The organism is Paenibacillus agricola (assembly GCF_011440305.1).
In the GTDB taxonomy this organism is placed as follows: domain Bacteria; phylum Bacillota; class Bacilli; order Paenibacillales; family NBRC-103111; genus Paenibacillus_S; species Paenibacillus_S agricola.
The window spans coordinates 57672-173014 of record NZ_JAAOIW010000013.1; the positions used below are offsets into that span (position 1 = coordinate 57672).

Below are 115343 nucleotides of genomic sequence, written 5' to 3' on the forward strand. Positions count from 1 at the left end.
GACGGTGTTATTGGTACTCGTGTTGCCGTATTCGTAAGAGGAGTTGCCAGAGTTGTTAATGCGGATGCCGAAGCCGCCGAGAATGTTGTTATCCAAAGCGCCGGTTTCATCCGTCCACGAGATGTCAACCGAATTAGGCAGATTTTGTTCGGTTTGCAGCGGCGTCTTCTCGGACAGCGTCGAGGCCTGTACGCGAAGGGTGCTGCCCGTTACGGAAACGGTAATGGTGCTCTTTGGCATAAACGCGACTGTCTTAAGAGGCTCGCTCAACGGCGTCTGATCGGTGCCGTCATATTTATACAGCGTCCATATCGTAGCGTTAGAGCCGCCGGCAGCGGTACGTTCTACGCGCAGGCCGTATCCCTTGCGGGTCGCCGGATCGTATTTAACATAGATATCCATGAATTGGCCGTTGCCGCCGAAGCCCTGGCCCTCTACCTTACTTGTGGAGTAGTTCAGTATCAGCGACATGTCGCCGTAGCTGCCGGGTTGACCGAACACGAATCTAGTGTTCGTACCGTTGGAATTGCTCTGAAGGCCCCAAATCTTATCCGTGCCGTTGCTTCCGATACCCCATCCCCACGGCACTCCTGTACCGCTCACGCGGTCAAAGAACCATCTGCCCTTCGTGGGGGTATTGTCTTCATGGGTAAAATACAAATTCTTAAAGTCGGTATACAACGACGTTTCCGTTACGTCGGCCGCCGTGACCGCACGCTGGGTGTATACCGTGACGGGGGCGCCAGCGGAGCTGAACTCATACTTCGGTGTGATAACGGCGCGTAGGTAGTAACCTACGTCGTACTTATTAAGAGCGTAGTTTTTATACGGATCGTCTACGAAGAATTCGTTAGCGTCGTTGCGCATCGTGCCGATATGAATGCCGTTCGTAGTATCGGAACCCGTCTCGCGGTACCATTCGATGACGGAGGTATCCTTGTATCCGAGCTGGTCCAGCGTGTATCTGAGCGTCGCAAGGCTCTCGCTGATATCGATCGCGGGCTCCTTAACTACGGGCGCGGGGACGGCCGTCGGGCGTATGTCCAGCGTCGCGCCGGCTGAGATACCGCTCGGAAGCGTGCCCGTCACAATCGTCTTAACGATAGCGCCGGTATTGTTGGGCTTGGCGGTCAGCGTAATTACGCCGGTCGCCGCGTCGACTGTGCCGTTCAAAAGACTCGTATCGTACGACCAAACGGTGTTTTTTACGTCGACGGAATCCGCCGGACTCGGGGCGGGAGTCAAAACGGCCCTGTTGGTGTTGTCTGCTTTGTCGGAATACATGATTTTACCCGTTGCGCCGACTAAGAATCGGTATGGCAGGTTGGCGTAAGATGCCCACTCAGCGTTGTATTGGCCTTTAGGGTCCCAACCGTCTTTACCCTTTAAGAGGTTATACACGTTGTATTCCTCGCCGACCTTAAAGGCCCCAAGGGTGTTTCCAGTAAGCGTGACGGAGGTTTGCGGCTGGGACGGGCTGATTAAGAGCGGCGTTTTTCCATCGCCGATTGTGTTGTTCGATACAAAGTGGCGGGCGTCCTCGCGCACCACGTTTTCCCACTCGACAGATTCGATCCGGCCGGTGAACTCGGTATCGATGATGGCGAAGATACCGTTCGCGTTAGGGCCGATTGCGTTGGACTGCTTAGCAAGGTAAAGATCCGTACTAGTCATTTGCGGCATGCCGATGATTTTGCTGCCCAGCAGGACGTTGATGCCGCCGTTACCGGCGCCGCTGACGGACGGGTGGTTGCCGAAGAAGTGAAAGGTACTGTTCTCGTACACATTGACACCGCCGGCGAAAATGGAGTCGTCGGTTAATTGGAAAAAGCTGTCTAAGAAATACGCGCGGGTGGGCGCAAGGCCAAGCATCATGTTCAAATAGCCGACGAACCGCGTGTTTTTAAAGTACAGCTTGTCGGGCGCGCCCGTGCCGTTGGCTCTCGTTAAAACCTCGGCGTGGTTTTTGGAGTCTATGCGCTTATTCATATTTTGTGACGGATCGCGCGGATAAACCAAATCCTCCTGCGCGTAGTTTGCGATTGTGACGTTCTCGCCGTGGAAGCCCGAGGAGATGCCAAGCGAATACCAGCTGCCGGTCGCGCCTAAGCCGGTCGCGCCCCCTTCGCCGCGGTTTCCGCTGATGATCGCGTCTGTAGCATCCTCGGTAAGGCCGATGAAAGAGATGTTTTCGCCCAAAATGCTGAGGCCGATATTCGGACCTGCAATCACGCCGCCTTCCTTATACGTCAAATCCGTCCAGTACACGCCGGGGGCAACGTACACCGTCGTACCCGCGGGCAGCGTCAGCTCACGTTGGTTTGCGGACAGCGTTCCCAAGGTCTGCAGCGTCGCCGCGACGTAAGGGCCTTCAAGCTCTTCAGCCGAGGCGTAGGCGTTCAGCAGGCGATGCGTCTCGTCTACCTGGACCCACTTTGCGTGCAGCACCACGGAACCGGCTACCTTTTCGTTCAAAAAGTCCCACATATGGACTCTGGTGGTTTTATCCGTGTACCAGCCCACAAATACCCAACCGTCCTTTTTAGGACGCGCAGGAACCGTGATTGCGTCTCCGACATGCACGCGTTGCGGATCGACTGCGCTACCGCCGTTGGTGTCAAACATTACCAACAGATCATCGCCGTTTATCGCGTAGATATCAGACCAATCACTTTCTCCGAAGGAATTGACCGCCTTTATCCTAAAGGCATATGTTGCTTCCCTGCTGTCGGCCTGTGCCAAAATGGCTTTCCAGTTGGCGAATTGGTCTATCTTTTGGCTGATAAAGGTGTTTGGCCTGGAACTCGCTTGAACGGTTCCAATTGTTTCCCAATTGTTACTTCCCTTATCCCACTGAATTTCATAGTGGTCTGTCGAAACATCTTTGGAAACCCAATCGATTGTAAAGGTATCTTTGTAGACAACAATCTTGCCGGGAGCAGGTATAAATGACGTAGGCTCACCGAAAGCAGAACGCACTTCGTCGTTGATTTTAACGCTTGAAATTGCAGGAGCCGCGGGAGCCGAATCGGGAGCCAATGCAGGCATTGCGCCGGTATAGGTCTCAATCTCGTTTCTCAAAGCTTCGACTTGTTCCGGGGTTTCTGTTGGCCATACGCCACTACGGTTTGGCCTGAATGACCAATCCAATTGCGCGGGGGGGGTTGTGGACATATTCGGATTCGTAGTGGTTGAACCCGCAGCAACCACAACGCCAATGTCCAGCTTCGGGTCAAAGTACTTCCGAGAAGCCTCGTCAAGAACATTTGGCTGAAGGCTTAGAGCAGCATCCCTGAGGTGTTGAAGATCTGTCTCTGTAAGACCGGTCATATAATCTGAGGAGCGTCTAAAACCATCTACACTATTAGGGAAGTCGCCTTCAGTTACATCCTCTCTTGTGATGATAAAGCCGGGAGCGTCTCCAAAGAAATGGTTAGATCCACTTCCAGTAGTAGAATCAATGGGATCATTACCCCTTGCATGACCCTGGCGGCTTCTAAGGAATGGGAAGTTGACGTTGTCAAAGATATTGCCTTCCGCCCATATGGTGGCATTGTGGGCCGCGCCAATACCATAACCCGTATTTCTATCTAAGAGAGTATCATGATACGGATGCCCCTGAATATCTTCAAACAGGTTATTAAACGCGTGAACCCTGGCGTTGCGCACACGGGGGGTCCTTTCCTCCGAGCCCAAGAACCAGTTGTGGTGTAAGGTGCCATAGTGAGCGCTTATTGAAGTGGTGCCGCCGCCAATCAGCAAGACCTTGCTGCTTCCGGCATATTTATTGTAAGAAACCGTGTAGTTTCTTGCGTGGTTCGATACGTCTGTCGCGCCGTCACCCTTTGCCTGGTCAGGGTCTTGGTTTAGAGCGAGATGCTTATTCTGCCCGTATCCAAATGTACAGTTATGTACCCATACATTGGAAGCCCTTATGGTCGTATTGACGCCATTAATCTTTATGGCGTCGTCATACCACTGGTCGAACCTGAGATTACGGAATTCCACGTTGTGGGCTCCGCTGGTGCTTATGCCCCAGCCAAAGATCGTCGTGTCGGGGCCAATACCTTCGATGGTTACATTGCCGTTGCCCTGGCCGACCTGAATCATACGGTTGCTGTTTAACCACGTAGGTCCTACCGTGCCGGAGTTGGCAACGGTTGAGTTGACCGTTTCAAAAGAGCCGACAGTACCTAAGAAGCGAATGACAAGAGGTGTTCTCGCATTTGCAGTAGATCCTCTGCCTGCTGAAAATACATTCGACGGAAGGGTTTCCCTCATATTTTCATGGGTTACATAGATTATTATAGCATTGGGATCCACTCTGCCATCCGGCAAATATCCGCCTATGGCCCCATTGGGAGCAAAAGTGTGGCTTCCTTCGAAAGTATTTGCGTTGGAAGGCACAAACGCTGCGCCATTACGCGGGAAAGACCAAGTTTTAAGATCGGTGAATGTGTGAAGAACCGTCGTGCCGTCAGCCCCCCTGACTTGGATTTCGTATTCTCCTTTGGGAAGGCCGGGAATATCCACACGCCAGGTGTTGCGGGCAGGATCCACCTTGCGGACAAGCTGGGCGTCCACTTCTTTCCAGTCCACAAGCCAGCCTGCGATTGGGCTGTTATCTCTCCAGTCGTTAGCGCCCAAAGTCCGGACGTAAGCCCGGTATCCGCCGACGGATTTACCTGTCCAAGTGGCATAAGCAGTTTCAAACCAAGTGCCTGCGCGCGTAGTACTTGTGGGCATAGTACCTGTGGGTGCAGCTACATCGTCACCTGTGGCGGCAAACCCGATTGTCGGGAACATACTGAGCACAAGAAGCACGCTGATCAGAATGTTGACTACTCTCTTTACTACAATCATAGATACACCCCTTATACTTTTATATTTGAAGGCTGCCCTTCACACAACCTCAATAATAAATACTTCCCCCTTCCGTATGGCACCGTGGCTGCGGGCGGATTGGCGGCACCAGAATAAAAAATTAGCGAGGTAGTGTTTCATCTGGCAGTGCACCAGCTGCGGCTGCCTGTTGGTAGGTAAACACGTTCGGGAAAAAAGCAGCAAGCATTGTGAACACCTGAAAGGTACTTGCACGTTTCTTCAATGAAAGCTTGTTCGTGTAAAGCATCCATGCAATCGATTTTTCAATTTTGTCAATAACCAATAACGAGCAAGTGCATCCCCCTTCTTAGCAATAATGAAAACACTTACATAGATAAATATATGGGGCTAGGTCGTTACAAACAATATGCATATTTTAACCAGATACATGTTTTAATGTTTAATCTTCATATTTCCAATTACATAACCCAGCTAAAATAGATTCAAAATCTTTCGCCAACTCTATAGTTTTCCAGCCATTACTTTCAATATGTATTATAGGCGGTTCTTCTTTCTGTAAGCGTCAAACCCAGCACACCTTCAAATCCAGTTTCGGTCATGAGAAGATACAGTTATGTTATCGTCAGGCATTAAAAAGTTGTGTTGGCTAAAAAGTTTCGACCGTGGTTACCTCGATTATGCTAGGTTCGACGACTACTGTGACCGCGGCATTTTCTTTGTCACTTGAATGAACGAAGATAAACGCAGTGATTCGCCCAATTGAATCCTTCGCGCTACCCGCAGATAACGGTGTACTCACGGACAAAATAGTCGTCCTCGGAACGCCAAAGAAGCGGATAGAGAACGTATTGCGCCTGATCTACAGCGTAGACTACGAAGGGAATCCCGTGGCTACTCTAACGAATCGATTCGACCTGGATGCGGATGAAATCGGGCAAATTTACCGCGAACGATGGGCGATAGAGACTTTTTTTAAGTGGATGAAGAAGCATGTTAGGATCAGGAACTTTTACGGAACGAGCGAACGGGCGGTAATGAACCAAGTATGGATGGCATCAATTCGTTGGCGTTTATGGCGGATCATTCCGATCTTCATTTGTGCATCTATTCCCCAGCAGCGGGCTGCGTCATACAGGAACTGTGAACTGCCGCCCTGCTGCGTTGTCCTTCCTCTTTGCTCTGAGCGTTAATAAGCTGCGATCCTGGTAATCCTGTTACTAGTATAAGCGTACTGTGGCTGCTCTCGGAACCGCGGTCTATAATAAGAAAATGCTTTAGCGAGCCATATTCGAACTTGCGGAAAAGAGGGACACTAGGATGGGAAATGAGATAACACAACGAAAATTGGGAAGGCTCGGGCTTGAAGTGTCAGCCCTTGGTCTTGGCACGATGATGATGCCGGACAACGAAGAGTCGATACACACCATTCATGGCGCGCTTGATCTTGGCGTCACACTGTTCGATACGGCGGATATTTATGGCGGTGGATTTATGGAAGGAAAGTTCGGCGGTAACGAGCGGATGGTCGGTCGCGCCTTGAAAGGACGCCGGGACAAAGCTGTGATTGCGACCAAATTCGGTATCGTTTCGCCGGACTTGAAATCGCACGGACACCCGGCTTATGTCAAAAAATCAGTCGATGCCAGCCTTTTTCAGCTTGGTATCGATTATATCGACCTGTATTATCAGCATCGCATCGATCCGAATACGCCGATCGAGGAGACGGTAGGTGCCATGGCGGAGCTTGTCCAGGAAGGCAAGGTTCGCTATATCGGCCTGTCGGAAGCTACAGCCGATCAGATTCGTAGTGCGCATGCAGTTCATCCGCTCACTGCGGTGGAAACCGAATATTCACTGTGGAGCCGCGAAGTGGAAAACGAGGTGCTGCCGGTGCTGCATGAACTCGGCATCGGCTTTGTGCCGTACAGTCCGCTCGGACGCGGTTTCCTGACCGGGCAAATCCGAACCTTCGACGATCTGCCCGAAAACGACTATCGCCGCTATTTTCCCCGCTTCCAGGGCGAAAACTTCACCAAAAATCTTGAGGTCGTAGCCCTGATCGAGCAGTTTGCCGCCCGCAAACGTTGCACACCGTCCCAACTGGCTCTCGCCTGGCTGCTCGCACAGGGCGAGCAGATTGTTCCGATTCCCGGTACGAAGCGGCTGGACCGAGTGCGGGAAAATATCCGCTCGCTGTATGTGACGCTCTCCGCAGAGGAGCTGGCGGAGATCGAACGTATTTCGCCGAAAGGGATCGCAGCGGGAGGACGTTACCCGACCTTTTTACAAGCTTGACCCCATCAGATGAATGATCAAGCGAACTCTTCTATTTAAGATGCCGCTCCGCTCCGGCAAGTGTCAAATAGCCCCCACCTTGTTTATCAAGTTGGGGGCTATCATAATGTAAATAGCACAATCGGTGAATACGAACAATTTTGCAAGTGGACAAATACTTTAGGGTGAAGGAATGGAGTTTCCCGATGATGAACATCACAAAAAACAAATTCTAAACTTTCTTGATTGAACGGGCACGATTGCAAATTGCAAAGAAAGGGGAATACGCTTTGAATTTTAAATTAGCCGACTTACATAATCATTTAAACCAGTTAAAAGAATTTAGAAAGCACTTCATATTTTGAATTTCTGAAAGTATCATCAATGAGTGTAGGGCTCTATAAACTGAATAAAGGCGAAAGGGATAAACAAAAGCCACATACAGAAGATGAGATTTATTTGATAATTGAAGGTAAATCATCGTTTCAGAATGGAGATACATTTACTGAAATTAATAAGGGGGACATCCTATTCGTAGAAGCTAACAAAGAACATAGATTCTATGATGTGACAGAAGACCTAACTACCTTGGTCTTTTTTTCACCAGCAGAACACTCAAATAAATAAGTAGTGCTTAAACTAACTGGCAGTAATTACGAAAAAATTTTTTCGAAACCCACATGGTATAAGATAGTAGATAGGTTGCTGGCATACATAAGTGTATTGTATGCACACGCTTAACAGGGGGAGCAGTAGAATGGAAGACAACAACCATTTTTATCGAGATATGGGTGTTACGGAATCTGCGTATCTAACGATCGGGTACGGGCTATTCAAAAAAACTAGGTCCATACATTGGGAAATACGATTTACCAGGGGAGATTGGAAAAGTTCGAGTCCCTAGAAAAAACCATTATACGTGAGTTTCGAGAAGAAACGGGATACACGATTAAAGCACTTGAGAATATGGGTGTTCGAGGGACAAGATTCATACGGTGCTATTGGGTTGCCAATAAATGACGGGGCTCCAGACCATTCATCACCACGGGTATTACAGGCTATTGTTTGGATACATTCCAAAGCCATACCAGTTAGGGCTCCTTCTTACGATTACAGAAACTTGAACTAACGAATAACGATAGTTAAACAATCAATAAAGCAATAATAGGGGTGAAACAATGGAAATACGCAAGTTAGATACGAATGAATCGGTTCCAATGGAGCTGTTATTGTTAGCTGACCCTTCTGAACAGATTGTTAAAGAATATCTCAAACGAGGACAGTGTTATGTAGCAGAACTGAGTGGAAATATTGTAGCCGTTTATGTATTGCTGCCTACAAGACCTGAGACAGTTGAGCTTGTAAATATTGCGGTCAATGAGAACCACCAAGGCAAAGGAATAGGAAAACAGCTGGTTAACCACGCAATTGAAAATGCTAAGTTACAGGGTTATAGGGCGATTGAGATTGGCACGGGGAACTCAGGGGTGGGACAACTCGCCTTATATCAAAAATGTGGGTTTAGAATTGTGGGGATAGATAGGGATTTCTTTGTAAGACATTATGCTGAGGACATTTTTGAGAACGGTATACAATGCAGAGATATGGTGCGACTGTCTCAAGATCTGTGAAGATATAATTGCAATATACATAATCATTAACATATCGGAGGAAGACCAATGGAAGTCAGACAAATGGCAACAGCCTTTTTAATTAATCAAGACCATGTATTAATGATGAAGAAATCCCGTAGTAAACTTTTTAATTTCGAGTTTTGGGGAGGTATCGGCGGTCATCTTGAACAGGATGAACTAAATTTCCCGATGAAAGCAAGCTATAGAGAGATTGAAGAAGAAACTGGTTTTGTAGGCAACAGACATTCTAGTCGCTTTTGAGGTGTTAAAGAACAGTTGCCAATGCCAAGTATTTATATAGACCAAGCAATTTTGCAGCAGATAAAGAGATGAAACGATTATTTCTTGGTCTTCCATGCGATTTGTGGATAGTGCAATAAACAAAGATAAAAAATCAAAGTACGTTTTCTAAACATAGGCATATGATGCTTTTATAAACCTAATGGAGGGAAGATCTAAATGTACTATGTTCCCCAAACATACTCAAATCCTTATTACGCTAATGATAACACACCCCTATATCACCCAGGCTATACTTTAAGAAATCAACAAGAATATTTCGAGCAGGGATTTGAAGCTATACTTGCTGGAATAAAAAGAGAAGCTTCAGCCATTGATCTCTACAGTCGATTAGCCCATGCAGCGCCCAACCATAATCATAAAAATAATATTCTTTATGCCTTAGAAGACAAAAAAGTTCATTTAAATCAATTTACTAATATTTATATCACGCTTACTGGCAGACAGCCTATATACCAAACGGATAAAGTTCATTTTCGTAGTTATAGAGAAGGTCTAACCAAGGCCCATGAAGCAGGAATACAGGGTTATGAAGAATATAGGAAGAACGGTTTGCTTATCCAGTATCCACCAGTTCAAAATGTATTTTTACATGCTTCTTCCAGAGAAAAAGAAAATGCAGCCAGATTTGCTTCTTTAAATGAGGAAGTAGTTTTAAAGGATTATGGATCAAAACCATTTGTAGTTAATATCGATAAGGTTACTAAGCAAAACAATACTTACCGCACCGCTTTATGGACAGGTAAGCATTTCCAAGTGACCGTAATGAGTATCAGCGTTGGAGATGACATCGGCTTAGAAGTTCATCCGACAACTGATCAATTCATACGTATTGAAGAAGGACAAGGGCTTGTTCAAATGGGTGATAGCAAAGATAAGTTAGACTTCGAGGAAAAAGCCTACAATGATTATGCAATTATGATACCTGCTGGAAAATGGCACAATGTAACCAATACAGGTAATAAACCACTTAAAATTTACGTTATCTATGCACCACCTCAGCATCCATATGGTACAGTTCATGGAACCAAAAAAAATGCAATGGCTTCTGAAGAAAACCACTAATTAAATCGAATGATTTTATGGTCAAATCCGGGTTAATATTGATCCAATGGACTAACTTGTTAGCACAAGCCCACTAAGCTTACATCAAGCAATTAGGAAATTCTGTACGCTAAGGAAAAAGCCGATCCAATGCATATTAAGCGGTTTTTTCCTATCCTTTTTCGAAGCAATATTTATTAGCTTGTTGGGAATCTAACAAATACTAAGCCTATACTCTCAGGTAAATGCAAATACGAATGGCAACATAACCATTATAAATGCTGTACATAGTTCTTTCGACACCAAACCAGTCAGATGGCAAAATGAACTTTACCGTAGACAACTGAAGGTTTATATAAGCCGTATGCTGGGTTTCTCTTACTCACCCGTCAATTATTTCTTCTCATGTATGAGAATAGTCGCAATCACAAATAGTATAAGAGCGAGGAAAACGACTTTACTTCAAAGAAGGTGGGATAAGATGATTTATTTACTATTGGGCTTGGCTACACTCATTATTGGTGTCATTGTCACTGCCGCTATAGTAAGAAAACAAAATACTCAGGATCATGAGTATGATAAAGGAATTCATAGCCAGGTACGAAAGCATAACATAGTTGCTAATCCGATTTTAATTGCATATATCCTGATTCCGATTGCAGGCGTTTTGCTAATTATTTATTATTTTTGGGGGTAAATATGGATATAAGAACATGCTACATTTCCGTCCAAGCGAAAACAATAATGGAAAATCAGGGTGATGCTGCTTATGAATTTGAAATTAAGGCTTCACAAGAGGATATAGAGAAGCTCCGGGAACTTTTTGAGGTCATGGAGGAATATGATGAAGGTACTTATATTCGAGCACACTTGGCAGGAATAGCCTACCATCTTGATAGCGACAATGATGGGTATGACGATACTTTAAAGGAAATTTACTCCATGATTGCCAAATTAGGAACAGAAGAGACTAAGGATATAGTTATGAAAATGGATTTAGAAAACCTAGGCAATTGGACAAGCCCTTAAATTTAACTAAAGGAGTATAGCGCTTAGGCCAAGCCCGCAATAGCAGTCTTGGACGGCTGAAAGTAATTTCAAACGCTAAGCGTAGACAGCCAAGTTTGGAAAGGCAAGTAGTGATGAGATCTCCCGGGGGCGCAAAGCTAGTCATGACTCACAGCAACTTGGGGACCTGTCCTTTCTTCCGAAAGGGAAGAAACCGAGTAATGTCGGCAGAGGAAGGATCAAGAATGGTTGGAAAGCTATAGGTATCTATTAAGTCACGAAGGCATGGGACGGAATCGATTTTTTAGCTCTAGGCCTATTATGAATTTCACCGAAATTACTCGATTGAAACTGAAGTGGAAAACATCCCGGATTCCATTATGGTTTCGACTTAAGGATATATAAAGTGTTAAAAGTGACTTTCTACCAATAGAAAGTCATTTTTTATGTTTGTATCCACAAATTTGCTATGTGAATTTCAGGGATGAAGTAAAGCATTTTTTGACAAGCGTTTTGGATCGTTAATAACATGGGCATACTGGCGGATATAGGGTGGTGGCAGCTATGGTGATTTTGCCTGTCTATCAGAGGCTTGCGGAGTTGTGGACAACAATGCAGTGTCGACAGCTCACGGATTATGAAAAGATGGAGATGGACCAGTGTTTAAAGCTAAATGCAAAGCTTTGTTGGGATATGGCTTACCTAGAGAATATTTCGTTGATGGCCTCATTAACAGCAGATATTGATTGGCAACATGAAATATGTCAAGAGATCGAATCACTGCAGCTAGGGCAAAATAAAAAGCCGGGTAGTTAGTTCCACGGCTTATTTAGGTGTATCCACAGGACAAACTCTAATGCAAAGTTTGTTCGATAAGATCTGTACTCTCTGAATAAAACCCTATGGGTTGTCGAGAAGGTTCCGCTACCGTCTTGGGATTCGCAATCAATATGAGACTGAAACTATTTGTGTTTTGTATTAGTTCTAAGTGTTTACCTTCCAAGTTTCCGCCCAATCTTACGAATGAGGGAGCTAACCATGTAACTCGTTCAAGCTTTACCATCATACCGTTAACTACAATTAGAGTTTCGTGGTCAATCGCTAAATTACTGTCAAAATCATTAATCACAGCGGCTAAATTTTGGAAACTTACGTAAGAAGTATCCTGCGGAAGGTGCTGCAATACCGAGGGGCTCTGCGCAAATTCCACGAATGAATCAAGGTTCTTTAGGGGGTTATTTAACACCCTTCTCATAAGCTTCTCTTGTGTGCTTCCTTTATCCAAGGGATCGCCAACTTTATCCATTCTTACACCTCATAAAAGTATTTGTCTTTAAAGATATTATGCACGAAATCCTGTTAGGATATGATTGGAACCGATAATTGTGTTTGCATACACGGGTTATATCATATTTAGCAAAATTTCCTCATTTGTTGATGGCGGTTGAGATGGGTTCTGATGTGATTGTGACGTTTGGGCAATAAACCCATATCATGGAGTTATAACGTAAATATGACGGAAGAGGTATTGATCAATGCCTGCAATTGTTGGTAATATTAAAATTAATAGCGTAAGTCAAGGCTCAAATGTCCAAATTGGAGATACGGCTTTCATCACATTAACAAGTTCTTCCAAAAACTATGGGGGAGCCGAAGCGTTTTCCCCTGGAGATTCATTTGGAAGCGTCTCGAACAACCAAGCTAGCAATACAAACACAAATGATCCTGATGTGGTGGATGGATCTAATTCAACTGTAGTATGAAATTAATCATGATGGTAAATTCAAGTCGTGGAGCTTGGATAATGTCCCGCTACAAAAAAACGCCCTCCACAACTCCTACTGGGAGGCGCAAGGGGCTGAAAAGCTTTTCTCGTTATCTGGAGCTTTGTTAACCTTTAGGATCCGCATGTAGGATGGTGTGAAAAGACGGGGGGGGCTAGCCGTCCCCTGTTACTCGATTCTTAAACACTTGGGCATGAAATATTATTGCCCTCAAGTGGTTCTTCGGTGCAACTGTTTCTGCAGATCTGTTATTTCTTTATGAGATTTTTCATGATTTGTTCCAAGTTATGCAGCTCCCCGCTTTTTACGAGCCGGATGATTCCATTTGCCGTTGATTCTGCTACCGGCACATTCACCATATCAGAAACCTGTTTAATTAATTGGCGGAGTTTAGCATCGCTATGCGCCGTTTTTTGATTCACGCCGCTGGCCAATTTTTGAATATCCTTTTGTGTAACGGTTTTTCCTGTTTTCTTCTTTATGACATTGAGGACATCTTTGGATAAATGGTTATTGGGCATCATTGCTGGCCTCCTCAGAAAGTTTTCTGTTATTTTATGTGACTGGTCATAGAAAGGTATGGTTGAATGTAGTGTTGAAAAAGAAAAATTAAAACAAGTAGTTAGTTCCTGCTCGAACAATACAACTTCTTAACGTTTAATGAACCAAACGAAGAGTGGGGTAACCGTACATTGAAGAAAGATGACCGGGACATCCTCATAACATCTAACTCCCATGAGGATTTCTCCCACACAAAAAAAAGAAAAACCTCATCAATAGGTTTTTCTTTGTAAAGGATCAACATGAGTTGCTGCAGCTGGAGGTACAATCTATATATGCGACATTATTTAAATTTGATTGGATAGAGGTATAGAATAACAACGGCATAAGCATAAATACTTATGACTTGGGCGCAATAACAGACCTTTAGCTATTTTTTCTAGGTTAGATATAAAATTAGACGCTTAGATATAACAAATGCCCAAGATATTTAACAATCTAAACCATACAATACCGTATCTTGGTTACAAGGAGGGGAAAAATATGAGTGAAATTGCAGGTTATGGCGGAGGTAGTGGTGCCGCTTTTACTTTAGTTCTCTTTATTCTTCTGGTAATCATTCTTTCCGCTGGGTTCTTGGTATAAGCGAATAAAAGATTCAAAAGGATCTTGCTTACAGCAAGATCCTTTCTTCTAGTCTAGAAAGTGATGGAGAATACTCTGATTGATGTTAACTACATAGGTATGGAATTCGAGATCAATAGTTTTCCAGTGGCTACCGATATTTTCGTATTACAAGTTACACCTTGTCCTCGTTTCCGAAAAAATTCAAGCGCTTTGGGATGGTGAAATTATTGATGCTTATTCATGAGTTAGAGCCCTCAGTCGTGGTATTCACCTTTCTCCACACGGCGGGGGCTTTGTCCATATTGAAATCGGACAAGCTGACGAAAGTCCCCGCTTTTACAGTCAGTACCGATCATACTGATCACACCGGATAGCTCTGGCTACGGATTGGATTCGCAAACGCCTACCCTGCTTTTAATGAGTGGATACGGAAGGGCAGCGCGGTTCTAGATGTGGGAGTGAATATTTGGAGGGGAATAAACGGAAAATAGACGGCGCATATTAATGCAACCGTCTATTTCAGTAGGGAAAGTATGGGATCAGTTGGTGGATTCTCCCACATCACAGCATATGAAAATCCACTAAAAATGGAACGACTAGCTCCCGCTTGCAGCACCTATTTTTTCTGTTTTTTCTTGTTATCGTTACTTGACAAAGTCGGCAATAAAGCAACACCATTACCGGAGCATGATCCAATTCCCAGGACGTTTTATTTTCATGAGAGTAAAATGGACTTTTATGCCCAAGCCAATCAACACTTAGAACAATACAATACAATATCTTGGTTACAAGGAGGGAAAAAGTATGAGTGCAGTTGGTTATGGTGGTAATAGTGCTGCTATTGTTTTGGTTCTCTTTATTCTTCTGGTAATCATTCTTTCCGCTGGATTCATTATTTAATGTGTTCTAGGCAGAGTATGAATCGTGAATGCTTTAGAAATTGTTTACTGGCATAGCTGTCCTTCAAAGGATCTTGTTTTCAGCAAGATCCTTTGTTCTATTCATTATTATTGAATGGCTTCGCCGCGCTCATTTGGGGGGGGACAACCTAGGGCTTTTCCAAGTTATTGCTGGGTTCCCTGTGATGGACATCTCTCAGGCTACGCCCTCGGGGCGAGTGGTTTTATGTGGGCTTGGTCCCGTCATTAGACCATGAAAAATGGTTTGCCCTCTCCAAGTGATAGTCCGTAATCGCTTATGGTAATGGTGCATGGGATATTGGAGGTGAACAAACGCCGAAATAGATGGCGCTATGAACGCAACCATCTATTTCGGCGTTTGAACTATGGGGACATCAAATGCTGTTATTACCCAAGCCCTTAGAGCGCATCACTGTCGTCTACGGTTTAGAACCAATTAAAACTGCAGACCCCAAGTAGTCTTTATAAGCAGTTAAAATTTCATTGGAGTCCATGGAGATTTGAAAAGCTTGGAGGTTTGTGAAAACATTGCTGTCCACATACTGGAATTCATCAGAGTGCTTTACTTGATCTGTATGATCCTCAACGATTAAGGAATAATCCCAGTGGGATACCCTGTTAAAATTAGCCTTATTAAATATTGCAGTCCACTCATCAAGCGAAGCTAGTTGTTTAAACCCAAAGAAATCTAATAACGTTGATTTCATTGGGGAAGGAATAGGCTTTGCCTCGATTAATTCTCGATCATATAAAGTTCCTCCAGGTTTTAATACACGATAATATTCGGAAAGAGCTGTACTAGCTTCAGCAAAATTTGTAACGGATTCAGCTAAGATGACATCAAATTGATTACTTTCGAATGGGATGGAACCAATATCACCCTCAACAAAATCCACCTGTAACCCTTGCGCCTCTGCTCTTTTTTTTGCCTTTATAAGCATCTCCGGTTGAATATCCATTGCAGTAATGCTATATCCATTTAGGGACAGAAAACAAGACGTTCGTCCAGTGCCACAGCCTACCTCTAAGATTTTGCTCTCTTTGGGTATATGAAAATGCTGGAGTTGCGTGAGCGTAGCAGCAAATCCACCGGGGTGGGCACTGCCAGCCCCAAATTGAGACAACATTTTTAAATAACTCAATGAAATTCCTCCCTGTTAGCATTTAATTTTATTTTATCTTATGAATTAAATGTGAAAAGGGCTATGGGGTAATGCCTCCTACTGCTGCTTAATTCTAAATGGCCTGTCTTTATATGCTCTAAAGCAGGATACGCTTTATTGATTTCATGCTTTATAAAATTGGACGCTCAGATATAGCTAACGCCCAAACTATTTAACAAATGAATCCATACAATACCCTATCTTCGTTACAAGGAGGGGAAATACATGGGTGCAGTTGTAGGAAGCTGTGGTGGTTATGGAGGTAGTGGTGCTGCTTTTGTTTTGGTTCTCTTCATCCTTCTGGTAATCATTCTGTCCGCTGGATTCTACGTCTAAGTAAATAAAGAATAAGTAACTTAAAAGCCTATTCTCCTTTTGATAAGGAGAATAGGTTTTTATTAATTCTTGGGCATGTAATCAAGGATGTTTCTTCGGTGCAACTTTCTACAGACCCGTTATTTCTTTATGAGTTGTTTCACGATTTGTTCCAAGTGATTCACTCCCCGCTTTTTACGAGCCGGATGATTCCATTTGCCGTTGATTCTGCTACCGGCACATTCGCCCTAATTGAAGAAAGATACCACGGACATCCTCACAACATATAACTTCCATGAGGATTTCCTTCACACAAAAAAAAGAAAAACCTCATCAATAGGTTTTTCTTTGTAAAGGGATCAACATGAGTTGCTGCAGCTGGTGGTACAATCTATATATGCGACATTATTTAAATTTGATTGGATAGAGGTATAGTATAACAACGAAATAAGCACAAATACTTATGACTTGGGTGCAAAAACAGACCTTTAGCTATTTATTCTATCTTAGATATCTTAGATAGAAAATTAGACGCTTAGATATAACAAATGCCCAAGATATTTAACAAATTAAACCATACAATACTCTATATTGGTTACAAGGAGGGGAAACATATGGGTGAAGTTGCAGGAAGCTGTGGCGGTTATGGTGGTAGTGGTGCCGCTTTTACTTTGGTTCTTTTTATTCTTCTGGTAATCATTTTGTCCGCTGGATTCTTGGTGTAGGCGAATAAAAGCTTTCAAATCAAAGAGGCTGTCCCATCAATCAAATGACTAAGGGACAGCCTCTTTATTTTCAGTAAAAAGCTACACCTATGTAAAGAATAACTGCACTTCACCGTTCAGCTATACAATCACAACATTATGGCTTTTGCCCAGAGCTGAAGAGTTGATATTGGAGGCGTAACAATTGCCGATCCTATTACATACTTTAAAAGTGTATTTTGTCGTGGTGTTTTTATAGGTATCCACATACCAGTGTACAGGGGGGAAGGCATGTTGGAGGATCGGATAGACGAACCGCCGGTCCCATACCCAGACCGGCAGTATGAAACCGTAAATATACCGTACCAAAACGTCTTTGTTCAGGATGTGAGCCCAGAGCAAGCGCATCATAATCTACCGGATGCTGTTCTCAAGAAATATGCTTCACAAATTGAATTTTTGGACAGTTCCAGCGGTTCGGGCACAAGCCGTTTCCAGTTTTACCGTCAGGCTAAAGTGTTAGCGGTCGGCTCCGGTCATTTTTTGGTTTCATTGGTTGCAGCGATGTTCGAATCCGGATTGTCCAAGTTCCATGTGCTGATCACGGACTCCGTTCAGACAGATCGGCAACGGTTAGCGAATTTGGCGGAAAATGCCCGTCAAACCGACCCCGAGGCCACAATAGAAGAGATCTTCTTGCAGAAGGCGGGTGTGGACTCTTGGCGGGAGGCCGTGCGGCCATTTCATTCGATTTTATATGTTTCACAGGAGGGAGATATCGGGGAACTGCGTACTCTTCATGCGGTTTGCAGAGAAGAAGGGAAAACATTGCTACCCGCCATATGTGTACAGCATACGGGTATGGCAGGTCCACTGGTGCGTCCGGAAAATAAGGGATGTTGGGAGTCGGCGTGGCGTCGCTTACACCGATCCGTGCTTGATAAGAACACGCGGCCGCCCACCTTTTCTTCCACCGCTGGAGCCCTGTTGTCAAATGTGATTGTATTGGAATTGTTAAAAACGATTACGAGAGTGGCCGAATCAGAATTAACAAACAAGTTTTTTCTTCTTGATCTGGAAACATTGGAAGGAGAGGGGCATTCTTTTATGCCCCATCCACTGGTGACCGGACGTGTGGCAGCCGAATGGGTTCAGGATTTCGATCTGCGGCTCGGACGAAGTTCAGATAGAAGTGAACCGGATGGATTGCTTCCTTACTTCAACCGCTTGACATCAGTAAAATCTGGTGTTTTCCATACTTGGCAAGAAGGGGATTTGAAGCAACTTCCGCTATCCCAGTGCCGTGTTCAGGTAGCAGACCCGATGTCGGAGGGACCGGCTGGGTTGTTGCCGGATATGGTCTGTACCCATCTTACGCATATGGAAGCCCGCCGGGAAGCAGGTCTGGCTGGAATTGAAGCGCATGTGTCGCGAATGTCCAGTCTATTCGTAACGACACTTCCCCCCCACAGGGAAATAAAGGGTGGGAAGGTAAAACTGCAGGAATTCATCGGTGTCGGAGCAGGGGAAACGTTTGCGGAAGGCGTTTACCGCGGGTTGCAGAAGTGTTTGACCGAAGAACTTGGCAAGCGACAAACGTATCAGAATCCCTCTGTCAAACAGGTGCAGTTTCATACGGTAGACGATAAACGCTGCCGGTATTACCTGCAAGCATTGAGCACGTTACAGGGAACGCCGATGATCGGTTTAGGGGAGGAAGTGTCCGGTTTCCCCGTGGTGTGGGTGGGTACGGGTGGATGTTGGTATGGTTGTGTAGGCTTGAATATGACAATGGCGCTACGTAGGGCACTGCAGCAAGCACTGCAGCAGGCACAAAACCAAGCGACTAGCCTCTCAGCACAGGGGTTTAAGGCTTCGTCTGTAATCCAGGAAGAAATGACGCCGCTGAGCCTCTCGATTCCTTCTTTTGAAGAGACGACAACACAATCGGAGCTCCTGCAGTCTGCCTTGCCAATCTTGAAACGCAACCGCAGGCGTTTTTTCGTATTCGATCTGGAGCTAGAACCGTTTTTAAAAGATGAGCCGGTCAAGGTGTTCGGCACGTTATTGCGAGAGGAGGGGGCCTAGTGAGTGCTATCGTTGTAGTTGTCGGAGAAGGTCTGTTGGCGGACTTTGTGTGTGGAGAACTGTCAGATCACTATAAGGTTGTTCGTCAGATCGATTTCGGAGCAGGTGTACCGAGTGCGGCGAAATTGGTTTTGGTGGTGCACGATGAATGGCATTCCTCCGTTTACCCCCATGCTGAAGCGGTGCTGCAACAGGCCGGCATTCCTTGGCTGCGAGGCTTTGTTTCTTTTGATGAAGGTATGATTGGTCCGTTGGTTCGCCCGGGTACACCGGGATGCTCTCAGTGTGCGGATAACCGGCGTTTCATAGCGGGACATGACCCCAAGGAGATGTTGGAATTGCTAGATGCGCTGCTGATGCCTGGGAAAATGTCCCGTAACGTGAGTACATCGCGAACAGGGCTTTGGCAAGTAGCTCACCTGCTTGTGGCAGAAACACAAAGAGTGATGCAGGGTAGCCGTGCTCACTCGGAAGAACATATGTATATGATTAACCTGAATACACTGAAGAGCTCGCTCCATTTCTTTCTGCCTGACCCTTTGTGTCCTGTCTGTGGTCTATTGCCTGAGGATTCATCCACAGCAGCTCGAATTTCATTGGAGCCAAGACCCAAGATAAGCGCCGAGAGTTACCGCAGTCGTTCGGAAGACGACCTGAAAGAAATACTCGTCAAAGACTATCTGGATTCCCGAACCGGCCTTTTTAATGCCAAAATACTTGACCTTGTATCGCCGTTTTCTGCTGTGAGTGTAAATCTCCCATCGTTCACGACGGGAGATGAGGTAACGGGAGGCCGTAGCCATTCTTATGCAGAAAGTGAATTTACCGCCATTTTGGAAGGATTGGAGCGGAGCTGTGGTCTGGCCGCCCATGGCAAACGAACCATGATCAACGATAGTTTCAACCATCTTGCAGATCAAGCGCTCTACCCTGTCAATGTAGGGTTATATTCGAATGACCAGTATGCGCAGCCTGATTTCCCTTTCGAGCCGTTTGATCCAGATCAGCGAATCGATTGGGTATGGGGCTATTCGTTTTTGCAGGAGCGCCCCATTCTTGTTCCGGAGACCCTCGCTTATTACAGCTCGAGCAACGGAGGTGGTTTTGTCCAAGAAGGCTCTAACGGATGCGCATTAGGCGGGAGTTTGGAGGAAGCCATTTTCTACGGAATTTTGGAAGTGGTGGAGCGAGATTCATTCTTGATGACTTGGTATGCAAAGCTGCCCATCCCGTGCTTGAACCCCTACTCAGCTAACGATAAGGAACTGCAGTTGATGGTCGAAAGACTACGGGAGGTTGCCGAATATGATGTCCATTTGTTTAACATGACGATGGAGAATGGGATTCCGAGTATTTGGGCGTTGGCGAAAAGCCAGAACCCAAGAAAAACGAATCTCATCTGTGCGGCCGGAGCTCATTTAGATCCGGTACGGGCGGCGAAGAGTGCGATTCATGAGTTAGCCGGCATGATGGTTATCTTTAATGAGAAATTTGATGTGGGTCGAGAGGAGCTTCTGCAAATGTTCCACGATCCTTTTTTAGTACAACAAATGGAAGACCATGCCATGCTGTACAGTTTGCCGGAAGCGGAGGAACGGTTACAATTCTTATTAGATAAAGAGCGCCCATTGCGAACATTTGATGAAGAATTCAAGCCGATAGTAAGTCAGCCTGATCTGACCGATAATCTGAGGGACATGATCCAGGTGTTTCGCCGATTGAATCTTGATGTGATTGTAGTAGATCAGACGTCACAAGAAGCATTACGAAACGGGCTGTATTGCATAAAAGTACTAATTCCGGGGATGTTACCGATGACGTTCGGACATCATCTTACTCGGTTGACGGGTCTGGAGCGAGTGTTTAGGATACCGGTAGAACTTGGGTATACGAAGCACCCTCTGACGATAGAACAGCTCAATGTACACCCGCATCCATTTTTATAAGACGTGTCCACTCTAATCGGCAACAACTTCTTCAGACAGTAGACATACATTATTAATCTGCTAAGATACCCACAAGACCCTTCTAAAGGGTCTATTTTACTGTTAGGAGGAGCCATTTCTGTAATTAACTTTACGGGTGCAATTTTGAAAACGAACATGGGCTGGGATCATCTTTGCTGCTGTCCTTCATAAGACCTACGTAAAAAACCTTCCCTTGTGCAGAAAATTTCAGCCAGTTATTTCAGTTTATGATACAATATATGCATGAATATGTGCTGAAGCGAAGCTTCAGTTTTGTCTTGTTGTAATCGGTTTCAGGTTTTCCTGTCGGTGATCAGAAAGCTCTTTAAAGATCAGTGCGGCTACGGATTATATTTAACTCAACCGAAATCTTAAATAAGGAGTTAGCCATCTATGAACGCATCTTACAGCTTTGACGAAGTCGGTAGGCTTCCCTTACCCGGAGATAATGTCGCTGTTGCCACTCGCCAATTGGACGCTGGCACCATCATTTACTATCAAGGCCAAACCCTAACCTTGGATTACACTGTTATGGAAGGCCATCGATTTGCGGTGTCGGCGATTGCTCCTGGTGAAGCCTTACTCTCCTGGGAATTACCCTTTGGTGTGGCGCTGCAATTCATTCAACCCGGCAATTATGTAATTAACAAGTCTGTGTTGGAGGCGCTTAGTGTGCGTTCCTTGAAATTTGCGTTGCCGGCGACGCCCAATTTTGCTGATCAAGTTCATCCTTATGTTCTCGACGAGGCGAATTTCCAGCCGGCTCCAGCATTGCCCGCTTACCCGGATACGCGTACATTCCTGGGTTATCGGCGCAATCAAGCCCGCGGCGTCGGTACCCGTAACATGATTGTCTTGTTGGGTACAACCTCACGCACGGGAAGCTATGTCAAGCAACTTGCTGCTCGTCTGCAAGATGAACTGCAGAACTATACGCTGGTTGATGGAATTGTCCCAGTGGCACATACTGAGGGGGGCACCGAACAACCTAATAACCTAGCGCTATTGCTGCGCACGTTGGCCGGATTTATCGTCAATCCCAACGTAGGTGCGGTCTTAATAGTAGATTATGGTATTGAATCCGTGACCAACCAGATGGTAAAAGCGTATTTACGCGAACACAACTATCCATTGGATGATGTGTTGCATCGGTTCCTATCCGTCAAAGGCGGCTTTCAAGAAAATTTAGCCGTAGGGGAAGCTATTGTGCGTGATTGGCTGCCAACGGTCAATGCCATGGAACGGACCCCAGAATCCATTAGCAATCTAAAGATTGGACTACAATGTGGAGGATCAGATGCTTTTTCCGGCATTTCTGCTAATCCGCTGCTGGGTTCGCTCGCACAGGAATTAATACGCTATGGCGGCGCTGCCAGTCTGGCTGAAACCGATGAATTAATTGGTGCTGAGCCCTATGTCTTGCAGAAGGTACGCGACGTGGAAACCGCCCGCAAATTCTTAATGTTTGTAGAAGAATTCAAGGAGCGTACGGCTTGGCACGGCGCTAACGCTGAAGGAAACCCATCCGGTGGCAATAAATATCGCGGCCTTTATAACATTTATCTTAAGTCCATTGGAGCTGCCCGCAAGAAAGATCCGACCACTCGCCTTGACTATGCCATTGACTATGGTGCGCTCATGAAAGAATCCGGATATTATTTTATGGATAGCCCCGGCAATGACCTCGAAAGCATTGCTGGGCAGGTGGCTTCAGGTTGCAACCTGATTTTCTTTACAACAGGTAATGGCTCCATCACCAACTTTCCTTTTGTGCCGACGGTCAAGGTAGTGACAACGACACGTCGTTTCCAATTGCTAGCTAATGATATGGATATTAACGCGGGTCAGTACCTAGATGGCATATCCATGGATGAGTTGGGCAAGCAAGCCTTCGAACTTTCCTTACAAATAGCCTCTGGTCAGCGCAGTGTCGGTGAGAAGGCTGGCCATTCACAGGTGCAGATCTGGCGCAACTGGCAGCAAACCGATGCGAGCCAACTGGATATATTGCTTAATGCACCTCTGCCGACGGGGGAACCTATTGTGATTCAAACGGATGTAGCTGCAGCCACCAACCCCATTCGCTTCACCTTCACTCATCACCAAGGCCATCGAGCCTGTGATCACATCGGTTTAATCCTGCCTACCAGTCTTTGTGCCGGCCAGGTGGCGAATATGATTGCACTGCGGCTGAACAAACAAGGGCTTGGTCAACCCGAACATCTCTCGCGCTTTGTGGCCTTGGCTCACACAGAAGGATGCGGTAATTCGAACGGCCAACCAGAGCAGTTGTTTGCTCGCACAATGATAGGCTATGTCACCCATCCGCTAGTCAAGCATTGTCTGTTACTGGAACATGGCTGTGAGAAAACCCACAATGACTTTATGCGTCACGAGATGGAGGAGATGGGGGTTGATCCCAGCCGCCTTGGTTTTGCTAGTATTCAACTTGACGGCGGAATTGATAAGGTCATACAGAAGGTGGAAACGTGGTTTGCTGATCAATTATCAGGAACTCATCCAACCACGAAGGAGACTGTCGGACTAGAAGCATTGCGCATTGGGATCTTAAGCGATGGTTCCGTTGAAGAAGCAGCCGGTGAGCAACTGGCAATGTTAACAAAAATGATTGTCGGCGCAGGTGGCATGGTGGTTGTCCCTGAGAATAGCGGGTTGCTTTCAACGCCTGCTTATAGAGACAATGTATGGACTACATCCAATGTATCGCCGTCATTGGCTTATGGCGAACATGCTCACCACACCGGTTTTCACATCATGGATACACCCACCGAGCATTGGGTGGAGACCGTCACAGGCTTAGCAGCCACGGGTGTTGAGTTAATTATAGCGCTGGTCCATCATCGCCCGATGCAGACGCATCCGTTCGTGCCTATGCTGCAAGTAGCATCGGAGCTAACTATGCAGCAAACCTATGGCAATGATTTGGATCTGTTGCTCACTGGGAATCCCGCCGCTTGGACCGACCAGATTCTTGAGAGCTGTAAGCAAGTCATTGAGCATAGCTATACGCCACGTCTCTATCAACAGGGTAACGTTGATTTTCAATTAACACGCGGTTTTCTGGGCGTTTCGTTATGATCGGTATGTAAAATGAGGTTCACTCTGGCTTCAGATGAAGTCAGCTTTGCTGAAATCTCATTGTGGAATAGTAGGGAAAAAATACTCCATAGGTGAAGGCATATTAAAATGGCGAAAAGTCAGGGCTAAAGCTCACAACAGGGCGGTTATTACCTTGATGAAATCAGGTAATCGGCAGGACCATACTCAAAACGCTCCTGTGCCAGCAATAGCTCTTTCAAACCAGGGGAACTTTCCTTGCCTAATCCCAAGCAATTAAATACAGAAAAGCCCTCTATCCATTGCGGATGGAGGGCTTTTCTTCAAAACTTCGTGGCATTCAACTACCGTTTTTCAATAGTCAGGTAGAAACCCATTACGATTCTTTCAAGAATGCCAAAGCTTGTTCATAACTTTCCCACTGGGTTTCAGTAGTATGTACGGAGTGTCTAGCAGTCCGGTTCAGTTGTAGTTTTGCAATCGTTCCTGTTACTACGACAGCAGCTCGTTTCATTCCAAATTCCTTGATCGATTTTTGGTGCTCAACAAGTTTTGCTTGAGACTCAGGCGAAAAAACTTTTACTGTTCTCATATCAACTATTACATCAAAGGATCCTCCAAGTTCCTGAGCGTGAGTCCGCACTTCCTTGGTTATACTATCAATTTCTGAGGGTGTAACCTTGGCATCCCAAACGATCTCAATTATTTTTCCAATATAATCCAAAATTTTAGTTGATGACATGACAAATACCCCTCCCGTTTGTTAACTACTCTAACTTAATGCGTAACATAATAGCTAATTTTCCTCTTGTCCAATTATATATCATCCTTATAGATAAGACTATAGTCCTATTAACTTTATCGCATTTGATAAGATCGAACTGTATGAGCATACGCTAGAACCATAAGTCATAGCAAAGCCCTCGTTTTTCGGGATCGAGGGCTTTTTTATTTTTTTGAGAACCTAATGAGATCAACTTTGCCTTCCTTTAATATTCGGGGCATGAGATAATTGAAGAACTTCAAAGGACAAAACTCTACAACAAATTAAACGAAAATTTAGAAAGAGGTTAAAAATGAACACAAAATATAGCAACTTATTTGAGAATTTTACATTTAAAAATGGTATCACCATTAAAAATAGAGTCGTTATGGCACCAATGACAACTTATTCTAGTAACGATGATTACACAATTTCAAATGAGGAATTACAGTATTATAAAAAAAGAGCCAATGGAGTAGGTCTTGTCATTACAGGTTGTACTCATGTGAAACCAAATGGAGTAGGCTTTATTAATGAATTCGCTGGTTATGATGATAAATTTATTCCAAGTCTAGCTAAATTAGCTGATGCTGCGAAAAGCGGTGGAGCTCCTGCGTTACTTCAGATTTTCCATGCAGGTAACAAAGCACTACCTGATTTTATTCCAAATGGTGAAATTGTTAGTTCTAGTAATGTAAGTTCTGAAAGAAGCTCCCATGTAACACCTAGAGAGCTTACTCATAATGAAATTTTGGAAGTGATTCATGCCTTTGGCGAAACAACAAGAAGAGCTATCCAAGCTGGTTTTGATGGTGTGGAAATTCATGGTGCACATGAATTTTTAAATCAAAACTTTTTTTCTCCATTCTTCAATAGACGTGAGGACGAATGGGGAGGTTCTCTAGAAAATCGCTTACGTTTCCCACTTGCAGTCGTTCAAGTAGTTAGGAGTGTCATTAAAGAATATGCGACCAAACCATTTCTTTTAGGATATAGATTATCTCCTGAAGAACATAGAGAAGGTGGTTTGAGAATGAAGGATACCTATGAATTAATTAATCGTCTTATTGAAGCAAATGTTGATTATGTACATGCTTCGTTGGCTAATGCCCTTTCCTCAAAGCCAGTCGATAATCAAGATGAAAAAACATATCTTGAATTAATTGTTGAACATGTAAACGGCAGAGTTCCTGTAATGGCTGCGGGTTCTATGGTAACTCCAGATGACGTTGCAACAGCATTAGATAAGGGTCTATCCCTAGCAGTGGTTGGTCATTCGCTAATCATGAATCCAGACTGGGTAGAAAAGGTTCAGAATGGAAAAGAAGCTGAAATTGAGATAGCAATTAAGACTTCAAAAGTAAGCGAGCTTGAGCTTCCAGAAAATCTTTGGAATGTAATTCAAGCTAAAGGTTCATGGTTTAAGATTGAGGAATAATCTCACCAACAATTGATTAACTAAGGACACATTTTCTAAGGGTAGCCTCCAAATGTCATCTGGCTTTTATCAATAAATGGAATAATACACTATAAAAATGTCAAAATAGACCATGTTTAAAACTTATTGCTACCGTATTATATAAGTATAAGACTGAATAAACTAATCTTGAAGGGCCGTCTGTTTGGAGAACAACCTTACAAAAGGAGTTTTGACAGGAGGTTTTAAATTGGAGAAACAGTTACATAGCAGCCAGTTTATTAAAGAGCAATCATTTCCGTTTTGGATCCAACGTTATTTCCATGACTATGAGCATGTTCCGTTGCTGCACGGCCATGATTTTGTCGAGCTGGTGTATGTTGTCCGCGGCGAGGCCCAGCATGTATTTGAGGGTAGCCACTATGAAATCCGAGCTGGAGACGTGTTTATTATTAATCCGGGCGAAGTTCATACGTACAGCATTAAACCGGGAAAGGAACTAGAAATCATCAATTGCTTGTTTTTGTCGGATCTGATTCAAGGCAATTGGCTGCTCGATTTGGGCATTACACAGTCCATGGATTATTTTTATGTGCACCCGTTCCTGGATAAAAGAGAGCGGTTTCACAGGCGTTTAAATTTAAACGGACAGGATTCATCGCGAACTTTGTTTTTGCTTGAAACGATGATCAACGAATTTGAGAGCAGGCAATCCGGCTGCGAAACATTGATTCGGCTGCAAATGGTTGAGCTGCTTATATGGCTGTCCCGTTCATACCGGCAGGCGGAAGGTCAGTGCGGTAGAGAGCCTGCGCGCATTCAGACCCGGCAATTACTCGTTCGCCGTATTTGCGGTTATTTAGAGCGATGTTATGATAAAAAAGTGTCTATTCCCGTTCTTTGCGGACTGTTTAATATCAGCTCCAGGCAATTAAACAGGATTTTTAAAGAATCGCTGGGCATGACGGTTGTGGATATGGTCCATAAAATACGAATCGAGAGGGCGAAGCATTTACTTGTCGAGACCGATGAGAAGGTCATCACTATCGCAGGCAAGGTTGGATACGAGGATCCGGCTTTCTTCAGCAGACTGTTTCATCGTCAAGTCGGATGCTCCCCCGGTAAATACCGGGAATCCTCTTGATGCAAGGAGAGGACATTTCCAATGCGGCGATGGAATGATCGGATGCTGAAAACCAAAATGTTTATTTCCTTTTCCATTGTGTCCTTGTTTATTGTCGGGATTACTTGCATGATATTTTACTTTACCAATAGAGACGATATTAAAAACCAAACTTTCTCCTTGTCCAAAATCATATCCCGGCAATTTTCCGAAATGATTGATTTGTATATGCATAATATTGAAGAATTATCATTAGCGATATCGATAGACCCCGCTATTCAAGGCAATTTGTTTGATTTCTATAAAGCTTCCAATCCTATTGAAAAAGAAACCGTAGGCTTTAGGCTAAATCCTGTTTTATTTAATTTCTCCTACCCCAAATCATACGTACAAAGTATTTCCATCTACACGTTGGACGGACATTTGTATCAATACTCCAAAATTGATAAACCGAAACCTCCCATTACATTTACAAATGAAGAGCTGCGCAGCTTTACAGAAGTATTCAGCAGCAAACCGTTTATTTTAATACCTTCCTATAAAGAAGAGGCTCCGGAAGAGCAATCCGCAAATGTGGTTTCATTTGTACGAAAAATTACGAAAATCCCTACTCAAACGATCATCGGATTTGTGAGCACTAACATTAATGTAAACGCCTTTAATATGATCCTGACCAATACAAAAGCAAGTGAAATTGAAAATTCGATGCATGTTCTGATTATAAGCGACGAGGGGCAAGTTATTTTTGAAAATGGAAGCCATTTGATGGGGAGCTCGCGGTCCGTCTTTGATGCATCATTATTCAAGAGATCCATTTCTGAAGGGGAATTGAAATGGAAGGATACACAATACCTGTATACATTTGAAAAATCGGGCTATACAGGCTGGAATACGGTTATTCTCATCCCTAAAAACGTCATTTTATTAAAGCAAAAACGGATCCAGGACATAGTCGTTATCGTCGGGATGATCACGATGCTGTTAATTGCAGTGGTTTCCTACATCCTGTCCCATCAAATTATGCTTCCGCTGAATAACATGATGCGTAAGATGTCGCGTGTGGAGCTGGGCGATTTCAATCAAAGGATGGAGTACACAGGGAAGAACGAAATCGGGAGATTAAGCCGAATGTACAATCTCATGCTCGACAGCATTTCCCGCTTAATTCATGAAGTATACGAATCGAAGCTGGCGGAGAAGAACGCCCAGCTTTCAGCGCTCCACGCTCAAATTAATCCCCATTTCCTATTTAACACATTAAATACGATGAAATCGATCAGCCGGTTAAGGGGGATTGAGGAGGTAGCGGAAATATCGGAATCGTTGGCCGGTTTATTTCAATACAGTATGAGAAACCTCCACCAACCCGTAACTCTTCACGATGAGATTGAGCATATCGGCAACTATTTCAAAATACAGCAGCACCGGTTTGGTAACCGGCTGGAGCTGCATTTCGATATTCCCGCGGAGCTGCTGCATGCTTCTATTTTAAAGCTAACCATACAACCGCTTGTTGAGAATGCCGTGAATCATGGTCTTCGCAGGATGAAAGCAGGAGGCTCTATTGCCGTCAGGGCCTTCAGGCATGGTGGAGAACTGACCATTACCGTTACGGACAACGGGGAAGGAATCAATAAGCTCAAATGGACGCACTTACACGATACGCTTGAACACTCAAATGCGTTAAATCACATTCAAGATGTTAAGCACGGCATCGGTCTGTTGAATATCCACCAACGTATTCAATTGTTTTACGGAAAGCAATACGGGTTGAGGCTGTACAGTAAACCAGTCGAAGGAACGACAGTCACATTGGTAATCCCGTTTATCGCAGTTAAACAGGGAGAGGATGAAATCGCGCAATGAACATTTTTTTGGTAGAAGACGAACATTGGGCGTTGGCTGAAATGGTAGAGCTGTTTAAAGCCTACGAGGCGGCTCACAGCGTCTACACCTTTGATAATGGTGACGATGCTTTGTCGGCTGCCAGCAAGGTTCGTCCTCACTTAGTATTGACCGATATCAATATGCCGGGAATTGACGGTTTAGAGTTAATCAAAAAATTAAACCAGTTGGACCCGTCCATTAAGAGCATGATAATAAGCGTCCATGATCGGTTTGAATACGCCCGCCAAGGGATGCATTTTGGTGTTTACGATTATTTGCTTAAACCTGTGAAGAAGGATGCGTTGTTCAAAGCTGTGGATAAAGCGATGCAGCATATTGAGAACGACAGCAAGCAGAGAGAAGAATGGATGAACGGTTCCATTACGCAGATGCTTCTAACCGCGGATATTCCTGAATATGACGTTTTGCGTGCGGTAAACGGACGTTCCTATTGTATGGTGCTGCTCGTACTGGAGCAAGGGAAGGACTTAAACAACTGGAAGGAATTCCGCATCCACTGCAGCCACTTTAAAAAATGCTTTGCCAACAAACTCCTTCCTGAAACTGAGATTCATTGTCTGGACCTTGATTGCCTGCACAGAGTAGTACTGATTCCGTTAAAAGATGTTATGCAGAGTGGCCACGTAACAGAAAATTTGTCTCTCTTGTACCAGCAATTAAAGCAGCTAGAGGCTCCGGTTCATTTAGGATTTGCGGTGAAATCTGGAAAAAATTCATTATATGAAACGTTTGCGAAGCTGAAGCAGACTGTGGAGGAACAAATGACCTTCGGTATGCCATCATTTCTGACCTCCGGGACGAAAAATCAGGATGTGGAGATTGGTAGCGTCTGGGAAAAGGTCAGGGTGATGGAGATCCATTATAAGAAGGGTGAGATCGGAAAGGGTCAAGAAAACTTGCATCAAATACTGGAGGAATTGCGGCAAAAGCAAATAACGAAGCGCCAGCTCAGGCTGTTTATTCGTGATGTGTTGTTTTCATTGAGATATCATTTGCTTCCCGCTAATGCGGGGATGGCGGGCATGAATGATGCCCCAGAGGACGTTGAGGTGCTGAACCGGTTTTCCGGGTATGTTCAATTGTTTGAATGGTTGAACGACCAAATAGTAAGCCTCTATGGCAGACAGGAGCCTATGGATGCGAATCCAAAAAGACTGGTTCCGGTGCTGCTCCAATTGATACACGACCATTACCAAGGGAGCATCTCATTGCAGCAGTTTGCGGCCCATCATCATGTCAGCTTGGGTTATTTGTCACGGATGTTTAAAAGTCAAACCGGCTTAACGTTTTCTGAATATATGGCGGCTTACCGGATCCGAAAGGCTAAGGAGCTTTTGTCCAGCGGCGTGGAACGTTTGCAGGATGTAAGCCATCTTGTCGGTTATGAGGATACGAAGCATTTCAGCCATTTGTTCAAAAAAATAGTTGGGGAAACCCCGATTATGTATGCAAAACGGAATGCAACAAAGCAAGCCAGCATGAAAAACAACGGTGGATCCGAGGGTGAATAAAAGTTGTGCGCTTGCAATAGGAAAAATCGCCCCCTAAAACAAGTGCAAATCGCAGGTGTCCATTAATGGGAGTTACACGTACAATTTATTTAAGCGAAACTGAGACTACGCTTACGATGCAGCTTTCGCTAAAGCGAAAACTCTAAGGAGGATATTGATATGAATCGAGCCAGGGTCTTTACCTTATTTTCTTACGCTGCCTTAATATCAACCTTAATTGCAGGCTGCTCCGGATCCCAGCCTGCTGCGGGCCCCGCTCCGGCCCCGGTCGACAACAAACCGGCTGCGCAAGCACCTGCTCCAAGCAAACCGGCTGAACCGGTGACGCTTACGCTGTTGATTGGCTCAACGGGTACTCCGTATCCTGCTACGCAAGCTGTAGCGGCAGAAGCCGAGAAAAAGCTGAATATCAAAATCAAATTCGATATTAAACCCGACGGTACGGAAGGCGATAACCTAGTCAAGACGCGCTTGGCTACCGGTGAAATGGCGGATATTCTCTATTACAATTCAGGCTCGTTGTTGAGGGCATTGAACCCGGAGGAAAACTTCGTTGATCTGACAAAAGAACCGTTCATGGCTAATCTGCTGGATTCCTACAAGGAGACGGTTACCTCCAACGGTAAAGTATACGGCGTACCCGGCGGCTCGTCTAATGTTGGTGGCATTCTTTATAACAAAAAAGCGTATGCTGAGCTCGGGCTTACTGTACCGAAAACTTGGGCTGAATTCATAGCAAACAGCGATAAAATTAAAGCAGCGGGTAAAACGGCGGTAATCGGCTCCTACAAAACCACATGGACCTCGCAGCTCTTCGTGCTTGCCAATCACTATAACGTTCAGTCCCAAGTCCCCAATTTCGTACAGGATTACACGGCCAATAAAGCGAAATACGCTACCACGCCTGCTGCGCTGCGTGGCTTTGAAATGACAAGCGAGGTGTTTAAAAAAGGGTATTTGAATAAGGACTTTCTCGCTACAACCTATGACGCGGGTCTAAAGATGCTTGCAGAAGGGACTGGGGTGCAATACCCGATGCTGAGCAGTGCTATCGATGCTTTAGCGCAAAATTATCCGGATAAGGTGAATGATATCGGCGTATTCCCGACTCCAAGCGATAACGCAAGCTTAAACGGCTTTACCGTTTGGATGCCTAATTCCTACTACATCAATAAAAAGAGCAAAAACGTAGAAGCAGCCCAAAAATTCATTGACTTCCTAATATCCCCGGAAGGTCAAAAGGCTTACATGTCTAAGAGTAAAGCGAACGGACCTTATGTAGTCAAAGGGATTAAAGTTCCTGACGATACTTATGACGGAATCAAAGAGATGCAGCCGTATTTTGATAACGGCAAAACCTTGCCGGCGCTTGAATTTACTTCTCCGGTTAAAGGGCCGAATCTGGAAAGCATCTTAATTGAGGTCGGAACCGGCCAAAAATCTCCTGCAGATGGCGCTGCTGATTATGACAAGGACGTAAGGAAGCAGGCCCAGCAGCTGAATCTACCGGGCTGGTAAGGTATAGATGATCGACCGGTCCTGCAATGATCTTGCAGGGCCGGTTTAATAGAAGCGTGTTCAAAAAGAGCATCGGCGGAGACAGTCCTCCTCTCCGCAGTGACCAGCTTTTTTGAACATTTAAGGAGAGATCATGATGACATTAGCGCAAAAGAAGATGTATACGTATTTATTTTTGCTGCCTGCCGGCATTATTTACTTCGTGTTCTATTTGCTTCCAACCTTCATGTCTTTCTTTTTCAGCATGACAAGATGGACGCTTACCAAATGGCAATATATCGGATTTGACAACTACATTATGTTTTTCGAGGAGTCGTCCTTACAAATTGGCTTCAAAAACACTTTAATCTTCGCTGTCGTGACCTGCGGATTGAAGGTGATTCTTGCTCTTCTGCTTGCAACTCTACTTACGTCACAAATTTGGTTCAAAGACTATTTTCGCTCCATGGTATTTTTTCCGACATTACTCAGCACGATAGCTGTCGGGATCGCCTTCAGTACGATGATGCACCCCACCCAAGGAGTAATCAATACAGGCCTTGCCGCAATCGGTATTAACGGCCCGGACTGGCTGGGGAACATAAAGCTGGCGCTGTTCTCGGTCGCGTTTGTCGACGTTTGGAAAGGCGTCGGGATTGCCACTGTCATCTATATCGCCGGCATTATGGCCATACCGCAGCATTATTACGAGGCGCTAAAAATCGACGGAGGAAACGCGTTTAAAGGCTTTTGGTACATAACGCTGCCTCTCAGCCGGCCTGCCATGAACTCCGTTATCATCTTGGCGTTCATCGGCGGCTTACGCACGTTCGACTTGATCTGGGCTATGACAAGAGGTGGCCCGGGCTTCTCGACGGACCTTATCGCTTCGATTATTTATAAGCAGTATCAAGCAGGATTTTACGGTCTTGCGACAGCGGGCAACGTTATATTATTCTTCGCCATATCGTTATTGGCGTTTCCTTTATACATGTTCCTGAACAGAAGAGAGGTTGATTTATGAACAGCATGGTACAGAAAACGGTGGTCAGCATTGTCATGCTATTGCTTTCAGCTTTGATCTTCTGGGTGCCCTTTTACTTTGTACTTGTCAATTCCTTCAAGTCGAGCTCGCAAGCGGCTGACATGAATATGCATTGGCCGGATACCTTTCATATCGTTGAGAATTATAAGGCTGTGCTGCTTGCCGCAGACAGTATGTTGATTCGCGCTTTCTACAACAGCACACTTCTAACCGTCTTGTCGGTCACCGGTTTGATTATTGTCAGCTCTTTGGCCGGATTTGTCATGCAGCGCAGGGAGAGAGGGAGAGAAGCCTCGATCATTAATTTTCTCGTGCTTGCCGGACTGATGATTCCGCCAGCAATTGTGCCTACCATATGGGTGCTCAATTCCATCGGCTTGTTCAAAACATTAGCAGGACTTACGTTGGTCGAAATCGCTCTTCATTTTCCGTTTTGTGCCATCTTGTACAAGGCCTTTACGGCAACGATCCCGCGCGACATCGATGAGAGTGCGTTCATTGACGGGTGCGGCGGGTTTAAGCTGTTTACTCATATTGTTTTTCCATTATTAAAGCCCGTTTCGTCCACGATCATCATCATTCAGTCCGTCAGCATTTTCAATGATTTTGTAAATCCGCTTTACTTTTTTCCTGGTTCGGACAATGCAACGGTTCAGTTAACGCTTTACAATTTTATGAGTATGTATCTTTCGTCATGGAATTTACTGTTTGCAGATGTTGTATTGATTTCTATTCCGCCACTCATCTTGTTTATTTTTTTCAACAAAAAGATCGTTGCAGGCATGACTGCAGGCTCGGTAAAAGGGTAATTCCTTACGGGCCGCATTGACCACTAGAATGGCAGAATAGACAATGAACTCCCCTCCGATTCGCTCTAGAATAATTATAGTAAGAAGTAGAATAACGGCTTCTGAAAAGGGGAGAGCAAATGGAGAATAGTGGTAAGGTGCTATGGTTTACCGGTCTATCGGGCTCCGGTAAGACGACGACCGCGGAGCATGTCTACAAGCGGCTTGCGGAGTCGGGGCAGCCTGTGGAATTGCTGGACGGTGACGCCGTACGCTCGGCGATCTGCAAAGGTCTTGGATTTAACCGGGAGGACCGGATTGAAAATATACACCGCATTGCTTATGTCGCTGATCTACTGTCCCGGCACGGTATCGTTGTGCTTGTTTCCGCAATAACACCTTACCGTGAAATGCGGGAGTATCTTAAGAGCCGTGTTACGGGGTATGTCGAAATTTATGTGAATTGTTCGCTTGACGTATGTGAGGCAAGAGATGTGAAGGGCTTATACGCTAAAGCGCGGCGTCAGGAAATTACGATGTTCACAGGGATTTCTGATCCATACGATGAGCCGGAGCAAGCGGACATTGTGCTTGATACGTTTCAGGAATCAGTCGAAACTAATGTGAATCGGATTTTGGAATGGCTTGAGCGGAATGATCGGTACGTCAAGCCGCCGAAAAGCTATGTTGCGGCCGGCAAGGAGACGGACTTGACGGCAGACTCGGTACGCATACGTCATGAACAGAAGGGAGACCGAGGATGAAAGTCATCATGATCTCGCTCGATACGCTGCGTGCCGACCGGCTTGGCTGCTATGGATACGGAAAGCCAACGAGTCCGTACATCGACCGGATAGCCTCCGAAGGTGTACTTATGGAGCGTGCTTATGCAGCCGATATTCCGACAGAGGTTGCACATTCGGCCGTCTTTACCGGAAAAATCGGCCTCTCAACTGGAATCATATCGCATGGCTCGGAGTTGACTTACCTTCCTAAGGCAGAGGAGTGGCTGCCGTCCAAGCTCAAAGCAGCCGGTTTTCTCACCGGCGCTGTTGATAACTTGTATAATCTGAAGGAATGGTTCGCTCGCGGTTACCGTCATTATATGAATAGCTCTGGAAAAAAGCGTTGGATTGACGGAAGAACGGTGAATGATTTGGCGCTGCCGTGGATTCGCGAGCATAAAGACGAAGATTTTTTCTTGTTCCTGCACTATTGGGACGCTCACACACCGTATTTGCCGCCAGATGCTTATATGGAGCCTTTTTATAATAAGGCTAAAGATCCGTATCAACTTAGCAACCCAAGTATGAACCGGGCGTATTCACATCCGGCTTATCCTTTTTTTAAACACCACCATTACCATTTGCTCGGTCCTGTAACAGATGCTGAATATGTAAACGCGCTTTATGATGCGGAAATACGGTATTTGGACGATTTTATTCGCGAGCTGGATGATCACTTGATTAACCTTGGGATACAAGAGGAAACACTGCTGATCCTGTTTGGAGACCATGGGGAAAGTCTTACGGAGCACGATATTTATTGGGATCATTGCGGACTGTACGAGCAAACGGTGCATATTCCGCTCATTATACGGTGGCCCGGGCATATTCCCGCGGCAAAACGGGTTAAAGGCTTCGTACAGCATGCGGATCTGTTCCCTTCGGTTCTCGAAGCGATTGCGAGGGATGCCCCGGCCGGTATTGATGTATCCGCGCTTCAAGCGGCGGGCGGCTTAGACGGACGCAGCTTATGGCCCTCCATTAACGGAGAGTCTGAAGGCACTGTGGATGAGGTGTATTTGAGCGAATGCGCCTGGCAGGCGGCAAGAGCTATCCGGACGGAGCGTTATAAGCTCATTCGGAATTATGATACGGGCCCTTTTACGCGTCCAGACCTTGAATTGTATGATTTGCAGCAGGATCCCGGTGAAAATATCAATTTGGCTGATGAGCTCCCAATGTTAGCAGCGGAAATGGAAGAGCGGCTTACTGGTTTTGTGAGTAGTAAGCTGAGGGGCAGGCCCGATCCTATGATGATTCAAATCCACGAAGCGCAGCTCCCGTTTCGCAAACGGATTGAGTCCATATTGGGTTCTGTCGGATTATCATGGGAATCATGGATTTCAAATCCGCAGCGTGAGCGTTATGATTCCTTGGAACGGGCAGTGCATTCTCCACATAGCAAATAAGGAGGCGAGATGACTGAATCGACCCTGAAGATGTCGCATTCGGCAATGTAACAACGGTAACAGCGGTATATGATGGTGTTGAAATGACAGCGCATTCACAGCAATATGCAACCAGGGGCGGACATAAGCACTACACATTTGAAAATGAAAGGTGGTGCAGTCCCGGCTTGCCCTCAGAAAGCAAGCGACGGGATGGGGATGATGGCCTTGAAAATAGGAATTGTCGGAATGAACGGAATCGGTATGCGCCATGCAGAATGTTATTCTCAGGACCCACTGGCACAAGTGCTCGCAATATGTGATGTCGTAAAGGAAAGGGCCGACAAAGCAGCGGAAAAATACGGCGTTAGAGCCTATTACAGCTTGCAGGAGATGCTTCAGCACGAGCCTGATCTGGATATCGTCGATGTCACTACAGGTGGTATCGATAACGGGAGCTGGCATTTTGAGCCGGCTATGCAGGCAATTGCGGCAGGCAAGCATGTACTCATAGAGAAGCCGCTTGCCAATGATATCCGCGAAGGCAGGGAGTTGGTCCGGTTCGCGGCCGAAAAGAATGTGTATCTGGGCTGCAATCTCAACCATTATTTTACCGCACCTGCAGAAAAAGCCCGGCAGTATATGGATTCAGGAGATATCGGCGAGACGGTGTATTGCTTACATAAAATGGGCTTCAACGGGGGAGAGGAGCTGTATTCGCCGCCAAAATCGCCGAAAGACAAAAATCAGCCTTATTTCCATATGAAGGCGTTCTTGACCCATCCGTTTAGCGTGATGAGATATTTTTGCGGCGATATTACCCATATCCAAACGTTTTCCAGCCAGGCCGGCTTCCGTAAAAGCGCAAGCGATATTATGGTATCGATCAACAGTATTCACGTAAAGTTTGCGAGCGGTGCAGCAGGCTATTTGCTGAGCCAACGCGGTGATGCGACCTATGGGCTGGGCGGCTGGTGGAGCATGGAAGTTGGCGGAACGAAGGGAACCTTTTGCATAGAAAACTGTGTAGAAAAGGTTTCCTACTGGAGAGCGCAAAAGGGGGTCCCCGTTATCGGCGCGCATCCTCAGCCTGAAGTAACAGAATCGGGCGTTACCGAATTTAATACGACGTTCAATAACAGGCTGCATGCCTTTTTGGAGGATATTAGCAACGGAGTGCCAAGAGAGCATATCCGGGCGTCCGGAAGGGATGCGCTGGCCGTTCTGGAGTATACGTTCGCTGTAATCGAATCGTATGAACAAGGCGGGGCCGTAGTCAGACCTCATCCGCTGCCTGCGTTCCACGGCGATCCATTGTCCATGATGTAAAAGTGTAAAAGTATGGTGAATAAGTTCCGCTGCGCAGTCAAATGTCCTTCCAACCGCACTTGTACCCCTATTTTTTTGATTGTATAAAAGAATTTTATAAATAATGCGGCAGTAGCTGCCGGATAAAGGGAGAGTGTGTTTTCAATGATAAAGCTTGGTGTCAATTCGGTGCTTTTCAAGGAATTTGACTTCGCTACCGCTGCCCGTCAAATTGCTCTCAGCGGTTATGATGGTGTGGAAATTTCCGCTATTCAAGGCATGTGCGAGCATTTGGAGCTTACCCGTTGGAAGGAACAGGCGGCTGAGCTAAGGTCGGTCGTCCAAGACAACGGCTTGAGTTTTCTTTCAATGGAATTTGGCGGAGTCAAAGAGGAGCAGCGTTTGCTGACGGCATTCGAGGCGGCGGCAGAAATTGGCATTCCGATTGTGAACATCGGTCCAGGAGGCAAAACCGGTGTTGAAGAGGATGTTCAACGTTCGATCGACATGCTGCTCAGAATGTCAGAAAAGGCTGAAGAGCTGGGTATTACACTGTGTGTGAAAGCCCATATTGGGCAAGCGATTCATGACACGCCGACAACCCTGCGGGCGATGTCGGAGGTTTCCTCGGCGGCGTTTGGTATCGATATGGACCCAAGCCATATCTTCCGCGCCAATGAGAATCCGGAGGAGGCGCTGCCGGCCGTCATCAGCCGCGTAAAGCATGTCCATATCCGTGACTGCAAAGGGCGTGAGCAAGGACCGGGACCGATTGAGCTGCAGGCTTGCGGACGCGGCGATATCAACTTGTATGCTTACTGTAAAGCGATGGCGGACAACAATTATGACGGGCCTGTTGTGCTGGAAGTGATCGGAGCGAAGCCGGATCACTCGCTTGCCCAAATCTCAATAGTAGCCGCAGAAACGTACGGTTACTTGAACGCTTGCCTGAAGCAGCTTGGCGCCCGTTAAACGCAGCAACTCATCGAACAACTTACAGACTAAAGGAGAGTGTACTTAAATGCCTGCTTCCCAAAAGACGCCCAACCTAATCGTATTCGGAATTGACAGCCTGCGCCGGGACCGGATGAGCTGTTACGGCTACGGCAAGCTGACGACTCCGCATATGGATAAGCTGGCTAGTGAAGGTGTGTTGTTCGAACAGCACTTCAGCCCGAGCATTCCGACCACGCCGGCCTATGCGAGCATGCTGACAGGCAAAGACTGCTTCGGTACGGACGTAGTCGCGCTGCGGCATAAAGGCGCGGTAGGTGCAAAGACGCTTGCAGAGGTGCTGGGCGGTATCGGCTATAACACGACATGTGTCGGATTTACCGGAAATCCGTCTTCGCGCGGTTTTGACAGCTACTTGGATTATGAAGCATGGGTACCGGACGAATCCGGTAAATGTCCGAAAGCGGAAAATCTGAATGAAGTCGCGATACCGGAGCTGCACAGGCTGGCAAATGACGACAAGCCGTTTTTCTTGTTTTTGCGGCATATGGATCCACATTCACCCTATTTACCCCCAAAGCCGTATGAGCGTATATTCTACGGGGGCGAAGAATGCGATCCGTCCAACCGCTCCATGGAGCCGGTCTATAACTTTAAACCGTTTGCCGATTTCCTCAAATCGTGGATTCCCGAGGGCGTTACGGACCAAGAATATGTGAGCGCCCAATACGACGGTGCAGTCGCCTACATGGACGCATGCATTCAAAACTTGCTGCAGACTGTCGATTCCTTGGGACTGGCTGAGGATACGTTAATCGTAGTGACATCAGACCATGGCGAAACGCTATACGAGCACAATTGCTTCTTTGATCATCATGGTCTATACGATTGCACACTGGTCGTACCGCTAATTATCAAGTTCCCGGGTAAAGTGCCAGCCAGACACCGGGTATCCGACATCTCTGTAATTAGCGATATTATGCCGACTGTTCTCGAATTGATGGGAGTAGAGGAGCAGCTGGAGCCGGACGGTCAGAGCCTCGTACCGTTCATAACCGGCAAATCTGATCATAGGGTTAGTGAATTTTACATTACGGAATGCACTTGGATGCGGAAACACGGATGGCGTACGCCTCATTGGAAGCTCATCCGTGCGTTGGAGCCGGATTTCCATTTCAAGCCGGAGATTGAGCTTTACAATTTGATTGAGGATCCGCAAGAAAACAACAATGTTGCCGAAAAAGAGCCGGGAATCGTTGAGCTGCTTACAGCAAGAATGGAAGCGTACATTCTTAACCGTGAGGAGCAAACAGGCAGGACTAATCCGATGTATACGAATCTTGGATGGCATGGGAAAGGTGACGCTCCCTTTACTTCATCGCAGCAGGCTTATGAAACTTTGCATATTGGCGATGCGCGTGTTGCCAGGTCCCTTCAGGCCAAACAACTGAATAAGTAGATTTCTTGCCGCGCCGCACAACAGCGGTGCGGCATTCTTTTCTTACACAAGATAGGAGGAAAACCCATGATTCGCATAGCAGTCGTCGGAGTCAATAACATAGGGAAAACCCACTGCCGATATTACAGTGAGCATCCAGATACCGAGCTAATCGCCGTCTGTGATTGGATGGAGGATCGCGCCAAGGAAGCTTCACTCCTCTATGGTGCAAAGGCCTACTCCGATCTTAGAACGTTGTTAGACCAAGAGGAGATTGATATGGTATGTGTCGCCACAGGTGGGGAAGAGAAGGGCAGCCATCACTTCGAGCCTGTCATGATAGCCATCGAAGCCGGAAAGGATGTGTTGGTCGAGAAACCGATCTCTAACCGGATCGAAGAAGCAAGAGAGATGGTGAAAGCGGCAGCTGATAAAGGAATCCGCTTTGGCTGCAATTTGAACCACCGTTTTACTCCTGCAGCAAAGAAGGGGAAGGACTTGATTGAACAACATCTTCTTGGCACTCCACTGTTTATGAATATGAGACTGACGATTGATAACAAAGCAGACTTAACCGAATGGTTTCACATGCGCGCACTTCATCCTCACTCTATCGATGTGATGCGCTATTTTTTCGGTGATGTTAAGCGGGTTCAAGCGTTTATGAACAAAGCGCCGGGCCGCAAGACATGGTCGACAGCCAGCATCAATCTGGAGTTTGCCAACGGGGCAGTTGGCCACTTAACCGGCAGCTATGATATGTCCATGCTGCATCCGATAGAGTGGTGCGAGGCAGCTGGTACAGAAGGTCGGTTCGTGATCGAAAATGTGTACGAAAGCATCACCTATTATCCACACAAAAGCAGTGAAACGACGGTGATGCGAAACTCGATCATGCGGGGAATGCAAGGCTTTAACGACACGTTCCGCAACCGGATTGAACGCTTCATCGAGCAAATTAAACAAAATGCTTCACCTTCAGAAATCGAAGGCTCCGGATTGGAGGCATTAGCCGCGCAGGAGGTCATAGAAGCCGCTATATGGTCCCAACAGTCCGGCGGTCAAGTAGTTGACGTTCCGGTAAGGGGGTAAGCACCGGTGAAACCGCCAAACATTTTGTTTATTATGCTTGACCAACTCCGTTATGATTGCATTGGCTTCAGCGGAGTGTATCCTGTACTGACCCCGAATATCGACCGATTGGCCTCGGAGGGGGTGTGGTTTTCGAACGCTTTTACACCAATTCCGATATGTGGCCCCTCCAGGCAAGCCTTAATTAACGGGCGGAGGCCCGAAACGTTCGGAGCACTGTGGAACTTTAAAAACGGGCTGGGTATTCCGGCTTTGGAGCCTACTGAATATGCTTGGCCGAGAGAGCTAAACAAGCTTTCCTATAAAAAAGCGTTCCTCGGTAAATGGGATGTTCATCCTGAGTGGACCCCCAAAGAATACGGTTATGATTCCTATACCGGATTTGACCCTTACAAGAAAATGATAGCGCAAGCTTATCCGGATGTCCGGTACGAAGCCGGTTTTTTTGGAGAGCGAAATCCAATTCCTGTGGAGCATTCACAAACCCATTGGTTAGCCAACCAAGCCTGTGCTTCGATCCGGGAGCTGGAGGATGGGGACGATCCGTGGTACATTCAGCTTAATTTCACTGAGCCTCATCTTCCGTGCAGACCGTCCGAAAAGTTTGCTGATATGTACCGCCCCGAGGACATACCGGTTTGGGGAGGTTTTAACGAAACATTTACCAATAAACCTTATATTCAAAAGCAGCAGCTGCATAATTGGCAAATTCAAGATTACACTTGGGAGGAATGGGCCCCAATCGTCGCCCGTTATTACGGAATGATTAGTCAAGCTGACGATGCGATTGGACAGGTGCTGCACATGCTTGAACAAACCGGAGCCGTGGACAACACGATGGTTATCCTCACTTCCGACCATGGTGATATGTGCGGTTCCCACCGGATGATGGATAAGCACTATATTTTATATGATGATGTTGTAAAGGTTCCTTTAATTGTGAAATACCCCGGAATGGCGAGGCAGGGACAACAGTGCGCTAAGTTCGTTTATAATATGCTGGATTTGCCGCCGACTCTTTTGGAGCTCCTGCAGCTGCCGGTTCCTTCTTTTTTTCATGGAAAATCACTAATTCCCCTACTTGACCATGAACCTGAATCCGTTTCGGATTGGCGAACAGAGGCAATTTCCACCTATAACGGACAGCAGTTCGGTTTGTATACGCAAAGAATGATCCGTACCAGTAAATGGAAATATATTTGGAATACGACGGATATAGATGAGTTATATCATTTGGAGCAAGATCCGTACGAGTTGACTAATCTTATTTATGACCCAAGCTGCACGGAGCTAATTAAGGAATACAGACGTTTGTTGTACCATCGATTATTGGAGGAAGGTGACGGATTGGTTCAAAATGAATGGATGAGGAACCAGCTGCTGCAGAGTAATAAACTGTAGTTTAAAGGAAACCATGGGTCCGCGTAGATAGATGTCAACGTTAGAATGAGTGGGTGAGCTTCGAAGAAGTGGTATCGAATGGAGAGCCATGGAGAGCGAGCAAGAGTTTACGGGGATCTTCACTTTTAAAGATGTGATGGGAGTAGAAGGTCATTGATATTCTTAAACGATTTGGACTGAGATCTCCGGAAGTTCATTGAAGTTCCTGGGAAAAGTAGAAAATCCGGAAAGAAAAAAGGTTTATCAGGAAAGGATTGACACAGCATTGATTATTCGTGAAGCACGTAATGATTGGGGTAATAAAACTGACGCAAAGAACCTCGAGGATCTCCTTGAGGTTCTTTTGCGGATACGAGTTATAGAAGATTAAAGCCGCCAGCCGTTCTCAGTAACCATTCTAGAAAAATAACTGCCATCAAGATCCAAACCGAATCCAGCTTTGGATGGTACATGCAGCATTCCATCTGATATCGAATATCCAGATGCATCGATGCCTTCGACAACAATGGTATCCCATTCTACGAATTGAAATCCATCAAGAGCCAGAGCCAGATGGCCGGATGCATATCCGCCATAACCGCTTCCATAGTTATGGGGTGCAGACTTGATCTTGGACTTGTCGAGGCGGATGCCTAGCTCTAGCCAATTCGTAAATCCGTAGAAGCGGATGTCATATTGAATAATATCGATCAAACCTTTTTCCGCCCAATCGACAATAGGGGGAGCAGCCAAGCCTTCTCCATCGGAGATCAGCACATGCATTTCCCGCTGCTTCATCCATTCTCTCAGATCAGCGTAAAGCTGATCATCCTCGTGGAAGGCTTCTTCGAGCCAGTACAATTTGGTGTCCTCGACTCCGAGCAGAAATTCCTTGGTCAGATTAAGATTATAGCCGTTATTGGCATCAACCATAATGCGAGAGTCGGGGCCAGTGTATTCCCGGATTCCGCGGACTATCGCAATATCTCTGCGCATTCCTTCCACATTCGGCATATACCTGCCGCCACGGCCAATCTTGATTTTAAAATTGCGATGCCCTTTGTCCCAGCCTTCAGCAGCTTCAGATTGCAGCAGCTTCACCGCTTCAGCATCATTGTCCAATAACAAATCATCAAAATATAAGGAAGTGTCATAACAAGGCACAGCAACCGGGCCAGAAATCGCTTGGCGAGAGATCAATTCATAGACTGGTTTCTGCAGGATTTGTCCTGCCCAATCCAGCAGAGCAAATTCAATAGAGCGGAACTGTGGCTGGATAAAGCCGTTTTCTGGATGGAAGATCTCGCTGACCGTTTTACCTATCAGCGGTTCTGCTTCTTCCTTTGTAAGTAGCGACCATCCAAAGCCGCTCACACCGTCAATTGTGACCCGTGCCATTCTTTCGGATACGGTCTTGCCGTGGACGCCGATTCTTGCATTGGAGCCGGCGCTTCTCGGGCGTTCTCCTTGGAGAATAGCCCATTCAATTTTTTCAATGCGAGCGTTGGGTGGAAGCTTTAATAAACTCATAGGAATCACTCCATCACAGTAGGTTTTGTCTTCATGTCCTGCTTTATTTTTTGTAAGCTTCATCAAGCTTGACTGCCAATTCATTGGCTGTATACTTGCCTAACCAATATTCAGCCAGTAGAGGCCATACCTTATCCCGTTGGGTATTATCCATAACTTTTCCCATCCAGAATACGCCAGGAGCTTTCTCCGCCATTAAACTGGATTCCTTGACTAAAGGCGTTACTTTAGTAGGGTCTATATCGACACCTCTCATTGGAATCGGATTACCGGCAATTTCCGTATACATTTTACCAGCTTCTTTACCCGAGAAAAGCTTTAGAAATTTGATTACATAAGGCTTTTTAATGGGATCCTCATAAGCTTTGGAGGAAGCGTATACAAGAGTCGTTAAGTCCTTTACAATTGTTTTTTCCTTATCTACGCCTCCCGGAATTAATGGAAAGTCGACGGAGACGAATTTCTTTTGCACTTCAGGTGTAATCTTCATAATAGCTGATGAATGGTCCAGGGTCATGACAACTTTTCCAGTATTTATATACTTGGCATAAATAACGCTGTCCTCAACTACAGAGGCATCATCTGCCATGTAGCCTGTTGTCAGCTCCCGCACGCGTTCAAGTGCAGTTATGACCTCGGGAGTGTTAAAGGGCTCCAATCCAGCCATCAGCTTATTCACCTTGTCATAACCGAGCATCCGATACATAACATAGTTCATCGGTCGCTCAATCGTCCCGGATTTGGCAGGGATAATACTGACCCCCCATGGAATATAGCCATTTTTCTTCGTTTCTTTAATCACGTTAAGAAGCTCATCCCATGTCTGGGGAACCTTAAGGTTCAATTTATCAAGTATTTCTTTGTTGATCAACAGGGGATTGTAGAAGGTAATCATAGGCATAGCACGTACCACGCCATTGACGGTCGCTGTTTTCCATGCGGAATCGTCAAACAAATCTTTAATGTCCGGATCTTTGCGGAGATCATCCAGATTGGCTATCGCACCAGCCTCAATAAATTTATCCATACCCAGATTAGGATCGGGTCTCCAATAGGTGAAGACATCGGGCGTATTATTGCTGGCTACATCGATCTTGATTTTATTCGCCAGTTCAAACCCTCCGGGGGCACCCTCGACAACAATTTCCACCTCGGGATTTTCTGCTTTGAACTTATCCAGAAGCTTCGTTACCACCTCAGACATACTGTCTTTGCCCACATTACCTGTGGCAAACCTCAAAACTACCTTTTTGTCTTTACTTGCCGTAGGCTGAGCTTTCTCGCTGCCTGCACTACATCCTATTGATGAAGTTACAAGAGCCGCCCCTAGAGCCGCTGCCATCCATCTTTTCATATAGATCCCCTTTCAACTCGGTTTCCATTACACCCTAATAGTAGTACGACAGCATAAAGGCGTATATACATGCTTTTCGTCTGTTCAGGACATTTTTAAAGGTTACTTGCTTAGGGGATAGAGCTATAAAATTTTTTGCGATAGGTAGAAGGAGAGAGGTTCTCCGCTTTATGGAACACTCTGCTGAAATGGCGATAGCTTAGAAAACCGGATCTTTCCGAGACTTCTTCAATCTTGCAGGTAGAAAATCGTAACAGCCGTTTGGCCTCATCCAACCGAACCCGTGTGACATATTCAGTAAAATGTACGCCTGTTTTTTTGTGGAACAGCTCACTGAGATAGGTCGGATGCAAATGGACGTGCACAGCAACCTCCTCCAGGGAAAGCTTGTCGAAGTAATGCTTCTGGATATATTCAATGGCCTTTAGGATATGTCTGTCACCTAAGCTTGAGGTTACCGAGTTGATCGCCTGGTGATAAGCCGTCTTCACCTGCTGCATCCCACTGAGCAGGGAGCTAATGCCGATCGTCACGTCAAGCTTGGAATAATCCTTTATTACCTTCTTGATCTGGCTTGTTAATTGCCCGACAAATTCGAGCGAATAATAATGGGTCGAGTTAAAGAAGAGGATCAAGATGAGACTATCGTCCTTGTCCGACACAATAATAGCTTTACCATAAGGAAGAATCAGCTCGTTAATCACTTGATGGAAGAACAGTCGAAATAACTGCTCGTCCTTGCGGGTTTTCACTTTGCCAATCAAAGACTCAGGGTCAATTTCCATCCGAAACAGAATATAATGATCCCTTTCAAAAAAGTAATCGCTTTCTTCTAAAGCCAGGATTTGTCCGGGCTTTAGCAATTCTCCTTCAATCAGCAGCGATACGGTTTTCTCCAGTACACTCAATTCGGATTCTTGCTTATATTTGATCAGCTGCAGATGCTTATTGTTATCCTCCCCAAGCTGGATCAGCTTGCTCTCCAGCTTCTCAAGCAGCATAACCAATTCATTGCGTCTGATCGGTTTTAACAGGTAGTCGTACACGCCCATCCGCATAGCTCTTTGCACAAACTGGAATTCCCCATGACCGCTGAGGATGATGAACGACGTAGTCAAACCATTACTAAGTGCAAGGCTGATCATATCGAGTCCGCTAATTCCAGTCATTCGTACATCAACAATGGCAGCATCAGGTCTCAGCGATTCCAGCAACTCGATTCCTTCTTCGCCGTTGGATGCACTTCCTATTACTACCCAAGACGGACATAAGCGTCCTATTATACTGGCAAGACCTTGCCTAATCAGTAATTCGTCGTCTATCAGAACGATTCGGAGCATACAGTATCCTCCTTGTATAAGTTGATATTATTATAGCACTGGCGTTGAAAACTGAAAGTGTCTTTGACAAAAATCTTTAGATATGTCCTATGAAGACGTAACAGAAGCGTATCTCTATGAGCCAGCAAGCTTTAGTTTAGATATATATCTATAAAAGAGTTTAAGGGGGAATAAGCATGGGTGAATTGAAGCTGAACAGATCTGTTCTGGTTCTTATGCTGCCTGCGTTATTTATTTATGGTTTGTTCTTTATCGTGCCATTTATTCAAACAGGCTATTACAGCTTTTTACAATGGGACGGTATTACCAAACAAACATTCATAGGCTTGGATAACTATATTGCGCTTTTTAAAGATTCCTTATTTGTTGATGGTATCTGGAAAATTGTGGTCTGGGCCATATTGGCCATCGTGATCAAAGTGGGCATTGCCTTAATCTTGGCCAATGTGCTGCGGCAGCCCTTTAAAGGCTCAAGGTTTTTAAAATCCAGTTATTTTATGCCGGTTATTATTTCGTCCTCTGCGATGTGTCTGATTTTCACCTTGATGTACGACAAGGATATTGGCTTGATCAATGAATTTATTCGGGCAATAGGGCTGAATTCGTTGGCAAGAGGCTGGCTCTCCGAGGAAAAGATTGCTTTTTATTCCGTTATAGCTGTACCTATTTGGCAAAATGTCGGCTTGTTTTTCATTATTTTATTTGCCGGTATTCAAGATATTTCGGAGGATATTTATGATTCAGCCACAATTGATGGCGCCAATGGCTGGCATAAGCTGGTACGAATTACGATTCCTCTCCTCTGGAGCGTTATCCAGGTGTGTATTATTCTAGCGATTACAGGAGCAATGAAAAATTTTGACTACATTTTTATTTTGACCGGTGGTGGTCCAGGCAGAGCGACAGAGGTGCCGGCGACCATTATGTACAAGACGATCTTTACGATGATGAATTATGGATACGGTACCGCGATGGCCATGTTCATTTTCTTCTTTGGTCTGGTAGTTTCATTGGTATTCAAACGTATGACACGGTCGGACGCTTAGGAGATAGGGAGCAGGAGCAGAGAACCGAAAATAGGTAAAAAGAGAGAGGGACGATTCATGGGAGCTTCACTGAATCCACGATTAAAAAATTATTCCGTACTTGTGATCAAGTACTTCATATTAACGACTTATGCACTAACAACCTTCGTCCCGTTATGGTGGACATTCTCTAACTCGTTTCGAAATAACGAACAAATTTTTACACAGATCAGGCTTTTCCCTGAGTCCTTTGACTTTACCAACTATATCAATGTGTTTAAAAGCACTAGCATTCCCCAAGCCTTTTACAATTCCATATCCATTACCCTGGTAAGTCTGGTAGGGCTGTTAGTTGTTCTGGTACCCTGCGCGTATGTGCTGGCCAGATACAGATTTAAAGGAGCGTATTTGCTTTATATGTTTTTTGCCTTATCGATCTTTATTCCGAATATTACCGTGCTGGCAAGCACCTTCAAGCTTTATCAAATGCTCGATCTATATGGTGGTAAGTATGGCATAGCTTATACCTACATTGCCCATCAGCTGCCCTTTTGCGTATTTTTACTGGTCAGTTACATGCGTGCTATCCCTGTTGCATTGGAAGAAGCTGCAATTATTGATGGCTGCAGAACGAGAGATCTACTGCTGCGTATCATCTTGCCACTAAGCCGCAATGGAATCGTCACGATATCGATTTTATCCTTCATCAGTATCTGGAATGATTATATTTATGCGCTGATTCTGCTGCCCAAGGAACAATTAAGGACATTAACGGTCGCGGCTGCCTTTGCTAAGTCCGAGTTTCTGGTCGACTACGGCATGATGTCGGCGGCAGTTATTATAACGATCCTTCCGGTCATTATTATTTATCTGGTGCTTCAGGACAAAATTATTAACGGAATGGCTGCCGGCTCGGTAAAAGGTTAAATCCGTAGTGGCAACGTAAGCTGAACGGTTGTTCCTTCTCCCTCCATGGAGCAAATGCGAATGCCATACTGGATGCCATAGTTCAGCAGGATTCGTTCATGTACATTTTTTAAGCCGATGGACTTATCCTCATAGCCTTCCTGTTTAAATCGGTCATGGATTTGCTCCATCCTCACATTGGAGATGCCCATCCCGTTATCTATAATATAGAAGCGGAGAAAGGAGCCCTCCCGTTTGGCCTGAATAAGAATGGTGCCAACTGCATCTTTGTTCCCTAAACCGTGGTCAATAGCATTCTCAATAATAGGCTGAAGAATCATTTTTAAAGTTTTAAGTGGCAGCACTTCTTCGTCGAATTCAAACTGCCCGGTGAATTTCCCTTCACTGCGAATTTGTTGGATCGACATATAGATTTGTACAAGTCTCATTTCTTCTTCCACCGTGCTGTGGGTTCCACGCCTGAGCGAGAGGCGAAGTAGCTCTCCCAACTCACCAATCATATCACTGATCTCATAGACGCCTTTTAGTTCGGCAACCATATTGATCGATTCCAAAGTGTTATACAGAAAATGCGGATTGATCTGATTGCGCAGTGCTGTTAATTCAGCATCTTTTTTACGAAGATTGGCATCATACACATCATGGATCATCTGGCGCATCTCGGTCACCATGTAGTTAAAGCCGGAGCCAAGCCTGCCGATTTCATCTTCTCTGCTGCTGTTGAAGCGTACTTGAAAGTTTCCCATTTCTACTTTTCTCATCAATCTTTGAAGCTCTTTCAAGGGTGTCGTTAATTGTCGGGCTATGACAAAGAAAATAAGGATGGAGGCCAGCACGGATACAAGAGCCAATGAGGTTGTGGAATATAAAATAAGCTTTTGATTTTTGACCAAATCTTCAACAGGGATTACATAGAGCGCTTTTACACCCGTTCTGTCGGAAGCAACCAGATGTGTTGTGAATTCCGTTTTATCTAATTTCATATATTGAGTAGCCTTCGCGTAATTATTATTCTTCAGCATTTCAACCAAGGCCTGCTCCATACCGGTTTCTGTAAACTCTCCATATAAAGGGCGATTCTTCTGATCGAAGATGTACACCTTTCCTTGGTACAGAGGACTCATCTTGTCCACAACTTCTTTGACCATACTCAGATTCGCATGAATGACAAATACCCCAATTGGTTTGTAGGAGTCCAAATCATTGATCAATCTGGATACCGTTATAATCCGCTCCTCACCTTTATCGAAGTTGGAGGACTGGCCTCCGACCAGAATGGGTCTTCCTGCCTCTGCCAGGCTTTCCTTATACCAATCCGCTTGTTTGTAATTATAAGTGGAATCAATATAGTTGTTCCGCAAAAATGACAGCACATCAATGGATCCATCGAAAAAAATGACGCCATTAATATCGTTACGGTTGCTGAAAACCGTATTGTCGGAAAATTTTAAAGCAGCTTGGCTCATTTGAAGTGCTGCTTCTTTGTTGGTTGAAGGTGATTTCCAATAGCCGGTTAACTGGTTATCATAATACGGAAATACTGACAGCTGCATCAGATTAATTAAATAGGAATCGACGTTTAGAGCCAGTTGTTGTAGTGTTTCTAATGCAAAGCGATTCACGTTATCTTCCATAGTATCCCGGTGTGACTTATAACCGACATAGCTGATTACTAAGGTAGGTACAACGATCAATACCAAATATACCAGAATCAGCTTGTACAATAGACTTAGTTTATTCCAAGATTTCATCATAGGCGAACATCCAATCTTTAGCGATTAGTGAAATGCACAAAATGAATGCTATTGTTTGGAAAATAGAAGGTGCGAACTAGCCAAAATGGTTGTGGAATGAGGTTGCGTTTTACATAAACTTTTCTTGATTATTCAATATTAATACAATACAATCTATATTGTGTAAATACAATAGTATTAGGTTCCATCGATGTAAAGAAAATTTGGCAGGAACATTCGCGAAAGGAGGGACGAATATGAACCTACTCATCGTAGATGATGAAAAACAAATCCGTGAAGGTATAAAAAAATATATAACGAAGAAAAATTTTAAATTTAAACAGATCTCAACAGCTAAAGATGCAACTGAAGCACTGCAGATCAGCACTCATTTTAGACCCGACCTACTGATAACGGACATTGCTATGCCTAAGATTGATGGAATTGAGCTTGCAACCCGAATGAAGGTCTTGTTTCCAGATGTCAAAATTGTAATGATCACTGGGTTTCAGGAAATCGATTTTATGAAAAGAGCATTTAAATTGAGCGTTATTGATTATTTGCTAAAGCCTATCGATCTGAATGAATTGAATCCTGTATTGGAGCGAATTGTTTCAATTTATGAAACGGAGACAGCAGAAAAAGCGGAGATATCTTCATTGAAAGGGAAGTGGAGGGATAATATTGCTGTTTTAAGGGAGGCATATATGGTATCGCTTCTCTCTGGAAAGATCCAAAATACGGAGTGCGTGATCAGCAAAATGAAGCAGCTCCTTATCGGTCTGGATCTCACACGATCTATGGTGGTTGTTAACATACGTTTTGATTGTGTTATAAGCTTGAGGGAGCCTACGTTAAGTCAAGTTATGGAGATCATAGAGGGAACCTTTCGTAGGATCGGCACATGTGCAGTTTTCCAAATGTCCGAAACTGAGATTATAGGGGTTATCAGTCCACATTGCATGTTTGCTGATAACGACAGAAGTCTGGACAATGTTTGTTACACCCTTTTAGATATTCTAAAGAATCGTTATAGTGTCGGTATCACGATTGGGATAGGAAGTTTAGCGGATGATTGTCTTGCTTTAGCCGATTCCTATTCAGCCTCACTTGAAGCTGTCAATCAACGGTTTATTCTGGGGAATGGGCATGTTATTATATATCCGGTCTCATATATGAAGGTTCCGCTTATTTTTATACCTCAACAAGCACTCGTTGAGAAGCTTATTCTCTACATCCAGGCGGCTGACTGCCAAAAGGTCAAGGATGTCATTCATTTAATCTTGAAACCGCTTTCTAACTGTAATTTTGTGAGTTCCAATGAGATTCAGATGATTCGACTTGAGTTGGTTTCTTTGGTTAAACAAATTTTCAGAAAAATAAACACGGCAATGCCTGAACAGCATCATCTAGGCGAGCTCCTAGAGCTGCAAACGCTCAATGAAATTGAACAAAGATTAGTCATATTGTTACTCACTCTATGTGAATATTTTCAGCAGCAAGGGAAAAAGAAGTCTGCTCATATCATAAGCAAGGTTATGGAGATGACCGAAACTCGTTATAATGAGCCGTTGAACGTGCAATATGTAGCAGAGTGTATGCAGATCAGCCCTAATTATTTCAGTACTTTGTTCAAACAGGAAACAGGAAATAACTACATGGATTATCTCACAACAATGCGGCTGGAAAAATCGTTGGCAATGATCTTGAATACTACCTACAGGATCAGTGAAATAGCCTGCATGGTCGGTTACCAGGATGCAAATTATTTTGCAAAGATATTTAAAAAGCATTTCGGCATAAGTCCTTCCCAGTATAGAGAGGGAGATCATTGAGATGAAATTCAATCACCGCAGCTTCACTCAAACTCCTAAAGGAATCATAAAGATCCGAGATAAAATTATACTATTATGCGTAACTTTTTTTGTCGCATTCACGATTATTTTCTACTTCATGTCTTACCAAAAATCTATCGATATTCTTGATGAACAGGTTGATGTTAATGCATCGAGTGCTTTAGAGCAACTTAATCTGCATATTACTTATATTTTTAACGAGATGGACAAATTATCCAATATTATTTCCAACCAACATGCTGTGAATGAATTGCTTTATTCTAGTTTGCATGAACCTAATAAAGTGAAACAAATTGAAAATTATTTTGCCCTGAAACCAGTTCTGAGCGACATTATTACCAGCTATAACAACTATTACGTCAGTATTTACCTTCCAGAAAACGTATTGTTTTCCCAGGAACAAATCATGATTAATGCGATTGAGGCTATCGATACTATGGAATTGTATGAGACCATAACCAAAGAAAACGGCAAGGCTGTATGGAGAGCCAATCTGCGCTTAAGCAAACGCTTTGATCAGTATGTAACAAGTCAATATAAATTGCTTAAGCATTACTATACGGATAATGTGATAGGCATCATTGAAATATATACGCCCAACCGATTCATTGAGGACATCATGAGTAATGTCGGCAATGCATCGGGCAGTATCACCTATCTCATCGACAAGGAAGGGTCTGTTATTACTGCAAGCGCTAGTAATGGTAGGGATGCAAAGCCGGATGCCGAATTATTCGGGAAAGTCATGAGCGGTAGTGCAAAAGGATCTTTTAAGGCAGGAGAAGGAAATCAAAGTAAGCAAGTCGTTTATAGAAAGCTAGAAATCAATGGTTGGATTCTTATCACTACGATTCCAGAGGACTTATTATATACAAGCAGCAAAAAAGTGAGAAATTTCAGTATCATGACAATTACTGCCGTTTTATTCATCGTTATTTTACTCATTTATTTGATCCTTAAGAACTCTACAAAACGTATTGACCGCTTGATTCGAGTTATGTCTTATATTGAAAATGATGGTTTGACAACGGTAGTGCCTAATAAGGTTAACGATGAATTGGGTGAGCTAGAAAAACGATTCAATGAGATGAGGTCGAGAATAAATAATCTGATTGCGGAAATATATCGAGCCGAGAATACGAAGAAGGAAGCGCAATTCATAGCTTTGCAAGCACAGATAAACCCACACTTTTTATACAACACCCTGGATACGATCAACTGGATGGCGATCAACCAGGATGCTTATGATGTATCTTCAATCATTACGGCATTGAGCAAATTTTTCAGGTTAACGCTGAATGCGGGTAACGAGATTATTTCAGTAAGAGAGGAAATTGAAATCGTCAAACAATATCTCTACATCCAGAAAATCAGATATGATGATGAGCTCGAGGTTCAGTATTTCATAGATGAGAATGTTCTGAATTATAACGCCGTAAAACTTAGCTTGCAGCCGCTTATAGAAAATGCGCTTAAGCACGGCATCCAGCATTCAGATCGCCCGGGGAAGATTGAACTCAGAGCAAGATTGAGGGATGACGGTTTTATTGAAATGCGCGTTTTGGATAATGGATCAGGCTTGAAGAAAGAAGCACAGGCATTAGCAGACGTATCGTTAGATAAATCGGGGTACGGACTAAAAAATGTTTTGGAACGGTTGATCTTGCATTTTGGCACTGAGTGCGTGATAGAGATAAAAGACGGCATCGAAATAGGTGTTGAAGTAATCATTATCTGGCCTGCGAAGATATCCATGAAATGAAATTATCGTATGGAATATAACTTGATGTATCGGAGGGGGGTGAGTCCCATTTGCTTTTTAAACAGCTTTGTAAATGAGCTTTGGTCATAAAAGCCGCAACTCAAGGCGGTTTCCGCCACCCCCATACCTTCTCTTAATTTATCGCATGCTTTAAAAATGCGCGTTTTAATAATGAATTGTTGTGGAGTCATACTAAACATATCTTTAAATATCCGTTCAAAGCTCCGTACCGACACATTGAGATTATTCGCTAGGTCTTTAATAGAAATATTGCCACTATATTGCTCTGATATATGATCAATGATTTGTTGGAAATGTGGTCGGAGTGAGCTCCTTAGTTTGCCGAAACGATAGCTTTTGATTGTCCCCATAACCCCCACAACTTCACCATTGACTGAAACGATTGGAAACTTATTTGTGGAGCACCACTCAGGCACACCGACTGCATTCAATGCCAATTCAATAATATTTAACAATGGCTTCCGATTATGCATGACTTCCAAATCATCCTTTCGATACTTCTCCGCAATACCCAAGGAAACGAAGTCGTAGTCGGTTTTGCCGATGATGTCGGTTTCCTCAAGAAGATTATAGCGTTTAAGAAGCGTCGGATTGGAGGCGAACAACTTACCGTTGCGGTCCTTGGCGAAGAAACTGATATCGTCTAAGTGATCAAACAGAATATGAAATTGATGATCCGGATGAATTGCAGCAATCCCCTTTTTCTTTATAGCTAACTTGAGGTTGCGTTGTTCCGGATTAAGTTGATCTTGTCGCATTTCTACCAAAACCTCGCTTAAAAGTCCTATTTTATCCAGCTCTAGTCAGATACAATTTATTATAGATCAGCAGGTTCACATGAGACAAGGAGGAGTTCATAACCAGTCATGTAAATGGGAAGGATTTAACATAATCAAAACGGAGGTTGGTACGATGAGCTTCACCCCGGCACAAGTAGGCGTACAGCTATACACATTGCGTGATCGGTTTACAACCCGTGAGGAAATTGTGCAAACGCTCTCAAAGGTTCGCGATATCGGCTATCAATCTGTCCAATTTTACCGAATCCCCATTGATATTAGCGAGATGAGAGACATTCTACAAAAACTTGGCTTATCCGTCTGCGGTGTCGACGTGCCGGTAGCTAGGCTAGAGCAAGAATTCGACCAAGTACTGAAGGAAATGGAGCTTCTGGACTGTCGCTATATTACGTATTCTTATGGCGGGGATTGGAGCAAAGGCTATCTTAACGGACTGGAAGATTACATTAAGGCGATATCCAGCATCGGAGAGAGGCTGAAGTCCACACCGTTCAGGTTCGCTTACCATAATCATAGCTTTGAATTTGTGGGCTATAAGGGTCGGGCGGCACTGGAATATTTCTATGAGCAGACTGAATATGCAGGTATTCTGGCAGAGCTCGATACGTATTGGGTGCAGCATGGTGGTGGTGACCCTGCGGACTGGATATCACGGTACAAAGGCCGCGTCCCGATTATTCACCTTAAGGACTTGGCTATTGAACAGGTAGAGGGCAAAGTTACCCAGGTGTTTGCTGAAGTCGGGCAAGGGAATATGAACTGGGATTCGATATTACAAGCAGCAACGGATGCAGAAGTGGAGTGGCTGGTCGTTGAACAGGACTTTTGCGCAAAGGATCCGTTTGATAGTGTTAAAGAAAGTTATGATTTTATTATCACTGCCCTGTCTCGCTTGGGGCAGAACGCCAAGGGGGAAAGTTAACCATGATTAATATCGGGTTTTTGGGACTTGGAAGGGTATTGGACTATCATCTGCCGGCCATCCGTGAGAAAACTGATCAATTTAGAATTGCTTGTGTATTTGATCTAAGTGAACGGAGAAGAACAGAGGTTGCACAGGAGTTAAACACGATAGCCAGCACAAGTTATGAAGACATGTTGGCAAACCCGGTTATTGATATCATTGTCGTAGCCACTCCACCCCGTTATCACGCGGATCATGCTATTCAAGCATTGCAAAGCGGGAAGCATGTGATCGTTGAGAAACCGATGGCACTTCATGCGAAGGATGCCCAACGTATGGTGGAGGCTGCAGAAGCAAATGGTAAATTGTTGGTCGTCAATCACAACCATAGGTTTAGTGGACACCAGCAATATCATTATATCAAAGAAGCCTTGGACTCCAATGTGATTGGTAAACCTTATCAATATAACGTGCAATTGATGTCCAACTGGGGCGGTTACGCAGGGTCTCCGGATTATATTCCAAACTGGGAATGCAAAAAGGAACAAGGTGGAGGTACATTATTTTCCTGGGGTCCCCATCTGGTTGACATGGTGCTGCACGCGCATGCTTCTGCACCGCGCACGGTTTACGCGAAGTTAAACAGTGAGGGATGGGAATTCGATGGTGATAGTAATTCAGTCTTAATGATTACATTCGAAGACGGAGCAACGGCTCACATCGAGATATCTTACGTTTCGCCACACCCTTTTAATTTGTTCTATGTTCGTGGAGAGCATGGATCGATCAAATACGAGCGGACAACAGGAACCGTTAGTATAAAAAAAGGCGTCATAAAAAAAGAATACGTTGAAGAGACGGTAACACCTGATCCACTCCCCTCGAGCATTGTTTACAGTAATTTATATGATGCGATCACTAAGGGCGATAAGCTCTTGATCCACCCGAGGGATATCTACTTGGTCATCGCGATTTTGGAAGCTGCGGTACGGTCGTCTGAGAATAACATCGTTGTGAATGTGAGCGATGTGTTGAATACGGTTGGATCGGGAGCTATCTGATTGCTATGTCAACCATATTGATGATCGGCACATTTGATACGAAGGAAGAGGAGTTTATATTCCTTCGCGATCGAATAATTACACGGGGTTATCAGGTGTTAGCTGTGAATGTTGGGGTGATGGCAGAAGCGCAACATCTCAAGGTTGGGATAGATGCATCCGAAATCGCGCTAGCGGCAGGGGCTGACCTCCACGAATTACGCTATGCTGAAAATCGTGATCTCGCTATGGATGTGATGTGTAGAGGCGCGGCAATTGTCGTACAACGGTTATATCAAGCCGGGAGTTTTCAAGGCATCATCGGTATGGGTGGAGGAGGTGGTACCTCTATCGTGACATCCGCTATGCGGGTATTACCATATGGTGTTCCCAAAGTATGTGTATCCACAATGGCATCTGGAAACGTTTCTGGCTACGTTGGCATCAAAGACATTGTGATGATCCCTTCCCTAGTGGACATTGCTGGCATCAATGATTTCTCCCGGATGGTTATTGCCCAAGCGGCAGGAGCGATTTGCGGGATGGTCGATACTGAGCTTCCGCTATCATCGAAGGGGGATGTACCGGTCATTGCAGCCACGATGTTTGGCAATACGACAACATGTGTTCAAGCGTGTGCTCAACGTTTAAGGGAGGAGGGCTTCCAAGTTCTCATATTTCACGCTACAGGTACAGGCGGAAAATTGATGGAAGCGCTTATTGATGAAGGGTACGTGGATGCAGTACTGGACTTAACTACAACTGAAATTGCGGATGAAGTCTGTGGTGGTATCATGAGTGCTGGCCCTATCCGGTTGACAACAGCGGCGCGGAAGGGCATTCCGCAGGTTGTGGCACCAGGATGCCTCGATATGGCCAACTTTGGACCTCGCGAGAGTGTACCAACCTCCTACATCGGGGCAGACCGAACCTTTTATTCGTGGAATCCCGATAACACATTGATGCGAACGAATATCGATGATAATCGGATTATTGGTGAACGGATTGCCCTTCGATTGAATGCGGCTAAAGGTTCGGTTAAAGTTCTTTTGCCGCTCCGGGGGTTATCCATTCTTGGCGAGGAAGGCCAGCCCTTCTGTGACCGAGAAGCGGACGGTATGTTGTTCGCAGCACTGAAGGATAAAATTAAGTCCGACATAGAAATCATAGAAATGGATACGGCTATTAACGATCTTGCTTTTGCTGATAAGGCGGTACAGATGTTGTTAGATCTAATCAGAAGGAGAGTGCAAGATGATTCCTAGAAATGAGATTTTAGAACGACTTCACCTTCGTATTCAAGAAGGGCGCCCCATTATCGGAACTGGTGCTGGTACTGGGATCACTGCGAAATTTGAAGAGGAAGGCGGCAGCGACCTAATCATTATCTATAATTCTGGCAGATTTCGTATGGCTGGCCGCGGATCCATGAGCGGGCTTATGCCGTATGGCGACGCCAATGCTATTGTCATGGAGATGGCCGGCGAAATTCTGCCCGTTGTTAAGCGAACCCCTGTGCTCGCGGGTGTTTGTGGAACGGATCCATTCCGTTCCATGCCGCGTTTTCTCAAGCAGGTGAAGGAAGCTGGGTTCTCCGGTGTTCAGAACTTTCCGACCGTAGGTCTATACGATGGGAAGTTCAGAGCGAATCTGGAGGAGACGGGAATCCGTTATGACCAGGAGGTTGAATTGATTCGCCTTGCCCGTAAGATGGATCTGCTGACGACTCCGTACTGCTTTACACATGATGAAGCACGTAAGATGGCTGAAGCAGGTGCTGATATTGTCGTTGCGCATGTGGGAACAACAACGAGCGGATCGGTTGGCGCGCAGACAACGATGTCACTTGAAGAGGCTGCAGCTATCGTACAGGACATTTGTGATGGGGCACGTACGGTCAATCCTGACATCATCGTCATTTGCCATGGTGGGCCCATTGCTGAGCCAGAGGATGCCGCTTATATTCTGAACCACACCACAGGTGTGCAAGGCTTTTATGGTGCCTCCAGTGCAGAGCGGCTTCCAGTAGAACGTGCCATCACGGAACATATCCGGAAATTTACATCCATAACACTTGATTAAATGAAGGGGGAGCAATCCTGGCTATGGTTATTTCCTCGGAAGTAGCGCGGATGCAAGCTTTGGCCTTATTAAATAAGGCCCATATTTCGCTGAGTGAGGCAGATATAGCAAGTCTCAAGGTTATTGATTTCGGTTTAAAAGATATTGCCCATTATGGTGTTCAATTTGTAGAATACATGAACAATGAACGTTATTGTGCAAGACAATTGGTTCTCCTTCCGCGTCAAACCATTCCTGAACACAAGCATCCTCCTGTTGGGGATGACCCAGGGAAGGTTGAAACGTTCCGGGTCGTATGGGGGAAAGTATGGGCTTATATCGAGGGTGATTCGAAAACTAATATGGCAGCTAAGCTCATGGATTCTTCCATTTATTTTACCGCATTTCATGAAATTGAACTAAATGTCAGTGAGCAATGTACGATTGGCGACAATCAGTTTCATTGGTTCCAAGCTGGTGATGAGGGTGCTGTGGTTATCGAATTTTCCAGTCCAGCGCGAGATCGGTTTGATATATTTAAAGATCCACGAGTTCAAAAATAATGAAAAATTAGAAATAAGAGGTAACTATGACGAGATATGCGTTCTGGTTTTAATTTGAACATAATCGGAGAATTGTTCTAGTAAGAGGAGTTTATTCATATTGCCGGAGGTAAAGGATTGCCACTATAATCATGAATGAGTTCAAAATATATAAGGGAGGTTGAAAAAATGAAAGCGTTTAAAAAGAGCCTTGTTGTCTCGATTGGGTTATGTATGATGTTGACGCTGGTTCTGGCTGGATGCACCACTGAAAATCAGGACGCAGAGAGCTCGAAGAACACAAACATTCAAGAAAAGACAAAAGACGCCACCAAAGAAGTAGCAAATGACGGCCCGCTCGAACCTTTCGCTAAGCCAGTAACTATTAGTGTCATGCGTGAAGACAATCCTAGTATATGGTTTCCCGCTGGAGAAACCATTAAAGCCAACATCCTGACTAAATTTTATGAAGAAAAATTGAACATCAAATGGGATGTAAAATGGTTGGTTGAACGTGGAAGAAGTGCAGAACGTCTGGATCTTGCGATTGCCAGCAATGATATTCCAGATATGTTCGAGGCGAACTCGGCTCAGGTATATAAATTAATGAAGGCCGGTCAAATTCAACCACTGGGCGAGGTTTATAAGAAGTATGCTTCCAACAACATAAAAGAGTCCTTTGGTTTTAATAACGGACTTTTCTTCAAACCGGTAACATTTGGAGGCGAGGTTTATGGTCTGCCGGCAACTCAAGACTATGCTGGAGGGATCCAACTCATTTGGGTCAGACAGGATTGGCTGGATAAGCTCGGATTAAAGGCGCCAAAGACCATTGATGAACTGCATAAGGTCGCCAAAGCATTTGTAGATAATAAAATGGGAGGAGAAAACACAATTGGTATTGGCATGCAGAATGACCTTGGACTGGTTCTTGATGCGTTTGCCCATGCTTATAACGTGTACCCTGATACATGGTTGCCGAATAAAAATGGCGAACTTGTATACGGCGATACGGAACCGGGAATGAAGAATGTTCTCCAAACGATGCAGAAGTTCTATAAAGATAAACTATTCGATCCAGAGTTTGCCGTAAAGAACGGTGATAAAGTGACGGAGGATGTAGCCGCCGGAAGAATCGGATTGATTTTCTATCCATTCTGGGGATCGCTGGGGCCACCGATGAAAAATAAACAAAATCAACCTGGAGCTGAGTGGGCCGCTTATCCCATTATGACGAACCCGGAAGGCCAGTACAAGATCAAGAATAAATCGTCCACCAGTAAGTGGTTAGTTGTCAAAAAGGGCTTTGAACATCCAGAAGCGGCGGTTAAACAATACAATCTATGGTACGAACTATGGCAGGGTCAATATTCCTCTTTTTATCACGGAAACAACCAACAAGCTTATAACAAAGCTCAGGAGGATTTCAAATACTACCCGCCATTCTGGTTTGACCCGCCGATGAAAAACCAAATTCTAGATGAGAATTTACGGGAAGTTATCGCAAGCGGCGACACCTCCAAGCTAAAGAGTGAAGAAGCAAAGAAGAAGTATCCGTTGATGATGGACCCCAATTCTATCTACGGTTGGACGGAGAAGCTGGTTGCCACTCAATCCTATAAGATCATCCAGGAACAACTTGAAAAAAATCTGGTATACAGTGCTTTCCAAGGACCGACAACGCCCGGCATAGCTGCCAAAAAACCGCTTGCAGATAAAGCGCGCCTAGAAGGTCTGGTCAAATTCATCATGGGAGAACCGCTGGACAATTTTGATGTATTCGTAGATAAATGGAACAAATCGGGCGGCAAGGAATTATCTACTGAAGTCAATGCTTGGTATAAAGAAAATAAATAAATGAATTGATGAATCAGGAGGCAAAATAGGGAGGTATTACCTATATTGCCTCTACACTCTGAACAAAGTGAAGGTGCTCAATATGTTGAAAACAATAATGAGCCGTACAAAATTAAGACATACATGGCCACTTCATATTTTGTTGCTGCCGGGGGTCATTATGTTAATGATATTTTCCTATGGCCCGATGGTAGGGTTTGTTATTGCATTTCAAGAATATTACCCAACCCGGGGTTTTTTTGGTTCCGAATGGATTGGCTTTGATCATTTTGTGTATTTGGCCGATTTACCTGATATCAGGGAGGTCGTTTATAATACATTGTTCATATCCTTTGTTAAAATCGTCACCACATTAACGGTATCCGTTGTCGTATCGCTGTTGTTGAATGAACTGCGTTTGAAATATCTGAAGCGATATACAGAGACTGTTCTTTTGTTCCCCCATTTTGTCTCATGGATTATAATGAGCAGTGTGCTTATCGATGTGTTCGGAAGGCAAGGATTCGTAAACAATATAATTAATACCTTGGGGCTGGACCGCATTTTTTTTCTTGGAGATCCCAACTGGTTTCTGGTTCTGCTGTTCACAAGTAATATGTGGAAAGAATGCGGTTATTTGATCGTCATTATTCTTGCCGCATTGACCAGTATTGACGCCCAGTTGTACGAATCTGCGATGATTGACGGGGCTAACCGTTGGAAGCAAACGATTCACGTTACGGTTCCAGGCATTACCCCCATTGTCATCCTGCTGACTACATTAAGTCTGGGTAATATACTCAATGGAGGCTTCGATCAGATTTTCACAATGTATAATCCTCTCGTTTATTCGGTGAGCGACATTATTGATACCTACGTATATAGGCTCGGTATATTGAGTGCGCAATATAGTCTCGCGACAGCAGCCGGACTCTTTAAATCGGTGATCGGGTTTCTGCTCATTTGGCTTTCTTACCGGTTGGCTGAGAAGTATGCCAATTATCGAATATTTTAAAGGGGGATGCTGGTTTGAGACTTTATCAAAGAGCGCTGCTTTACCGGATATTTAACATGTTTAACATTGTCGTTTTAGTTAGCTTAGGCGTATTATGCGTAATCCCGTTTATTCATATGGTTGCCATCTCATTCAGTGATAAGGGACCTGCGGGGGCAAATCTGGTTGGACTTTGGCCGATCGGCTTTAATCTGGAAGCTTATAAACATGCATTGTCCGATGATCGAATTATTAAAGCATTAGGGATGTCCTTCCTCCGGGTAGCGGTCGGTGTGACGATCAATATGGTGCTTACCCTTATTACCGCCTACCCTTTATCGAAGGAGCCCAATAAGTTCCCTGGAAGAACATGGTATGTATGGCTTTGTGTCGTAACTATGTTGTTTCATGGCGGTCTGATCCCGACTTATATCCTAGTCAATGATCTGGGCTTGGTCAATTCTGTGTGGGCCTTAGTTCTCCCAGGAGCTCTTCCTGTATTTAATGTCATCATCCTGTTAAACTTTTTTCGCCAAATTCCGAAGGAAATCGAAGAATCTGCTTTTATGGACGGCGCGTCTTATTTCACGTCATTAGTTAAAATATATATTCCTTTATCGGTGCCTGCCCTGGCTACGTTAGTGCTGCTCAGTTCAATTGGTCACTGGAACGCGTGGTTTGATGGTTTGATTTACATGACAGATGCGTCCCTGTATCCCATCCAAACGTATATGCAAGTACTTCAAACGCAGCTGCAATCGGTTGAGTCGTTGGCAGATGCACAAAGAATGATAAGAGTGTCGCAAAAATCATTAATGATGGCTTATAACGTTATTACTTTAATTCCGATATTATGCCTGTATCCATTCCTGCAGAAATATGTAAAGGATGGACTCGTAATGGGTTCCGTAAAAGGATGAGTTTAAGTAAATAAGCTTACAAGAAATTTAAGGAGTGAGTATAGTGGTCAGTGCAGAGAAGCAAGTGCAAACAATGAGAGTCCCACTGTTTGTAGGAAACGGGGAAATCAAATATGGTGAGAAAGAAATACCTGTACCCGGTAAGGGACAGTTACTGCTTCAGGTGAAGGGGAATGCATTATGCGGTTCCGAACGCGGGCAGTTCTATAAGGGGACAAGAACTACACCAGGTCATGAGGCGGCAGGAATCGTTGCGGAAGTTGGAAAGGAGACTCGCACATTGGTCGGAGCACATGGTGTTGTTTTTCTGATGGGTTATTGCGGCGAATGCCGCAGTTGTAAATTGGGCTTCACGAATCAATGTTTGCACAAACATGCAGATTATGGATTTAATCATGACGGTGGCTATGGCCCTTACATGGTAGTTAACGAGAACGTGTTCTTCGAAATCGATAAGTCGATTCCTCTGATAGAGGCCACGATGCTACTGGACATCATGGGAACGGGGGGACACGCTATCAAAAGAGCTCAGCTCGTTCGCACAGATATCCAATCGGTTATCATCGCTGGTGCAGGGCCGATTGGACTCGGTGTATTAGCTATGGTCAAACTGCTACTGGGGAAAGAAACAGTAGTGTTTATCATGGATTTCGTCCAATATCGCCTTGATTTGGCTGAAAAGATGGGCGGGATTGCTGTAAATCTTGACATCGGTACTTTGGAGGAGGCGATTAGTACCGCAGGGTTAGCTGGTGCCGATGTTGCCATTGATACGACTGGCAAAACAGCAGGCCGCCAAACAGCGATGCAAGCTCTGAACAAAAGAGGCGTTCTTGTCTGTGTCGGACATGGTGAAGAACTTAACTTAAAGGTTTCGAGCGATCTGATTATGACTGAACGAGCAGTGCTCGGAAGTGAATATTTTCAATATAGCGAACTGGAAGAAAATCGCAAATTGATCATGGAAAACATTCCTTATCTCAGTCAGATCATTACACATCGGTACAAGGTAGAGCAAATTCAAGAAGCTTTCGAGATTTTCTTCCAAGGTGATACAGGTAAGGTGGTCATTGAACAATGAGCGGAAAACGAGTAAAAGTGGCTTTGATAGGTGCGGGTGGCTGGGGAAAGCAGCATGCTCGTATTTTCCATAATCACCAAGACGTCGACTTTTGCGCAATTGTAGGCCGTAATTTGGAAAAAACGATGTCACGCGCGCAATCTTTTGGTACAAAGGCATATACAAGCATCGAGCAAATGCTAATAAAAGAACAGCCTGATTTGGTTAGCTTATGCTTGCCCAATCAAAGTCATTTTGAAGCTACATTACAGGTTATTCAAGCTGGTGTTCCCTTATTTGTCGAAAAACCGCTTGTGTTCGATTTGAATGAAGCCGACATTTTATTAAATGAGGCAGCAAAAAGAAATTTGTTTTTTGCTATTAATTTTAATCATCGCTATGCTGTACCCGTACAAATGGCGAATCAAGCCATTAAGGAAAACAAATTGGGTGAGTTGGTTTCCGCTTCTTGGCATTTTGGTGGTGAAGGAAAAAGTGATCATCCTCACGCTAACTTAATTGAAACGCAATGCCATGGCTTTGATATGTTGGAGCATCTTTGTGGACCCATTGAGTCAGTCATGGCGCAAATGACCAATAAAACTGGAAAAGGCTATTCTACTCTAGTGCTTGCTTTACAATTTGTTAATGGAGCTATAGGAAGCTTAGTAGGTTCTTACGACTCTTCTTATGCTTATCCAGAGGCACATAAAGTGGAAGTGAACGGGACACATGGTCATGTTGTAATAGACGATACGGTGCGAAGATTTACCTATCAGGAGAGAGGTAATGAGACTGCGGAAGTCTGGCAAGCAGGTTATTTTAATGATAAAAGCCGAGAATTTCATCGTACATTTGATTTTCATATAGATCATGTGCTGGAAGCATTAAAAAATGGCCAAGAGCCCCCTATTCATGCCAACGCAGGTTATCGTGCGCTTAAATTAGCATATTCTTCAATCGAGTCTTTTCGAACAGGGAATAGAATTATGTGCTAAGTTCCTGAATGAATATGAACGAAGGGGAATTCTCCGTCATTGCTCGAATGCAGTACAAATCACCGTCCGATTACGGAGAATCTTCATGACCGCAAGCCACTAACAGCCAGCTGTGTGCATTCCCCTGATATATCAGTGTGCGAGAACTTTAATTACGCTGCGATCAGCAAACTGGAGAAGGCGGCGGTCTCAAGTGATTGCCGCTTATTTCCATCGAAGGGTTCCTGTTCGTGTAATCTTTACATCAGAATGCACTTGAAACTTCATATTCGGATATTCATCGGTTAGCCAATGGTCATCCAGGGTGAATTTGGAATTCGTCGACCAATAGTTTAAACCTAAAAAAAACGGATCCACTTGATTTTTCTGCAGTTTTAAAAGCAGTCTGGAAATATCCTTGTTCAGCTTTTTTGTCACCATGTCCTGCAAATCTGAAGTAGTATAATTCAAAAGGTCTGTATCTTCGATGACTCCATCGATTTTCACATGCACATCACATAAGAAGTTGTTTTCCTCTTCCTTTATATGGATAGTCACTTTCCCATGCTTGACGCCTAGGCCGAAGTTTTTCTCTGGGCCTAGTACAATAAAGCCTTTTCTCATCCCAATTTTTATTAAATTAAAATATTTTGTTTCCGCCTGATTCAGCTTTAGTTTCATCCGTTTATTGTTATCGAACAGCGCGGATTCTCTGGCAATTATTTTGTTGTTTTCAACGCTCAATAACGGACAATACATGGTGAGTCCGGGTGTCAATGAATATTTGTACATTTGATGCAACTCAGTGACCGGGGTAAATTCGGTATCAACACCTTCGCCAAATTTCATGAACAAATTGTCTCCTGCCGTACGTTCGCCTTTTTGATGTAAGACTACAATGTCCTTGGCTTTATCAGCTACAGCAACCCAGGCAATGTCTTGAAAATCTCGACGGCGAATAAAAAAATCAACATATTTCAAAATATTTTCCTGTTTGACTAATTCTTCGCTGAAGACCACAACCTTCATGTGGGAAAAATCCGGCTCCAAAAAAAACTGCTGCTTGACCTGTTGAAAGGCTTGGCCGATGGAAGAAGCAGATGTTTCAAAAATGTCAAAAGTATCTGGTGTCGTAGAAGTTCCCGGATTTTGCCCTTGTGGTATCGCACCTCTCAATGTGAGATTAAATTCCCCGGATTTGCCTTTATCTAAGCCTATGGCCACGATGTACTGGCGGCGGTCAATATCTTTATAATCGGAACGGCACCCTTGCAGCATGATAAGAAAACACAAGCTTATCCCGAAAGCTTTGCTATGACGCAAGTAGGCCACGCTCCTTTCTTTTTGCAAGCACATACCACAAGATGCCGATTACATTTTGTTCAATTACCCATACAACTAAATATTGTTCAAAGTAATTAAAAAGGACAGCAGGTTCTTTGATGAACCAAGAGAAAATAACGTAACTGGCTAAAACGAAGCCTAAGCTGATTTTCGAAATCATCTTTTTCTTAAACATGATATTAAGTAAACGATATCCCTTATAGGTGTGTAGGAGTATTCCCATGTACCCGCATAATAAGAGGAGGGGTATGAAGAGAAACATTCCACGTTCTATAACAAATAAATCGATGGCAAACGTCTCAGCTGTCATTATCCAAACAAGATTCAAATTTCGAATCGCCCATGGACCGAACACGGATAGGGGGATGATCAATCCACACAAAGTAACTACAAGACCAACGGAAATAAAAACAACAAGGGATTTCTTCAAGCTGGTCGGTGCGAAATAAGGATTCCAGACGGCGAGACAAGAATAACCTCCATAAACAAAAGCGGCAGCTGTTATCCCTTGCAAAGAAGGGGGCTTCCAGGCATGGACAAGCACTCCTTGGAACATAACCCCATGTATTTCTTTAAAACCCAGCCAAAATATGATGAGCATGAGAATAAAAGCAATAGCTGTAAAAAAAGCTGTCATATACAAAATCGTACTATCTGTATGCAAGAAAGTTAATAACGGAACGGTGATTAATAAAATCGCAAGGAACCAGACGGGGGTATTGGGCATAAGAAACTCTATAATAGGTTCCAATATTGCCCGGAACATCAAGAAGCCCGTAACAAAAAGTAACGCTACATGCAGAATGGAGAGGATCCCCCCTACATATTTACCACACAAATAACGATTAATTTCAATCATCGTAAATTTCGGAAACCTGTTATAGACGGACAGGAGTAACGAGATATTGATTACCGCGAGTAATAACCCAATTGGAACGGCCGATAAACCGAATTGCAGATAGTTTCTGGATATTACACTCGGTGCATTAAATATGGCATGATTGATCATAAAATAGGTCAATAAAGAAATATAAAATATGGCATTCATCCTGTTTACCTCCCGCTGGATGATTTTTTTGTGTTAAATGGAATCGGGCCCGTAAAGGACTGGACCATCGAATAAGTTGAATTATGCAGGGTAAACAAGTAACTGATAAGCAAAATGATGCCAATCGTTAATCCGTAAAATCCTGCGATGGTTCCCATGAAAAGCAATATGTATTTTAAGACACGCACTGTAAGTGACATCGTACTGATAGGTATCACAAAGTTTGCGATGGCCACCGCCGATACCATGATGATCATGATATCGCTGACCAAATTGGCTTGAGAAGCGGCTTGCCCCAAAATAAGTCCTCCGACCGTTGTAACCGTCGGACCGATTGTTTTCGGTACACGTAATGAAGCCTCCACTAATAATTCCATCATAATCAGCATAAAGGTAACCTCAAGAAAGGCTGGATATGGAAGTCCTGCTCTGCTGCCTGCGATGGATAAAGCTAGTTGAACGCGAAACACTTCCGGATTGTAGGCTGTAAAAGCAACATAGGCTCCAGGCAAAAGAATAGTGATGGATAACGCTAAATATCTTAAAATGATCATGAAATGACTGTATATAGGAAGCCCATAAGAGTCGTCCACAGAAGACATAAAATCATGAAAATTTATGGGAGATAGACTGACAAAAGGGGTTGTTTCTATTAGATAAGCGATTTTTCCTCTGGAAAGCGCAGTGCTTACCCGATCCGGACGTTCTGTCACCATGGATCTTGGAAATAATAAAGGTCTCTTTATGGATAAATATTGTTGAAGTCTGGATACATCTTGAACAATAGGAATATGAAGGTTTTGTATATGGGAAAGCTCATTGTTCACAAATTCTTGATCAGCCAATTCACTATCGTACAGCATATAACCTGTAGTGTGGCTTTTTTCCCCAATCTCGAATTTTACAATTCGGAGTGTTGGACTATGGTAATGTTTTCGAATTAAATTCAGATTGATCGAAAGGTTTTCCACAAAAGCCTCTAAAGGACCTATTATGGAAGCTTCAACTTGGGGGGTATTAACGGAGCGGTTTTCATATTTTGCGGTTTTCTCAATCGTATAAATGTGATCGTTATATAATAAAACAGCGTTACCTTTGCATAACTTGAGGAGTAGTTGATCTGGGTTATTGCCGGGTTGACCAATAGAATTTATGTATTGTTCAAACTGCGTTTTGGAATAGCGAAAAAAAGGATCTATAAGCTGTTCATCAATAAACAACGCATCTGTTATTGTCGAGATATAATACAAAGTAAATTCCGATTCTGCAGAGATCTGTTCTTTACGTGCATCGGCATTATTCTCAATAAAAGAATCCAAGGCGCTGGAAATAATCTGAATTTGGTCATTCATTGGCGCGAATCCCCTTTATCGAGTATGTCGTCGTTATCGGTAACGCTGGTTATTATACCCTGTTAAAAAATTCATATCCAAAACTTGGGGGGCAAATTCAAAGGGAGCGGGTCCGTAGCAACGAACTGTGGGATAACGGTTAATCAATTCAACTGCAAAAAGGACAGACGAATGATTGCATTCGACCTGCCCTTTATTATCATTGCATGATTTTGTTTGCCGATAATAAATGAATATTCATAAAATATTGTCAATATAATATGAGGTAATAAGCACAAGAAATAATGGACGAGATTAAAAAAGGAGTGATCATTGGCTGAAAGCATACAAAGATTGGATACCTTAGTACAAATAACATTGTTTTTTTTGCATTTAGCTATCAACCAAGATGAAAACCGAATAATAACGTTAGTAGGTGACTAGATTTGTATGTGAAAAATAAAGAACCATTTTGGAATCATATAAAAGTAGTTCCTTATCTTTTTATTCTGCCAAATATGCTTCTGTTTCTATGCTTTATGATTATTCCGATTTTGATGACTTTCTACTATAGCCTTGTTAAATGGGGAGGTATGGGCAGTCCCGTTTTTATAGGATTTGATAACTATTTGTATCTTTTGGGTGATGAGGTATTCAGAAAATCTGTTTTGGTGACAATCATATTTACAGCAGCGACCGTTCCTATTCTTATGGTAATGTCACTCATGTTTGCACTTTTATTAAATCAAAAAATTAAGTTTAGAGCGTTCTTCCGTAGTGTGCTGTTCATTCCATCCGTAATTTCGTCCGTTGTTGTTGGTATGGTCTTTGTATGGTTGTTCAATGACCAATTGGGACTCATTAATTACATTCTCAATTCATTGGGTATACAATCTATTGGTTGGTCAACAAATCCCAATATGGCAATGGTAATGATTATCGTAGGTACGCTCTGGAGCCGAATAGGGTATAATATGGTCATTTATTTGGCGGCACTTCAAGGAATATCCCCAGAGTATTATGAGGCCGCTACCATTGACGGTGCAAATTCTTGGCAAAAGTTTCGCTTTATAACCATGCCGCTTCTTAAACCTATACATACTTTCATCTTAATTACTGTTGTCATTCACTCATTCCGTTCATTCGATTTGATTTATGTTATGACCAAAGGTGGTCCTCTTAATGCAACCACAACACTGGTTATGCATGTTTATGATACAGCATTTAAATTGAATTATTTTGGTCGCGCATCTGCATCGGGTGTTATTTTGTTTCTAATCCTTATGACATTTACTCTCTTTAGACTGAAATCAAACAAGGAGAACGTATGATAACAAACCAAAAAAAACAGCGAATGCGGTCACCGAGGGCCTCTCATATTTTCACTTATGTACTGATGGTTATCGTATCTATTATTGTTTTATTTCCGTTTTATTGGATGTTTGTAACGGCAGTAAAGCCTTTAGGGGAGATCTTTGAATTTCCACCTAAGCTGTGGCCGAGTGAATTTTTTTGGGGTAACTTCACAAAATCAATGTCCGTAACAGATTTCCCTACTTATTTTAAAAATAGTATCATTGTGACTTCCATTGCAACAATTATTACCGTTTTTATCAATCTTCTTGCGGGTTACGCTTTTGCTAAGTATAAATTTAAAGGCAAGGAGTTTATGTTTTTAATCGTATTGAGTACATTGATGATTCCCATACAGGTAACAATGATACCTAACTTTATTATCGTATCTAAGCTAGGTCTGCTTAATACTTATGTCGGACTCATTCTGCCTACTTGTGCAGAGGCATTTGGATTGTTCCTTTCTCGTCAATTCATGTCTGAGATACCGGATGAGCTTATTGAATCGGGACGTATAGATGGTGCAAGTGAGTTTCACATATTTAGTAAGATTGTTTTTCCCAACGTAAAGCCTCTTCTTGGTGTACTGGTTATCTTCACAGTAATGTGGCGTTGGAATGATTTCCAATGGCCATTGATCATGCTTTCAGATAAAAAAATGTATACGGTGCAGCTCGGATTATCGATGCTAAATGGAGCGAATTACGTTAACTGGAACGATTTAATGAGTGCTGCACTTATTTCGATTATTCCAGTTTTGATCGTATTCTTTGCCTTTCAGAAGCAGTTTGTGCAGGGAATAACCTATACAGGAATTAAAGGCTAGCTTATGCTAATTTTTATTTAACCGCGAGGTGTGATGATCAGATGTTTATTCATTTAAGGGGGAAAAAAGATGTCAATCAACAAATTCAAAAGAACACTCTCCACATTTTGTGCCTTGGGTATGGTTGCTTCCGTGGCCGCCTGCAGTACACCCGCAGTAAGTACATCAGGAACTGCTGGTAACGGAGTTGCCGAAAAAGGTGCCGTACTTAAGGTAGCCTATTGGGAATCATCTTCATCTGATAAAGCCGGTTGGGATCTGATGTTTAAGAATTTTGCAAAAGATCATCCGGAAATTAAATTAGAGCCACAGCTTTATCCATCCAATACGTTTAGACAAACCCTAGACACAAGAATTGCCGGTAACGATTGGCCTGATATTGTTCGCTATACCTATCAGAGACTTGGAAAATTTAAAGAGAACAATGTAATGCTTGATCTTAAAGGTAAAATTTCTGAAGAAAGTCTTAACGACCTGGTACCCGCATTTCGCGCAGCTGTTACATATAACGGAAAACTTGTAGCTATGCCTCACCATACGGATACAATGGCTATGTTCTACAATAAGACCATGTTCGAGAAATCAGGAATAAGAATTCCTAAAGATGCGACTGACGGCTGGACGTGGGAGGAACTTACGGCCAATGCGCGTAAACTTAAAGCAGACAATAATTTAGAATATGCTTTTGGGGGGATTTGGGAGAATGGTTCCGGTTACCGTTACCTTCCATTTATCTACATGAACGGCGGATCGGTTTTGAGCAAAGATATGAAATCAATTACAATCAATTCACCGGAAGCTCTTGCAGCTACCAAGCTTTATGAGACATGGCAGAAAGAAAAGCTTGTTGTAAAAACTGGCTTCACGCAGGAACCAGCAGCCAATTTGCTTTTCGTTGCTAAGAAATTAGCGTTTACATTTTCCGGCAGCTGGCACCTTTCTTACATGGAAGAGAACATGCCAGGTAATTGGGGAGTTACTTATATGCCCCAAGTTAAAGGGAAAACCGGATCTGATATGGGTGGTAATTCAATCTTTGCATACTCTGGTACCAAATATCCAAATGCTGCAGCAATTTTTATTGACTACATGACCAATAAAGCTAATATGAAAGCCTTTACGGAGGCCTCTAATTTTATTCCAGTACGCACAAGTCTTATCAATGAGGGGCTGAAATACACGGGTTTCCAGAAAGAGATGGAAGTAATGCTCAATATCGTTAAAACCATCGATCCTAAGCTGGCTGATGATGAGACATCTACTCGTTTCCAACAAATAAACCAAATCTATGGTGAGATTATGGATCCAATAGCTATAAATGGTTCGATGACAGCTGAAAAGGCTTTGGAAAAAGCACAAAAAGATATGACAGAAGCTCTCAAATAATGATTTGCACGTTTGGATGAAGAACTACACTTTCGATGAAAAGAAAGTGTAGTTTTTTGTTAGGTTAAGGTATCCAAGCAGCCATTAGCTTCAAAACATTTATCATTTACTGGGTGCCGTTGACATTTGGAATTAGACCTATTCGAGGGTGAGCATGAAATATCGGGTAGGTCAGCTTACGAAGTGTGGGATGCTTTGCGCGTTTAGGATCATCGTTAACGAATACGATAATTGAAATATCATCGGGAGCAGGTAGCCACGGCTAGCCTGTTCTTATTTGTTCATACATAATAAGAGATAATTTTTGCAAAGATGAATAGCAGCTATTTGATGGTTTGTTAATGAACATGCAAAAGATTATGCCACAAGTAGTTGAGCTTAAACCAATTAAAATTACGCAAGAAGTTGTAGGAAGTGATCGCCCCATGCGGCTTACCCATCGGATCATAATAAAATAAATCATATATGATATGTGAAAGACATAACAATATAGTATACGATTAAATCCATTTCGCGTGAAAATACTTAAATTAACGCTATTATTTGATGTTTAACAATGTTTAACATCATTAAAAACACTTTTCGTTGACAAATCATATATGATTGAATGCTATTTATATATTATTACGTATAATGGTAAAAATTTGTATGTAATTAAACGCAAGGAAAGGAGGAAGTGAATGAATAAAAAAAAAGAAAAAGGAGTTACAACTGAGTATATTTATAATTTGTTAAAAGAGCAGATTTTCGAGTGGAAATTATCTCCCGGACAAAAGATTAATATTGATCATCTGTCGAAGGAGTTAAATATTAGCTCCATCCCTTTAAGAGAAGTACTCTCGCGTTTTCATTCCGAGAAGTTAGTTATACTTGAACCTTATAAGGGATACCGGGTCAGTGGTATTTTGGATGATCAAAGTATGACGGCTATGTTAGAAGCGCGCATTTTAATTGAGACGCACGCGATTCGAAATATAATCCGATGCAATCGGTTACATATTTTAGATGGATTGTCCCGTTTAACTGAGCAAATCTCTTCGATTAAGATGGGTTCGTCTTACAAGGAAGTACTTGAATTTAATCAATTAGACCATCTGTTTCACTTGTCGATGGTAAAAGCGACAGAGAATTCATTTCTTGCTGATGCGTACGTAGGTATGCATTGTCATCTACACATCGCTCGTTTTTATCATGTAAGAGGCGAAGTGGATCAACGTGAGGCTGCGCTTGAGCATGTGGAAATTGTGGAGGCAATTCGATCCCGTGATATATATCGTGCTGAGGAAGCTGTTACTAAGCACATTTGGGATGCGAAAAATCGTTTATTGCAAAAAAAGGATAGGATTTAAAGACGCTTTGAGTTTTTAAGATGGAGCTTCATCTTCTTGGATTCAGTTTGAGTAGCCCAAGGATTTTCTCTTTATGAGAAACCTTTAAAATAGAATGTACACAGGGCGTATCGTTTTGTAAGCGTTATCTGGAAAAAGTTGATTATTAGTTAGAGGTGATCCATGACATGAATTGCAGGGCAAAGTCATAAGCGATGTATAAACTAAAATTAGGAGGGGTTAAGAAATGAAAAATTCAAAAGCTATTGCTCTGATCGCCATGTCAGCAGTTGCTTTAAGTGCCTGCAGTTCAGTCAATCCAGCTCCTGGCGCCGCACCAGCTGCAAGCACGCCAGCTCCAAACAGCACACCGGCATCGACATCGGCAGCACCAAAATTTGATCCTAATAAAAAAGCTACTATTAAATATTCTTTCTGGGGCGATACGGATACTAAAGCTTTGCATGTTGCAGTAACGGAAGCGTTTATGAAAGAGTATCCGAATGTTACGGTTGAACCTGTTTACATTCCAGCGGAGTATTTAACCAAAATTCAAACCACTTTCACTGGCGGAACCCAGCCGGATCTTATCAATTTTACAGCTAACGATCTAATTTCTTTTGCTGCAGCCGGCGTATTGGAACCACAAACCAAATGGATTAAAGGCGAGTGGGATAAAGAAAATTTTGGCGACAATTTCGAGAGATTGATGAAAGCGATGGAATATAACGGTGAGATATGGGCTTTGCCTCGGAACTCAGCGGGCAGAACGATCTTTTATAACAAGCGGATTTTTGACGAGGCCGGCGTGAAATATCCGGATAGTACCTGGACATGGGATACATTAATTGAGCAGGGCAAAAAGCTGACTAACAGCAGCACCGATCCGAATAAGAAAGTGTTCGCGATTGGCTTTCAAGGGGAAGTATCGGACATAGGGGCCAGCTATATTTGGCAAGCGGGCGGCGATTATTTTAGCCCAGACGGGAAAAAATTTATTCTTAATTCACCGGAAAGCAGAAAGGCATTCCAATATTTACATGACCTGATCTATGTGCATCAAATTGCACCTAACCCTAGCGTTTATACAAATGGAACTCCGCAATCACTATTCATGAATGAAAAAGTAGCTATGCACTTTGATGCGGGATCGTTTATTGCCACTATGCAAAAGGCTAAATTCGCATGGGATCTTGCTTTGTTCCCTATGGGTCCCAAAAACCGTATCGGCGCTTTATCCCCTACAAGCTTAGCAATTCCGAAAGATAGCAAGAACAAAGAAGCAGCTTGGGAATTAGCCAAATTTATTAACGGACCGAAAGGACAGGAAATTCTGATCAGCACCGGGTTTTCCGCTCCTGTCAGAAAGTCGATATTGAACGATGAGAAAAAATATTTACCGGGCGATAAATTTAAAGTTGACCGTAAAGTCGCATTGGAAAGTTACACAGATCATTCCGCGGTAAAACCTACCAATCCTATTTGGACACAAACCGATACCATTATTAAAAAGTACCTGGGATTATACTTCCTTGATAAAAACGGTAAAATCGATGAATCGCTGAAACTCATTGAGAACGAGGTTAACGCAATAATGCCTAAGTAATCTTCGGGATGCTCGCCATGTTGACCGGATAAGGATTACAGCCCCTTCTTATCCGGATTCATAAATAAATAATGAGGGGAATGCAGCATGTCAAGGAAATTTTTATTAAACGATACGATGGTAGCCTATTATTTTTTGTTGCCTGCTATAATCGGATTTGCTATTTTTACCGCAGTCCCATTGGTAGCTTCCCTTGTTATTTCCTTCTATGAATGGAATACATTATCCAGTCCGAAATTTGTTGGTCTTGGGAACTTTGTCAAAATTTTCACCGAGGATCAAATATTTTGGATTGCGATGGAAAATACATTCTGGTACGCGGTAGGTGTTGTTCCTTTCAGTATAGCCTTGGGATTGGCCGCAGCATTATTGTTAAATCAAAAAATAATCGGTATTGCCTTTTGGAGAACGGTTTACTTTCTGCCAGTAATGACTTCGACAGTTGCCATTTCACTGGTCTGGAAGTGGCTTTACAACCCTGATGTTGGTTTAATTAATGTGTTATTGAGGGAAATCGGAATTCAGAATCCCCCTACATGGTTAACCAGTACCACTTGGGCTTTGCCCTCGATCATTATTGTTACGATTTGGAAAACAATCGGTTACAATATGGTTATTTTTCTAGCTGGCTTGCAAAATGTACCGAAGGAATTATATGAAGCGGCTGAAATTGATGGTTCGAGCAAGTGGAATATGTTTTGGAAAATCACGCTTCCTTTGTTGCGACCTACTACCTTTTTTATAACGGTGATTTCGATTATCCATTCTTTTCAAGTATTCGGATATGCGCTGATCATGACAGAAGGCGGTCCCGGCGCTTCGACCAACACGTTGGTTTTATACATCTACCAGCAGGGCTTCAAGTATTTCAATATGGGCTATGCTTCGGCCATTGCATGGGTCTTATTCATTATTCTTTTAATTGTTACGATGATTCAATCCTACGTGAATAATCGAAGGGAGGCCGCCTAATCCATGGAAATTATCCAGTCAACAGCAAAAGCATCCATTGTCATGAAGCGGTCGACCCTGCAACGGGTTACAGATTTGATAACGTATACCATTTTAATTGCTTTCTCTGGAATTATGGTACTCCCTTTTATTTGGATGGTATCTTCATCCTTGAAAAATTTGGAGGAAGTAAGTGAAATTCCAATTCGTTGGATTCCTGAGACATTCCGTTTTAGCAATTATGTGGAAGTTTTTCAAAGCATCCCGATGGGACGGTTTATTTTAAACTCCTTCTTTGTTGCTATTTCGGTGACGGTTTTAGCGATAATTGTTTCGTCATTGGCAGCTTATGCGTTTGCAAGATTGAATTTTAAAGGGAAAAGCACGCTCTTTCTATGCTTTTTGACAACCATGATGATCCCGCAGCAGGTAACGATGATTCCCAACTTTTTGATTATGAAAGAATTTGGCTGGCTTAACACCTATAACGCCTTGATTTTCCCTCATTTATTTACGGCTTTCGGGGTGTTTATGTTAAGACAATTTTTTCTCTCCATTCCTGTCGAGCTTGAAGAAGCAGCGAGAATAGACGGTTGCAGCCGTTTTAGAATCTACTGGAATATCATGATTCCTTTGGCTAAGCCTGCATTTGTGACGTTAGGAGTCTTTCTGTTCCTGGGCGAATGGAACTCGTTCCTATGGCCTCTTATTGTAATTGACTCTGTAAATCTGCAGCCTATCCAAGTCGGTTTACGGACTTTCCAAGGAGAGTTTACAACTCACTGGCATCTGATGATGGCAGGAGCTTTAATAGCGGAATTGCCTGTCTTGTTATTTTATGTCTTTTGTCAACGATACATTATTGAAGGAATTGCAACTTCAGGTATCAAGGGCTAATAACGAAACTAAATTATTCAGGAGGTTTATTCATGAAAATCACAAAGCTGGAAGCTGTAATTATTGTAAAGGAAGTTAAAAATCCGATGAAGGATGCACTACACACTTATGATGCAGGCACTCAAGTAGTAACCAAAATACACACGGATGAAGGTATTATAGGATATGCTACGAGCTTTTTCGGCAGAGGAAAAGCAAGCGGAGCGATATTGAAGCTTATCCTGGAATCAGAGCTAGGCCCGCATCTCATTGGGGAAGATCCGCACTTTACTCGTAAAATCCGCAAAAAATTATGGAGCGTTGCTGACTATCACGGAGCAGAGGGCTTCTCGCATTTTGCTATCTCTGCTATTGATATTGCGCTATGGGACATTATTGGAAAGAAAGCCAATCTGCCGACTGCGAAGGTTTTAGGCGCCGTTCGTGATCGTATCCCTGCTTATTGCATGGCGGGATGGTATGTCGATACGGAAAAGGAATATGTCGCAAAATGTATCGAAACGGTGGAAGAGGGATTTAAGGCAATTAAACTAAAAGTAGGCAAATATTCGTTGGAGAATGACATTGAACGCATTAAAATAGCGCAACGAGAAGTAGGGTCTGATATTAAAATTATGGTTGACGCCAATCAGGGATTTGACGAAAAAGAAGCGCTTCGTCGGGGAAGAGCCTACGAGCAGCTGGGCATCAGATGGTTTGAAGAGCCGTTAATTCCACAGCATAAAGAGAGTTCAGCACGATTGGCTCATGCATTGGATATCCCGATAGCAATTGGAGAAAACTTTTACTCCAAATTCCAATTTTATGATGCTGTTCAAGCTGGAGCCGCCTCGATTTATCAACCGGATAACCGAAGAGCCGGAGGACCCACGGAATGGCTGGAAATCGGAGCCATTACGGATGCGGCCGGACATCATATCGCAAGCCACGGCGGTGGACCTGCAAACGTGAATATGCTGTGCGTGTTGCCTAACGCGATCTTCTTGGAAAGCGGAAGCTTGAAAAAAGAAGATGGCATGCTAAAAAATCGACTGGTCATGGTAGATGGGGAAGTACTGCTTCCGGATGTGCCAGGAATGGGTACGGAAGTAGATGAAGACTATATTCAGAAATATCGCGTAGACTAGAGGATTTGATAAGAAGACCTCGGCGGATGACCGGGGTTTTCCTATCATCATATTGGGAGGAGCAAGAGAATGTCTAAGCATACAGTTGAAGCCTTAGGAAATTTGGTTAACGGACAATGGATAGTCGGCTCAGAAACCTTTGAAGTTTTCAATAAATATACCGGTGATGTGATGGTTAAGGTGACCAAATCATCCCGGGAAGATGTGAGTCACGCCATTGGCAATGCTTTGGAAACATTCAAAACAACTAAGCTGACGCCTTATCAAAGGTACGAGATTTTGATGAAAGCGGCCGAACTGTTTAAGCAACGTAAAAATGAGCTTGCCCTGACGATTGTTCGGGAAGGCGGCAAGGTGCTCAAAGACGCCAGTATGGAGATTGATCGAGGGATTCAAACGTTCATTGCTTCTGCTGAAGAAGCAAAAAGACTGCAAGGACATGAAGTGCCGATTCAAGGACAGCCGGGCAGTGATAATAAAATTGCTTTTACTTTACGTGTTCCTGTAGGCGTCCTCTGTGCAATAACGCCGTTCAATTTCCCGTTCAATTTAGTAGCTCATAAAATTGCGCCGGCACTTGCTGCAGGCAATACGGTTATTTTAAAGCCGGCAGGCGTAACACCGCAAATTGCCGCCAAAATGGCGGAAATATTGTTGGAGGCAGGACTTCCGCCAGGTTTTTTAAATATCGTAAACGGTCCGGGAAGAGAAATTGGGCAGTATTTGTTAGAGGACGCCCGCATAGCGATGTATACCTTTACGGGGAGTACGGAGGTTGGGAAGCAGATTAAAGCGTCCTCTGGTATTCGCAGGGTGACCTTGGAGCTTGGAAGCAACTCACCGAATATTGTTCATAAAGACGCACCGGATTTGGCTAAAGCCGCCCAATTATGTGTGAACAAAGGCTTTAGTAACGCAGGGCAGGCATGCATTTCCGTGCAAAGGATTTATGTGCATCAAGACATATACACGGCTTTTGTTGAAAGGTCGATTGAAGCGGCATCGAAGCTCAAGGTGGGTGACCCTGAGCTTAATGAAACTGATATTGGGCCGATGATATCGGAAAAAGAAGCGGTGCGGGCAGAGCAATGGATTCAGGAAGCCGTTCAACAAGGAGCCACAATTGTTTATGGGGGCCATCGGAAGGGTGCGATTCTATACCCAACCATTATGACCAATACCCTATCCTCAATGAAGGTAATGTGCCAGGAGGTTTTTGCTCCGATTGTCTGCATTACTTCATATGGTGACATCAATGAAGCGTTGGCAGCAGCAAATGATTCCAATTATGGGCTGCAAGCAGGCATTTTCACTTCTGATCTTCAGCTTGCTTTCAGGGCTGCCAAGGAATTGGATTTTGGCGGTGTAATCATTAACGATGTGTCCACGTTTAGAGCAGATATTATGCCCTATGGCGGTGTGAAGGACAGCGGATATGGAAAAGAAGGTCCGAGGTATGCCATTCAGGAAATGACCAATGAAAAAATAGTTGTGTTTGATATTTAGTTGAAGAGGGATGATCAGATATGAGGGATACATGGTCTTATTTCCCATCCGGGAAAATTATATTCGGAAATGGTGCCATTCAACAATTAGGCGAGCTTTTAAAAAACATGAATGCCCGAAATATCTTCCTCATTACAGATATGGGAATCGTTCAATCCGGCATACTGCGTACGGTTATGAATATTTTGGAGAAAGATAACTTCCTCGTAAAGGTATTTGACGGTACGACTCCGGAACCACCGATTTCCGTTGCGTTGGAATGCTATGAATTTGCCAAATCGGAAATTAATGCGGATGTCATTATCGGTCTGGGTGGAGGCAGCAGCATTGACTTGGCAAAAGTTGTTGCCCTACTGGTAGCACATGGGGGGCGACCGCAGGATTATTTTGGCGAGAATGCCATTCCATCGCCAATTGCTCCCTTGATAGCCATTCCTACTACGGCAGGCACCGGTTCTGAAGTGACATCGGTAGCTGTCTTAACCGATACGGAAAATAATATTAAAGTTGGAATTTCCAACAATTATTTAAGGCCGGCGGTCGCTTTATTGGATCCCGAGCTGACACTGAACCTGCCACCCTATGTGACGGCATGTTCAGGCATCGATGCTTTGGCACATGCCATCGAAGCGTACCTTGCCAAGGACTTTAAGTATATCCAAGCAGAAGGTGACATTTTATTTCAAGGATCGGCTCCGATAAGTGACACACTAGCACTTCAAGCTATTGAACTTATTTCCAAAAACTTAATAACAGCTGTTCAGCAAGGGACAAACCTGGAAGCTCGTACCAACATGCTTCTAGGAAGTTTATTGGCTGGATTGGCATTTTCCAATGCGGGTACAGCTGCAGCTCATGCATTGGCCTATCCGATCGGAGGACTATCCAAATCACCGCATGGAGAAGTCACGGGTCTCTTGCTTCCTTATGTGATTGATTTCAATGCTCGAACATCGGTGGAGAAGCTGAACAAATTATCACAAGCGCTACAGATTCCTGCGTCCGAGCTCCAAGCATCATCGGACAAGATTCAGGCTGTCGTCGCTCAGATCATAGATATTTTGCAGCAAATCGGGTTGCCGACTCGGCTTAACTCGATTGGGATCAAGAGGGAACAACTGCTTGGGATTGCGGAAAAGGCGATACAAATCGAACGGCTAATTCGAAACAATCCACGAGAAGCAACACTAAAGAGCTTCATTAATCTACTTGAAAAGGCCTATTAATTTCGGGAGAGGATTTCATGAAGATTGTCATAACTAGACGTATTCCGGACAGCATTAAACAAATGTTGGAAGTGAACCACACGACCTACATGTGGCAGGAGGAAAATGTACCGATTCCCTATGAGCTGCTGCTGGAGCAAGTGAAGGATGCCGATGCTTTGTTTACCAATGTGTCGGATCGGATAGATAAACCTATATTTCAAGCAGCTCCTAAGCTGAAGGTTGTCAGTACGATGGCAGTTGGTTATGACAATATAGATATCGGAGAGGCAACCGCAAGAGGCATACTTGTAGGGCATACGCCAGATGTTCTATCTGAAGCGGTGGCAGATTTGACATTTGCCCTCCTGCTTGCAACTGCGCGAAAAGTAGTGGAGGCTATGAACTACATCAAGGAAGGCAGCTGGAAAGGCTGGGGACCGATGCTCTTAACCGGGCAAAATGTTTACAACTCTACGGTCGGCATTATCGGCATGGGTGGAATTGGAAAAGGGGTAGCAAGAAGAGCTTCCGGCTTCGGTATGAGGATTTTATATCATAATAGGAGACGAAGAGAAGATATGGAGCAAGAGCTAGGTGTCGAATACAGTTCGCTGGATGACTTGCTTCAAGCTTCCGATTTTGTAGTGATGCTGGCTCCGGCTACTTTGGAAACACGTAGGATGATTGGGGAAAGAGAGCTTTCATTGATGAAGCCGACCGCTATATTGATTAATACTTCTAGAGGCAGCAATATTGATGAAACGGCACTTATTACTGCATTAAAAAAACGCCAAATTTGGGGTGCCGGCTTGGATGTGTTTGAAGTCGAGCCGATTCATGCAGACCATCCTTTGATCGCCCTTGATAATGTAGTATTGCTGCCGCATATAGGAAGCGCAACAGTAGCTACCCGAATGGAAATGGCAGAGATGACCGCTCTTAACATACTTATGGGATTAAGTGGAAAAAAGATAATAAATATTGTAAACCCGGATGTTTACAATATGAGAGGCTGATACCAAAATGCCCCCCCAATTTCCAAACTTCCCTCGAACCCTTTTAAAGGGTAGCTGAACACATACCTGAGCCAAGATTACAGGTTAGGAGTAGATACGTGAAAAAGAAACCTTGGGTAAAGTGGTCTGGACGGTTGGGAAAGACGGTATTGGGCTGTTTGTTAGTAAGTCAAGTGATGACGGGCTTCACTCTGTTTGGTGGGTCTGAAAGCAAAGTAGAGGCTGCTGAACCGCTTGTTGTCAGTACATGGATGTGGAATCCCTTTGTGATTGAAAAGGATCAAGATATCACCCTGCAGCATTTAATGGACCAGCGTATTAATCGTGTTTATTTGAATATTGATTTGGATTATCTAGCTATCGACTACAGCAGCTTCATCCGGAAAGCGAAAGCGAAAGGGATTGAGGTTCAAGCACTTGGCGGCGCTCCGAACTGGGTGCTCCCCGAGCATAACAAAAAAATGTACGAGTTCATTGATTGGGTGAAGCAATATAATAACAGTGTACAGCCAGAAGAGCGATTCACCGGTATTCATTTGGATGTGGAGCCCTACGTATTGACGCAATGGAGACAGGATTCGGATGCCGTCATTGGCCTATGGATGGATACCGTCAGTGGATTTGCAGAAGAGGTAAAGGCCGATTCTGATTTAACCGTGGGCATTGACATGCCCACCTGGCTTGATTCCATCAGAGTACGGGATGGCTATGGAGGCATGACAACACTCCCTGAATGGTTGATCAGCCGGTTAGACCAAGTAACGTTGATGGCTTACTTCGACAATGCGGATAATATTTCACAATCCGTGCAGGATGAAATCAACGCAGCGGATCGGGTAGGCGTTCCTGTTCTAGTCGCTGTAGATACTGTAAACAGCGGGGAAGTAGGAGGCAGCTTCTTCAACAAGGGTCAAGTATTGATGAGGAACGAGCTGGCAGCGGTTGTGGGGAGCTTAGGAGATCATCCCTCTTTCGAAGGGTACAGCGTGCACGACTGGGATAGCTGGATGAAATTAGGCCAATAGTTTCCAGTTTTCGATATTCAAAGGGCAGGCTGCCATGGTAGCCTGCCCTTTTTGTTAAGCTGAGGGATACGACGTTTGGACAGTACACCCCTTAATCAAATACAATAAGTGTAGATACGGGGAGCTGATCTTCCATATCGCGGAACGATTGGAGGGTAACTGATATGATCGAAACCATGTCTCGATTGCATCATGTGGATGTTAGCTCGACTCAAGGCTTTGGCTGGGTAAAAGGAGGGCCACTATGGAAGATTTCATACAAACAGCGAACCGTTTTGTGAAGAATCACTTCGGTGAACATGCCCAAAATCTGGTGTCTCTGGCTGCCGGTGATTGGTCGAAAGCCTATTCATTCATGCTCGACGGGCATGAATTGGTGATCCGCTTCGGCGCCTATCTGGGTGACTTTGAAAAGGATCGTGTGATGGGTACATATTCCTCGGATACACTTCCGATTCCGAGGGTTCTTGAGGTTGGAGAGACGGAAAGCGGCTTCTACGCCGTATCCGAGCGGGTTTTTGGAAAGCATCTCGATGAGCTGAACGGTCCTGAGATACGACTTGTCCTGCCGCAATTGTTCGATGCCCTCTACGGACTTCAGAAACTTGACCTCATACACACACAAAGCATTGGCCTTTGGCGCCCAGAAGGGGCTGGTTCGAGTTGGGGATCCGAGCTTCTCTCTGTAACTGAGCCCAGGGCTCGACTAGCGGGCTGGCGTGAGCTGCTTGATGCCTCGCCTCAGGAGGCACAGGTCTTCGATGCTGGGGTAGAAAGGCTGCGTCAGCTCGTACCAAAGCTTCAGGAGTACCGAGGAATTGTCCACAATGACCTCTTGAACCGAAACGTGTTAGTGGATGGAGGGAGGCTAACTGGGGTGATCGACTGGGGAAACGCATTCTATGGTGATCCGCTCTATGACAATGCTTGGTTTCTTTACTGGTGGCCTTGGTATCCGGAATGGAAAGAGATTGACTTGCAGGAAATTCTAGACCTCCACTGGGATAAGCATGGAGGCCGGCCTGCACAGTTGGAGGAACGCCTTCTTTGCTGCCTCATCCACATCGGCCTCGACCATATCGCCTACAGCGCATTCCGGCAACGTCCAGATGAAATAAGGCGCCATGCCAAGCAATTGTTGACCTACATCTAGCTCTCTACTCGAACATCGAAACGGAGTGAATCCTTTCGTCTGCAAAAAAGTCTGATTGTCTGCAAGCTCACCATTCGTTACATTATTGGTAGCGGCCATCGCGAGAGCGCGGTCGTATGACGGACAAGGCGGTGTAGAACAGTATGATATGGGGAAAAGGGAAGGTATGGCCCTCCGAGCAGGAGCGATATGAGGACCCGAAAACCGGCGTGGCGGTCTGCCAGTTGACGAATTATAAAGGTCATAGCCGGCATTTATATTTTACGGAGAACGGTTGGTTCGATGGAGGGAGTAGGGTGCTGTTCGTCTCCGATCGTCAGAACTGTACCAATCTCTTCAGCTTGGAGCTTTCGACAGGAGAGATTACCCAACTCACGGATCTGGGCGGTGAGCATACGGATCTGAGCGTTTGTCTAAACCCTCTGGGGACACATGCATATTACCGGATGGGCCAGACGATCACCTCGATTGACCTCTCGACATTAGCTGAAGAGGTCATATTCCAGGGGATGGAGGACTTCCAGCTGGGTCAAGTGACCTGTATGGCTGACGGTGCGTACCTGGCAGTAGCGTTGTCAGAGGATTACTCGAAGCGGCTGCGGCTCGACTTGACCAACGGTTATGTCGGTCACCGGGAGCTAATGGAAGCTAAGCCGTTAAGTCGTATCGCCCGCATCTCAACGCGCCCCGGCGGCGGTTGGGAGATTCTGCATGAGGAGCATGCTTGGATCGGGCATCTGAACGCTTCCCCGACGCAACCCAATCTGCTAACCTTCTGCCATGAGGGACCATGGCATCTGGTTGATCAACGTATCTGGGGGATGGACCTCTCTACCGGCACGATATGGAAAATCCGAGAGCGTAAGGAGCCCTTGGAGCTCATCGGACACGAATACTGGCACGAGGACGGCGTACATGTGGGCTACCACGGTTTCAAAGCGGACCGCTCGGCCGGCTTCTTCGGCAAGGTTCGTTATGACAATACGGAGCTCGAAGAGGTGGGCTTCGAATTCGTTAATTGGCATGCTCACTCTTACGGATTTGAGCAGGTTGTCGTTGACGGTCGCTTCCCGCTGACCGATCTGATTTACTGGAAACGGGTGAACGGCGTGTTCAACTCGCCGCGTGTACTCTGCGAGCACCGCTGTAGCTTCCACTCGCAGCTGGTGCACGCCCACCCACGGTTCAGTCCAGACGGCCGGCAGCTGTTGTTCACAAGCGACCGGAACGGCTATGCCAACTTATATTTGCTAGATCTACCGGAAGACCCCGAGACACTGCCGCTGTTCGAAGGCTAGAACGGAAAGTACAAGAATGTGGAATATCGGTTAATGGAGTATTACGGAAACACTGGGATTTCCCATGCCTAAACGAGTTAATGGTACAAGTGGAAATGGTATGGGGACTAGGGGCTATCAAATGGGGACGGTAGTTGAGGAGCTTGTTTTCAGAAGCTCCTCAATTGTGATAGCACGAAAAGTATAGCTTAATTAAACTGCAAGTTATAGAACCTGGCATAGAGCCCGTTTTTCTTCAAAAGATGATCATGTGTACCTTCCTCGGCAATCCCTTGTTCAGATAGCACTATAATCCTGTCTGCCTTTTTGATGGTGGACAGCCGATGTGCAATGACAAAGGTAGTTCGGTTTTTAGCCAGCTGTTCAAAGCTTTCCTGCACGATTTGTTCACTCTCATTGTCTAGAGCGGAGGTAGCTTCATCAAATATAAGAATAGAAGGGTTTTTCAAAAATACACGTGCAATACTTATACGCTGCTTCTGGCCCCCTGAAAGCTTGACGCCGCGTTGCCCAATATAGGCGTTGTAGCCTTCCGGGAATCCCATGATAAATTCATGAGCATTTGCATGCTTGGCAGCTTCAATAACCTCCTCTTCTGTAGCATCAGGCTTCCCATATATAATATTCTCTTTAATAGTGCCCGCAAACAAGTACACATCTTGTTGAACGTGCCCAATATGATCACGCAATGACTTTAGCTTGATCGTTTTGATGTCAATACCATCAATATGTATCGTGCCTTCACTGGTTTCGTAAAAGCGGGGGATTAGACTGCAAAGCGTCGTTTTTCCAACTCCCGATGATCCTACAAGCGCTACATATTCACCAGGATTTGCCGTTATATGGACATGGCTAAACACATAGTTCGAGTCGCTGGCATACTGGAAGCCTACATTTACAAATTCCACTTTCCCTTTTACATGGCTTAACTCAATCGCAGCTTTTGCATCCGTAATATCTGGCTTGACCGCCAAAATTTCCATAAATCGTTCAAACCCCGCCACCCCGCCTTGCAGATTTTTGGTAAAGTTAACTACCCTTCTCACCGGATCAATCAGAGTGTTTATATACAATAAAAAGGTAATCAGCTCTGTTAGAAGCAATTGGTTGTTACTTACAAGAATAGCACCCACGATCACCACCGCAATATTCATAAATGAAATAAACCCAGTCAAGCCATTAAAAAACAAGGCCTCTACCAAGTAGCCATGCTTCCTGCTTTCCAGAAACCTGCCGTTACTGCTTCTGAATTTATCCATTTCGATGTCTTCATTAGCAAACGATTGTACGACACGTATTCCTGCCAGGCTGTCTTCAAGCTGCGAGTTGATGTCTGCGATCCGTTCCTTATTCTTTTTAAGAGCATCTTTCACCTTGATGCTATAGTGATAGGCAAAAATAAACATGATAGGTAAAATCAAAAAAATAGTTAAGGTGAGTATCCCATTGATGCTTGCCAATATAAAAAACGAGCCTATGATTCTCACCAGAGATATAACCGTGTCCTCCGGTCCATGGTGGGCGAGCTCTGAGATATCGAGTAAATCTGTTGTCGTTCGCGACATCAGCTCCCCTGTTCGGGCATTGTCATAATACTGGAAAGAAAGCTTTTGAAAATGTTGAAACAAATCGTTGCGCATGTCCGACTCCATCTTGGCTCCCATCGCATGTCCAAAATAGTCGGTGTAGAAGTTGCTGATGTACTCCACAACCATCAAAAACAGAAAGATCCCAACCATTTTAATAACTAAATCTGTAGTGATTCCCTCATCACTTATGGCATGTGTGGTAATTTGATTGACCAGCATGGGATACGCAAGTACGGTTACAGAAGCCAGTGCTGCAAAGAATAAGTCCGCAAACAACACCTTTTTATAAGGCTTGTAATAAGCTAAAAACCGATTCAACTTGTTCACGAATATTCCTCCCGTTTATGGAAACATTCCCTTTTGTATTCATGCTAGCTTCCCAATACCCAATTATCTATATAACAATTGATTATAACCAATTATTATCATCGTTAAATGATAGCTCCGGATGCAGGATTGAACTAAACATGCTGCGCGAGAGCAGCAGCGGATCCAACAGGCTTTAAAGGGTCAGCTTGGGGAACAGGCACCTTCACCGTATTACGACATCCAGCGGGATGACGCTTGAAGACATCGGGGCGTTTTTGAGCTTCACGTTGTATCATGAGGGCATGCATTTCAACTCGATTAAGCATTATAAAGTGTTGTTGAGCTCTTAGTTATTGAAGTGACCATCAACGAGGCTGTCGATTGCAATTGAATCGGCAGCCTCGTTGTGCTAACTATTTCATTGATATATCTTACCCATAAACCTTTTTACAGCTCACAAAGTGAATGGGAAGGCGAAAGATGGGTAAAGTGAGATATGAAGTGAAATTTTTCAAGGATTCATGTATGCGGGCTCCCTAACTTCGGGGAACTTAATGAAAGGTGGAAGCTATGGGCAAAGCAGCGGTACTCGAAGCACCGAAACAAAAGAAATTACTGTTTAGTGTCGGACTAAGCTGGCTTTTTGATGCGATGGATGTGGGGATTATATCCTTTATAGTAGCTGCATTAGCAGTCGAGTGGAAGCTTGGACCTGAGCAGATCGGCATGCTCACCGCTATCAACTCCATTGGAATGGCTGTGGGAGCCGCAGTAGCCGGTTCTCTTGCTGACCGATACGGCCGCAGGTCGATATTGCTTTGGACTTTGCTCATCTTCTCCATATCCAGTGGACTGTCCGCTTTAGCGACAAGCTTTGTGGTTTTATGCGTTTTACGCTTTACAGCAGGCTTTGGCCTTGGCGGTGAGCTGCCTGTTGCTTCAACCCTTGTTTCCGAGTCGATGCCCGTTAATGAAAGGGGACGTGCTGTTGTGCTGCTTGAAAGCTTCTGGGCAGCTGGCTGGATTGTTGCGGCCTTAATCGCATATTTCATCATTCCACTTTACGGCTGGAGGATGGCTTTTGCAATAGGTGCTGTTCCTGCCTTATATGCCCTCTATCTCAGGCGAACGGTGCAGGATTCGCCCCGTTATACTGCACAGCGCAGCGGCAGGTTATCGTTTCGTGACCGGGTGGCTGCTGCATGGTCAACGAAGTATCGCAGATCCACGATCACCTTATGGGTGTTATGGTTTACGGTCGTATTTTCTTATTACGGTATGTTTCTATGGCTCCCCACGGTTATGATGCTGAAGGGCTTTGGGCTTGTGAAGAGCTTTCAATATGTGCTTATTATGACAATTGCCCAGTTACCTGGCTACTTCACTGCCGCTTATTTTATTGAGAAATTCGGACGGAAGTTCGTGCTTGTTTCCTATTTACTTCTGACGGCGGTAAGCGCTATTTGGTTTGGCAACGCCGAAACAGTTGGTATGCTGATAGCATCGGGAATCTGCCTGTCTTTCTTCAACCTGGGAGCTTGGGGAGGTATGTATGCTTATACGCCCGAGTTATATCCGACTTCAGTCCGGTCAACAGGCGTCGGGCTTGCTGCCGCTTTTGGACGAATCGGCGGGGTGATTGGACCGTTTCTAGTGGGCATGCTGGTTGCGCGGGAGATACCTATCCACATTATCTTTATGATATTTTTCGTTGCGATTGTCATTGGAGCCTTAACGGTATTGTTCTTCGGCAAAGAAACCAAAGGTATAGACCCGGATCTTGAGCCAGCAAACAAGTAACATGGTCAAATTGGGGTAATAAGAATCAGGCAGAACACTAATTCGATGTATTGAGGGAGGAAAACACGATGAATGAACTATTAAAAAAAGTATTTTCACTAGGGCTAGGAGCGACAATTGCCAGCAAGGAAAAAATTCAGCAGGTGGTTGATGAGCTGGTAGTAAAAGGAGAGCTAGGTCAGAATGAATCCAAGGATCTCATAGATAATCTGGTGGCCAAAGGGGAGGAACAAAAGGATTATGTCAAACAGATGGTAAGGGATCAGGTGAAAAAGGTACTGGACGAGCTGCAGATAGCGACCAAACAGGATCTCAAAGACCTTGAAGCACGCCTTAAAGCATCGGGAGCGGGTGCTGATCCTGTATCGATTAAGGATCCGACAACATTGGCTCCTTCAGCCAATTCGATCCTAATTGTAGATTCAACATCGAGTGAAGAGAGCTCTGTGAATCCACACAAAACACACCCGAATCCTACGCAGTCTCTGTAAGCTGATGATCAAAATTCGTCATACCAAACGTTATCGTGAAATTGCTGTCGCTCTTGTAAGGCATGGCTTCGGTTATATGGTGGAAGAGCTGGGATTATTTCATCTGCTGACTTTTCCCAGGCTGGGATTGAGGAGAAGGGAGCATGCTGCTGCATCAGCCAAAACTATGGAGGTGCGAATCCGGCTGGTTCTGGAACAGCTGGGACCTACCTTTATAAAGCTGGGACAGCTCACCAGCACCCGCAACGATCTGCTCTCCAAGGAATTGATCCATGAATTGGAAAAGCTGCAGGATCAGGTTCCGCCTTTCTCCTCAGAGCAGGCGCGAGCCATTCTGCAGGAGGAATTACATAAACCCATTGAGGAAGTTCTGATGGAGTTTGATGATCAACCTATCGCCGCTGCTTCAATAGGTCAAGTTCACTTTGGACGGTTGCTGACTGGCGAAGCCGTGGCCATCAAGATTCAGCGCCCCTTTGTTAAAGAAATGGTAAATCGTGATCTGGAAATATTAGCGGATTTGGCGGAGCTTGCGGAGCGCCGTCTGGATTGGGTGTCTCGCTACCGCATCCGGGAGATGATTGAGGAGTTTTCCCGATCATTGAAGGAAGAGCTGAACTACGTTACGGAAGGAAAGAATGCAGATAGTATAGCGCGGCAATTTATACGGCAATCAACGGTTATCATCCCCAAAGTTTATTGGAAGCACACAACCTCCAAGGTGCTGATCATGGAATATGTTGAAGGCATCAAGTTGAATCAATCCGAGGAGCTGACCGCCCAAGGGTATGATAGGGAACTGATCGCCAAACAATTCGTTAATGCGATGATGCATCAGATATTAATTGAAGGCTTGTTTCATGCCGATCCCCATCCGGGAAACGTATTTGTTTTACCGGAGGGCCGACTGGCTTTCGTTGATTTCGGGATGGTGGGGCGTCTGGATCCGGACATGAAGTATCATCTTTCTTCACTGATTATTGCGATTATGCGAAAAAATACAGATAGTATCATCAGGTCGATCTTACGGTTAGGGCTGGTCTCGGAGGAAGTCGATATGACAACACTCCGCAGGGATTTAAACCAGCTTAGGGAACAGTATTATGACGTTCCCTTTGCTCAGGTCAGCTTGGGTAAAGCTTTAAACGAGCTGTTAATCATCGCAAATCGTCATCATATTCTGGTACCTACTGATTTAACGCTGTTGGGAAAAGCTTTGCTAACGATTGAAGGTGTGACAGAGAAATTATATCCTGAAGGACGGCTGATCGACATGGCTGAGCCCTTTGGCCGGAAGCTGGTTAAGGATAGAATGAGCTCGGGTCAAATACCCAAACGATTCTGGCGTAATCTGATTGAGCTCGGAGACACATTTCTTGAGTTGCCCAAGCAAGCGAATCAGCTGACGAGGATGATCCGCACCGGGAAGCTGAGGATGGAGATAGGCTTGTCGGAAATTGATCTGTTGATGAGAAAGCTCGATCAGGTAAGTAATCGCATTTCATTCAGTATTGTGCTGCTATCATTCAGTATCATTATGGTCGGTTTGATTCTGGCAGCCGCTTTAGGGAATGAAAAGTTGTTCCTTTGGCATATTCCAGTTATCGAAATAGGGTCGGTGGTGGCGAGCCTTATGGTTATATATCTATTATATTCGATCATCAAATCAGGAAGAATTTAGGTGATTTTTCGAGCTTAAGCATTCAGGTACTATATACATGGTTAGAGTCCAAACCATGCACATTTGACATGCTTTAGCAAGATAATACCAATATAACCAACATTTTGCCAAAGACAAATCGATAATTATGATCTTTAATAGATAAGTATCGTTTTAACAAAATGGGGTGATAGAATGAGAAAGCCAGCAGCGAAAATTGCTACTCTGCTGACCGTAATCATTTCCTTCTTCCTTGTCGTTCCTGCAGAGCATGCAGATCAAAGAATGATTGTAGCGAATAAGCAAGCAATTTCCGAAGTGTCATTGCCTAGCAGTACGTTTATTCAGAAGGAAAGCGGAAATCAGGTTGACAACTCGTTGAAAGATAGGAAGCTTATACTGGAAAAGGTAGAGAAGGTAACAATCTTAAGCGCCGAACCTATAACAGAAGTGCCGATAGTACCTAATCCAAACGTAGAAGCTTCAAATCCTCCGAAGTTGGAAACTCCTAGTCTAAGCTCAACGACTGAAAAGAAAAGTATATCAGACAGTGATAAGGAGTTACTTGCAAGGCTTGTTACAGCCGAAGCGAGAAATCAGCCGTATTTAGGTCAAGTGGCGGTAGCTGCCGTTGTTTTAAACAGGACAGAATCAGATAAATTTCCTGAAACTATTGAAGGCGTTATTAATGCTAATAACGGAAAGGTGTACCAATTTTCCCCTGTAAAGAACGGCTCAATCAATAAGCCTGCTATTGAAGCGGCGGTTCAGGCGGTTGAAGATGCTTTAAATGGCAGCGATCCAACGAACGGATCCTTATATTTTGCGGAATTAAAAAGCGCAGCACATGTACCAAACCGAAACGCTAATGTTACGGTGAAGATTGGCGATCACACTTTTTATAAATAAGAGCGTTGGGGGTATATCCCCCTTTATTCTTATCGAAAGAATAGTCGCACGCTCCGGTTAGCCTGTCGGCGAAATGAAATGCAATCGTAAATATTAATCGGAAGCCGATTCATACATGAATCGGCTTTTTTTTGCGTCCAAAATTCAAGCTCCTTGCCAGTACGAAGCCCAGCCTTCGTACGTCTAAGGAGCTTACATAAAATGAATGAAGCGAGCTATAGGCTCACCACATCTTTCAAAGTGTGTTTTGGATGGATACGTCGACCTTTGCCGCGTTGTCTTCGCCGATTTCTTTAGATATTAGATGGTAGCTAGCGGAGGTAATAATATTCATTTCCCATGCTAATAGGTGTTCAAAGAAATCTATTGAATTTTTAGATGCTATTCACAGCCAGCTTACATGCACTGACTGACGAAGTAAATCCTTGGTTTATTCCAAGTAAGCTGGCTGTGTGCGTCTATTTTTGCAAAAGGAAATTATTGGACGAATGCAAGAGGTTGACGAAAAAGCATAAATCTTTTATAGTATCGATATACCCATACGGGTATGTGTATTATATTATGTATCTGAATAATACCGGTGTGGAATAAGTGCTCAGCCTCAGAGCAAACTAATTCAGATTATATTTAGAAAGGCAGGAACCCTATGGATTTGACATGGATTCTAACCATTTTGGCGATAGGATTTATGGGTTCATTTATTTCAGGGATGGTGGGAATCGGAGGCTCCATCATTAACTATCCGATGCTGTTGTTTATTCCTCCTGCACTTGGATTCGCAGCTTTTTCTGCCCAAGAGGTGTCAGCGATTAGTGCAGTTCAAGTTTTCTTTGCAAGTTTGATGGGAATGCTTGTCTTTCGAAAAGGAGGATTTGTTCACAAGCAATTAGTTATCTACATGGGTATTTCCATTATGATTGGCAGTCTTGTAGGAAGCTTTGTTTCGAATTCCCTGCCAAGCTCTGTTATTAATATGGTTTATGCGGTATTGGCTCTAATCGCGGCAGTCATGATGTTTTTACCGAAAAAGGGAAGTGATGCTCAAGACGTTAGTCAAGTTACCTTCAACAAGATTTTAGCTGTTTCTCTTGCGTTAGTTATAGGTCTGGTAGCAGGTATAGTAGGTGCTGCAGGAGCCTTTATCACCGTGCCTGTTATGCTGGTTGTTCTCAAGATTCCGACAAGAATAGCGATCGCTTCTTCCTTAGCTATTACTTTCATTTCATCCATTGGCTCGACAACAGGCAAGCTTATGGGCGGTCACATGCTTTTGGTTCCGTCGATTCTACTGGTGATTGCGAGTTTGATTGCTTCACCGCTTGGAGCAAAACTAAGCAAAAAAGTCAATACGAAAATCCTGCAATGGGTTTTGGCTGCTTTGATCGTAGCAACCGTCATTAAAATATGGATTTCGATTTTACTCTAGGGAGGAAAAAATAATGACAAACCAAGTTGAGTTGCAAGGAATGAGTGCTGCTTCGTTGACTCAAAAGATTTTGAACCATGAGCCGATTTTTATTTTAGATGTTCGTAATGAAAGTGGCTTTAACGATTGGAAGATTGAAGGTCATCATGTGCATGTTATGAACACACCATACTTTGATTTGATTGATGGGGTAGATGCTGTTCTTGATCAAATTCCAGATAATCAAGAAGTTCTTGTAGTATGTGCCAAGGAAGGCTCCTCAAGATTTGTAGCGGAACAATTGGTTGAGCAGGGCAAGTCTAACATTTCATATCTGATAGGTGGTATGAAGTCTTGGAGCGAGCATTTGGAACCCGTTAAAATTGGTGGTATGAAAGATGGAGGTGCGATCTATCAGTTTGTCCGAATAGGTAAAGGCTGCCTATCTTATATGGTGATCTCAAATGGTGAAGCAGCGGTTATTGATGCCGTTCGAATGACAGAGGTATTTGAGGAGTTTGCAAGAGAACACAAGGCAACAATCAAACATACGATTGATACGCATCTTCATGCTGACCACATCTCTGGTGGTCGACAATTAGCCGAGAAAACGGGGGGGTCATACTGGCTGCCGCCTAAAGATGCAACGGAGGTTGTTTTCCCTTTTGAGAAGCTTGAAGAAGGAAACCATCTAGTCGTAGGCAATACGGAAATTAAGATACAGCCGATTTATTCGCCTGGTCACACCATTGGAAGTACATCATTAATTGTTGACGATCACTACTTACTGTCTGGGGATATTCTGTTTGTGAAGTCTATTGGTCGTCCTGATTTGGCTGGCAAAGCCGAGGATTGGGTTGCAGACCTCAGATCAACCTTGTATGAGCGTTATAAGCAGCTATCAAATGATTTAATCGTGCTCCCTGCTCATTTTGGTAAGGTGACGGAGTTGGGTGCTGGTGGTCAAGTTTCAGCACGCCTGGGTGACTTGTATCAAGAAAATCCAGGGTTAAACATACAAGATGAGTCCTTATTTAGACGGACGGTTACTGAAAATTTGCCGCCGCAGCCGAATGCCTATCAGGAAATACGGCAAACGAATATGGGCAAAGTGACTCCAACCTATGAAGAACAACGGGAAATGGAAATTGGACCCAATCGTTGTGCGGTTCATAATTAAGCGGATTTGATATTAGGTTGTGTGATTGTAATTTTATGATAAGGAGTGAGACTGAATGAATGGTAAAGCCTACAATGAACTATTGCCAAACGAAGTTCATGATCGAATGAAAAGCAAAGAAAATGTCGCGATTATTGATGTACGAGAGCCTGATGAATGGGAGTCCGGTCATATTCCAGGCGCTAAACATATTCCACTAGGTCAAATTACCGGTGCACTTAATGAAATAAATCCAAAAGAAGAAACGATTGTGGTTTGCCGCAGCGGAAATCGAAGTGGTAAAGCGTGTGAATATTTATCTTCACTGGGTTTTAAAGTCCTTAACATGTCTGGCGGTATGTCAGCATGGTCTGGGGATATCGAGATTGGGAAATAAGCATGATATAAAATGGGAGGTATGACTTATGACAACTTTACAAGTAGATCGCACCCTAGATTGTGAAGGGCTTGCGTGCCCGCTTCCGGTGGTTCGCACGAAAAAAACCATGGATGAGCTGCAAGCCGGCGAAGTGTTGGAAGTGCGCTCAACGGATAAAGGATCGGTTGCAGACCTTAAGGGTTGGTCAAGCCGCACAGGCAATCAATATGTAGGGGTAAAAGAAGAGAACGGAGTATACCGTCACTTCATTCGCAAAGCAGAGGTATCTGATTCGAAAGCAGAAATGAAATATCCGCATACCGCAACGAATGACGAGATCCAAGCTAAAGTAACTTCCGGCGAAAAAATCCAAATCCTTGATGTTCGGGAGCCCGCTGAATATGCCTTCGGACGTATTCCCGGTGCAATATCGATTCCATTGGGAGAACTGGAGCAAAAGGTAACAGAGCTTGATCCCAATAGTGAATATTATGTCGTTTGTCGTACGGGAAACCGAAGTGACATGGCAAGCCAAATACTAACGGAAAAAGGGTTCAAACACATTAAAAATGTAACACCTGGGATGTCACAATGGACTCATGAACTTGAAAAAGACTAAAAATAATAAGGAGATGGAATGATGTCTAACAAAAAAGTAGCTATTATCGCATCAAACGGTGGGCTGGAAACGGCATATAAAGTATTAAACATCGCCACAGCGGCGGCAGCATTGGATGCGGAGGTAGCCATTTTCTTCACCTTCGAAGGCTTGTCCATTGTCCATAAAGATTCAGAGCAAATGCTGCGGCTGAAACCTGGCAATGAGGGACTGAAGGAGGGCTTTAAAAGAGCCAATGTCCCGTCAGTTAAAGAACTCATCGAAATCGCTAAAGAGTCTGGAGTTCGATTCATTGGCTGTCAAATGACGATCGATGTCATGGGTCTTGAAAAGGAGCATTTTATTGATGAAATCGAGCTGGGTGGCGCCGCGACATTCTTGGACTTTGCTTTCGATGCTCAAGTTAGCTTGAATTTCTAAAATGTATTTGGAAAAGGAGAACATAAAAATGGGGAATTTAGTTGTTGACGCAAAGGGACTTGCATGTCCAATGCCGATTGTGAAAGCGAAAAAAGGGATCGACTCCTTGGAATCCGGTCAAGTTATGGAACTGCAAACGACAGATAAAGGATCAATGAAGGACTTTCAAGCTTGGGTAAACCAAACCAATCACAAGCTTATTGATTCTAAAGAAGATAATGGCGTATTCACCTTTTTTGTGAAAAAGGGTTAATATATTTATCACATAAGGTACGTAGGAACTGTATTAAGGAGGTGCGCTCCTTGATTAATTCCTTGGGTAGACTGGAAGCGGCTAAACTTTGTAAGTAACTCAAAGAGTAGTTATATTTTTTTGAATATCTAAATACCTATACACGTATAGGTAAAAAGGGGATGAAATTCTTGATAGAAAACAAAGAAAAAACAACGATTGTACTTTTTAGCGGAGAATTAGATAAAGCCATTGCGGCTTTTATTATTGCAAATGGTGCCGCTGCTTATGACCACGAAGTGACTATTTTCTTTACCTTTTGGGGACTAAACACACTGCGTAGAAATGAGCGGATTTCAGTAAAAAAGGGATGGCTGGAGCAGATGTTCGCCAAAATGATGCCACGCGGAGCGGACAAGCTTGGATTATCTAAAATGAATTTTGGTGGTATGGGTCCAAAAATGATCAAGCACGTATTGAAAAAGCATAATGCGATGTCACTTCCTCAATTAATTGAACTAGCTCAAGAGCAAGGGGTCAAGTTGATCGCTTGTACCATGACTATGGACCTGCTTGGTTTACAGGAGGAAGAACTTTTTGATGGCATTGAGTATGCAGGGGTTGCTGCTTATTTGGGTGATGCCGCAGATGCAAATGTGAATTTGTTCATTTAATGGTTCTCCTCCATCACGTTGTTTTTGTGGATCATATCGGTAATAATATACCTATACCGGTATCAAAATGGAGGTTATAAAATGAAATACGATGATGATGTGAAAAGAAGATTGAAGCGTGTAGAAGGTCAAATTCGCGGTGTTCTAAAAATGATGGAGGAAGAGCAGTCTTGCAAAGATGTTGTGAGCCAAATCTCTGCCGTCAGAAGTGCAGCGGATAAGGCGATTGCCTACATTGTCGCGGTAAATTTAGAACAATGTATCCTTGATGAAAAAGCAGCTGGAAGAGATACAAGCAAAATAGTCCAACAAGCAGTGGACTTGTTAGTTAAAAGCCGCTAAGACTAAGAAAAAGAGGTTTAGGACATGGATTTCAAACTAATTTTTAATATCATAGTCGTTGTCTTTCTAATCTGGTTTGTTTATTCGCGATTTGCCGGAGTCAAAGGTCTTAAACATCTAGTGCCGGATCAATTTCAGGATGAACTAAAGGGAAATCATAATAAAGTCTTGATTGATGTACGTGAACCTGGTGAAGTAAAGCAAGGGTATATCCCAGGAGCACTTAACATTCCGTTATCTCAAATTAAAAACAGAGTAGGCGAAATTCCCAAAGATAAAAGTGTGTACCTATATTGTCGAAGCGGGATGAGAAGTAAACAAGCTGCGCGCATTCTCTCTAAGAATGGATTTCAGGAGCTCGCTCATTTACAGGGTGGCATTATGTCTTGGAAAGGGAAATTAACAAAATAAACGAAAAAATCATTAGCTCATAAGAATAGCTAATGATTTTTTCGTTTTACATAAGTTTCTTCTTCAATTTGCACATACTTATTTTGCTGCAACATTGTAATGCTCCACGTATCCCTCTAAGGAAGGTATGAATTCCTTTTCGTAATGACCAATTGGACATGCTTTAATCACATGAGAAAATAATATATTTGATTTATCCGTGGTTAGCGTTTCTTTACAAACAGGGCATTTCTCTTGTTTTAATATATTTAAAAGTGACATCCGCAAAACCTCCTAAATCCGATTAGTATACCATGGATTATAATATAATATAAAATCTGATCAGTTGTAAATATGCGAATTTGTGGATCAAGTAAAATAGCAACGCTCCCCATGACCATGGGACAATTACAATTAGATAAGTATCAAGTTGATAAACGGCAAAGCTTATAGTCTGTCTCCTGCTGTAAGCTTGCATACAGTGAGAAACGTTTACCGTCATAAAATACTGTCCATACTAGTGAATGTAAAGATCGAACAAACCGTGTACCAGCACTGCTTAGGTACTTGGAAGTAGATGACCTCTCTAAGGTGGTGATAAGTTTTGAGCACTTTCGGTCAACAGCTGCGGCAGATCAGACAACAAAAAGGATTTGGTTTAAATGAATTTGCCAAAGATTTAGGAGTTTCACCAGCCTATCTAAGCAATTTAGAGACGGGGAAGACACAGACCATTCAGCTTGAGATATTAAGCAGACTGCAAAATGAACTACATATGATTGTTGACGAGGATGAGCCTGTGAGCGATCATGCTGCATTGCGTGTTGAGCGTATAAGTGGCATGCTGCAAGACCTGTACCATTCCAACCAGCCAGCTGCAGAATACTTGATGGTAATGATGGAGCAAGGTATGGAGTTGTTTGAAGACGGATAGCGAAAAGCGTTCTCGAAGATTTCCAACGCTCTGAAGGCGGCGGGAGAGCCGTTTGATTCGGGAATAAGATAGCGACTGGACGCAGCTGCAGCCGTATCATCCAAAATAATTAACAACAACATGCCAAAGAAAACCGATTCAATACGTTCCCGCTCTGGTTTATAATGGTCATGCAACGTCCTGTTCGTTCGTTGATCATGATGAAACCGTAAAGGAGCCAGATCGGATGCTGGAAAATAAAGAGGTTCAAATTCGCGACCCATTCATATTGCCGGTCGCAAGTGAAGGTAAATATTATATGTATGGCAGCACGGATACGAATATTTGGGGGAAAGGTACTGGCTTTAACGTATATGTAGGCGATGACCTGCAGCGCTGGGAGGGTCCTTATCCTGTATTCCGACCGGACAGCGACTTCTTTTCGGATACCAATTTCTGGGCTCCTGAAGTGTACGCTTACGGGGATCGGTACTATATGTTCGCCACGTTCCGGCGCAAGGATAACGAGTTGCTGGGTACGGCAGTTCTTGCTGCCGACAGCCCGCTCGGGCCGTTCAAGCCTCATAGCGAGGGACCTGTTACCCCCGAGAGCTGGAGCTCGCTGGACGGCACGCTGTTTATTGACGAACAGGGTTCTCCGTGGATGGTATTTTGCCACGAATGGCAGCAGGTAGCTGACGGCGAAGTATGCGCCATGCGGCTGTCGGATGATTTGAAGGGCGCCTTGGGTGAGCCTGTGGTGCTGTTTCGTGCTTCCGAAGCTCCGTGGACGACACCTTACGTCGCTAAGCGATATCCCGATCAGGACAATTATGTAACGGACGGCCCTTTCCTGTTTCGTTCTTCCAGCAACCAACTGTTCATGCTGTGGGCAGGCTTCATAGAGAACAAATATGCACTGGGTATCGCCAAATCGAGCTCGGGCAGGATCACAGGACCTTGGGTGCACGAAGAGCAGCCGCTCTATCGCAACGATGGCGGGCACGGTATGATCTTCCGGACTCTGGACGGCCAACTGAAGCTGACCATTCATGCTCCTAACCAGACGCCGGATGAACGTCCTCTCTTCCTGAACATTTCAGACAATGGGGACGCCATCACGCTCATTAATGGCTGAACGTCACATTAACCCTCAGGTATGACTTGAATCTATAGAAACAGCGGAACTGAACCGAATGGACATGGGAGCCATTCGGTTTTTTGTATTTTATTTCCGATTTTTCGTAATATTTTTACGCCAAGCACAGAGACAGATGCCGTGAACGAAGGTAAAAGGTGATTGAGTTGAGGCTTTGAAAATTCCGATTTAGCGCTATAATGAACTTGACGATTGGCATGTAGAGGGATACCATGAGAGTGGGGCATCTCCTTTATATGGAAATTGTGGTCTGTAACCGTCAATTTCTACAAGAAGGTGGGATAACCTTCTTATTCACTCAACTTTTTCACTCAACTTTCGCAACTTGAAAACGAATACATGCTCTTGTCCTTGCAGGGGTTAATAGTAAAAAAATCACATGCTTTACAGAAAAACACCCTTGACTAAATCAGGTTTTCTACGGTGTCCTCTACCCTGCAAATCAGCCAGCTACTTCGCCAAGCTGGTATCGCCTGGCGTCTTCCAACTTTTATTTTCCTTGGTCTTTGAAGACCGAAACTAGTTCCGCCTTTTCGAAGTGAACGCAGTCCATCGTTACCTAGCAAGAATGTCATTTATCGATTTCTTAACCTCTCCCACTTTGCTTGGCGCAAGTTTCTTCACCGCTTCAGCCTGAAGGTCGTCTTACTTTTCGATTCGCTCATTTCCTCTCCTCACATTCGGATATTCATCGTTGACGGTTCCGTACTGACCCGAAACCGCAGCAAGCAAGCGGACTCTTAGCTCGTGACTTCGACCATATGACCGGCTGGGGTCGTCCGCATTTATGGCATGCTTAAACCTTATCTCAAGCTAGGTACTGAATTTCAAGCCGCCCCATCGATATGATCTTCAGCCTTACGACGGTGGTTTTCAGCCGTTATTTGGTGATGGTATGGTAATGTAGACAGGAGAACGATGCCAAATTGCTGAGCCGTTTATTCTTTCTCTTTGTCGATGAAGTTCGCCGCTTGCAACATCGGAAGGCGATTTTTCTGCAACTGGCAGAAGCTAAGGCCAAATTAACTGCGAAAGTTGAGTTATTTTCGACTTTATCCGTTTTAAATCGACGGCACGGTTTTTTAACAGTCTAGTTTTCATATTGATATTTTACACCAATTAAAGGAAAGCTTGAGGGGCAGTTGTAAAATGAGAATGAATAGAAGTAAGGTTGAACGGATTCGGAAATTGCTCCACTCCGGGTCACTTAAAAGAAGATTAATTATCTATATATTGATCGGATCGTTACCGCCGTTGATGTTGTTAGGTTTCATTACTTATCATTCGACATACTCAATTTTGGAAAATAAAATTCAAAGTGGGATTACAGCCAGTCTAAAACAAGAAGCGACGGGTTTGGAGAATACTATAAATAATATGGATTTTGCAAGCAAGCAGTTTTCACTTGACAGACGTATCGTAGAGTCCTTGCAAACGTACTTTACCAATTCCGATTCTTACGAACGTGTAGCGGCAATGTCGGAAATTCAGAATGTGATCAATACAGTCAATTACACGAATCCTTATCTAGGTTTAACGTTCTATTACGTCCCTAAAGAGCCGGATCATATTTTATTTGAAAATTCGAACGTGAAGCCGCAGTTTTCCGAAGCGAATTTGCCCCATTTCACGAATTATAACGGTGGGGTCTATTACGGTCCGCATACTACTATGTATCGAGATGGAAGCAACATCGTCTTTTCGAATTTGCGTAAGGTGAATATTAGCGACCGAGATGTCTATATCTATTTGGAAACAAATTTCAATCTGTTTCGGAATTTGATTTACCGAGAAGCCTACGGAATCGAAGTGTCTCATTTATTAACCAATAATAAGGGTGAAATCATATATACGGATAATTGGGAGCCCACAAATTCGAAGGAATCATCGCAATTAAGGGAAGTGATTCGCAAAAAATCTTCAAGGTATAAAGGGTACTTACTCTTCAGTTTTCCGAGTACCCAGGGATGGGAGCTTACGGTGGCTGTAAAATCGACGGTCTTTTACAGTGAAATTAATCGATGGCTGGTACGTTTTGGTATGCTCATGGCGGGGGCTTTGTTCCTTTCGTTGTTGATGGCTTACGCGATTTGGAAAATGATTTATCATCCTCTTCAAAGGGTAAAACAGGAAATTATACTAATGCGTGATAATCGAAGCACCACTTTTCAAGATACACATGTGTCAGAGTTCGATCTACTGCTTCGCGATTTTTGGGAGATGCGGCAACATATTGGCGAATTGAATGACACCGTTATGCTGAATGAGAAGAACAAGAGCCGGCTGGAAATCGAAAAGTTGTTGATTCAAATCAACGTAGTTCAGTATCAAAATTGGTGGCAATGGCAAATAGGTACACCACTGGCACTCAATGATATAACTGTTTTAATGTATGACGATTTAACGGCAACACAAATTGCTAATTACATGTCTGCAGTTGATTACTGTCAGCCATCGGTAACGATGACAGGTGCAAATAGAGCATGGGAAGCTCTGATTGTCGGAGTCAGAGGTGTGATTGTCAAGGATAGTACACAAATAGCAAATGCAACAGGTGGTTTAAGTAATATATTTGATTATGTAACAAAAGGAGACGGATTTTATTCAGATGGTTCTTTTGTACAACATTCATACTTTGCATACAATGGGGGTTATGGAGTATCTCTTATTGAATCAGTAAGAAGCTTAATGTATCTTGTTGGAGGATCTACTCATGATGTTACTGATCCTGATAAACAGAATGTATATAAATGGATTTATGACGCATTTGAACCCCTTATTTATAAAGGCGCCTTAATGGATATGGTAAGAGGCAGAGAGATAGTTAAAGATTGGGAGGAGGATAGCCATAGGGCATTGCGTTCGATAATTCTCTTATCTGAGATTGCTCCTTCTACAGATGAAACAGCTTTTAAACGTATGATAAAGTATTGGATGCAGACAGACACATTTAGCAGTATATTAACTTATTCTTCCATACAAATCATTGAAATGGCTAGTGCAATAGTGAATAATGCTTCCATTACTTCAAGAGGAGAACTTGTAGAATACAATCAATATGCGGGTATGGATCGTGCTGTTCAGCTAAGACCTGGTTTCGGTTTTGGTATTAGCATGCACTCAAGCCGTATAGGAAACTATGAAAGTATTAATAGTGAAAATAAAAAGGGTTGGCATACCGGAGATGGCATGACCTATCTCTATAACAACGATTTGTCCCAGTATAGAGATAATTTCTGGCCTACTGTTGATTCATACAGACTTCCTGGAACAACTGTACTTCAAAATACATCAGTTGTAGGCGGTCGCTCTGATAAGGATTGGGTTGGTGGTACGAATATGTCTGGGTTATATGGGGTTACAGGTATGGAATTACATCTAATAGGTCAATCCCTTACAGCTAAAAAATCTTGGTTTATGTTTGATGATGAAATTGTTGCATTGGGTTCTGGTATAACCAGTACTGATGGTGTTACAGCAGAGACTATAGCAGAAAATAGAAGAATAAGCAGCAACGGTAATAATGCATTAACCGTAAACGGTGTGGCAAAATCTACAGCACTTGGCTGGACAGAGAACATGACAGGCGTAAATTACATTCATTTAGCTGGAAGCGTAACTGGTTCAGATATTGGCTACTATTTCCCTGGATCTACAACAATTACAGGCCTACGTGAGGCGAGAACAGGAAATTGGAAAGAAATTGATGGGAATACAACTACTTCAACCACTCCATATACAAATAATTTCTTGAGTTTAGGATTCAACCATGGAGTCAATCCTACAAACGCTAACTATTCATATGCAATATCACCAAATAAGACGAATGCACAGGTAAGTGCTTATGCAAGTAATCCCAATTTCACTATATTAGAAAATTCCACTGATGCCCAAGCTGTTAAGGAAAACGGGCTCAATATCGTAGGGGTTAACTTTTGGAACGATATTATAAAAACAGTAGGTCTTATTACATCTGATAGGAAAGCCTCAGTTATGACAAAGGAAAGTGCAAATGATCTAGAGGTATCCGTTTCTGATCCAACCCAAGCAGGCAGAGATACAATAAACATAGAAATAAACAAAAGTGCAACCAGTTTGATAGCTGTTGATAGCGGTATCATTGTAACTCAGCTCTCACCAACAATAAAATTATCGGTAAGTACTATAGGAGCAAATGGTAAGACATTCAAAGCAAAATTTGCTACGACAGGTACAGTGGTTCCATTACCTACACCTGTTCCAATGGTTAATCCATTGATTATTGAAGCTGAGTCTCTTCCTGTACTTGCAACTTCTGATAGTCATACTATTGTTACCAACCCTAATGCTAGTGGTGGAAAAGATGATATGTTCAATGCAAATGCAGTAAATGATTATATAGATTATAAAGTAAATGTGCCACAAGCAGGAACCTATAAGATAACGCTCAGAGTGTATAAATCAACTGCTTCTGTTTTATATCAACTTAAAATAGGTAATACGAATCATGGAGCTCCGTTTGACATCTATTCTACTACAGCAAACTATTTTGATGTTGATTTGGGGGATTATACCTTTAGTGGTCCTGGCGATAGAGTATTCAGACTTACTAATACTGGCCCGAGAGCAGGTAAAATAAGGACCGACTATATTGAAATTGGAACACCAACACCCCATACAGTTAATCTTGCACTAAATAAGACTGTAACAACATCAAGTGTACAATCATCTTATGTGGGCGCATATGCCGTAGATGGAAGTATGACAACTAGATGGTCCTCACAGCAAGCTGATCCACAATGGATATCTGTAGATTTAGGAAGCAGTCAATCAGTAAGCAGAGTGAAACTTAATTGGGAAACTGCATACGCTAAATCATACAGCATACAGGTATCAAATGATGCAACTACCTGGACAGATGTTTATTCAACAACTACAGGAGACGGAACCATTGATGATATTAGTTTTACAGCGGTAAATGCAAGATATGTTAGGATGAATGGTACACAAAGATTTAATACCAATTGGCCATATTCTCTCTGGGAATTTGAGATTTATTAAAAAATTAATTCCCAAAGGGGCTGTCCGAAACTAACAGGACCACATCCCACACAAATTATAACGAGGTTGGCGGGTGGATCCGCGTTCAGATACTGGAAAGCTTGGGTTCCGCCTTTTCATCGTAAAGCCATGATGGATCGAGCTGTGGATCTCAGTCTTTTTAGAGAAATAAAAGCGAATCCATATGCCGTGATGTACACCTGACACAAAAAAAGGACAGGCACAGCGCCTGCCCTTCCTTTATGCATATGAGGATGATCGCGTGATGAATTTACGGTTCGATCAAAGGTTACAGATCGACTCTCAAGCCGCCCAGCATCTTGGCGATTTCCGGGTCGTGGTAAGATAAGAAAAGACTTTCCCGCGTATCGAGGTTGGAAATCCGTGCGATATCTTCCGCGCTCAGCTCAAAATCGAAAATATCGAAGTTCTCGACGAGCCGCTCTTTGCGCACCGATTTCGGAATAACAACGACTTCGCGCTGAACAAGCCAGCGCAGCACGACCTGGGCGACGGATTTGTTGTGTTTTTCCGCAATTAAGGTCAGCACCTCGTTGCCGAACATGTTGTTACGTCCTTCGGCGAACGGTCCCCACGACTGGAGTTGCACCCCCTGCTCTTTCATGAAAGCAGCGTTGTCGATCTGCTGGTGGAACGGGTGCGTTTCGACCTGATTGACAGCGGGCACGATTTTGTTATGCACGATGAGGTCCATCAGACGGTCGGGCAGAAAGTTGCTGACGCCGATCGCCTTGATCCTGCCTTCGCGGTACAGGTCTTCCATCGCGCGCCACGCGCCGTAGTAATCGCCGAACGGCTGGTGAATGAGATACAGATCGAGATAGTCGAGCTGCAGCTTCTCCAAGGACTTGGCAAACGCCAGCTTGGCACTCTCGTAACCGGCATCCTGAATCCAGAGCTTGGTCGTGATGAACAGCTCTTCGCGCGGTACGCCGCTTCGCTTGATCGCGCGTCCGACCGCTGCCTCGTTCAGGTAACCGGCGGCGGTATCGATCAGGCGATAACCGGCCGTCAGAGCTTCATATACCGTGTTCTCGCATTCTTCAGCATCGGGAACTTGGTAGACACCGAAGCCGATGATCGGCATTTTCACTCCGTTGTTCAAGGTTACGGTTTGCATATTAATTCCTCCCATTGTTCAAATGTAAATCTGCAAACGGTCGCGTTTCCCGGGAATCGGGCACCGCAGCGGGGATTCCGCTTCCGGCCGATTTGCGTTATAATAAGCCTATCGCCTTCGTGTAACACGAAGTCAAGCCGTCTTCAACAATTTTTTTTCCAAGGAGGATTGCACATGTATACGGTCCAAGATGCCGCCCTGATAACGGGACTCACCGAGCACGCCGTACGCTTTTACACAGATAAGGGCCTGGTGCCGAGCGTACAACGCAATAAAAACAACATTCGGCTGTTCGACGAAGAATTTATCAATTGGCTGTATGGCATCAAATGCCTCAAGCAGACTGGGCTGCCGATTGAAAACATCAAAACGTACGTCGACCTCTGCCTCGAAGGTGATTCGACCGTTCCGCAGCGCTTCGCACTTATGATGGAGTATAAGGAAGCGGCACTGGTTCAGCTTGAAGAAGCCAAGCGCCGCGTTGCCCATTTGGAACAAAAAACCATCCAATATCAGGCCATTCTGGAGCGCAGCATCCCCGACACGACCAATCCCGGCAAATGGGAAACAAATCGGGAGGACGCGGGGAGTTGTCCGGCAGCCCGGTTAAAGAATCGCAGCCTTCCTGAAACCGGAGCTTCAGTCCAATGCCCAGCAGCCGCTTTACAGGAGCAGATCACTATTGTAACTTAAGTCTATCACTTGCTTGTATCGTTCGCTTTTTTCAGCCGTTCCCTGGATGACCAACGCCGATCGGAGCAAACCGAAGATGACTTACCATGCAAAAACCCGAACAAGTATAATGCTGCTCTGCCAGCATTATACTTGTTCGGGTATTCTTTTTGGCCTAAGTTTCCGGTCAAATTAGGTGGTCAAAGGAACTCCCAAAGTACCAAAAGCCCAAAGAAAACTATAACGAACGGCCTCCACAATTCACCTGTGAGAGCTGCGGAGGAGGCATGTATCCGGAGTACTACAAGCGGGTTCTGGTTTTGAATACAAGATTGAAGACCTTGGTGTAAGAAGTGGGAGGCAACTTAAAAAGAATAAAAGAGGACATGGGTATGGGGTGGAGGAGCGATAGCGTTCTCCTTTGAAGTGTTCGTGTTCCAACCGCTGAACTGCTGGCAACCGCATAGGGTAGGCCCGTTTCCAGACAACAACCGGCAGAGAGCATCACCCTCCGCCGGTTGTTATCCGCGCAATATTTGATCAAAATTAAGGCTTTATTTAGCCGTTACGCCCCCATCAACAGGCAGTTCAACACCCGTGATGTAAGAGGAAGCATCAGATGCTAGGAACAGAACCGCCTGAGCTACTTCCGATGCTTGTCCTACTCTTGGCAATGCTGTCTGAGACAGGAACCATTTCAACATTTGTTCGTTATTCACGAACTCCGAGCTCATCGGTGTCTCAATAAAGCCAGGGTGTACGGAATTGACGCGGATGTTATCTTTGCCAAAATCGACGGCTGCTGCTTTGGACAGCATTCGAACACCGCCTTTGGAAGCGGTGTAAGCTCCCGCGCCGCTGCTGCCTTTAAGGCCGGCGATCGAAGAGATATTAATAATCGAACCGCTATTATTAGCCTGCATGTGAGGAACGGAGTGCTTCATGCCAAGAAAGGTGCTCTTCAAGTTGATGTCCACGACTCGATCCCACTGTTCTACAGTTGTATCCAATAGGCCATTCTTCAAGGAAATACCGGCATTGTTGACCAGAATGTCCAGCTTGCCGTATTTCTGGATGGTGCTATCGACGACCTGAATCCACTCTTCTTCTGAAGCAACATTGTGTTTGTATGCGATTGCTTCTCCTCCGGCCTCAATGATTCCTTGCACGACCGATTGTACGGCAGTCTCGTTAATATCGGTTGCTACGATCTTAGCTCCTTCTTGAGCGAGCAGGATCGCTTCTTGGCGCCCCATTCCGCTGCCCGCGCCCGTTATAATTGCTACTTTACCATTAATAATTCCCATATATAGGCCTCCTTTATCTGGGTGTCTAGTGACTTGGTGGCGGTACGTTAGCTCCAATCAGACAACCGGATTTCCCGCTGTGCTTGTCATAACGCCCTTTAGGATTCCTCTTGTACCATTTCTTCATACCTACAGCACGAAACTACTGCTGGCCCTTGCACTACGATGTCTTTAGCTAATTTGGTTTCTTTAGAGCTGCGATTTCCGAAACAGGCAGCCCTGAGGCTTTAGTGATAATAGAAGGCTCAACACGAAGTGCAAATAGATTTAGCTCATTCGGCTGAAAAGAGTAATTTATAATGTTGATCGTGACACATTTTTGAGTAACTTGTACGACTGGCCTTCCTGTAATTGTCCGCTGTATAGCTTGCTCCAATAGAACAGCGTTCGCTTCTCGGTGTCGTATTTATTGAAAAACTGCATTTCTACATTAATTAGTTCACCTAAGCGGTCTTGCCACGAATATCAAGAATCGCATCTATTACGGAAAGATTCAGCCGAGGCGCACGAAATTTCGCCACTGCGATGATACGTATATAAATAGTTTAAATACTAAAGAATAGAGTGACGACGCCATCATATAAAAAAGTTGAGAAATTGATAACCTTTATTCAAAAGTGTATTGTATGAGGGTGGAAAATAATGTTTAAGGGGTGAATCACATGATGGCTAAAAAATCATCTCAATTTTGGGCCTTGCTTTTATTCTCAATCGGCGTATTTATGGCGCAGCTTGATAACGGGATTATTAGTTCGGCACTCACAACCATTAATCGTTCCTATGATGTAACTGATAACTGGGGTGCATGGGGGATTACCATTTATACACTAGGTTTAGCGATTAGCTTACCGATTGTTGGTAAACTTTCCGACCGGTACGGAAGAAAAAAACTATTTATTATAGAAACTGTCTTATTCGGTATTGGTTCATTATTAGTAGCGTTCAGTCCGTCATTTGGCTTTTATTTAGCTGCGCGTTTCATTCAAGCTCTTGGGGGCGGCGGTATTTTCATTATCGGGAACTCCCATATTTTAAGTACCGTGGAACCTAGCAAGCAGGCGAAATATTTAGGGCTTTTAGGGGCGATGAACGGGGTTGCGGCTGTATTAGGGCCAAATGTCGGTTCATTCTTGCTTGATTTAACAGGGAACTGGCATATTTTATTTTTAATCAACGTGCCAATTGCTATATTTTTGTTTATTCTTGCAAGTATGAAACTAAAGGAATCGGCAGATCCAAGTCCTGGACGTTTAGATTTAATTGGAATCATTATTTTATCGTTTGCAATTTTATCGATTATGTACGGCTTAACAAACATTGATATTGATTTCTGGGCAAGCTTTAAACAGTTTGAAGTATCGGGCTTTATTGGCGCAGGAATCGTTTTATTCATCGTGTTAATGATTTATGAGCGTGCATTAGAACGAAAAAAAGATGGTGACCCTATTTTACCCGTACACTTAATTAAACAGCCTCGTTTCTTGATGGTGCTTTTAATTGGTGCTTTATCAGGTGGGATTTTAGCAGGTATGATTTTTATCCCAGCCTTCACAGAAAATGTGCTGGGTATCACGGCTGAAAAATCAGGTTATTGGATGACACCCCTTGCATTAGCAGCAGGTGTTGGTGCTGGTTTAGGAGGCATACTTGTTACTAAACGTGGTCCTGTATTTACAGTCATTATGTCTGGGTTAATTGCAGCAATCGGGTTTGCATTATTCCCATTATGGATTGAAGTGAAATGGCAATTTGTTGTCTCAAGTATGATTGCAGGTGTTGGGATTGGTGTCATTTTAGGTGCACCATTAAATATTTTAGCCACAGAAGGTTTAAAATCAGATAAAGGCTCTGCTCTTGCTTCTTTATCATTATTTCGACAAATTGGTATGACAATAGCTCCAACTATTTATGCAGGCTTCATCGCACGCGCCTATAACAATATGGACAATCTGTTTAAGAATGATTTCCAAGATGTTTTACAGGGCAACATTGCACAGGCCTCTTTATCAAAGGATGCACTTGGTGAGTTAGCACAAATCGGTCAGCAAATGGCGTCGGTCTCAGGTTCGATCGATTCAAATCAAATTAATGAAATCGTCGGTTCGATTCAAGATCCAGCTTTAAAAGAAGTGATTTTAAATAGCGTTTCTGAAATTACAAAAAGGGCTGCAGAAAATGGATACGGCGGGTTATACTGGTCAGCGGCTATTTTAGGTGTATTAATCATCGTAGCTTCTTTAGTTTTAGCGCCATTACGCGAGAAAGTCTCTACACCGCGTGCTGAATAGGTATAATTTCCCGCTGATTTGTTAGATTATCTCATGGATGAGGAGAGGATCGTTCCTTCTGTCGCTGCGGCAGCAGAAGCCCAATCAGCGCTCCCGCGCAGGCCGGAATCAGCCAGCCCAATCCGATATTATACAATGGCATGTTCCGGTTAAACAAGTCGTGGAGTTGCTCGATACGGAGCGGCGTATCGGCTAGGACGTCGACCAGGCTGACTAGAAAAGTAAGCAGCAGACTGACCCCGTATACGGTGCGCTTGCCTTTAAACCAATCATGCAAGAATGTTAGCAAGATGAGCACGATGGCCAGTGGGTATAATAACGTCAGCACGGGCACGGAGAAGTGGATTAATTGCTTCAGACCGATATTGGCCAGCAGGGCGCTGACAACACTCAAAACGATGCAGATGCTTTGATACGACATGCCTGGAATAAGCTTGTGAAAATAGCTACTGCAAGAGGCGGTCAGACCGATGCTAGTGGTCAGACAGGCAAGAAGCACAATGATGCCGAGCACAAATCCTCCGAACGCGCCGAAATAATGGCTGGCTACCAGATTCAACACCTCGCCGCCGTTGGACAGAAGCCCGAAGGCGGCAACGCTGCTTGCTCCGATGTAAGTCAGGGATGTGTAAATAACGGCGAGCATTGCCGCTGCAGTCAAGGCCGCCTGGAAGCAGATGAACAATATGCTTTTTCGTGCGGTGACCCCTTTCGCCTGAATAGCGTTTATGACGATAATGCCAAATACGAATGCTGCGAGCGCATCCATGGTCAAATACCCCTCTTGAAATCCGTTAAAGAAGGCTTGGGAGGCATAACCGGCTGTCGGTTCTTGCGGCTCGCCTAGGGGTGTCGCAACAGTCGCTATGGCCAACAACGCAATACAGGCGATCAATATGGGGGTCAGTATTTTCCCTACGATATCAACCATTCTTGCCGGGTTAATGGAAAAGAGCAGGGTCACCCCGAAAAACAATACGGTAAAGACCGCCAATCCTAGCGGACCATGCTCCGTTCCGATAAAGGGCTTGATACCGATTTCGTACGAAACGCTGCCGGTTCTAGGCATGGCAAACAGCGGTCCGATCGTTAAGTAAAGTAAAGTCGTATAGCAGAAGGCAAACCAAGGATGTACGCGGCTGGTCAATGCGAGCAAATTCTTCGTGCCGGAAAATCCGAGAGACAACGTTCCAAGCAAGGGTAGACCGACTCCCGTGATCAAGAAGCCCAGATTGGCTTGCCAATAATGATCACCTGCGTTTTGGCCTAACATTGCCGGGAATACGAGATTTCCCGCTCCGAAAAACAAGGCGAACAGCATGAGGCCGATTGTCAAAGTGTCGCTAAAAGGAATCTTACGATGCATGGGATGTCTCCTAAATAATTTTACATTCATTTTCCCCTATTTAAGAGAACTCATACCTGATCGAATATTTGCCGGAATAACTAAAATCTTTCTCTCCGCTAAAAAGCGACGGCAGGGTGGCCAACCTCTATGAGGACAACGTGAATTTCCAGGCGATGCTCTCCCTAGAGATGTTGATATTCTAACAACATACTCAACTCCAACTTGCCGAGTGGCTACCTTCACAGGAGGGATTGCTCGTTATGCAAATGTACGTAGCAACAGAATAAAGGGAAAAGTGGGGTAATAAGCCTTGCAGCCATCCACAAGTTGTTTTGAATATCATAGGGTACGAAAACAAATTCGCTGTATCTGTGATACGCTGAAACCTTCATAAAAATTTAAATTGGGAACTAATTTTAATTAAAGAAAAAAAACACTTACATCATGGGTGAAAATTTTGCTATAATAACAAACAGACCAGTTGGTATGTTAGGAGGAATACAATAATGTGGATACAAAATCGCTAATAATTGATACGGCTACAAATCTTTTTCAGCAAAAAGGTTACAAAAGTGTAGGACTCAATGAAATCTTAAAAGCTTGTAAAGTTACAAAAGGAGCACTCTATTATCATTTTCCAAATGGCAAAGAAGAACTATTAATTACTTGTTTACAGGCATTAAACGAAGCAATTACGACAGATATCGAGGATATGTTCAGGGGGCATTTATCAGCTAAGGAAGCCACACAAGCAATACTGGTTAAGTTAATTCACAACTTAGAGACAGAAGGTACCATTATCGGCTATACATTTAGCAGCATTGTCAGTGAAATGGCCACAGTCAGTGAACCTGTCCGCAAAGCATGTAGTGCGCTTTATGAAAACATTCAACATATTTACACTGAGAAATTTGTAAGTGAGGGCTTTTCGAATGAATCAGCTTCCGATATTGCATTGTTGATGACAGCTTCGATTGAAGGTGCGATGATGCTTTGTTTAACGCAAAAATCAACAGATCCTTTAAGAACGATCGCTAAACTATTACCGAATATAATTAAGGCGTTTTAATGTAATTTTACGATATGCCAAGCGTTTATTTTCGTAACATTATCCATGATTGGCATAATCGTCGCTGTATTTGCTCCTGTATTTAGCGTATTGCTAAGATAAAAAATTATTTATTTGAAAGGAAGAAAATAATGAATCAAGAAACAAGATTGCCAAGAAACGGGAAGGAGGGCGCATTGTACGGCGCAGTTATTGTTACACTGACAGCTCTGTTTATGACGTCATTTAATGTCATTCTAGCTGTTGGGGAATTCAATGGGGACGTTGCGATAACGATCCTTAAGACGGTACCGATCATGTGGATTATTGCTATGATTCTTGAACCGGTTCTTGTTGGCCGTATTGCAGAAAAGTTGGTTGCAAAATTCACAGAATCAACGGATAGCTTTAATGCCAAAATTTTATTCCGCATCTTATTTACTGTAATAGGAATGTCAGCTTGTATGACGCTTATTGGTGATATTGTAGGAAACGGTTTTCATTCTGAAATCATTAGCCACTTCTTAACGAATTGGCCAAGAAATTTCTTAATTGTACTGATCGCTGAGAGCTTAGTAATACAACCAATTGCACGATTTTCGATGGTAAAATTACATGCTGCACAAGACAAAAAAATGAAGACTGCTGAAGTAAACGTACATTAATTAACGTAACAAAAACTCTTACCAATTAGAAGAAGCGCTCAGTCGAACTCATTCGTCTGAGCGCTTCTATTTATTTTATTTCACGATTACTTTTAAATTATTCTCAGATGCTCCGTTATTACTAGCTTGAGTAACGTGAAATTTCACCCTAAAGATGATAAGCTGAACCGTTCACAAGTGATGGTAAAGGGAAAGTTCGAAATAACGATTCCGTATAAGATAATCCATGATGAACCATACCACAAGTGAGGAGAAATTTTTCTCATTGACCGCGCACGTGGCTCGGAAAGTTGCCCGGAGGAGGGTGTGGATAGGCTACCACTGGGCAAGATGACTCGGTAGGGAGGCTTGTGTGTGTTGATTCGTGCTTTTCTTTTTCTACCGTCCGAGGCGCAGGTGGCCTAGCACGGCTGTGCAAGTTCAAATTATGTTAAGCTGGACTTAGGTATAATTTACTATCCACTTCCTCGCGTCAGCGGTCATTCTCAACTCTAAAAAACGACGGGCAGGTCGGCTAGCCCTTGTGAGCTCAGCGTAAATTTCCAGTTGACGCTGTCCCGAGGAATGCGCAGCCTCAGGTTGGGCATACGCTTCAGTAGGGTCGTAAACGCAATATCTGCCTCCACGCGGGCCAGCGGCGCCCCCAAGCACATATGGATACCCTGTCCTAAAGCGAGGTGACGATTGATTTTACGCGTAATATCCAGCTCCTCTGGCTGTGTATACTGCTGCTCATCCCGATTCGCTGACTTCGTTAAGACAATGACCATATCCCCCTTCTGGATCTGCTGCCCGTCGAGCTCGGTATCTTCAGTGGCATAACGCGGTCCCAGAATTGTGGAGGGCCCATTGAAGCGCAGTAGTTCTTCGACGGCCGAAGGAACTAAACTGAGGTCTGCCTTAAGCTTCTCCAACTGCTCGGGATGATCCAGCAACATTAAGGAGCCGGTGGCGATCAGGTTTGAGGTTGTCTCATGGCCGGCAAAGATCAATAGCGTGATCATCGAATTCAGTTCCGCTTCGCTGAGTCGATCCCCCTCCTCTTCGATGGCGATCAACTGGCTAATCAAATCATCAGCAGGATGCCGGCGCTTGTCGGCCACAAGGTGGGCGGTGTATTCGCCGAAGGATCGTATGTTCTCTGCGACACCCGGCTCCAATTTTCCCAGCCCCAGTCCGTGCGCGATCGCATTAGACCAGACATGGACCTGTGCCCGGTCTTCTTGAGGCACCCCGAGCATATCTGAAATAACGTTGATCGGTAAGGGAGCGGCATAATCCTTAACGAGATCCATCTCGCCGTGTGCTTGCACCCGGTCGAGTAATTCGTCGGCAAGCTTCTGCACACGAGGGCGTAAGCTTTCCATATATCTTGGCGTAAACGTTTTAGATACCAGCCCACGCAACCGACGATGATCGGGCTCATCTACAGAGAGCATGGAATATCCGGTAAAGAAGGTAGGGGGAGCGGATGGGTCAGCGTTCCCAGTTAAGGTTTGCCTTACGTCGTTGCTGCCATCGATGGTGCTAGAGTCTACAGTAAAGCGGGCAGAATCTTTGAGCACCTGCATTGCCTCTTCCATACGTGTGACCATCCAGGCTTGACGATCCGTTCCACCCATCGGAAACGAGATAGGAATAACGGACCCC

The 115343-nt window shown here is 44.1% G+C and carries 102 protein-coding genes and 2 pseudogenes (2 of these 104 cut by a window edge); 82 read left to right on the plus strand and 22 right to left on the minus strand.

From position 1 onward, the window contains the following. Both G9U52_RS28040 and G9U52_RS28045 read right to left on the minus strand, forming a co-directional pair. Positions 1-4863, minus strand: the 5' portion of a protein-coding gene (locus tag G9U52_RS28040) for an S-layer homology domain-containing protein (protein WP_166153980.1). Its footprint begins 1416 nt before the window's first position; 4863 of the gene's 6279 nt are visible here — the first part of the coding sequence; the start codon lies at positions 4861-4863; the stop codon falls past the left edge of the window. 121 nt (positions 4864-4984) lie between these two features. After that, positions 4985-5167: a hypothetical protein gene (locus G9U52_RS28045; protein WP_166153981.1), complete on the minus strand. Its 183-nt coding sequence runs from the start codon at positions 5165-5167 to the stop codon at positions 4985-4987. Between the two features lie 424 nt (positions 5168-5591). Here G9U52_RS28045 and G9U52_RS28050 point away from each other — a divergent pair, with 424 nt between their 5' ends. From G9U52_RS28050 to G9U52_RS28095, 10 genes are all read left to right on the plus strand, one after another. Then, entirely contained in the window at positions 5592-6035 is a 444-nt protein-coding gene (locus tag G9U52_RS28050) for a transposase (protein ID WP_166153982.1), read from the plus strand. Between the two features lie 139 nt (positions 6036-6174). Then, a complete protein-coding gene (locus G9U52_RS28055; protein ID WP_166154081.1) occupies positions 6175-7140 on the plus strand; it encodes an aldo/keto reductase in 966 nt (321 codons plus the stop codon). A gap of 363 nt (positions 7141-7503) precedes the next feature. Continuing rightward, positions 7504-7746, plus strand: coding sequence for a cupin domain-containing protein (locus tag G9U52_RS28060; protein ID WP_243767604.1), 243 nt, complete (start codon positions 7504-7506; stop codon positions 7744-7746). A 255-nt stretch (positions 7747-8001) separates the two neighbouring features. Next, a complete protein-coding gene (locus G9U52_RS40340; protein ID WP_243767614.1) occupies positions 8002-8139 on the plus strand; it encodes an NUDIX hydrolase in 138 nt (45 codons plus the stop codon). Positions 8140-8297: 158 nt separating this feature from the next. Further along, positions 8298-8750: a GNAT family N-acetyltransferase gene (locus G9U52_RS28070; RefSeq protein WP_166153983.1), complete on the plus strand. Its 453-nt coding sequence runs from the start codon at positions 8298-8300 to the stop codon at positions 8748-8750. 48 nt (positions 8751-8798) lie between these two features. Next, positions 8799-9014, plus strand: a complete 216-nt coding sequence (locus G9U52_RS28075; protein ID WP_243767605.1) for an NUDIX domain-containing protein — start codon at positions 8799-8801, stop codon at positions 9012-9014. 198 nt (positions 9015-9212) lie between these two features. Then, positions 9213-10118, plus strand: a complete 906-nt coding sequence (locus tag G9U52_RS28080) for a cupin domain-containing protein (protein ID WP_166153984.1) — start codon at positions 9213-9215, stop codon at positions 10116-10118. Between the two features lie 460 nt (positions 10119-10578). Beyond that, on the plus strand, positions 10579-10794 hold the full coding sequence (locus G9U52_RS28085) for a hypothetical protein (RefSeq protein ID WP_166153985.1): 216 nt from the start codon (positions 10579-10581) through the stop codon (positions 10792-10794). Positions 10795-10796: 2 nt separating this feature from the next. After that, positions 10797-11126 carry a hypothetical protein gene (locus G9U52_RS28090; protein ID WP_166153986.1) on the plus strand — a complete coding sequence of 110 codons (330 nt, stop codon included), beginning with the start codon at positions 10797-10799 and terminating at the stop codon, positions 11124-11126. Between the two features lie 543 nt (positions 11127-11669). Next, a complete protein-coding gene (locus G9U52_RS28095) occupies positions 11670-11921 on the plus strand; it encodes a DUF7667 family protein (RefSeq protein ID WP_207953257.1) in 252 nt (83 codons plus the stop codon). Positions 11922-11958: 37 nt separating this feature from the next. Here G9U52_RS28095 and G9U52_RS28100 read toward each other — a convergent pair whose 3' ends face one another. Continuing rightward, complete coding sequence (locus G9U52_RS28100) at positions 11959-12411, minus strand: hypothetical protein (RefSeq protein WP_166153987.1); 453 nt, start codon at positions 12409-12411, stop codon at positions 11959-11961. Between the two features lie 229 nt (positions 12412-12640). On the opposite strand from G9U52_RS28100, the gene G9U52_RS28105 reads away from it, so the two are divergent. After that, positions 12641-12868, plus strand: a complete 228-nt coding sequence (locus G9U52_RS28105; protein WP_166153988.1) for a spore germination protein — start codon at positions 12641-12643, stop codon at positions 12866-12868. Between the two features lie 269 nt (positions 12869-13137). Here the strand turns inward: G9U52_RS28105 and G9U52_RS28110 are convergent, their stop codons facing one another. Next, on the minus strand, positions 13138-13413 hold the full coding sequence (locus tag G9U52_RS28110) for a stage VI sporulation protein F (protein ID WP_166153989.1): 276 nt from the start codon (positions 13411-13413) through the stop codon (positions 13138-13140). 520 nt (positions 13414-13933) lie between these two features. On the opposite strand from G9U52_RS28110, the gene G9U52_RS28115 reads away from it, so the two are divergent. The 3 genes from G9U52_RS28115 (at position 13934) to G9U52_RS28125 (ending at position 14917) form a co-directional block, all read left to right on the plus strand. Continuing rightward, on the plus strand, positions 13934-14035 hold the full coding sequence (locus tag G9U52_RS28115; protein ID WP_166153990.1) for a sporulation protein YjcZ: 102 nt from the start codon (positions 13934-13936) through the stop codon (positions 14033-14035). A gap of 146 nt (positions 14036-14181) precedes the next feature. Further along, entirely contained in the window at positions 14182-14391 is a 210-nt protein-coding gene (locus tag G9U52_RS41860) for an MGDG synthase family glycosyltransferase (protein WP_375790295.1), read from the plus strand. 430 nt (positions 14392-14821) lie between these two features. Further along, the gene (locus G9U52_RS28125; RefSeq protein WP_166153992.1) at positions 14822-14917 is read left to right on the plus strand and encodes a sporulation protein YjcZ; all 96 of its coding nucleotides are present in this window, start codon (positions 14822-14824) and stop codon (positions 14915-14917) included. 439 nt (positions 14918-15356) lie between these two features. Here the strand turns inward: G9U52_RS28125 and G9U52_RS28130 are convergent, their stop codons facing one another. After that, positions 15357-16079 (minus strand): class I SAM-dependent methyltransferase, encoded by a 723-nt coding sequence (locus tag G9U52_RS28130; protein ID WP_166153993.1) that lies wholly within the window; start codon positions 16077-16079, stop codon positions 15357-15359. Between the two features lie 246 nt (positions 16080-16325). On the opposite strand from G9U52_RS28130, the gene yjcZ reads away from it, so the two are divergent. The 6 genes and pseudogenes from yjcZ (at position 16326) to G9U52_RS28160 (ending at position 24273) form a co-directional block, all read left to right on the plus strand. Then, on the plus strand, positions 16326-16436 hold the full coding sequence (yjcZ, locus tag G9U52_RS28135; protein WP_166153994.1) for a sporulation protein YjcZ: 111 nt from the start codon (positions 16326-16328) through the stop codon (positions 16434-16436). Between the two features lie 98 nt (positions 16437-16534). Continuing rightward, the gene (locus G9U52_RS28140) at positions 16535-16705 is read left to right on the plus strand and encodes a hypothetical protein (RefSeq protein ID WP_166153995.1); all 171 of its coding nucleotides are present in this window, start codon (positions 16535-16537) and stop codon (positions 16703-16705) included. Positions 16706-17029: 324 nt separating this feature from the next. Then, positions 17030-17140, plus strand: coding sequence for a sporulation protein YjcZ (locus G9U52_RS28145; RefSeq protein WP_166153996.1), 111 nt, complete (start codon positions 17030-17032; stop codon positions 17138-17140). Between the two features lie 246 nt (positions 17141-17386). Further along, a pseudogene (locus tag G9U52_RS28150) lies at positions 17387-19207 on the plus strand (putative thiazole-containing bacteriocin maturation protein); the annotation flags it as partial. Next, entirely contained in the window at positions 19207-21153 is a 1947-nt protein-coding gene (locus G9U52_RS28155) for a TOMM precursor leader peptide-binding protein (protein WP_166153998.1), read from the plus strand. The pseudogene G9U52_RS28150 and the gene G9U52_RS28155, both read left to right, overlap by 1 nt. 414 nt (positions 21154-21567) lie before the next feature. Further along, positions 21568-24273 (plus strand): UxaA family hydrolase, encoded by a 2706-nt coding sequence (locus G9U52_RS28160; RefSeq protein WP_166153999.1) that lies wholly within the window; start codon positions 21568-21570, stop codon positions 24271-24273. A 355-nt stretch (positions 24274-24628) separates the two neighbouring features. Here the strand turns inward: G9U52_RS28160 and G9U52_RS28165 are convergent, their stop codons facing one another. After that, positions 24629-24994 carry a hypothetical protein gene (locus G9U52_RS28165; protein ID WP_166154000.1) on the minus strand — a complete coding sequence of 122 codons (366 nt, stop codon included), beginning with the start codon at positions 24992-24994 and terminating at the stop codon, positions 24629-24631. Between the two features lie 334 nt (positions 24995-25328). Between G9U52_RS28165 and G9U52_RS28170 the strand changes: the two genes are divergently transcribed. The 14 genes from G9U52_RS28170 to G9U52_RS28235 all read left to right on the plus strand — a co-directional run bounded on the left by G9U52_RS28170 (position 25329) and on the right by G9U52_RS28235 (position 42670). Next, positions 25329-26453: an NADH-dependent flavin oxidoreductase gene (locus G9U52_RS28170; RefSeq protein WP_166154001.1), complete on the plus strand. Its 1125-nt coding sequence runs from the start codon at positions 25329-25331 to the stop codon at positions 26451-26453. 229 nt (positions 26454-26682) lie between these two features. After that, positions 26683-27576 (plus strand): AraC family transcriptional regulator, encoded by an 894-nt coding sequence (locus tag G9U52_RS28175; protein ID WP_166154002.1) that lies wholly within the window; start codon positions 26683-26685, stop codon positions 27574-27576. 21 nt (positions 27577-27597) lie between these two features. Further along, complete coding sequence (locus G9U52_RS28180) at positions 27598-29421, plus strand: cache domain-containing sensor histidine kinase (RefSeq protein ID WP_166154003.1); 1824 nt, start codon at positions 27598-27600, stop codon at positions 29419-29421. Next, positions 29418-30974: a response regulator transcription factor gene (locus G9U52_RS28185; RefSeq protein WP_166154004.1), complete on the plus strand. Its 1557-nt coding sequence runs from the start codon at positions 29418-29420 to the stop codon at positions 30972-30974. The genes G9U52_RS28180 and G9U52_RS28185 overlap by 4 nt, the downstream gene beginning before the upstream one ends. A gap of 159 nt (positions 30975-31133) precedes the next feature. Further along, positions 31134-32492 carry an ABC transporter substrate-binding protein gene (locus G9U52_RS28190; RefSeq protein ID WP_207953258.1) on the plus strand — a complete coding sequence of 453 codons (1359 nt, stop codon included), beginning with the start codon at positions 31134-31136 and terminating at the stop codon, positions 32490-32492. Between the two features lie 136 nt (positions 32493-32628). Further along, complete coding sequence (locus G9U52_RS28195; RefSeq protein ID WP_166154084.1) at positions 32629-33495, plus strand: carbohydrate ABC transporter permease; 867 nt, start codon at positions 32629-32631, stop codon at positions 33493-33495. Beyond that, positions 33492-34325 carry a carbohydrate ABC transporter permease gene (locus tag G9U52_RS28200; RefSeq protein ID WP_166154005.1) on the plus strand — a complete coding sequence of 278 codons (834 nt, stop codon included), beginning with the start codon at positions 33492-33494 and terminating at the stop codon, positions 34323-34325. The genes G9U52_RS28195 and G9U52_RS28200 overlap by 4 nt, the downstream gene beginning before the upstream one ends. A 119-nt stretch (positions 34326-34444) precedes the next feature. Beyond that, the gene (cysC, locus tag G9U52_RS28205; RefSeq protein WP_166154006.1) at positions 34445-35068 is read left to right on the plus strand and encodes an adenylyl-sulfate kinase; all 624 of its coding nucleotides are present in this window, start codon (positions 34445-34447) and stop codon (positions 35066-35068) included. Continuing rightward, positions 35065-36498: a sulfatase family protein gene (locus G9U52_RS28210; RefSeq protein ID WP_166154007.1), complete on the plus strand. Its 1434-nt coding sequence runs from the start codon at positions 35065-35067 to the stop codon at positions 36496-36498. The genes cysC and G9U52_RS28210 overlap by 4 nt, the downstream gene beginning before the upstream one ends. Positions 36499-36642: 144 nt before the next feature. Further along, entirely contained in the window at positions 36643-37806 is a 1164-nt protein-coding gene (locus G9U52_RS28215) for a Gfo/Idh/MocA family protein (protein ID WP_243767616.1), read from the plus strand. Positions 37807-37950: 144 nt separating this feature from the next. Beyond that, positions 37951-38757 carry a sugar phosphate isomerase/epimerase family protein gene (locus tag G9U52_RS28220; RefSeq protein WP_166154009.1) on the plus strand — a complete coding sequence of 269 codons (807 nt, stop codon included), beginning with the start codon at positions 37951-37953 and terminating at the stop codon, positions 38755-38757. Between the two features lie 49 nt (positions 38758-38806). After that, a complete protein-coding gene (locus G9U52_RS28225; protein ID WP_166154010.1) occupies positions 38807-40198 on the plus strand; it encodes a sulfatase family protein in 1392 nt (463 codons plus the stop codon). Between the two features lie 66 nt (positions 40199-40264). Further along, positions 40265-41269 (plus strand): Gfo/Idh/MocA family protein, encoded by a 1005-nt coding sequence (locus G9U52_RS28230; RefSeq protein ID WP_166154011.1) that lies wholly within the window; start codon positions 40265-40267, stop codon positions 41267-41269. Positions 41270-41275: 6 nt separating this feature from the next. After that, entirely contained in the window at positions 41276-42670 is a 1395-nt protein-coding gene (locus G9U52_RS28235; protein ID WP_166154012.1) for a sulfatase family protein, read from the plus strand. 366 nt (positions 42671-43036) lie between these two features. Here the strand turns inward: G9U52_RS28235 and G9U52_RS28240 are convergent, their stop codons facing one another. The 3 genes from G9U52_RS28240 to G9U52_RS28250 form a co-directional block, all read right to left on the minus strand. Then, on the minus strand, positions 43037-44242 hold the full coding sequence (locus G9U52_RS28240) for an enolase C-terminal domain-like protein (protein WP_243767606.1): 1206 nt from the start codon (positions 44240-44242) through the stop codon (positions 43037-43039). Continuing rightward, positions 44223-45533, minus strand: a complete 1311-nt coding sequence (locus tag G9U52_RS28245) for an ABC transporter substrate-binding protein (RefSeq protein WP_166154014.1) — start codon at positions 45531-45533, stop codon at positions 44223-44225. The genes G9U52_RS28240 and G9U52_RS28245 overlap by 20 nt, the downstream gene beginning before the upstream one ends. Before the next feature lie 110 nt (positions 45534-45643). After that, positions 45644-46873, minus strand: a complete 1230-nt coding sequence (locus G9U52_RS28250) for a response regulator (protein WP_166154015.1) — start codon at positions 46871-46873, stop codon at positions 45644-45646. Between the two features lie 176 nt (positions 46874-47049). Between G9U52_RS28250 and G9U52_RS28255 the strand changes: the two genes are divergently transcribed. Both G9U52_RS28255 and G9U52_RS28260 read left to right on the plus strand, forming a co-directional pair. Then, entirely contained in the window at positions 47050-47919 is an 870-nt protein-coding gene (locus tag G9U52_RS28255; RefSeq protein WP_166154016.1) for a carbohydrate ABC transporter permease, read from the plus strand. A 57-nt stretch (positions 47920-47976) separates the two neighbouring features. Continuing rightward, positions 47977-48825, plus strand: a complete 849-nt coding sequence (locus G9U52_RS28260) for a carbohydrate ABC transporter permease (RefSeq protein ID WP_166154017.1) — start codon at positions 47977-47979, stop codon at positions 48823-48825. On the opposite strand, the gene G9U52_RS28265 is transcribed toward G9U52_RS28260, so the two are convergent. Continuing rightward, the gene (locus G9U52_RS28265) at positions 48822-50579 is read right to left on the minus strand and encodes a cache domain-containing sensor histidine kinase (RefSeq protein ID WP_166154018.1); all 1758 of its coding nucleotides are present in this window, start codon (positions 50577-50579) and stop codon (positions 48822-48824) included. The two genes, G9U52_RS28260 and G9U52_RS28265, sit on opposite strands and share 4 nt — an antisense overlap. Positions 50580-50815: 236 nt before the next feature. Between G9U52_RS28265 and G9U52_RS28270 the strand changes: the two genes are divergently transcribed. Together G9U52_RS28270 and G9U52_RS28275 are read left to right on the plus strand one after the other, a co-directional pair. Further along, positions 50816-52393 (plus strand): response regulator, encoded by a 1578-nt coding sequence (locus G9U52_RS28270; protein ID WP_166154019.1) that lies wholly within the window; start codon positions 50816-50818, stop codon positions 52391-52393. Position 52394: 1 nt separating this feature from the next. Then, on the plus strand, positions 52395-54176 hold the full coding sequence (locus G9U52_RS28275; RefSeq protein ID WP_166154020.1) for a sensor histidine kinase: 1782 nt from the start codon (positions 52395-52397) through the stop codon (positions 54174-54176). A 2-nt stretch (positions 54177-54178) separates the two neighbouring features. Here G9U52_RS28275 and G9U52_RS28280 read toward each other — a convergent pair whose 3' ends face one another. Further along, a complete protein-coding gene (locus G9U52_RS28280) occupies positions 54179-54955 on the minus strand; it encodes an AraC family transcriptional regulator (RefSeq protein WP_166154021.1) in 777 nt (258 codons plus the stop codon). A gap of 154 nt (positions 54956-55109) precedes the next feature. Here G9U52_RS28280 and G9U52_RS28285 point away from each other — a divergent pair, with 154 nt between their 5' ends. The 10 genes from G9U52_RS28285 (at position 55110) to G9U52_RS28330 (ending at position 65352) form a co-directional block, all read left to right on the plus strand. Further along, entirely contained in the window at positions 55110-55919 is an 810-nt protein-coding gene (locus G9U52_RS28285; RefSeq protein ID WP_166154022.1) for a sugar phosphate isomerase/epimerase family protein, read from the plus strand. 2 nt (positions 55920-55921) lie between these two features. After that, the gene (locus G9U52_RS28290; protein ID WP_166154023.1) at positions 55922-56962 is read left to right on the plus strand and encodes a Gfo/Idh/MocA family protein; all 1041 of its coding nucleotides are present in this window, start codon (positions 55922-55924) and stop codon (positions 56960-56962) included. 5 nt (positions 56963-56967) lie between these two features. After that, the gene (locus G9U52_RS28295; protein WP_166154024.1) at positions 56968-58206 is read left to right on the plus strand and encodes a Tm-1-like ATP-binding domain-containing protein; all 1239 of its coding nucleotides are present in this window, start codon (positions 56968-56970) and stop codon (positions 58204-58206) included. Continuing rightward, a complete protein-coding gene (locus tag G9U52_RS28300) occupies positions 58196-59023 on the plus strand; it encodes a phosphoenolpyruvate hydrolase family protein (protein WP_166154025.1) in 828 nt (275 codons plus the stop codon). Before G9U52_RS28295 ends, G9U52_RS28300 begins: the two co-directional genes overlap by 11 nt. A gap of 23 nt (positions 59024-59046) precedes the next feature. Continuing rightward, a complete protein-coding gene (locus G9U52_RS28305; RefSeq protein WP_166154026.1) occupies positions 59047-59565 on the plus strand; it encodes a cupin domain-containing protein in 519 nt (172 codons plus the stop codon). A gap of 168 nt (positions 59566-59733) precedes the next feature. Then, on the plus strand, positions 59734-61401 hold the full coding sequence (locus G9U52_RS28310) for a type 2 periplasmic-binding domain-containing protein (protein WP_166154027.1): 1668 nt from the start codon (positions 59734-59736) through the stop codon (positions 61399-61401). A 97-nt stretch (positions 61402-61498) separates the two neighbouring features. After that, complete coding sequence (locus tag G9U52_RS28315; protein ID WP_207953261.1) at positions 61499-62395, plus strand: ABC transporter permease; 897 nt, start codon at positions 61499-61501, stop codon at positions 62393-62395. A gap of 14 nt (positions 62396-62409) precedes the next feature. Next, on the plus strand, positions 62410-63294 hold the full coding sequence (locus tag G9U52_RS28320; RefSeq protein WP_243767607.1) for a carbohydrate ABC transporter permease: 885 nt from the start codon (positions 62410-62412) through the stop codon (positions 63292-63294). A gap of 34 nt (positions 63295-63328) precedes the next feature. Then, a complete protein-coding gene (locus G9U52_RS28325; protein WP_311764938.1) occupies positions 63329-64375 on the plus strand; it encodes an alcohol dehydrogenase catalytic domain-containing protein in 1047 nt (348 codons plus the stop codon). Then, on the plus strand, positions 64372-65352 hold the full coding sequence (locus G9U52_RS28330) for a Gfo/Idh/MocA family protein (protein ID WP_166154029.1): 981 nt from the start codon (positions 64372-64374) through the stop codon (positions 65350-65352). Before G9U52_RS28325 ends, G9U52_RS28330 begins: the two co-directional genes overlap by 4 nt. Before the next feature lie 204 nt (positions 65353-65556). Here G9U52_RS28330 and G9U52_RS28335 read toward each other — a convergent pair whose 3' ends face one another. Genes G9U52_RS28335 through G9U52_RS28345 form a run of 3 tightly spaced genes read right to left on the minus strand, consistent with a single transcriptional unit; the run spans position 65557 to position 69075 of the window. Then, entirely contained in the window at positions 65557-66654 is a 1098-nt protein-coding gene (locus G9U52_RS28335; protein WP_166154030.1) for a Ger(x)C family spore germination protein, read from the minus strand. After that, on the minus strand, positions 66644-67723 hold the full coding sequence (locus tag G9U52_RS28340) for a GerAB/ArcD/ProY family transporter (RefSeq protein ID WP_166154031.1): 1080 nt from the start codon (positions 67721-67723) through the stop codon (positions 66644-66646). Before G9U52_RS28340 ends, G9U52_RS28335 begins: the two co-directional genes overlap by 11 nt. A gap of 5 nt (positions 67724-67728) precedes the next feature. Beyond that, complete coding sequence (locus G9U52_RS28345) at positions 67729-69075, minus strand: spore germination protein (RefSeq protein ID WP_166154032.1); 1347 nt, start codon at positions 69073-69075, stop codon at positions 67729-67731. 431 nt (positions 69076-69506) lie between these two features. Here G9U52_RS28345 and G9U52_RS28350 point away from each other — a divergent pair, with 431 nt between their 5' ends. The 14 genes from G9U52_RS28350 (at position 69507) to G9U52_RS28415 (ending at position 85734) form a co-directional block, all read left to right on the plus strand. Next, a complete protein-coding gene (locus G9U52_RS28350) occupies positions 69507-70385 on the plus strand; it encodes a carbohydrate ABC transporter permease (RefSeq protein ID WP_166154033.1) in 879 nt (292 codons plus the stop codon). Then, positions 70382-71233, plus strand: a complete 852-nt coding sequence (locus G9U52_RS28355; protein ID WP_207953262.1) for a carbohydrate ABC transporter permease — start codon at positions 70382-70384, stop codon at positions 71231-71233. Before G9U52_RS28350 ends, G9U52_RS28355 begins: the two co-directional genes overlap by 4 nt. Before the next feature lie 69 nt (positions 71234-71302). Beyond that, a complete protein-coding gene (locus G9U52_RS28360) occupies positions 71303-72619 on the plus strand; it encodes an ABC transporter substrate-binding protein (protein ID WP_166154034.1) in 1317 nt (438 codons plus the stop codon). 680 nt (positions 72620-73299) lie between these two features. Further along, the gene (locus G9U52_RS28365; RefSeq protein WP_166154035.1) at positions 73300-73968 is read left to right on the plus strand and encodes a GntR family transcriptional regulator; all 669 of its coding nucleotides are present in this window, start codon (positions 73300-73302) and stop codon (positions 73966-73968) included. 226 nt (positions 73969-74194) lie between these two features. After that, positions 74195-75553, plus strand: coding sequence for an ABC transporter substrate-binding protein (locus G9U52_RS28370; RefSeq protein WP_166154036.1), 1359 nt, complete (start codon positions 74195-74197; stop codon positions 75551-75553). A gap of 87 nt (positions 75554-75640) precedes the next feature. Continuing rightward, positions 75641-76525 (plus strand): carbohydrate ABC transporter permease, encoded by an 885-nt coding sequence (locus G9U52_RS28375; RefSeq protein ID WP_166154037.1) that lies wholly within the window; start codon positions 75641-75643, stop codon positions 76523-76525. Between the two features lie 150 nt (positions 76526-76675). Next, positions 76676-77401, plus strand: a complete 726-nt coding sequence (locus tag G9U52_RS28380; RefSeq protein ID WP_243767608.1) for a carbohydrate ABC transporter permease — start codon at positions 76676-76678, stop codon at positions 77399-77401. A 32-nt stretch (positions 77402-77433) separates the two neighbouring features. Then, positions 77434-78528, plus strand: coding sequence for a mandelate racemase/muconate lactonizing enzyme family protein (locus G9U52_RS28385; RefSeq protein ID WP_166154038.1), 1095 nt, complete (start codon positions 77434-77436; stop codon positions 78526-78528). A 69-nt stretch (positions 78529-78597) separates the two neighbouring features. Further along, the gene (locus G9U52_RS28390) at positions 78598-80034 is read left to right on the plus strand and encodes an aldehyde dehydrogenase family protein (protein WP_166154039.1); all 1437 of its coding nucleotides are present in this window, start codon (positions 78598-78600) and stop codon (positions 80032-80034) included. Between the two features lie 20 nt (positions 80035-80054). Beyond that, on the plus strand, positions 80055-81260 hold the full coding sequence (locus G9U52_RS28395; RefSeq protein WP_166154040.1) for a hydroxyacid-oxoacid transhydrogenase: 1206 nt from the start codon (positions 80055-80057) through the stop codon (positions 81258-81260). 17 nt (positions 81261-81277) lie between these two features. Beyond that, positions 81278-82258 (plus strand): 2-hydroxyacid dehydrogenase, encoded by a 981-nt coding sequence (locus G9U52_RS28400; protein WP_166154041.1) that lies wholly within the window; start codon positions 81278-81280, stop codon positions 82256-82258. Positions 82259-82356: 98 nt separating this feature from the next. Then, entirely contained in the window at positions 82357-83283 is a 927-nt protein-coding gene (locus tag G9U52_RS28405) for a hypothetical protein (protein ID WP_166154042.1), read from the plus strand. A 313-nt stretch (positions 83284-83596) separates the two neighbouring features. Continuing rightward, the gene (locus G9U52_RS28410) at positions 83597-84436 is read left to right on the plus strand and encodes a phosphotransferase family protein (protein ID WP_166154043.1); all 840 of its coding nucleotides are present in this window, start codon (positions 83597-83599) and stop codon (positions 84434-84436) included. 143 nt (positions 84437-84579) lie between these two features. Beyond that, a complete protein-coding gene (locus tag G9U52_RS28415) occupies positions 84580-85734 on the plus strand; it encodes an oligogalacturonate lyase family protein (RefSeq protein ID WP_166154044.1) in 1155 nt (384 codons plus the stop codon). Positions 85735-85922: 188 nt separating this feature from the next. Here the strand turns inward: G9U52_RS28415 and G9U52_RS28420 are convergent, their stop codons facing one another. Both G9U52_RS28420 and G9U52_RS39440 read right to left on the minus strand, forming a co-directional pair. Then, positions 85923-87650: an ABC transporter ATP-binding protein gene (locus tag G9U52_RS28420; protein WP_166154045.1), complete on the minus strand. Its 1728-nt coding sequence runs from the start codon at positions 87648-87650 to the stop codon at positions 85923-85925. 134 nt (positions 87651-87784) lie between these two features. Then, the gene (locus G9U52_RS39440) at positions 87785-87928 is read right to left on the minus strand and encodes a hypothetical protein (RefSeq protein ID WP_207953263.1); all 144 of its coding nucleotides are present in this window, start codon (positions 87926-87928) and stop codon (positions 87785-87787) included. A gap of 274 nt (positions 87929-88202) precedes the next feature. Here G9U52_RS39440 and G9U52_RS28425 point away from each other — a divergent pair, with 274 nt between their 5' ends. The 13 genes from G9U52_RS28425 (at position 88203) to G9U52_RS28485 (ending at position 98133) form a co-directional block, all read left to right on the plus strand. Then, positions 88203-89432, plus strand: a complete 1230-nt coding sequence (locus G9U52_RS28425; protein WP_166154046.1) for a niacin permease NiaP — start codon at positions 88203-88205, stop codon at positions 89430-89432. Positions 89433-89500: 68 nt separating this feature from the next. Then, the gene (locus tag G9U52_RS39445) at positions 89501-89923 is read left to right on the plus strand and encodes a phasin family protein (protein WP_207953264.1); all 423 of its coding nucleotides are present in this window, start codon (positions 89501-89503) and stop codon (positions 89921-89923) included. Positions 89924-89927: 4 nt separating this feature from the next. Continuing rightward, entirely contained in the window at positions 89928-91604 is a 1677-nt protein-coding gene (locus G9U52_RS28435; protein ID WP_243767609.1) for an ABC1 kinase family protein, read from the plus strand. 174 nt (positions 91605-91778) lie between these two features. Beyond that, positions 91779-92492, plus strand: a complete 714-nt coding sequence (locus G9U52_RS28440; protein WP_166154047.1) for a cell wall hydrolase — start codon at positions 91779-91781, stop codon at positions 92490-92492. 646 nt (positions 92493-93138) lie between these two features. After that, positions 93139-93918 (plus strand): sulfite exporter TauE/SafE family protein, encoded by a 780-nt coding sequence (locus G9U52_RS28445; protein ID WP_166154048.1) that lies wholly within the window; start codon positions 93139-93141, stop codon positions 93916-93918. Positions 93919-93931: 13 nt separating this feature from the next. Beyond that, the gene (locus tag G9U52_RS28450) at positions 93932-95077 is read left to right on the plus strand and encodes an MBL fold metallo-hydrolase (RefSeq protein ID WP_166154049.1); all 1146 of its coding nucleotides are present in this window, start codon (positions 93932-93934) and stop codon (positions 95075-95077) included. A 55-nt stretch (positions 95078-95132) separates the two neighbouring features. Further along, positions 95133-95453, plus strand: coding sequence for a rhodanese-like domain-containing protein (locus tag G9U52_RS28455; protein ID WP_166154050.1), 321 nt, complete (start codon positions 95133-95135; stop codon positions 95451-95453). Positions 95454-95481: 28 nt separating this feature from the next. After that, positions 95482-96054 carry a sulfurtransferase TusA family protein gene (locus G9U52_RS28460; protein ID WP_166154051.1) on the plus strand — a complete coding sequence of 191 codons (573 nt, stop codon included), beginning with the start codon at positions 95482-95484 and terminating at the stop codon, positions 96052-96054. A gap of 21 nt (positions 96055-96075) precedes the next feature. Next, positions 96076-96474 carry a DsrE/DsrF/DrsH-like family protein gene (locus tag G9U52_RS28465; RefSeq protein ID WP_166154052.1) on the plus strand — a complete coding sequence of 133 codons (399 nt, stop codon included), beginning with the start codon at positions 96076-96078 and terminating at the stop codon, positions 96472-96474. Positions 96475-96502: 28 nt separating this feature from the next. Next, positions 96503-96727, plus strand: a complete 225-nt coding sequence (locus G9U52_RS28470; protein WP_166154053.1) for a sulfurtransferase TusA family protein — start codon at positions 96503-96505, stop codon at positions 96725-96727. 161 nt (positions 96728-96888) lie between these two features. Next, on the plus strand, positions 96889-97380 hold the full coding sequence (locus G9U52_RS28475; protein WP_207953265.1) for a DsrE/DsrF/DrsH-like family protein: 492 nt from the start codon (positions 96889-96891) through the stop codon (positions 97378-97380). A gap of 81 nt (positions 97381-97461) precedes the next feature. Next, positions 97462-97722, plus strand: coding sequence for a metal-sensitive transcriptional regulator (locus tag G9U52_RS28480; RefSeq protein ID WP_166154054.1), 261 nt, complete (start codon positions 97462-97464; stop codon positions 97720-97722). Between the two features lie 24 nt (positions 97723-97746). Further along, the gene (locus tag G9U52_RS28485) at positions 97747-98133 is read left to right on the plus strand and encodes a rhodanese-like domain-containing protein (RefSeq protein ID WP_166154055.1); all 387 of its coding nucleotides are present in this window, start codon (positions 97747-97749) and stop codon (positions 98131-98133) included. Positions 98134-98211: 78 nt separating this feature from the next. On the opposite strand, the gene G9U52_RS28490 is transcribed toward G9U52_RS28485, so the two are convergent. After that, complete coding sequence (locus G9U52_RS28490; RefSeq protein WP_166154056.1) at positions 98212-98394, minus strand: hypothetical protein; 183 nt, start codon at positions 98392-98394, stop codon at positions 98212-98214. A 322-nt stretch (positions 98395-98716) separates the two neighbouring features. Here G9U52_RS28490 and G9U52_RS28495 point away from each other — a divergent pair, with 322 nt between their 5' ends. The 3 genes from G9U52_RS28495 to G9U52_RS28505 all read left to right on the plus strand — a co-directional run bounded on the left by G9U52_RS28495 (position 98717) and on the right by G9U52_RS28505 (position 105224). Further along, positions 98717-99046, plus strand: a complete 330-nt coding sequence (locus tag G9U52_RS28495) for a helix-turn-helix domain-containing protein (protein WP_166154057.1) — start codon at positions 98717-98719, stop codon at positions 99044-99046. 226 nt (positions 99047-99272) lie between these two features. Further along, entirely contained in the window at positions 99273-100163 is an 891-nt protein-coding gene (locus tag G9U52_RS28500) for a glycoside hydrolase family 43 protein (protein ID WP_166154058.1), read from the plus strand. 1320 nt (positions 100164-101483) lie between these two features. After that, entirely contained in the window at positions 101484-105224 is a 3741-nt protein-coding gene (locus G9U52_RS28505; protein ID WP_207953266.1) for a polysaccharide lyase family 8 super-sandwich domain-containing protein, read from the plus strand. Positions 105225-105513: 289 nt separating this feature from the next. Here G9U52_RS28505 and G9U52_RS28510 read toward each other — a convergent pair whose 3' ends face one another. Next, entirely contained in the window at positions 105514-106365 is an 852-nt protein-coding gene (locus tag G9U52_RS28510) for an aldo/keto reductase (protein WP_166154060.1), read from the minus strand. Between the two features lie 174 nt (positions 106366-106539). On the opposite strand from G9U52_RS28510, the gene G9U52_RS28515 reads away from it, so the two are divergent. Beyond that, complete coding sequence (locus tag G9U52_RS28515; RefSeq protein ID WP_166154061.1) at positions 106540-107058, plus strand: MerR family transcriptional regulator; 519 nt, start codon at positions 106540-106542, stop codon at positions 107056-107058. Between the two features lie 533 nt (positions 107059-107591). Here the strand turns inward: G9U52_RS28515 and G9U52_RS28520 are convergent. Next, positions 107592-108344 carry an SDR family NAD(P)-dependent oxidoreductase gene (locus G9U52_RS28520; RefSeq protein ID WP_166154062.1) on the minus strand — a complete coding sequence of 251 codons (753 nt, stop codon included), beginning with the start codon at positions 108342-108344 and terminating at the stop codon, positions 107592-107594. Between the two features lie 238 nt (positions 108345-108582). Continuing rightward, a pseudogene (locus G9U52_RS28525) lies at positions 108583-108820 on the minus strand (Rpn family recombination-promoting nuclease/putative transposase); the annotation flags it as partial. A gap of 177 nt (positions 108821-108997) precedes the next feature. Between G9U52_RS28525 and G9U52_RS28530 the strand changes: the two are divergent. After that, positions 108998-110632 carry an MFS transporter gene (locus G9U52_RS28530; protein WP_446430484.1) on the plus strand — a complete coding sequence of 545 codons (1635 nt, stop codon included), beginning with the start codon at positions 108998-109000 and terminating at the stop codon, positions 110630-110632. A gap of 31 nt (positions 110633-110663) precedes the next feature. Here the strand turns inward: G9U52_RS28530 and brnQ are convergent, their stop codons facing one another. Further along, on the minus strand, positions 110664-111998 hold the full coding sequence (gene brnQ, locus G9U52_RS28535; protein ID WP_166154064.1) for a branched-chain amino acid transport system II carrier protein: 1335 nt from the start codon (positions 111996-111998) through the stop codon (positions 110664-110666). 490 nt (positions 111999-112488) lie between these two features. On the opposite strand from brnQ, the gene G9U52_RS28540 reads away from it, so the two are divergent. Together G9U52_RS28540 and G9U52_RS28545 are read left to right on the plus strand one after the other, a co-directional pair. Beyond that, on the plus strand, positions 112489-113049 hold the full coding sequence (locus tag G9U52_RS28540) for a TetR/AcrR family transcriptional regulator (RefSeq protein ID WP_166154065.1): 561 nt from the start codon (positions 112489-112491) through the stop codon (positions 113047-113049). A gap of 131 nt (positions 113050-113180) precedes the next feature. Further along, positions 113181-113693: a DUF2798 domain-containing protein gene (locus tag G9U52_RS28545; protein ID WP_166154066.1), complete on the plus strand. Its 513-nt coding sequence runs from the start codon at positions 113181-113183 to the stop codon at positions 113691-113693. 491 nt (positions 113694-114184) lie between these two features. Here the strand turns inward: G9U52_RS28545 and G9U52_RS28550 are convergent, their stop codons facing one another. Beyond that, positions 114185-115343: the 3' portion of a cytochrome P450 family protein gene (locus tag G9U52_RS28550; RefSeq protein WP_166154067.1), read on the minus strand. It continues 89 nt past the right edge of the window; 1159 of the gene's 1248 nt are visible here — the last part of the coding sequence; its start codon lies beyond the right edge, outside the window; the stop codon is at positions 114185-114187.

Excerpts from the sequence above, each read along its gene's own strand:
- G9U52_RS28060 (WP_243767604.1), top strand. The coding sequence starts at position 7,504 with ATGAGTGTAGGGCTCTATAAACTGAATAAAGGCGAAAGGGATAAACAA.
- G9U52_RS28070 (WP_166153983.1), top strand. The coding sequence starts at position 8,298 with ATGGAAATACGCAAGTTAGATACGAATGAATCGGTTCCAATGGAGCTG.
- G9U52_RS28075 (WP_243767605.1), top strand. The coding sequence starts at position 8,799 with ATGGAAGTCAGACAAATGGCAACAGCCTTTTTAATTAATCAAGACCAT.
- G9U52_RS28080 (WP_166153984.1), top strand. The coding sequence starts at position 9,213 with ATGTACTATGTTCCCCAAACATACTCAAATCCTTATTACGCTAATGAT.
- G9U52_RS28085 (WP_166153985.1), top strand. The coding sequence starts at position 10,579 with ATGATTTATTTACTATTGGGCTTGGCTACACTCATTATTGGTGTCATT.
- G9U52_RS28090 (WP_166153986.1), top strand. The coding sequence starts at position 10,797 with ATGGATATAAGAACATGCTACATTTCCGTCCAAGCGAAAACAATAATG.
- G9U52_RS28095 (WP_207953257.1), top strand. The coding sequence starts at position 11,670 with ATGGTGATTTTGCCTGTCTATCAGAGGCTTGCGGAGTTGTGGACAACA.
- G9U52_RS28100 (WP_166153987.1), bottom strand. The coding sequence starts at position 12,411 with ATGGATAAAGTTGGCGATCCCTTGGATAAAGGAAGCACACAAGAGAAG.
- G9U52_RS28105 (WP_166153988.1), top strand. The coding sequence starts at position 12,641 with ATGCCTGCAATTGTTGGTAATATTAAAATTAATAGCGTAAGTCAAGGC.
- G9U52_RS28110 (WP_166153989.1), bottom strand. The coding sequence starts at position 13,413 with ATGATGCCCAATAACCATTTATCCAAAGATGTCCTCAATGTCATAAAG.
- G9U52_RS28115 (WP_166153990.1), top strand. The coding sequence starts at position 13,934 with ATGAGTGAAATTGCAGGTTATGGCGGAGGTAGTGGTGCCGCTTTTACT.
- G9U52_RS28125 (WP_166153992.1), top strand. The coding sequence starts at position 14,822 with ATGAGTGCAGTTGGTTATGGTGGTAATAGTGCTGCTATTGTTTTGGTT.
- yjcZ (WP_166153994.1), top strand. The coding sequence starts at position 16,326 with ATGGGTGCAGTTGTAGGAAGCTGTGGTGGTTATGGAGGTAGTGGTGCT.
- G9U52_RS28145 (WP_166153996.1), top strand. The coding sequence starts at position 17,030 with ATGGGTGAAGTTGCAGGAAGCTGTGGCGGTTATGGTGGTAGTGGTGCC.
- G9U52_RS28160 (WP_166153999.1), top strand. The coding sequence starts at position 21,568 with ATGAACGCATCTTACAGCTTTGACGAAGTCGGTAGGCTTCCCTTACCC.
- G9U52_RS28165 (WP_166154000.1), bottom strand. The coding sequence starts at position 24,994 with ATGTCATCAACTAAAATTTTGGATTATATTGGAAAAATAATTGAGATC.
- G9U52_RS28170 (WP_166154001.1), top strand. The coding sequence starts at position 25,329 with ATGAACACAAAATATAGCAACTTATTTGAGAATTTTACATTTAAAAAT.
- G9U52_RS28180 (WP_166154003.1), top strand. The coding sequence starts at position 27,598 with ATGCGGCGATGGAATGATCGGATGCTGAAAACCAAAATGTTTATTTCC.
- G9U52_RS28185 (WP_166154004.1), top strand. The coding sequence starts at position 29,418 with ATGAACATTTTTTTGGTAGAAGACGAACATTGGGCGTTGGCTGAAATG.
- G9U52_RS28190 (WP_207953258.1), top strand. The coding sequence starts at position 31,134 with ATGAATCGAGCCAGGGTCTTTACCTTATTTTCTTACGCTGCCTTAATA.
- G9U52_RS28195 (WP_166154084.1), top strand. The coding sequence starts at position 32,629 with ATGACATTAGCGCAAAAGAAGATGTATACGTATTTATTTTTGCTGCCT.
- G9U52_RS28200 (WP_166154005.1), top strand. The coding sequence starts at position 33,492 with ATGAACAGCATGGTACAGAAAACGGTGGTCAGCATTGTCATGCTATTG.
- cysC (WP_166154006.1), top strand. The coding sequence starts at position 34,445 with ATGGAGAATAGTGGTAAGGTGCTATGGTTTACCGGTCTATCGGGCTCC.
- G9U52_RS28210 (WP_166154007.1), top strand. The coding sequence starts at position 35,065 with ATGAAAGTCATCATGATCTCGCTCGATACGCTGCGTGCCGACCGGCTT.
- G9U52_RS28215 (WP_243767616.1), top strand. The coding sequence starts at position 36,643 with ATGAAAGGTGGTGCAGTCCCGGCTTGCCCTCAGAAAGCAAGCGACGGG.
- G9U52_RS28220 (WP_166154009.1), top strand. The coding sequence starts at position 37,951 with ATGATAAAGCTTGGTGTCAATTCGGTGCTTTTCAAGGAATTTGACTTC.
- G9U52_RS28225 (WP_166154010.1), top strand. The coding sequence starts at position 38,807 with ATGCCTGCTTCCCAAAAGACGCCCAACCTAATCGTATTCGGAATTGAC.
- G9U52_RS28230 (WP_166154011.1), top strand. The coding sequence starts at position 40,265 with ATGATTCGCATAGCAGTCGTCGGAGTCAATAACATAGGGAAAACCCAC.
- G9U52_RS28240 (WP_243767606.1), bottom strand. The coding sequence starts at position 44,242 with ATGAAGCTTACAAAAAATAAAGCAGGACATGAAGACAAAACCTACTGT.
- G9U52_RS28245 (WP_166154014.1), bottom strand. The coding sequence starts at position 45,533 with ATGAAAAGATGGATGGCAGCGGCTCTAGGGGCGGCTCTTGTAACTTCA.
- G9U52_RS28250 (WP_166154015.1), bottom strand. The coding sequence starts at position 46,873 with ATGCTCCGAATCGTTCTGATAGACGACGAATTACTGATTAGGCAAGGT.
- G9U52_RS28255 (WP_166154016.1), top strand. The coding sequence starts at position 47,050 with ATGGGTGAATTGAAGCTGAACAGATCTGTTCTGGTTCTTATGCTGCCT.
- G9U52_RS28260 (WP_166154017.1), top strand. The coding sequence starts at position 47,977 with ATGGGAGCTTCACTGAATCCACGATTAAAAAATTATTCCGTACTTGTG.
- G9U52_RS28265 (WP_166154018.1), bottom strand. The coding sequence starts at position 50,579 with ATGATGAAATCTTGGAATAAACTAAGTCTATTGTACAAGCTGATTCTG.
- G9U52_RS28270 (WP_166154019.1), top strand. The coding sequence starts at position 50,816 with ATGAACCTACTCATCGTAGATGATGAAAAACAAATCCGTGAAGGTATA.
- G9U52_RS28275 (WP_166154020.1), top strand. The coding sequence starts at position 52,395 with ATGAAATTCAATCACCGCAGCTTCACTCAAACTCCTAAAGGAATCATA.
- G9U52_RS28280 (WP_166154021.1), bottom strand. The coding sequence starts at position 54,955 with ATGCGACAAGATCAACTTAATCCGGAACAACGCAACCTCAAGTTAGCT.
- G9U52_RS28285 (WP_166154022.1), top strand. The coding sequence starts at position 55,110 with ATGAGCTTCACCCCGGCACAAGTAGGCGTACAGCTATACACATTGCGT.
- G9U52_RS28290 (WP_166154023.1), top strand. The coding sequence starts at position 55,922 with ATGATTAATATCGGGTTTTTGGGACTTGGAAGGGTATTGGACTATCAT.
- G9U52_RS28295 (WP_166154024.1), top strand. The coding sequence starts at position 56,968 with ATGTCAACCATATTGATGATCGGCACATTTGATACGAAGGAAGAGGAG.
- G9U52_RS28300 (WP_166154025.1), top strand. The coding sequence starts at position 58,196 with ATGATTCCTAGAAATGAGATTTTAGAACGACTTCACCTTCGTATTCAA.
- G9U52_RS28305 (WP_166154026.1), top strand. The coding sequence starts at position 59,047 with ATGGTTATTTCCTCGGAAGTAGCGCGGATGCAAGCTTTGGCCTTATTA.
- G9U52_RS28310 (WP_166154027.1), top strand. The coding sequence starts at position 59,734 with ATGAAAGCGTTTAAAAAGAGCCTTGTTGTCTCGATTGGGTTATGTATG.
- G9U52_RS28315 (WP_207953261.1), top strand. The coding sequence starts at position 61,499 with ATGAGCCGTACAAAATTAAGACATACATGGCCACTTCATATTTTGTTG.
- G9U52_RS28330 (WP_166154029.1), top strand. The coding sequence starts at position 64,372 with ATGAGCGGAAAACGAGTAAAAGTGGCTTTGATAGGTGCGGGTGGCTGG.
- G9U52_RS28340 (WP_166154031.1), bottom strand. The coding sequence starts at position 67,723 with ATGAATGCCATATTTTATATTTCTTTATTGACCTATTTTATGATCAAT.
- G9U52_RS28345 (WP_166154032.1), bottom strand. The coding sequence starts at position 69,075 with ATGAATGACCAAATTCAGATTATTTCCAGCGCCTTGGATTCTTTTATT.
- G9U52_RS28355 (WP_207953262.1), top strand. The coding sequence starts at position 70,382 with ATGATAACAAACCAAAAAAAACAGCGAATGCGGTCACCGAGGGCCTCT.
- G9U52_RS28360 (WP_166154034.1), top strand. The coding sequence starts at position 71,303 with ATGTCAATCAACAAATTCAAAAGAACACTCTCCACATTTTGTGCCTTG.
- G9U52_RS28365 (WP_166154035.1), top strand. The coding sequence starts at position 73,300 with ATGAATAAAAAAAAAGAAAAAGGAGTTACAACTGAGTATATTTATAAT.
- G9U52_RS28370 (WP_166154036.1), top strand. The coding sequence starts at position 74,195 with ATGAAAAATTCAAAAGCTATTGCTCTGATCGCCATGTCAGCAGTTGCT.
- G9U52_RS28375 (WP_166154037.1), top strand. The coding sequence starts at position 75,641 with ATGTCAAGGAAATTTTTATTAAACGATACGATGGTAGCCTATTATTTT.
- G9U52_RS28385 (WP_166154038.1), top strand. The coding sequence starts at position 77,434 with ATGAAAATCACAAAGCTGGAAGCTGTAATTATTGTAAAGGAAGTTAAA.
- G9U52_RS28390 (WP_166154039.1), top strand. The coding sequence starts at position 78,598 with ATGTCTAAGCATACAGTTGAAGCCTTAGGAAATTTGGTTAACGGACAA.
- G9U52_RS28395 (WP_166154040.1), top strand. The coding sequence starts at position 80,055 with ATGAGGGATACATGGTCTTATTTCCCATCCGGGAAAATTATATTCGGA.
- G9U52_RS28400 (WP_166154041.1), top strand. The coding sequence starts at position 81,278 with ATGAAGATTGTCATAACTAGACGTATTCCGGACAGCATTAAACAAATG.
- G9U52_RS28415 (WP_166154044.1), top strand. The coding sequence starts at position 84,580 with ATGATATGGGGAAAAGGGAAGGTATGGCCCTCCGAGCAGGAGCGATAT.
- G9U52_RS39440 (WP_207953263.1), bottom strand. The coding sequence starts at position 87,928 with ATGATACAACGTGAAGCTCAAAAACGCCCCGATGTCTTCAAGCGTCAT.
- G9U52_RS28425 (WP_166154046.1), top strand. The coding sequence starts at position 88,203 with ATGGGCAAAGCAGCGGTACTCGAAGCACCGAAACAAAAGAAATTACTG.
- G9U52_RS39445 (WP_207953264.1), top strand. The coding sequence starts at position 89,501 with ATGAATGAACTATTAAAAAAAGTATTTTCACTAGGGCTAGGAGCGACA.
- G9U52_RS28435 (WP_243767609.1), top strand. The coding sequence starts at position 89,928 with ATGATCAAAATTCGTCATACCAAACGTTATCGTGAAATTGCTGTCGCT.
- G9U52_RS28440 (WP_166154047.1), top strand. The coding sequence starts at position 91,779 with ATGAGAAAGCCAGCAGCGAAAATTGCTACTCTGCTGACCGTAATCATT.
- G9U52_RS28445 (WP_166154048.1), top strand. The coding sequence starts at position 93,139 with ATGGATTTGACATGGATTCTAACCATTTTGGCGATAGGATTTATGGGT.
- G9U52_RS28450 (WP_166154049.1), top strand. The coding sequence starts at position 93,932 with ATGACAAACCAAGTTGAGTTGCAAGGAATGAGTGCTGCTTCGTTGACT.
- G9U52_RS28455 (WP_166154050.1), top strand. The coding sequence starts at position 95,133 with ATGAATGGTAAAGCCTACAATGAACTATTGCCAAACGAAGTTCATGAT.
- G9U52_RS28460 (WP_166154051.1), top strand. The coding sequence starts at position 95,482 with ATGACAACTTTACAAGTAGATCGCACCCTAGATTGTGAAGGGCTTGCG.
- G9U52_RS28465 (WP_166154052.1), top strand. The coding sequence starts at position 96,076 with ATGTCTAACAAAAAAGTAGCTATTATCGCATCAAACGGTGGGCTGGAA.
- G9U52_RS28470 (WP_166154053.1), top strand. The coding sequence starts at position 96,503 with ATGGGGAATTTAGTTGTTGACGCAAAGGGACTTGCATGTCCAATGCCG.
- G9U52_RS28475 (WP_207953265.1), top strand. The coding sequence starts at position 96,889 with ATGAAATTCTTGATAGAAAACAAAGAAAAAACAACGATTGTACTTTTT.
- G9U52_RS28480 (WP_166154054.1), top strand. The coding sequence starts at position 97,462 with ATGAAATACGATGATGATGTGAAAAGAAGATTGAAGCGTGTAGAAGGT.
- G9U52_RS28485 (WP_166154055.1), top strand. The coding sequence starts at position 97,747 with ATGGATTTCAAACTAATTTTTAATATCATAGTCGTTGTCTTTCTAATC.
- G9U52_RS28490 (WP_166154056.1), bottom strand. The coding sequence starts at position 98,394 with ATGTCACTTTTAAATATATTAAAACAAGAGAAATGCCCTGTTTGTAAA.
- G9U52_RS28500 (WP_166154058.1), top strand. The coding sequence starts at position 99,273 with ATGCTGGAAAATAAAGAGGTTCAAATTCGCGACCCATTCATATTGCCG.
- G9U52_RS28510 (WP_166154060.1), bottom strand. The coding sequence starts at position 106,365 with ATGCAAACCGTAACCTTGAACAACGGAGTGAAAATGCCGATCATCGGC.
- G9U52_RS28515 (WP_166154061.1), top strand. The coding sequence starts at position 106,540 with ATGTATACGGTCCAAGATGCCGCCCTGATAACGGGACTCACCGAGCAC.
- G9U52_RS28520 (WP_166154062.1), bottom strand. The coding sequence starts at position 108,344 with ATGGGAATTATTAATGGTAAAGTAGCAATTATAACGGGCGCGGGCAGC.
- brnQ (WP_166154064.1), bottom strand. The coding sequence starts at position 111,998 with ATGCATCGTAAGATTCCTTTTAGCGACACTTTGACAATCGGCCTCATG.
- G9U52_RS28545 (WP_166154066.1), top strand. The coding sequence starts at position 113,181 with ATGAATCAAGAAACAAGATTGCCAAGAAACGGGAAGGAGGGCGCATTG.